Here is a 112,336-nt window from a genome sequence, read left to right on the forward strand (position 1 = left end):
CGACGTCCACCACGGAGCGCACCACGCTCGGCGAGGACACGATCTACGACCAGAGCGGTACGACCGGCGGTCTGCTGAAGCTGAAGTACAAGAAGAACGACATCGCCAAGGGCGTCCTCGCGACGATCACGGTGGGCGTCGACCCGGAGGCGACGAACACCGGCACCTGACCGCCGGCGCCGTCACTCCTCCTCCGCCGGGGGGCTGAGTGCCTCCTCCTCCAGCAGGCGCTCGGCGATGTCGTCGGCCCAGGTCCGGACCCACCGGCGCAGCGCTGCGACCGACTCCGCGGTGAGGCCCCGGGCGGTGAACACCCGGTCGTCCAGCAGTTCCGTCGCCTCCAGGCGGGACTGGAGGTCGGCCGGGTCGAACTCGTCCCAGGCGTGGCGGCGGCCCTGCTCCTCCAGGTCGGGGAAGCTCCAGTGGGCCGCGGCGGCGTAGACGTCGATCAGGTCGCGTGCGGTGCCGCGGTCCGTCAGGGCGCGGACCTTGGTGCCGATGAGGTCTTCGAGGGAGAGGGCCGGGCCGAGGTCGGTGGTGACCGGCGGGTGCCAGAGAGTCTCCTTCAGGAGGTCGAGCGTGTGCTCCTCGGCATGGCCTCCCGTGAGCTGGTCACCGGCTTCCGGGGCGGTGACGAGCAGCCGGGCGGAGAGCGGGTCAATCTCCAGGGGGCGTACCTGCCAGCCGAGTTCGCTCAGGCCGCGCAGCATGTCGGCGGCGATCCGGTCCATGGGCTCGGCCGACTCCGTCGCCACCTCCAGCGGCCCCCGCGCCGACTCCCGCGACGTCAGACCGTGCGCGCGGACCGCGTACTCGCCGGCCAGGACGAGGGGATAGCGGGCGCCCAGAGCGAGGACATCGGTCAGGAGGTGGCGGGGCTGCGGGATCATCGTGCGGCCGATTATGGCTGCCCCGCCGAGTCGAACGACCTCGGCGGGGCCGGACATATGGCTACTTCGCCACGAACTGCGTCAGGATCGCCTGCACCTCATAGATGTCGACGCCCTTGGTGAACGTCTTCTGGACCGGCGTCGCCGAGCCCGAGAGCCAGATCTTCAGCTCGGCGTCCAGGTCGAAGGTGCCCGCCGTCTCCACCGCGAAGTGCGTGATGCTGCGGTACGGGATCGAGTGGTACTCCACCTTCTTGCCGGTGATGCCCTGCTTGTCGACCAGGATCAGACGGCGGTCGGTGAACAGGATGGTGTCCCGTATCAGCAGGTACGCCGCGTGCACCTGCTCACCGTGGCCCAGCAGACGCGCGTAGTCGTGCTGCGCCTGCCCCTGGTCGATGGTGTGCGTGTTTCCGAAGAGCGCCATGAATGGATCCCCCCACTTGATGGCCTTACATGATCTTCGCAATGTATAGCGCCCCGGGGGTGTCCAGGCATAGAGGCGCAAACGATCAGGTGTCGTACGAACCGTCCCAGGGCGCCCCGAAGCCCAGGTGGTCCGGGTACAGCTCGGCCCAGGCCTCGCCCTCGTCCTCGTCCGTCACCAGGCCGAACAGCACGCCGTCGACGGTGAGTTGGAAGGGGCGGACGGCGATGTCCGTGTACGTACGGCGGGGCAGGCTGCGCAGCTGTGTCGCGAGATGGGCGCGGGCGCGGGCAAGGACCGAGTCGGGTCCGTGCGGGGCGCGCATCTGCTCGGCCCAGGTGCCGGCGCACCAGATCTCCGAGTCCCGGTACCGGCCCTCCGGGTCGAAGGTGTGCAGTACCGAGTACAGGCGTTTGTGCTCTTCCCAGCCGGTGCCGAGGTCGAAATCCTTGGGGAAGGCGTACGTGACCGACCCCAAGAACTGTCCGTCCGCGTAACAACCGATGGCCTCGGTACGGCCGTGCGGCTCGTAGGCGATCGGGATGACCTCTGGGACTGCCATGGCGGAAACCTTACGGTCGTGACGGGGGGCATGGTGGCGGTGGGGGGCGATCCATGCCAACCGGATGGACAACATCCGCGTGATGTCCCCGAGTTGCACACCGATCAGTCAAGAACTCCACGGCAACCTTTCGGATCTCCGCGACCACAGATGGATCACAAGCCCGCTCACCCGGGATCACTCGCCCGTGTGCGAGCCCCACCGAAGCATCCGAAGGACTCATTCGTGGCATCCGATTCCCACCGCCCCGTCCAGCGCCCCTCCCACCGCCGTTCGCTGCGTCGGCGCCGCACCGTCATCGTCACCGCCGCCCTCGCGGCCGCCGGTACCGGTGCCGGTGTCCTCGTGGTGAACGCGAGCGCCGACGCGGTCGACCTGTACCACCAGTCCCTGCCCGCGAAGGACGGCTGGGCGGCTTCCGGCTCCGGTACGACGGGCGGCTCGAAGGCCGACTCCGCGCACGTGTACACCGTCAGCACCCGCGCGCAGCTCGTGAAGGCGCTGGGGTCGGTCTCCGAGACCACACCCCGGATCATCAAGGTCAAGGGCACCATCGACGCGAACACGAGCGACGCCGGCAAGAAGCTGACCTGCGCCGACTACGCCTCCGGCACCGGCTACTCGCTCGCCGCCCACCTCAAGGCCTACGACCCGGCGACGTACGGCAGGAAGGCACCGTCGGGCACGCAGGAGAACGCCCGCAAGGCCGCCGCGGAGAAGCAGAAGAAGAACATCGTCTTCCGGGTGCCGGCCAACACCACCCTCGTCGGCGTCCCGGGCACGAACGCCGGCATCACGGGCGGCAGCCTCCAGGTGCAGAACGTGAAGAACGTCATCGTCCGCAACCTGACGTTCTCCGCCACCGAGGACTGCTTCCCGCAGTGGGACCCGACGGACGGTTCGGCGGGCGAGTGGAACTCCGGCTACGACTCCGTGACCCTGCGCGGCGCGACGAACGTCTGGGCCGACCACAACACGTTCACGGACGCGCCGGTCTTCGACAAGTCGCTGCAGACGCACTTCGGCCGCAAGTACCAGATCCACGACGGCGCCCTCGACATCACAGCCGGCTCCGACCTGGTGACCGTCGAGCGCAATGTCTTCAGCAACCACGACAAGACGATGCTCATCGGCAGCAGCGACACCGACAGCACGGGCAAGCTGCGGGTCACCCTCCACCACAACGTGTGGAAGGGGATCGTGCAGCGGGCGCCGCTGGCCCGCATCGGTCAGATCCACCTCTACAACAACCTCTACGACACGACCACGATCAACGGCTACGCGCCGAAGTACAGCATCGACTCCCGCGCCAAGGCCCAGGTCGTCGCCGAGCACAACGCCTGGAAGCTGCCGTCCGGCGCCAAGACGGCCAAGCTGCTGAGCGGCGACGGCACCGGTTCGATCGCCGGCACCGGCAACCTCGTCAACGGCACCACCACCGACATCGTGGCCGCCTACAACGCCGCGAGCTCGAAGAAGATCAGGACGACGGTGAACTGGAAGCCGGCGCTCACGGCGGGGCTTCAGACGTCGGCGAAGAACCTTGCGAACGAGCTGGCGACCAGCACGGGAGCCGGACTCCTCAAGTAGTCGTCGGCGGCTCTTCCAGGCGCGGGAACAGCACCGCGCCCTTGGTGAGCGTCGTACCGGCGGGGAGCCTCCCCCAGGTGGCCGTCTCCTGGATCCTCTGGTCCTGGAGACGGCCCAGGGAGGCCTCCGCGCCCAGGGAGTCCCACAGCTTGGCGGAGGTCTGCGGCATGACCGGAGCCAGGAGCACCGCGATGGCGCGCAGGGACTCCGCGGCCGTGTAGAGGATGGTGGCGAGACGGGCCCGGGCCTCCTCGGATTCGTCCTTCGCGACCTTCCAGGGCTCCTGCTCGGTCAGATAGCCGTTGACCTGCTTCACGAAGTCGAAGACCGCCAGGATGCCGCCCTGGAAGTCCAGCTCGTCGCCGATCCTGCGGTCCGCCTCCGCGACGGCCTTGGCGAGCCCCTCCTGGACGGCCCGCTCGGCCTCGCCGTGGGCCGTCGACGCCGGCAGCGTGCCGCCGAAGTACCTGCCGACCATGGCCGTCACCCGGGAGGCGAGGTTGCCGTAGTCGTTCGCCAGCTCGCTGGTGTAGCGGGCGGAGAAGTCCTCCCAGGAGAACGAGCCGTCCTGGCCGAAGGCGATCGCGCGCAGGAAGTACCAGCGGTACGCGTCCACGCCGAAGTGCGAGGTCAGGTCCTGCGGCTTGATGCCGGTCAGGTTGGACTTGCTCATCTTCTCGCCGCCGACCAGCAGCCAGCCGTTGGCCGCGATCCGGCCCGGCAGCGGCAGACCGTTCGCCATCAGCATCGCCGGCCAGATGACCGCGTGGAAGCGGAGGATGTCCTTGCCGACGAGGTGGACGTCGGCCGGGAAGGTCGATTCGAACTTCCCGGGGTTCTCGTTGTAGCCGACGGCCGTGGCGTAGTTGAGGAGGGCGTCCGCCCAGACGTAGATGACGTGGTCGTCGTCCCAGGGGACCTTGACCCCCCAGTCGAACGTCGAGCGGGAGATGGACAGGTCCTGAAGGCCGCCCCGGACGAAGTTCACCACCTCGTTGCGGGCCGACTCCGGCTGGATGAAGTCGGGGTTGGCCTCGTAGTGGGCCAGGAGGCGCTCACCGTACTCGCTGAGCTTGAAGAAGTAGTTCTCCTCCTGCAGGAGGTCCACCGGGCGCTTGTGGATCGCGCACAGAAGGGTGCCGTCCGCCGCCTCGATCAGCTCGCCGGGGAGCTTGTACTCCTCGCACGCGACGCAGTACGGCCCCTCGTAACTCCCCTTGCGGATACGGCCGTTGTCGTACAGGTCCTGGAAGAACTCCTGCACCCGGTCCGTGTGCCGCTTCTGAGTCGTACGGATGAAGTCGTCGTGGGAGATCTCCAGGTGCTCCCAGAGCGGCTTCCAGGACTCCTCGGCCAGCCGGTCGGCCCAGACCTGCGGCGGCACGCCGTTCGCCTCGGCCGTCCGCAGGATCTTCTGGCCGTGTTCGTCGGTCCCCGTGAGGAACCACACGTCCTCGCCCCGCCGGCGGTGCCAGCGGGCGAGGACGTCGGCCGCCACCGTGGTGTAGGCGTGGCCCAGGTGCGGGGCGTCGTTGACGTAGTAGATCGGGGTCGTGACGTAGTACGTCATGACCTCACTCCATCACAGTCGCGCGACGCCCCTCACGTCATTCAGGACGTCTAGGACGTCATTCAGGCGCCTTCGCCGCCGAAGCGCTCCTTGTACGCCTCCAGGTCCTCGTCCGTGAGCTTGGCGAAGAGGACCGGCGGGACGGTGAAGGGGGTGCCGGCGGGGACGGCCGTGAGGGACCTGGCCTCCTCGGCGCTCACCCAGGTCGCCGTGTCCTCCTTCAGGGCGAAGGCCTGGCGCATGGCGGCCGCCGACGACGGGATGAACGGCTCCGAGACCACCGCGTACAGGTGGATCAGGTTCATCGCGGTACGGAGCGTGAGGGCGGCGCCGTCCTTGTCGGTCTTGATCTCCAGCCAGGGGGCCTTCTCCTCCAGGTAGGAGTTGCCCGCGGACCACAGGGCGCGCAGGGCAGCGGCCGCCTTGCGGAACTGGAGGGTCTCCATGTGCTGCTCGTACTCGGCGAGGAGCTCGGCGATCTGCTCGCCCAGCTTCGCCTCCGCCTCGCCGGCCTCGGCGCCCGCCGGGACCTCCTCGCCGAAGCGCTTCTTGGAGAAGGACAGGACGCGGTTGACGAAGTTGCCGAGGGTGTCGGCCAGGTCCTTGTTGACCGTGGCCGTGAAGTGCTCCCAGGTGAAGGACGAGTCGTCCGACTCGGGGGCGTTGGCGATCAGGAAGTAGCGCCAGTAGTCGGCGGGGAGGATCTCCAGGGCCTGGTCGGTGAAGACGCCGCGCTTCTGGGAGGTGGAGAACTTTCCGCCGTAGTACGTCAGCCAGTTGAAGGCCTTGACGAAGTCGACCTTCTTCCAGGGCTCGCGGATGCCGAGCTCGGTGGCCGGGAACATCACCGTGTGGAACGGGACGTTGTCCTTGGCCATGAACTCCGTGTAGCGGACGTCGGTGTCGACGTCGTACCACCACGACTTCCAGTCGCGCGTCGACGGGTCGAGGTCCGACCACTCCTTCGTCGCGCCGATGTACTCGATCGGGGCGTCGAACCAGACGTAGAAGACCTTGCCCTCGGCCGCCAGCTCCGGCCAGGTGTCGGCCGGGACCGGGACACCCCAGTCCAGGTCACGGGTGATCGCACGGTCGTGCAGGCCCTCGGTCAGCCACTTGTGGGCGATGGAGGACGCCAGGTGGGGCCACACGCCGTCGTGGCGGGCGACCCACTCCATGACCTCGCTCTGCAGCTTGGACTGGAGGAGGAAGAGGTGCTTGGTCTCGCGCACCTCCAGGTCCGTGGAGCCGGAGATCGCCGAGCGCGGGTCGATCAGGTCGGTGGGGTCGAGTACGCGGGTGCAGTTCTCGCACTGGTCGCCGCGGGCCTTGTCGTAGCCGCAGTGGGGGCAGGTGCCCTCGACGTAGCGGTCCGGGAGGAAGCGGCCGTCGGTGGGGCTGTACACCTGGCGGATCGCCCGCTCCTCGATGAAGCCGTTCTCGTTCAGCTTGCGGGCGAAGTGCTGGGTGATCTCGACGTTCTGCGGGGAGGAACTCCGGCCGAAGTAGTCGAAGGCCAGCGCGAAGCCGTCGTAGACCGCCTTCTGGGCGTCGTGCGCCTGCGCGCAGAAGTCCGCCACGGGCAGGCCCTGCTCCTTGGCCGCCAGCTCCGCCGGGGTGCCGTGCTCGTCCGTCGCGCAGATGTACAGGACGTCGTGGCCGCGCTGGCGGAGGTACCTGGAGTACACGTCCGCCGGGAGCATGGACCCCACCATGTTGCCCAGGTGCTTGATTCCGTTGATGTACGGAAGGGCGCTGGTGATGAGGTGTCGAGCCATCGGGGGCTGCTCCCAGGTCGGATTTCGGGTTCTTGGTTCTTTGCGAACCTTGAAATCGTAGCCGACATGGGTGAGCCGCCCGCTTCCCATTTCGCGGGGTGGGAAGGGGCGGCCCGGTGTGATCTTCGGTGGTTACGGACGCCAGGTGGCCAGGATGCCCTCGTAGATCTCCGCGTCCGTGAGCTCCTTCGGGTCCTCGCCGGCGAGGAAGTAGGACATGTTGTCCAGCTTCAGCTTGCGCAGGTAGTCGAAGGCCTTGTTCTCCGGGTCGCCGAACGCGACGAAGGAGAAGAAGACGGCGGGGTGGTCCTTCGCGGCCGCGGTGAGGGCGTGGGTGGCGGGGGTCTTGGCGTCGGGGGCGCCGTCGGTCTGGAAGACGACCAGGGCGGGGGTGCCGGGGGCGGTCTTGGTGTGGTGGGCGATGACTTCCTCGACCGCGACGTGGTAGCTGGTACGGCCCATGCGGCCGAGGCCGGCGTGCAGCTCGTCGATCTTGTTCTCGTGGTCGGTGAGGGTGAGTTCGCCGGTGCCGTCGAGTTCCGTGGAGAAGAAGACGACGTGGACCTTGGGGTCGGTGGCCTCGGGGTCGAGGTGGGCGGCGAGGGCGAGGGTCTGCTCGGCGAGGGCCTGGGCGGAGCCGTCCTTGTAGTACGGGCGCATGCTCGCGGAGCGGTCCAGCACGAGGTAGAGCTTCGCTGTGGTGCCGGTGAGGTTGGTTTTGGTGAGGGTGGCTGCGGCGGCGGTGTGGGCGGTGCGGAGGGTTGCGGGGATGGCCTCGGCTTCGCCGTCGGTCTCGTTGTTCCCACCCGCACCACCCGTGCCGCTTTCGTCGTGGGCTGCGGGTGACTCCTGTGGGGCTTCCTCGCCGTCGGCGGCTGCGGGGGCCTTGGGTGCGGTCTCGGCTTCGCCTTCAGCCTCGTTGTTCCCACCCGCACCACCCGTGCCGGTTTCGTCGTCGGCTGCGGGTGACTCCTGTGGGGCTTCCTCGCCGTCGGCGGCTGCGGGGGCCTTGGGTGCGGTCTCGGCCTCGGCTTCGCCTTCGGCCTGGTTGTTCCCACCCGCACCTCCCGTGCTGGGTTCGTCGTCGGCTGCGGGTGGCCCCTGTGGGGCTTCCTCGCCGTCGGCGGCCGCGGCTGCGACGGGCTCCGGCTCGGGCTCGGGAGTGGTCTCCGTGGCCTTCGCCACCGGCTCCTCCACCACCGGCTCGGAGGCCGGCTTCGGCTCCTCGGCCACCTCCACGGGCGCGGGCTCCTCGGCGGTGGCCGGCTCGGCCGTGATCGGCTCCTCGGCCTTGGCCGGCTCGGCAGCGGGCTCCTCCGCAGCGGGCTCCTCGGGGGCGGTCGGCTCGGTGGCGGGCTCGTCCGTGGCCGGGGGCTGTGTGACCGGTTCCTCGGTGACCGTCGGCTCTGCCGCAGTCGGCTTCTCGGGTGCGCGGTCCTCCGCCGGGTCCGCCGGCCTCGGCACCGCGATGTTGTCGAAGGCGGCCGAGACCAGCTCGTGCTCGTCGTCCGACTCGTCCGGCGTGGGCGGCGTCTGCGGCTCCGACGTGCGCGGTTCCGGGACCTGGGCCGTGGTCGGCGGGGTGGGTTCCGGGGAGGGGGACGGCAGCGTCGGCTGCGGTTCCGGCGAAGGAGTCGCACCCTCTGCTTCGGCGGTACGCCCCTTACGTGACCGTCCGAATGCGTTTCGCAGGAGAGTGAGAATGCCCATGTCCGCAACCCTTCGCGTGAGTTGATGCCCGTCGATCCCTGGCCAGGACGGACACGTAAGGTTAGCGGCCCCAGATGGCGATCTTGGGGAGGGGCGGACACAGAAGGATTCCGTCCGTCGAGGTACGTCAAGGGCTGCATCGCGTCAATTCCGCGGCGCGGGTCCAACTCCCGTACGGATACCTCTGATTCACCTCCAGTTCATGCAGTCGCCCCGCTCCCGCACAAACGTGCCCCTACCGTCCCCCACGCTGCACTCAAGGGGAAGCAAGGGGAGTACAAGAAACCATGCGCATTCAGCTGCCGATCATCAGAACGAACAGTGACTCGCATCCCGGCGGTCGAGCCGCCCTGACCTGCCGGTTCAGGTGTGGTGACGCCTGTTTCCACGAGGTGCCCAACACCACCACGAACCCGTACGTAGGTGACGTGATCGCCGAGGCCGTCAGCCGCCGTACGACGCTGCGCGCCGCCGCCGTCGTCACCGCGGCCGCCGCCGTGGGCGCCTCCGCCACCGTCGCCGCGCCGAAGGCCGAGGCCGCCGAGGCCGCCGCCGCGACCGAGCGGACCGGTACCTTCGGCCGCGGTGCCCGCGGTCTGCGGTTCAACCCCGTCGCGCCGAACACCGCCGACACCGTGACCATCCCGGACGGATACGGACAGAACATCGTCATCCGTTGGGGCGAGCCCATCCTGCGCGGCGCGCCCGCCTTCGACCCGGCGAAGCAGACCGCGAAGGCCCAGGCCGGTCAGTTCGGGTACAACTGCGACTTCCTCGCGCTGCTGCCGGTGCCCGGCGAGCGGGGCCGCCAGATCCTCGTCGCCAACCATGAGTACACCGACGAGGTGCTCATGTTCCGTGGCTACGACTCCGCGAACCCGACCAAGGAGCAGGTCGAGATCGCCTGGGCGGCCCACGGTCTGTCCGCGGTCGTCGTCGAGTCCGAGCACCGTACCGGCAAGCTCACCCCCGTCTCGCGCCACCCGCTCAACCGCCGCGTCACCGCCACCACCGAGTTCCGGATCACCGGCCCCGCCGCCGGCTCCGACCTGCTGAAGACCTCCGCCGACCCGACGGGCCGCAAGGCCCTCGGCACGCTGAACAACTGCGCCGGCGGCGTCACCCCCTGGGGCACCACGCTGCACGGCGAGGAGAACTTCAACCAGTACTTCGGCAACGCCACCCGCGCCACGGACAAGCGCTACGGCATCGGCACCGGCGCCACCGAGCGCAAGTGGGAGCGTTTCGACAAGCGCTTCGACGTCGCGCAGGAGCCGAACGAGGTGCACCGCTTCGGGTACGTCGTCGAGCTCGACCCGTACGACCCCGACTCCAAGCCGCGCAAGCACACCGCGCTCGGCCGCTTCAAGCACGAGGGCGCGACCGTGCGCCTGACCGACGACGGCCGTCCGGTCGTCTACTCCGGTGACGACGAGCGCTTCGACTACTTCTACAAGTTCGTCGGCAGCAAGCGGATGAAGAAGGGCAGCTCGCGGGCCGTGCGGGAGCACAACCTCTCGCTGCTCGACGAGGGCACGCTCTACGTCGCCAAGCTCACCGGTGACTCCCCGGCCATCGAGATCGACGGCACGGGCAAGCTCCCGGCCGACGGCGAGTTCGACGGCAGCGGTGAGTGGATTGCGCTGGCCACGGCGACCGCGAAGGGCGCCGTCTCGCACGTCGAGGGCATGACCGCCGAGGAGGTCTTCGTCTTCACGCGCCTCGCCGGTGACAAGGTCGGCGCCACGAAGATGGACCGGCCCGAGGACATCGAGCCCAACCCGCACACCGGCAAGGTGTACGTCGCCCTCACCAACAACTCCAACCGCGGCATCGGCACGAACGCCAAGGCGGACGAGGCCAACCCGCGCAACGCCAACAAGCACGGGCACATCCTGGAGCTGACCGAGCGCTGGAACCGGGCCGAGAGCACCAGGTTCGCCTGGTCGCTGTTCCTGGTCGCCGGTGACCCGGAGGACCCGGCCACCTACTTCGCCGGGTACCCGAAGGACGGCGTCTCCCCGATCTCCTGCCCGGACAACGTCGCCTTCGACTCGTACGGCAACCTGTGGATCTCCACCGACGGCGCGCAGCTCGGCTCGCACGACGGCCTCTTCGGTGTCGCCACCCGCGGTGACCGGCGCGGTGAGCTCAAGCAGTTCCTGACGGTGCCGAAGGGCGCGGAGACCTGCGGTCCGCTCATCCAGGACCGCCGCGTGCTCGTCGCCGTACAGCACCCGGGCGAGATCGACGGCGCCACGGCCGAGAAGCCGCTGAGCGCCTGGCCCGACGGTGCCGGCAAGATCAACCGCCCGGCGGTCGTGGCGGTCTGGCGCAAGGACGGCTGCGACATCGGCGTCTGATCGACGGACACCGACAGGCACTGACAGGCACTGACAGGCACTAGGGAAGGGCTGGGACCGGCGGCTGCCGCTCGCCGTCGTGTTCCAGCCACTCCCGGTACGCCGGTGCCTGCCGCGCCGCCTCCCAGTACGCCTCCTCCAGCGCGGGAAAGACGCCGTCGAGGTCCGTCTCCGTACGGGCCGCGAGGAGGAGGCGTACGCCGAGCGGGTCGCCGTGCAGGCGCCGTACCGCCATCGTGGGGCTGTCGGCGTGGGTGGGCTGGCAGACGGCGACGACCTCGCCGGTGGCCACCAGGGCGTCGGCCGTGTAGTAGTCGCCGTGCAGGACGTGGGGGTTGACGCCGGCCGCGCGGAACATCCGCTGCACGGCGTCCCACTCGCCGTCGACCGTCGGGTCGACCATCCAGCGGTCGTCGGCCAGGTCACGCAGGGCGACCTCGGACTTCGCCACGGCCGGGTGGTCGGTCGGCAACGACACGAACTGCGGCTCGCGCTCCATCAACACGCGTAGCCGTAGCTCCGGCGGGATACGCAGCGGGCAGCCCTCCACCTCGTGCACGAAGGCGACGTCCAGCTGGCCGTCGGCGACCATGCGCAGCAGGGCGTTGGGGGAGACGTTCATGTGGAGCGTGGGGTCCTGACCGTGGCCGCGCAGCCGGCGCAGCCAGCCCGCCAGGGCCTTGCTCGCGGTCGAGCCGACCCGCAGTTCCGGGCCGCCCACCGCGGCCGCCCTCGCCTCGGCGACCAGGGCGCGCATATCGGCCACCAGCGGGCGGGCCCGGCTCAGGACCAGCCGGCCCAGTGGCGTGGGCCGGCAGCCGGTTCTCGCGCGCAGGAACAGCGCGCCGCCCAGTTCCTGCTCGATCCGTCGCAGTTGCGTGCTCAACGATGGCTGGGCGACGCCCAACTGGCGGGCGGCCCGGTGCAGACTGCCGGTGTCGGCTATGGCGCACAGCGCGCGGAGGTGTCTCACCTCGAGCTCCATGCCCTCGGAGACTAAAGCGGAACAGCTGGTTTCACCAGCCGCACAAATCCCCTCGGATGCCTGCCAATTGGGGCCCTGATAGGGCCGCGCTATCACCGATTGCCATCATCACAGCGGCCCCACAGACGCCGACACTCGCCTTGACGACTCACCCCCCACCTAGGAGTCATCGATGCGTATGTCCACATCCATGTCCGCCCGTACGGCGGCGGCAGTCGGTCTCAGTGTCGCGGCACTCGGCCTGGGCACGGCAGCCCCGGCCACGGCGGCACCCGCCCACGCCCCCGCCACCGCCGGCTACGTCGCCAAGTCCGCGGAGTCCGACGCCAGTCGGGCCTTCTTCGAGGCGGTCGTGAAGTCCGTCGCCGAGAAGCGCGCCGCGAACCCCGGCGCCGCGGCCGTCACCGTCGTCTACGACGCCTCCGGGGCGCCCACGTTCAGCGCGCAGATATCCCGCAGCACCCAGATATGGAACAGCTCGGTGTCCAACGTCCAGCTCCAGCAGGGCTCGAACGCCGACTTCACCTACCGCGAGGGCAACGACCCGCGCGGCTCGTACGCCTCGACCGACGGTCACGGCAACGGTTACATCTTCCTCGACTACGCGCAGAACCAGGAGTACGACTCGACTCGCGTCACCGCGCACGAGACCGGGCACGTGCTGGGTCTGCCGGACCACTACGAGGGCCCGTGCAGTGAGCTGATGTCGGGCGGCGGTCCCGGTCCGTCCTGCACGAACCCCAACCCCGACGCCAACGAGCGCTCCCGCGTGGAGCAGCTGTGGGCCAACGGGTTCGCTGCCGCGATGGACAAGGCGCTGCACAAGGTCGCTGCGGGCCGCTAGCCGCGGAATTGAGCCACCCCCCACACACGGCGCGGTCGCCCTCCTGCACGGGGCGGCCGCGCCGCTTTGGGGTTGGGTGCTGTGCGCCCAATAGCTCGGGTGGCTTGTCCTTGCGGGCGGCTGCGGGTGCGTTGTGGCTGGTCGCGCAGTTCCCCGCGCCCCTGGGTCGGCTGCCGCTCAGGTTGCCTGTGGCGCTGGGTGGGCTGCCGCTCAGGTTGCCTGTGGCGTTGGGTGGGCTGCCGTTCAGGTCCCTGTGGCGTTGGGTTGGCTGCCGCTCAGGGGGCTCAATGGGGTGACGCGATTGCTCTTGCCGCTGCCACCTCCTGGCGTACGGGCTCCAGCACGCTGCCCTCCGGGCCGGTCAGGTCCGTGCGGACCTCGTACAGGGTTTCCGACTCGCGTAGGCCCTCCGCCAGCTCTCTCAGCTGGCGGGCCACCTGGGTGGCCTCGGTGGTGGACGGTGGAGTTGCCCCGTGGGCCACTCGTACCCTCGCCGCCGTAGTCGCGTCGACGATGCGTTCCACTGCGACGACCAGGGGCCACCAGGCGGCTGCCCGGCGGCCGGTGGGCGGCGGTTCGGTCAGGGCGCGCTGGAACTCGGTGCGGATGGCGGACAGGGTGCGGTAGAGGCCGCGGCGCATCCGGGCGCGGGCCGGTGGGTCCACGGGGTCCGGGCCGAAGGCGCCCTCCACGTAGCGTGCCGCGTCCTGCACCGCGTCCGCGAGGCGGGCGCCGACCCGCGTGTGCCAGCTCTCCGGCCACAGCAGGTAACCGGCGATCAGGGCGATCGCGCACCCCATGAGGGAGTCGCCCAGGCGGGGCAGCAGCAGGGCGGTGCCCTGGCGGTTCAGGACGTCCGACAGGAGCAGGATCACCGGGGTGATGGCGGCCGTCTGGTAGCCGTACCCGCGCGGGGTGAGGGCCGGGATCAGCGGTGCGAGCAGGAACAGCACCGGTACGTCCCACCAGCCGCGCGGCACCTCCGCGAGCACCGCCGCAGCGATGACCAGCCCGGCGACCGTGCCGAGGGCGCGCAGCAGCGCGCGCGAGAAGACGGAGCCGAAGTCGGGCTTGAGGACGAAGGTGACGGTCAGCGCGACCCAGTACGAGCGGGGGACCGGAATGAGGGACACCAGCGCCTGGGCGATCCCGATGCACAGGGCGAGACGCAGACCGTAGCGCCAGGAGGCGGCGGAGAGTGTGACGCCCCGCAGGGCGCGGGCGGCGCGGATGCTCAGGGCTGCCGGGCGGCCCAGGCGGTCGTCGATGCCGCGCGGGTCGACGTCCGGGCTGCTGACGACCTCGGCGGCGTGCCGCAGGGCGTGGTCGACGGCGCGACCGGTCTGCGTCGTGGGGGCGGGCAGTTCCAGCCCTATCGGTCCGGTGTAGCCGGTCTCCACGGCGGAGGCGAGATGCCGTACCGCCGCCGGGACCTCGGGCGGCAGGGGGCTGCCGCTGAGACGGGCGGCGGGGGCGGCCTCCACGACCGGGGTGATGGCGTTCAACTGGGCCATCAGGCGGGTGAGTTCGGGGCTGCGGCCGTGATGGCGGGCACGGTGGGCGAGGATGATGTCGTAGGCCTGGTTCAGGGACTGGGTGACGGCGTGCCGACCGGCGTCGTACGCCTGGGTGGTGCCGGCGTCGCTGCCGCCGACCTCCAGCAGTTCGGCCACCGCCCGGTAGGAGTCCGCGACCGCCGCCCGCTCCGGCACCCCCGACCGCAGCGGCCAGGCGAGCAGCGCCAGGGCCAGGACGAGCAGCCCGCCGCCGGCCATCAGCAGTGGTGCCATCCACCACTCGCCCGGCAGCGGCAGCCCCGCGCCGATCACGGACGTCAACAGCAGCAACAGCCCGGACACGGAGGCGACCGCACCGATCGTCGAGATCATCCCGGAGACCAGCGCGACGCCGGTGACGGCGGCGACGGCGACCCAGCCGTGGCCGTACACCAGGGCCCCGAGGGCGATGCCGACGGCGCCGAAGAGCTGCGGGATCGCGATCGTGGGGATGCGCAGGCGGTAGGCGGAGGCGGTGTCGCTGATGACGCCGTTGAGGGCGCCCATGGAGGCGAGGGCGCCGTATCCGGGGCGGTCGACGGCGAGCCCGATGGCCAGGGGCAGGGACAGCGCGATCGCCGCGCGGACCACGGCGGGCCAGTTGACGGGGGCCGGCTGGGCCCGGAGGTTGCGCACGAGCCAGTCGGGCGGGGTGAGGCCGATGGGCAGCTCGCGGGACATGGGGCCCATTATGGGCACCCTCGTTCAGGTCGTCGTCGCCCTCATCGGCGCTGGTGAAGGGTGACGTCCACGAGCAGGGCACGGTGGTCGGTGTCCGGCAGGCCGAGGAAGCGGGCGGTGCGGGCGGAGAAGTCGGCCGAGAGGAGCACGTGGTCGATCTGCACCCCGAACGCCGGCGCGGTACGGGCCGGCCAGCTCGGTGTGCGGTCCTCGTCGGTGAGCCGCGTGGCGTCGCGCAGACCGGCGTCGAGGATGCGGCGGAAGGCGGCGTGGTCCTGGGAGGCGTTGAAGTCCCCGGCCAGGATGACGGGGGTCCTGCCGTCGCCGCCGATGCTCTCGGCGGCGAAGTCCCGCAGATCGCCGAGCTCCCGGCGCCACAGGTCGACGTGCCCGGGCAGCGGCGGCATGGGGTGCGCGAGCTGGAGCCGTACGGCACGTCCGCGCACGTCGGCGACGGCGCCGGGCATGGCCATGGTGCCGTCGACTCCGTCGGCGGGGTCGAGCGGGAAGCGGCTGAGGACGACCGACCCCGCCGACCCGGCCTCGATCTGTGCCGCCCGGTGCGGATAGTCGGTGCTGAGCGCTTCCTTGAGCCGGGCGTCGCAGGTGTACTCGCATTCCTGGACGAACACGATGTCGGGCCGGTCGCGGCGGACGGCGGCGACCAGGGCGTCGGTGGCCTGCCCGAATTCGACGTTCGAGGTCAGCACCCGGAAGGAGACGAGCGGGGGCCCGCCCGGCCGGCCGGTCTTCCCGTACGGCTCGATGTTCCAGGCCAGCAGTCCGAGGAGCGCGACGGCCCACACGACTGCGAACCACGAGCGCGAGAAGAGCGCCAACAGCAGTCCGAGGCCGGCGGGCACGAGCAGCCACGGCAGGAAGGCCAGGAGCTGAGGGACGGGGGTGACGCCGTCGACGTCGGCGACCCGGCAGCCGACGACCACGCTGATGCCGAGGAACAGCAGCGCGGCCGTCCATCTGCCGAGCCTGTGCCCGGTCCGCCGCCCTCGCTCGCCGTCCCGGGAATCCGTCCACTCGGCAGCAGCAGTCTCCAAGTCCCGGCCTTCCGCTCGCGGGTGGGATGCCCGAATCCTCCCTCAAAGACGGGGGCCGTGGGGTGAAGGTTGCGCGGACGCCGGTCCGAGCTCCACGGGCCGGACTCGGGAGGGGGCCCCGCGGTGTGCGCCGATGATGAGGCGTCGGTCGCCGTGTGGAGGAAGGAGATCCGGGACGCCCGTGCAGGTCGACTGGCTGACCCTGCTGTTCGCCCCCATCGCCGTCATCGGTCTGGTGATCACCTTCGCCGCCACGCGTTCGAAGTCTCGTCGCCGGAGTCCGTGGCAGGGGTGCTGATCAGTCACGTACCGCGGACGGGCCCCCGTCCACCCGCGCCAGGAACTCCCCCAGCGCCTCGTCGAACTCCGCCGGACGCTCCAGGTTCGGCATGTGGGCCGCGCCCGCGATCACCCGCAGGGTCGAGTCCGGGAGGGCCGCGTGCATGGCCTCCGCGTCGGAGACGGGGGTGAAGGCGTCGTCCGCGCCCACGACGACCAGGGCGGGGACCGTGACCCGGGTGAGCAGGTCGCGGTAGTCGGGGCGTTCGGCGCGACCGCGCAGGGCCGCCGCGGCGCCCTCGGGCGGGGTCGTCGTCATCATGCGGTGGACGTGGGCCTTGACCGCCGCATCCGCGTACGGCGCGACCATCTTCTCCAGCACCTCGTCGGCGTACCCGCCCATGCCCTCGTGCAGCAGCCGGTCCGCCATGGCGTTCCTCGTCCTCTTGCCTTCCGCCGTCTCCGCCGCCGGGAACGTGTCGGCCAGGACCAGACCCCTGATGCGGTCGGGGAAGCGGGCGTAGCACTCCATGACAATCTGGCCGCCCATCGACAGGCCCGCCAGCACGAAGGTCTCCACCTTCAGGTCGTCCAGCAGCACCTCGATGTCGTCGGCGAAGGCGGAGAGCGGGGTGACGCCGGGGACGACCGGGGAGGCGCCGTAGCCGCGCAGGTCGGGGGCGACGACCCGGCGGCCGGCGGAGAACGTCTCGATCTGCGGCGCCCACATCGTGCGGTCGAAGGGGTGACCGTGGACGAGGACGAGAGGGACCGATGCGATATCGGCTCCTCTGTCCTCGTATGCGAGGAAGGGGCTCATGGGGACGACCCTAGATCGGCCAACTCCTCGGTGCAATAAGATCTTTGCCCTCGGTGCAATCCGGGAGAGCCTGCGCAGGGGGAGTCCGTGGACGACTATCGGCGTCTTGCCGACCGTGTGGCCGACGACATCGCCGCCGGACGGCTCAGACCGGGCGAACGGCTGCCTCCGCAGCGGGTTTTCGCGCGGCGGCGCGGGATCGCCGGGTCGACGGCGGGGCGGGTGTACGCCGAACTCGTACGGCGCGGGCTGGTCGTCGGTGAGGTCGGCCGCGGGACCTTCGTGCGGGCCGTTCCGGCGGGGAACGGGCGGGCGCTGGTCGAGGCCGCGACCGCCGCGCCGGTCAACCTGGAGCTGAACTACCCGTCCGCGCCCGGCCAGTCGGAGCTCCTCGCCCCCGCCCTCGCGCCGCTCCTGCGGCCCGACGTCCTGACCGACGCGCTCCGCCCGGCCCCCGCCACCGGCACACCCGAGGCCCGCCGGGCGGCGGCCGGCCTCCTCGCCACCCCGGGCCGGCACCCCGCCCCCGACCGGATCCTGTTCACCGGCAACGCCCGCCAGGCCGTCGCCGCCGCGCTCGCCTCCCTGGTCCGGCCCGGCGGCCGGGTCGGCGTCGAGGCACTGACGTATCCCGTGGTCAAGGAGATCGCCGCCCGGCTCGGCATCACCCTGGTGCCGCTGGCCACGGACGAGGAGGGCCCGTGCCCGCAGTCCGTCGCCGCCGCCCACCGCACGGCTCCCCTGGCCGCCCTCTACCTGCAGCCGACCCTGCACAACCCGACCTCGGTGACGACGAGCCCCGAGCGCAGAAGCCAACTCGCCCATATGGTAACCGACTTGAACATCCCCGTCGTCGAGGACCGCATCTGGTCCTTCCTCACGGACGACGACCCCCTCGCCGCCCTGGCGCCCGGCCTCACCCATGTCGTCGACGGCCTCTCCAAGCGCGTCGCACCCGGGCTCACCGCCGGCTTCCTCGTCGTACCCGAGGAGCGGGTCGAGACGGTGGCCGCGGCCGTCCGGTCAGGGGGGTGGAGCGCGGGGCGGTTCGCGCTGGAGGCGGCCGTGCGGTGGATCGGGGACGGGACGGTGGAGCGGCTGGTCGCGGCGAAGCGGGCGGACGCGGAGCGCAGGCAGCGGATCGTCGGCGAGGAACTGCGCGGCTTCGCCGTACGGTCCGATCCGCGCGCCTATTTCGCCTGGTGGGAGCTGCCCGCGCCGTGGCGCGCGGACACCTTCACAGCCGCTGCCGCCGCGCACGGCATCGCCGTCACACCCGGTCCCGCCTTCACCGTCGACCCGAACCGGACCCCGGACGCGGTCAGGCTCGGGCTCGCGTCGGTTCCTGAGTCGGGTCTGCGGTGGGCGTTGCGGGTGCTCGCCGGCGTCGTGCGAGCAGGTCCGTGAGGCGGCAGGTGCGGGCCGTGGTCGGGCCGGGGGTGGTGAGCGGCCGGGACGCCGGCGTGGGTGAGGCGCGTGGGTTCGCCGGACGCGGTCAGGCTCGGGCTCGCGTCGGTTCCTGAGTCGGGTCTGCGGTGGGCGTTGCGGGTGCTCGCCGGCGTCGTGCGAGCAGGTCCGTGAGCCGGCAGGCGAGGGCCACGGTCAGGCCGAGGGTGATGAGCAGCCAGGACACCGTGCGCAGGGTCTGGGTCAGGGCGTCGTAGACCGCGCCCGCGGCCGGGCGGTGGGCCGCCTCGGCGAGGCCGGCCAGGGTGAGCCTGCGGCCGATCGCGAGTGCGAGGAGCAGGAGTGCGCCGCCGAGTGCCGTGCCCAGGGCCGTCGCCGTGATCGCGCGGCGGCGGCAGGCGGCGACGGCGATGCCGGTCGCGGCGAGCGCGGCGGCCGAGACGGGCAGCCAGAACCCGGCGACTTCGAGCACGTCGTACCCCTTCCTGAGCCGGTCCAGCTCGTGGGCCGGGAGCACGGGGACGTCGGTGTGCTCGACCGGGATGTGGTGCGCGAACGGGATGTTGTCCTCGGTGAGCTGGTGTTTGACCTGGGCCGTGACCGGGGCGAGGTCGACGGTGACCGTGCGCTGTCGACCGTCCTGCAGGGCGCTCAGCACCGCGTCGTGGACGGCCCTGTTGCCTGCCTCCCACGCCGTGCGGAAGGCCTCGGTCCGGGTGAACGAGCGCACCGCGTCCCGCACGAAGGGGCGCACCGCGCCGCTCTCGGGCGACACCGGGGACACGGGGGAAGCGTCCAGTCTGTCGCCGACCGCTTCCGTGATCCCGGCACCGACGGTGTCCGCGACCGCGCCCTGCACCGCCGGGTCGGCGGCCAGCGGCGCCATCGCGGTCACATACCGGCCGGTGTCGACCAGCGCGTACGTCACCCAGGCCGCCAGCGCGCCGAACGGCACGAGGAGGCACGACAGGGCGATCAGCACTGCCGACAGGGCGTTCCGCAGACGGGTGGACACCCTCTCAGGCAAAGGTCACCGGGGGCGCGGCGCCAGCGATGTGCCTGCATACGGCGGCACTGTTCCGCTCTCCCGGGCACCGTTCACCCGAACGGGTGGCAATTCAGAGGCGGTGGCCCTGGGCGTCCTCGTGCGTGTAGTAGCGGTAGAACATCACGACGAAGCAGGCCGCGCCGATCGCGAGCCCCATGATCGAGGACCTCAGGGCCGTGTTGGGGGCCTGGCTGTAGAGGAACCCGAACGTGCCGCCCGTGAAGGCGGCCCACAGGAGGGCGTGCACCTCCCGGATCATCCGCGAGGCGACCCAGCGCACGGCGACGTACAGCACCATGAACGCGGCCGCGGTGACGAAGCCGAAGAGCAGGTTCCAGCCGGTGATCTCCCCGCCGGAGCGCCGGTTCGCCGCGGCCCAGTAGCCGTAGACCAGCCCGAGGACGACCGGCACGGCCACACTCGCGACGCGGTGCGTCCGCGCGCTGAACACATCGGGCAGACCGCTCAACCCGGTCGTACCCGTCCGCCGGGCCCGTCCGGGCGCCGGTGCCGCATGAGCCATGAGAGCACTCCTCTCTCTCCACGCCCCCGCCATCCAGAGCACACCTGGGGCGGCCGGGTGGCAAGTCGGCGGTGCCGATCCGGCCCGTCCGGCGTTCGAGGGCGGGGGCCGGGTACCCGGATGCGGCGTGTCGAACGCCGTGCTTCGCTGAAGCCCATGAGGGCCGTAAGCGACGGTGAAGCCGGCCCGCAGGGCGCCGCACGCCGGTCGGGGATGCTGAGCGTGCGCGGTCACAGCGTTGCCTGGGTGCCGCCGCTGGTGCTGCTCGTCGGCATCGTGGCCGTCGACTTCAGGACCAGCAGCGACTTCCGGATCCTGTCCTGGATCGTGCTGGTGCCCGGTATCGCCGCAGCGATCTGCGGGGTGTGGGGAACGGCGGTCTTCGCGGTGCTCGCCCCCGCCACCTACCTGGCCGCCGACGCGGCCCTGCCGCACGAGTACCAGGCCGGCCTGCCCGACCTCGTCCTCGCCGGCATCGGCGGTGTCCTCGCCACGCTGGCCTGCGTGGTCCGCGTGCGCGGTGAGCGGCGCATGCTGCACATACAGGACGTCGCCGCCACGATCCGCCGTACCGTGCTGCGCCCGCTGCCGCCGGGCTGGGGCGGTCTGGAGCACGCGGCCGTCTATCTCGCCGCCGACAGCGAGGCCAGGGTCGGCGGAGACTTCTACGACATCCAGATCGGCCTGCACGGCACCCGCGTCATCCTGGGCGACGTCCAGGGCAAGGGGCTGGGCGCCGTGGAGGCGGCGGCCGCACTGCTCGGCACCTTCCGGGAGAGCGCCTACCACGAGCCGGACCTGGCGAACGTCGCCGTACTGCTGGAGGAGCGTCTGCTGCGGCACATCCGCCTGCGCGCGGCTCTGGGCAAGGAGGAGGGAGACCGATTCGCCACCGCCGTCCTGATCGGCTTTCCCGAGGAACAGCCGGACACGATCGAGGCCGTCGTCCTCGGCCACGACTGTCCGCTCGTCGTCGGCCCCGACGGCGTGGAGCCCCTGCAGCACGGAAACGCCCTGCCTCTCGGTTACGGCGGCCTGGCCCCCGCCGACGGTCCCCCGCCCGTGCACCGGGCGCCCCTGCGGCCCGGCGAGACCCTGCTGCTGACCACGGACGGTGTGACCGAGGCCCGGGACGGCGACGGCGTCTTCTTCCCGCTCGACACCGAGGTCGCCAAGGCCGTCGCCGCCGACCCGGGCCTCGCACAGCCCCGGCGCCTGGTCGACTTCGTGCGGGAGAGCACGCTGCGGCACTGCGGAGGGCATCTGGTCGACGACACGACGGTGTTCGCGGTGCGGCGGACGGCCGGTGTGGGGAATGGGGACGGAAACGGACGTTTGCAGCCCTGAGATCCCCTCTTTGCAGCCGCAGCGGTTACGGTGCTGCCGTACGTGATCGACGGGGGATGGGGAGGGACCGATGCCCGGAACAGTGCTGTTGCTCGCCGCCTCACCGGCGGGCAGAGGCTGTCTGGTGGACGCCGCCTCCGTGCTCCCCGTCCTCGCGGCGGTTCCGCCCGCGGTGCTGTCCGGCACGGACACCGCCAACGTCGTCGAACTCGCCGACCCCCTGGAGCCGCAGGCCGTCCTCACCCGCCTGCGCGCCGCGGCGGTCGCTCCCGGCCCGCTCACCGTCTTCGTCGCCGGCCAGCTCCAGCTGGACCGCCGCCAGCACCTGCCCCACCTGGCGCTGGCCCGGTCCACCCCCTCGACCGTGCGCTACAACGGCTTCCCTTGGCACTGGATCCGCGAGGAACTGCGCCTGCGCGCACCGGGTTCCACCTCGCTGGTCCTCGATCTGCACGCCGACCACGAGACCTGGCAGTGGCTGCTGGCGAACCCGCTCGACTCGGGCCGCGACCATGCCGTCTACGGCCGGATCGCGCCACCGCCGAACCGGCGGACGCTGGCGGGCCCGGCGTACATGAAGGCGGTCGCGACCCTGCTGCGCAGCGGACACCGCCCGCCCCTGGACCAGTTGCACCAGTTGGCGTTGCAGCGGATCGCGCCCGAGGGCGGGGTCGGCATCGACATCGTGCTGACCGCACAGGGCCCCGTGCCGAGCGACCCGCACGCCGCCATCACCAGCGCCGTCCAGGCGGGCCGGCACGGTGACGCCGACGCGCTGGCCGCCCGGCACGAGCAGACCGCCGTCCACACCCATGGCCACGCCTCCGAGGAGGCCCTGCACTGGGGCGAGGTCCGCGCGGACCTGGCGATGCTGGCCGGGGACCCGGTGCGCAGCTGCCGCACCTGGCTGACGGTCGCCTCCTCCCGGCTCTCCGCCGGACAGGCCCCGGACACGCCCGCTGTGGAGGCCGCGGTGGACCGTGCCCACCACCAGTGGGGGCAGATCCGCGACACGACCCTCGCCCGCGAACTGGGGCCCGTCCTCGTGGAGTTGAGAAGCCGGGTGCCAGGACGCCGGCGTGGCGCCCTGGAGAACATCCACCGGCAGCTGCGGCAGCTGCAGGTCAGCGGCTGACGGTTGGGTGATGACGGCTCAGCGGGTGAAGGTGAAGTACTTCCAGCCGCCGTACGTCGTCGTGTTGACGTTGTCGCCCGACGCCGGGTCGACGTAGGACGAGCGGACCCGGAAGCGGGCGCCCGTGGGCGGGTTGTCCTCCAGGAGGACGGAGTCCTTGCCGTAGCGGTCCAGCCCGAAGTACTCGGTGGCCGTGGTGTGCCAGGCCCCGCTGTAGAACTGCTGGATCTGGAACTGGTACTTGCGGCCCGGGTACATCGTCATCGTCGTGCTGAGGACCGGGTCCTTGGTCTGGCGGAAGTAGTGGTACTTCGCGTTCCAGGCGGTGGCCGTCTTGTAGTACCCGCTCAGCGACGTCGAGACGCTCACCCTGGTGTAGACGGTGCCCGTCGCCGTCTTCGCGGCGTACCGCGTGTCACCCGTGAACTTCGCGCTGACCTTGGTGTCCCGGGTCAGGCGCAGGCTCGCCGTCAGGTTGCCGCTGGAGTCGACCGTGCCCTTCTTCACCAGCGTGTTCGGCTTGTCGGAGCCGTGCGGGTCGGCCCAGATCTCGACGCTGCGGTTCTTGTACGTGGTGCCGAGGTGCGCGGTGAAGGTGACGTCGCTGTTGTAGGCGTACACCTTGCCGCTGTTGTTCAGCGTCAGCGTCGTCGCGGTCCTGGCGACGGTCACCGAGTCCGAGGCGGTGGCGGGGGCGTGAGTGGCGTCGCCCGCGTAGGCGGCGGTGTACGTCACCTTGCCGCCGGCCGGCGGGGTGTCCGTGAAGGAGTACGTCCCGTCCGCCGCGACGGTCGCCGTGCCGAGCGCCTTGCCGGACCGGGACTCGTCGTCGGTGCGTGTGACCGAGACCGTGGTGCCGGCCGGGAATGTGGCCGAGGAGGCCAGCGTGCCGGTGAGGGTGAGGGGCTTGGCGCGGGTCGCGGTGGCGGGGGCGTCGACCGTGAGGGTGGTGGCCGCCTTGGTCGGGGCGTCGAAGATCCGCAGCGAGTAGGCGTCGTTGCTGTTCAGCGACACCGCGAACAGCTTGCTCTCGTCCGGCGCCCAGGCCAGGCCGCGGGCGGCGAGGGTGTCGGAACCACTGGTGGAGCCGGTGTTGGGGAAGTCGTACTGCTTGAGCGGGTTCGGCTCGCCCGGCTTGAAGACGTGCACGTCCGGGTCGTACCAGGAGCTGGTGCCCGCCGCGACGTCGCCGTTCGGCGCGATGTCCACCGCGTTCGGGTAGGTGTTGGTGACGTACTTGCCGTCCGCGGACAGGTCGGTGAGCTTGTAGACCGCCTGGTAGTACGGCGCCCCGCTGGCCGTGATGACGTCCTTGCCGTCCGGCGTGACCGCGAGGTCGGCGAGGTTGCCGCCGCCGGTGTTGCCCGGGTCGAAGGCGTGCGCGGTGCGGCTCGCGGTGCCCGACGCGACGTCGTACACGGCGAGGACGACCGGGCTCTGGCCCGGCGCGCCCGCGACCAGCGTGCCCGGGGCGCCCGCGGAGGCGTCCAGGATCGGGGCGTCGTAGAAGGTGCGGGCGGTGTCCTGGCCCAGGGTGACGACCGGCTCGGTGCCGCTCAGGTCGAGCGAGCCGATGTTGCCGTCGCCGCCGGCGCCGTAGCTGAACCAGAGCTTGCCGCCGGTGAGGGCCACGTACCTGGGACCGTCGGCCGCGCCGGTGGCGTAGCGGTGCGCCTCGGTCGCGGTGGCCGTGTCGATCGCGACGACCGCGTCGGCGTCCGCCACGGCCGCGTACACGGTGCCCGAGTCCGGCGACAGCTCCAGGCCGCGCACGCCGGGCAGGGAGCCGACGGTGCCGACGAGTGTGCCGGCGTAGTCGGTGACCAGGACCTGGCCGGCGGTCGGGTCGCTGATGAAGACCCGGTGGTGCACCCCGTCGACGACCATGTCGCCGGTCGACTTCAGGGGCAGGGACGTGCTGGAGTCGGCCGCCGCCGACCCGGCGCCGGTCGCGACCAGGGCGACCGAGCTGAACAGGACCGCCAGTGCCGTCGCGGTCGGAAGAAGGCGTCTGCGCACGGTTTTTCGAACCCCCCGGAACGAAAAATGAGTGGGGCGGGCGCGGCAGATGAGGGCACGCGAGCCGCCGTGAGTGATCGAAGGCTAGGCGATGGCACTGACATCCGGTTCACAGGGGCGTAAGAGACCGGTGAGAAGCGGAGGAGACCGGCTCCCACAAGGTACGCCGGAGTTCTTCGAACGCGGTCGGGCGAGGTCGGTCCGGCAGGAAGTCGCGGATGCGCAGGGCGCATCCGGCCGGGGTGAGGACGTCGGTGTGGACGTCGAGGTCGTGCGTGCCGTGGGAGTGCACCTGGTCGAACTGCAGGGCGGCCAGGCCCGGTTGGCGGTCGCCCCGTTCGAGCTCCCGGCGCTCCAGCTCCGCCAGCGGGCAGCGGACCCCGATCAGCACCGTGTCCTCGGGCACGAGCAGATCGAGGAGGTCCAGCAACCGCCGGCGGCGGCTGAGCGGGTAGTCGACGACGAGGTTGTTGCCACCTGCTGCCATGCCGGCTACCGCGCGGTGGAAGCCCTTGGCGGCGCGGTCGATCTCGGCCTGGAGACCCTGCTCTTGCCGGAGCTGGAGGTTCCGTTGAGCAGGACGACCGTTCCCGGGCTCGTTGTCCCGGGGATGCGGGCGTGGGGGTCGGCGTGGTCATGGACGTGAGTCGTCAAGGCGGGTCCCCCGTGCGCGCAGTGGTGTGTGTCGCGGTTGCTCACGAAGATCTACGGCGCCGTCGGCACCGGGATGACATGCTGGGTCGGTTGCTCTGTCCGAGCCGGTTCCGCCGCTCGGGCGGGGCCCGTGTTGGCTGCCAGGATCAGGGTTGCCACGGCGATCACCGCCGCGGCGAGACCACGGGTGTAGCGCTCGGTGGTGCTGGTGCGTTCCTGCACGGCGACCTCGCAACAGCCAGGTGTTAACCACGTTTAATACGCGGTTTAACCTATGGGCTGTCGGAGTCGAACGGCAAGGGGCACAGGGGGAGTTGGGGGCGTTGAGCGTGTCTGACCGTGATGACCCGGGGACGATCGGGCGAAGAGTGCAGCAGTTGCGGGCCGATCGTGGGCTGACGCAGCGACAGTTGGCGGAGCCGGCGTACACCCCCGCGTACATCTCCACCCTGGAGGCCGGACGGGTGCGCGCCTCCGACGAGGCGCTGCGACACATCGCGCACCGGCTCGGCGTGGCCTTCGATGAGCTCGCCACCGGACGGCCCGCGCACCTCGTCACCGCCCTGCGGATGCGACTGACCGAGGCCCAGCGCGCCCTCGCCACCGGCGACGCCGACGCCGCGGCCGAGCAGTACACCGCGCTGCTCGCGGACGCGGACGCGCACGGGTTCGCCGAGGAGCGGGCGGCGGCGCTGCTCGGGCTCGGCGAGTGCGACATCGACGTCGGGGAAATCGACTCCGCCCGGCGGTACTTCGAGCGCGCCGAACAGGTCCTCGCGGACGCCGACGCTCCACTTCCCGCCCGGGTGCCCGCGCTGCGCGGCCGGGCCGTGTCGCACTACCTCGCCGGCGAGCTGCGCTACGCCGTCTACCTCATCGAATCCACCCTCGACGAGCTCAATCGCGGCGGACTGCACGACCCCGACGCCCTCCTCCTGCTCTACGCCAGCGTCATCGGCCCCTACATGGACATGGGCGCCCACGCCCGCGCCGCCCAGGCCGCCGAGTACGCCCTCGCCCTCGCGCCGCAGGCCGCGGACCCCGCCCTGGTCGCCCGTATGCACCGGTCCGTCGCCCGCACCCTGCTCGCCGAAGGCCGCGTCGCCGAGGCCGACGCCTCCCTCGCCAAGGCCGCCGAGCTGTACCGGCAGCTCCAGATCCGTACCGAACTGGCCAACTGCCACTGGATGCGCGGCTACGTCTACGCCCAGAACGGCGACCTCGCGGGCGCCGAGGCCGAACTGCGCGAGGCCCAGACGATGCTCACCGCCAAGCGCGCCGCCCTCTACACCAGCCAGGTCGCCGTCGAACTCGCCGACGTGCTGCACCGCCGCGGCAAGTCCGACGAGGCCGCCGCCCTCCTGCACGAGGTGCTCAGCGACCTCAGCCCCGAACGCGGCGCCCTGCACTCCGCCGCCGCCCACCGCCTCCTCGGCATCATCGCCGAGGACGCCCGCGACACCGAGGCCGCCGAGGAGCACTACGTCCGCGCCCTGAGCCTGCTGGAGCGCGCCGGTGCGGCCGGTGACCTGGCCGACCTGTGCCGGCTGCTCGGCGATCTGCTCCGTCGTACCGGAAGGGTGGAGGCGGCGCTGGACGCGTACCGGACGGGACTCGGCCACCGTACGGCCCCCGGCACCACCACCCTCGGACCCGCACCCGCACAGCCCCCTCTGTAGGGAACCCAAGCCGGCCCACAGGCCGTCCCGATTGGCTGCCCTGGACATCCGGACAGGTGGGGACAGGCACATGGACAACCAGCGGAGCGCGCGGACGGTGGCCGACGGGCTGCGGCTCGCCGTACGCGCGCTCGTGTACATCGCCGTCGGCGGCGCCGCGCTCATCGCCATCGCCACGGTCGTCTCCGTGCTCGGCCCCACGCTCGCCCTCGACCTTTCCACCCCGCCTGTCGCCGCCTGGTGGACGGTCTTCACTGCGATCACGGTGCAGGGCGTGCCCTTCCTGCTGCTCGGCACGGTCGTCTCGGCGGCGATCGGCGCGTTCGTGCCGGAGCGGGTCCTCAGCCGTCTGCTGCCCCGCAACCAGGCGCTCGCGGTACCCGTCGCCGGGGCGGCCGGTGCCGTCCTGCCGGGGTGCGAGTGCGCGTCCGTGCCGGTGGCCGGGAGCCTGATGCGGCGCGGGGTCGCCCCCTCGGCCGCCCTCGCCTTCCTCCTCTCCGCGCCCGCCGTCAACCCGGTCGTCCTGGTGGCCACGTCGGTCGCCTTCCCCGGGCAGCCGCGGATGGTCCTGGCCCGGCTGATCGCGTCCCTGGTCACGGCGGTGGTGATGGGCTGGCTGTGGGCCCGGTTCGGCCGCGAGGAGTGGCTGCGCCCACCGAAGCGGTACGCCGACCCGGCCGCCACCGGCCTGCGCGCCTTCACCGCCGGCCTCCAGCACGACTTCCTGCACGCGGGCGGCTTCCTCGTCCTCGGCGCGGCCGCCGCGGCGACCTTCAACATCTGGGTGCCGCGCTCGCTGCTCGACCTCTTCACCGCCTCACCCTGGCTGTCGGTGCTGCTGCTGGCGCTGCTGGCGGTCGTCCTGTGCGTGTGCAGCGAGGCGGACGCGTTCGTCGCCGCCTCGCTGAGCGGCTTCTCGCCCACCGCGCGACTGGCGTTCATGGTGGTCGGCCCGATGGTCGACCTGAAGCTGATCGCCCTGCAGGCGGGCACCTTCGGGCGGTCCTTCGCCGTGCGGTTCTCGTCCGCGACCTGGGTCGTGGCCGTGGTGAGCAGCGTGCTGGTGGGGTGGTGGCTGCTGTGAGGCGGTACGGACCGGCGGTGCTGCTGCTCGTAACGGGCGCGGCGGTCCTGCGGATCTCGCTGTTCAGCGAGCTGTATCTGCGGTACGTGCAGGCGGGACTACGGCCATTCCTGGTGGTGTCCGGGTTCCTGCTGGTGCTGCTGGCGGTGGCCGCGGCGGTTGTCGGGCGACCGGAACACGAACCGCACGCCGAGCAGGGCGAGCACGCAGAGCACGGCGAACACTCCGGCCGCGATCAGCAACGCGAGCACGGCGAGAACGACGAGTACGGTGACGATTCCCACGCCCACGATCAGCACGCCGGTCACCATAGCCCCCGCGTCGCCTGGCTCATCACCCTCCCCGCCCTCGCCCTCCTTTTCTTCCCGCCCCCAGCCCTCGGCTCCTACAGCGCCGAGGGCGAGGCGGCGCAGCGGGCCGCGCAAGGGGTCGGGGTCTTTCCCGCGCTGCCGGCCGGGGACCCTGTGGCGCTGACGCTCGCGGAGTTCAGTTCCCGGGCGATCTACGACAGCGGACGGTCGCTGACGGGCCGTACGGTCCGGATGACCGGGTTCGTCACCCGGGACGACGACGGCACCTGGTACGTCACCCGCCTCCTCGTCTCCTGCTGCGCCGCCGACGCCACCACGAGCAAGGTCGAGATCCGGGGCGCGGACGCCCCGCCCGCCGACGCCTGGGTCACCGTCACCGGCACCTGGCACCCCAAGGGCAGGCTCGGCACGGACGGAGCATGGCCGCCGGTGTCGGACGCCGCGTCGGTGCGGCGCATCGCGCAGCCTGCGAACCCGTACGAGAGGCGCTGAGCGCTCCGCGGCATCGATACGGCCCCGCGCCTTGGAGTGTGGCCGCCGACGGGGTTTCGCCGTACGGGCCAGGGGTAGTCGGGCGTCGTCCGGGGCGGGCGGTGGGGCGGCCGCGAAGGCCCGGGACGACGCAGGCCGCGCAAGGTGAGGAGGCTGCCGTGCGGCCCAGAGACGATCACCGTGGTGAGGCCGGGCGAGAGCGGACCGGCGCCGCCGACGCGCTCGCCGAGAGCGTGCGCGGGGTGGGGCCCGGCGAGATCCCGGCGCGGCTGTGCGATGTCGCCGTCGAGCTGCTGCCCGTGACCTGCGCGAGCGTGTCGCTGCACAGCGACGGCATGCCCGTGCAGCTGGGCGCAAGCAGTGCGCAGGCCGCGTATGTGACGGAGATCCAGGCCACCCTGGGCGACGGGCCCTGCCAGTCCGCCGTGGAGAGCGGCAGGGCCGTGCTCGCGAGCGACCTCACGGCGGGGCGGGACGTCCTGCGCTGGCCCGTCTTCGCCCAGCAGGCCACCGCCGCCGGGGTGCGGGCGGTGTACTCGATGCCGCTCGGCAACGACACGGTGTGCGTGGGCACGCTCGACCTCTATCGCGACACGCCTGGCGATTTCACCGACCGGGACCTGCGCACGGCGCGGGTGGTGGCCGGAATGATGACCGTGGCGCTGATGGCGCTGCCCCGCGCGGAGGAGGCGGGCGACCCCGGTGACGAGCGATGGCTGAGCGGCCTCGCAGCCGACCAGGACCAGATCTACCAGGCCACCGGCATGATCATGGCCCAGCTGGGCGCCGGCACGGGCGAGGCGCTGGCACGGCTGCGGGCGCACGCGTTCGCGCACGGGCGTACGGCGGTGGATGTGGCCCGGGACGTGGTGGACCACCGGTTGCGGTTCGACCGGGACCAAGGGCCCCTATGATCGCCGACCATGGAAATAGTGGGTTACTTCATCGCGCTGGTCGCGATCGTCGGCTTCGTCAGCGTCGAGAGCCGGATTTCGCGTGCCGACCGGCGAGTTGCCCGGGTCGAGCGCAAACTCGACCTGATTCTCGATCACTTGGGGCTGCGTGACGACGATCCCCGGATGGCGAAGGTCGTGGCGCTGCTGCGGGACGACAAGAAGATCCAGGCGATCAAGGAGTACCGGGAGATCACGGGAGCGGGACTGGCGGAGGCCAAGGAGGCGGTGGAGCGCATGGGCCAGACGTCCTAGCCGTCCAGCCCCCGGGCCGTCGCGGCCCTCCAAGCCCTCCAAGCCCTCCAAGTCCCGTAACAGGGTGGACGGATGACCATCCCGGCACACAGCGATCTCGCGGCGGCGAAGGAGCTCGTCTACGACCCGTGCGGATTCGCCTGCTCGCAGCCGGTTCCCGAACCCGAGAGCGCCGAGTACGCCGCCCACGCATGCACCGTGGACGGCCTCTCCATCCGGTTCCGCGCGGCCAGGACCACACCCGCCAAGGCGGACCCGGTCGACCTCTTCGTCATCAGCTGCCGTGACGGCGAGCACTTCGGCCAGTTCGTCCTTCCCGTGGACGCGCTGCGCCGGCGCGGTGTCGTGTCGGTGGACGGTTTTGGTGGGAAGCGGGCCTTTCGCGTGTACCCGCCGTGGGTGGCCACCACCAACCGCCACGCGACCAGCACTCAGGCATGGCAGCTGGACCACTTCCTGCACCTGGACCAGGACGGGCCCGTCGACGCCGCTCGCGCCCGGAAGCTCTACCACCCGTAGGACGGCGCCGGGACGACCGTCGACCGTCCTAGATCTCCGCCCGGCCCCGCTTCCTGACCTCCGCCAGACGGGCGGCGCCCGTTTCGACGGCCGTCCAGGTGGCGTCAGCCGGTACTTCGCCGAGGCCGCCGTTCGTGATGGCGATCGCGTCGTCGCCCACCCGGACGGCGGCGACGTGCAGCGTGAGCGTGGGTGCGTCGTCGTACTCGGAGACGGCCCGCAGGAGGACTTTCAGACCCTGCCGGTCGTCCCCGATTTCCGGCATCTCGGCCGCACTCACCTCGACGGCCATCTCCCCGCCCTGCGCGGTGGCCGTGAACTCGCCGCACCTGTCCGGCAGGCGGCCCAGCCATGCCAGCGTCCGGTCCAGGTCCGCGGGCCGATGTGCCACGACCTGGTAGCGCAGCTGGGCCTCGTCCCAGGCGTTGTCCAGTCCGACCGACGCGCGCGTGCGGGCGTCCGGGCCGAAGAGCTCCTCGGCGTACAGGGCGTCGAGCAGGCGCCGGCAGTCGGCCGACTCGGTGTCCGCCTTGAGCATGGCCTCCCGCCAGGTGGCGAAGCCCTGGGTGGGGCCCCAGGGGTCGCCCAGGTCGGCCTCATCGATGAGCGCGGCCCGGGCCTGTGCCTCGGTGAGGGTGGGGGCGGCCGCGGGGGTCGCCGGCGTGGTGGGGCTCGCGGCGGAGGCGTGGCCGCGGGCGGCCACGGCCGGTCTGCCCAGGCCGGCGATGGAGGAGCATGCGGGGGCGGTCAGCAGGGTGGCTGCGGAGAGCGTCGCGGCGATGACGGCTCGGGCCGGGGGACGGGGCATCGCGGGCCTCCTGGGCGGGGTCAGGCGTGCGCTCAAGATCGGGTACGTGTTCTTAAGGCACCACCCCGGCGGTACGACCACCAGCGCGCCGGGCTGTCCGGGTGAAGCTGGGCGCGGGCCGCGCGATTTCACGCCTCGCCGACCCGGCCTCCAGCAGGGCGTGATCACGCGACTTCGCACGGGTGACGTGCATCGTGAAAATCACCGCGACGCCTCCACCCACCCGCTGTTACCGTCGCCCCATGCAGCGCGCCAACCCGTCTCTGACGACGACGCCGGACCCCGTCCCGGCGCCGCGCTGAAAGCTGAGCGAAGATCCAAGCCCCGGGGCGAGTGCCCCGGGGTTCTGTCGTGGGCGCTCGCCCCTTCTTCACCCGGAGGAGCAGCCATGCACGACCACCGCCGCCTCGGCCGCGAACTGGACCTCTTCGACACCGACCCCCTGATGGGTGCCGGCCTGCCGTACTGGCTGCCCGACGGCGCCACCCTCCGGCACGCACTGGAGGAGTACATCCGGGAAGCGGAACGCGGGGCCGGCTACCGGCACGTCCACTCCCCCGTCCTCGGCAAGCGCGAGCTCTACGAGATCTCCGGGCACTGGGACCACTACAGCGAGGACATGTTCCCGCCGATGGACCTCGGCGGCGGCGAACAGCTCGTCCTGCGCCCGAGCCTGTGCCCGCACCACGCCCTGATCTACCGTTCCCGCTCTCACAGCTACCGCGAACTGCCCTTCCGTATGGCCGAGTTGGGCGGCATGTACCGATCCGAGCTGTCCGGAGTCCTCGGCGGCCTCACCCGGGTGCGGGCGATCCACCTCAACGACGCCCACGTCTTCTGCACCCTCGACCAGGCCGTCGACGAGGCCCGAGCCGCCCTCGAGCTCATCGCCCGCGCTTACGCCGACCTGGGGATCAGAGCCGTCCGCCACCGCCTCTCACTCCCGTCCGCGGCACAGGAGGGCGGCGCGGGCGGCGGCAAGTACGTCGCCGACCCCGAGCTGTGGCGGCGAGCCACCGCGCTGCTGCACGAGGTGCTCGACGCCTCCGGCATCCCGTACGAGGCCGCGGAGGGCGAGGCCGCGTTCTACGGTCCCAAGATCGACGTCCAGATCGCCGACCCCGCCGGACGGGAGGCGACCCTGTCCACCGTTCAGATCGACTTCCACCAGCCCGAACGCTTCGACCTGCACTACATCGGCCCCGACGGCGCCAGGCACCGCCCGGTCATGGTCCACCGCAGCATCATCGGCAGCGTCGAAAGAGCCGTCGCCCACCTCATCGAGCAGCACGGCGGCGCCTTCCCGGTCTGGCTCGCCCCCGTGCAGCTGGTGATCCTCCCCGTGTCGGACGCCCAGACCGAACAGGCGGAGAGGCTGCTGCACCAAGCCCTCGGCCAGGGGCTGCGTGCCGAGCTCGCCGGTCCCGGACAGGGCACCCTGGGTGCGCGCATCCGGGCGGCGCGTCTCGTCCCGTACCAGGCTGTCATCGGGGAGCGGGAGGCGGCGGCCGAGGCGGACGGGGGCCGGGCGGCCGTACGGCTGCGGGACGGGCGTAAGCCGGGGGCCGTACCGGCCGCGGAACTCATCACCCGGATCGCCGCCCGTGCGAAGGCCCGCGGACCTGAGCTGTGGGACGGCCGATGAGCCGGGGGGCTTTAGACGCCGTATGACGCCGCGCGCACCAAGACGTGCGGCGACGCCATACGGCGACGCACTCCACCTGGACAACACCGTAAGGTCGGTTTCGGTGAACCCGCCACCGGACCCGTGAGAGGAACCCCGCCGTGACGAACGCCGACGGTCCGCCCATCCCGGTGATCATCGACTGTGACACCGGCGTCGACGACGCCCTCGCGCTGTTGTTCGCCGTACGCCACCCGGGCGTCGACCTGCGCGCGGTCACCTGCGTGGCCGGGAACACGGATGTGGACGGCGTCGTACGCAACACCCTCACCGTGCTGGAGCAGGCCGGCGCCCCTGACATCCCCGTCGCCCGGGGCGCCGGACGGCCGCTGATCGAGTCCGCGCGCTCGGCGCGGCACGTGCACGGTGAGGACGGCATGGGCGACATCGGCCTGCCCGCCCCGACCCGCGCCCCGGCCGACGTGGACGCGGTGACGCTGCTGCGCCGCGAGATCCTGGCGTCCCCGCGCCCGGTCACACTCGTGCCGACCGCGCCGCTGACCAACATCGCCCTGCTGCTGCGCACGCACCCCGAGGTGACCCGCAACATCGAGCGGATCGTCTTCATGGGCGGCGCCGTGGCCTGCGGAAACGCCACGCCGGTGGCGGAGTTCAACGTGTGGCACGACCCGGAGGCGGCCGCGATCCTGCTCACCGCCGGGGTGCCGATCACCATGTACGGCCTGGACGTCTTCCAGCGGGTCGTGGTCCCCGGCGCGGACGTACGGCGCCTGCGGGAGAGCGCCGAGCCCGGTACCCGTCTGGCGGGCGACCTGCTGTCGCACCGCCCGGCCACGCCGGATGTCGCCGCCGACTCCGAGGCCGGTGGCATCGGCGACGCGGGCGCGGTGTGCGCGGTCGTGGACCCGGCGGGCATCACCACCCGCCTGCTGCCCGTCGAGGTCTCCCTCGCCCCCGGGCCGACGCGCGGCCAGACGATCGTCGACCGCCGGCCCCGGCCCGGAGAGGCCGAGATCCACACCGGCCTGCGCGAACAGGCCTTGGTGGACGTGGCCCTGGACGTGGACGTCGACCGCTTCGTGAAGCTGTACCTGACGACGGTCGAGCGGCTCTGACCCGTCTCCGGACTCGTACGGCCCCCTGGTCGCGGATCCGACCGGAGCCGCCGCACCTACGCCGTCCGTGTCGCGTACGGCCGTCAGGGTGCCGGCGGGCAGTCCCCGCCCCTCACACCGCGCCGCCGAAGAACACCCGCACCTCCCTGATCAGCCCGTCCCGGACACTGATCGCCTCGACGTTGCGGTAGCGGCCGCCCGCCGTGAGCTCGTACTCGTAGTAGGCGAAGACGAGTTCGCCGTCGGCGGGGGTGACATGCAGGAGTTGCTGCTCCTTCAGCCGGTGGGCGGTGGGGAAGCACCGCTCGAAGAAGGCCGCCTTGTCGAGGTGGTCGTCCTGCGGGCTGGTGAAGGTGAAGTCGTCGGCGTAGAGGGGGAGGGCGGCTTCGCGGTCCTGTGCCAGATAGTGGCGGAATGCCGCCCGGACGACGTCCGCCGGAGTGCTGGTCATGCGGGGCTCCTCAGCCGTGGGGGGCGCTACTCCTCCGAAACCCACCGTATCTTTGCCCGGGCCGGGCGGGCGCCGTACGGGTGAGAGGCACCGGCCGCGCGCGTGGCGCATCGGATCGCCCGGCCCGGCTGCCCCAGGATCCGGACGCGTGGCACACACCTTCGACGAACTGGTCGCGATGCAACGGGCGGCGGACCAGGCACACGCCAGGGTGGAGGACCTACGGGACCAGTACGGCCCGCCCGCCCACACCCCGTGGACCGAGCTCCGGGCCGACACCTACGCAACCGCCTGGCGCACCTGGCGCGACCTCGCCCGCACCGTCCAGAGGGCGGTCACCGAGCACGCGGCGGAACAGGGCATCGCCCGCAGCGCGGTCGAGGCGGACGTGAAGACGACGGCCCGTCACCGAAGCCGGCGGCGCAGGACTGACGCCGGCTTCCCGGCGCCCGGACGGGTGGTGCGGATCGCGCTCCTGGTCCGTACGGCCGAACAGCGCGCGTCGTCCGCACAGCCGGGACACGACAATCGCAGGCAGTGGTGTTGCCGACGCACGTGTGAGGAGCTCCGCCGACATGAGCAGATTCAGGAGGGCGACGGTCCTCGGTTGTCTCGCCGTGGCAGGCGCGATGACCGCGGCCGCAGCGGCGTACGGCGCCGACGGGGCGTCAGAGCCGGGCGGCGGCGACCTGTGGGCGACCGCGACCATCGAGCCCGGGCGGGAAGGCATCGTCCGGGTCGGAGGGTACGACGGGGCGCCGCTGGGCGCGGGATCGGTGCTGACTCTGTCGGCGCCCGCGAACGCGAGGGTGACGGGCACGCCGTTCGCCGCGGGCGGGTTCCGAGGGGCGGTGGCCCTGGGCGGGGCAAGCGGGACGTACACCTTCGAGGGGCCGGCCGGCCCGGTCGCCGGGGAGTCGGCACCGGCGGCCTGGAAGGGCCGTACGTTCCCCTTCGTCCTGTCGGTCCCCGCGGACGCCGAGCCCGGCACGCGTCTGCCCGACTGTGCCCTGGTCCTGAAGGACGCGAAGGGCACCGTGCAGCAGAAGGGCACGTGCGTCGTGACGGTCGGGCTGCCCGCGCCGACCCTCTCCCGCCCCCAGTCGGGCGTGCCGCTGGGCGCGTTGCCGAAGATGTCGGGCACGGCCTACCCGGGCGCCCAGGTCACCGTGCGCGACGCCCTCGAGGAGGAGGTCTGCGCGACGACCGCCGCGCCCGACGGCGCCTGGTCCTGCGTGCCGAGCCTCGCCCTCGCGCCGGGCGCGGGCCGCATCCAGGCGACGGCCACGTTCAACGGGGTCAGCGCGGCGAGCGAGCAGATCCACATCCTCGTGACGGAGCCGGCCGCCGCGCAGCCGGACACGGTGACGGACAGCGAGGGCGGACGGCTGGCGCCGGACGCCGCGCACAGCCACGCCCGTGGTGCGGGTCGGTAGCGCGCCGAATCAGTAGCGCACGGCCCGGGCCACCTCCGCCCGGACGTCCCCGCTCAGGTCACGCGTGCTGCGGACGGTGCCCTTGCCCGTCCTGCCCGCGGCCACGTCCGACACGGTCACCACGTTCGCGTCCAGGAGATTGCCGTCCTCGTCGCGGAAGTTGACCTGTACGCCGAAGGACTTCGTCGAGTCGGTCGTGTTCTCCGCCGTCACCTCCACGGTCGTACGGCCGTCCGAGTCGGTCGTCGGATCGCCCAGCCGGACCGCGCCCTTGGCGTCGACGCCGCCCTTGATGTCGTCGAGCTGCTGCCCCGCCTTCGCGGTCGCCGAGGCGAAGGCCGACGCCGCCCGGCTGGCCACCGAGGAGGGCGTGTCCTCGTCGCTGCAGGAGGTCAGGGTGAGGGCGGCGGCCACGGCGGCGGTCGTCGTGAGGATCGCGTTGGTCGTCCACCGCGTTCGGTGACCGGGCATGGCGCCTCCAGCGGGTCGGTTCGGTCCGGGTTCCTTCAGTGAAGTTCCGTGCGCCGCTGTCCGCACTCCGGGCGTCACCCGATCGGTCCTTCCCCCGTGGTGGCCATCCCCGGCCCGGTCGATCGTCGAACCGACCGCAGCACCCGACCACGGGTACACGCGAGAAGTGGGGTACGGCAGCCATGAGCCAGCAGCAGCCGCAGTCGCATGCGACGGACGCGGCACACAGTCCCGCCGGCACCCCGGGCTCGCCCGGCACCCAGACCACCTGGGGCTCGGCCGCCCCCGACACCGGCGGCCACCGCCCCGGCCCGCCCGCCCCCTCCGACACCAGCTGGGGCACCGGTGCGCTCGTCTTCGCCGGTGTGCTGATGCTGGTCAACGGGCTGCTGGCGATCCTCCAGGGCATCTCCGCCATCGCCGAGGACGACGTCTACGGCAGCGTCGGCGACTACGTCTACAAGATCAACCTCACGGCGTGGGGCTGGGTCCTGCTCGGCATCGGCATCGTGGCCGCCTGCGTCGGCTACGGCATCCTCAAGGGAGCCTGGTGGGCCCGGATCACCGGCATCTTCCTGGCGTCCCTCAGCATGGTCGCCCACTTCCTGTTCCTGCCGTACACGCCCGTCTGGTCGGTGATCATGGTGGGCATCGACTTCTTCGTGATCCTCGCCCTCGCCACGGCGCCGGACGTCCCGCGCGACAACGCTTCGGCGCGCGCTAGCGCTTCAACGCGCGGTAACGCTTCAGGAGTGCGCTGACCCTGGCCGGGTCCTTGCGGCCGTTCAGCTCGGTCAGCAGGTCGTCGGGGCACAGCTCGTAGAGGTCGCCCCAGAAACGGCGGCCGTGGTTGTCCCAGATGCGGTAACCGCCCGGGGCACCCCTGGCCACATAGCGTCGTCTGCTCAATCCGTTGCGCCCCCGTCCGGACCGCACACGCGTCGTACGCCTGCGGTCCGGTCAGGGTGGCAGGGCGCAGCCGCTCGCGTCGCCCGGATTTCGGGGCTCAGCCGTGTCCGATGCCGCCGCCGCCGAAGGAACCGCTCTTGCCCGGCAGCCAGCGCTTGCGGTGCTGGTCCTGACTGCGCCTGCTGCCGGCGTGGTGCAGCTCGTGCGGCAGGAGTCGTTCCCTGCCCACCGCGTGCGGCACTTCGTCGGGCTCCCTGAGCTCACGCTCCTCATGGACCGGGCCGGTGTCGGGGATATGGGGCTGCTCCTCGGGAGTGGGCCGCGGCAGCTCTCGATCACGGACCCGCATGCCGAGCTGCACGGCCCAGACCAGGGCGCCCGCGATGACCAGGCCACCCGCAAAGGCGGCGATCACGTTGAGTACTTCACTCGACGTGGCCGCTAGTACAAACGTCGTCGTACTCATGCCCCAATTATCACCGAAACGGCCGAATAAGCTCCTTATGCTGCCGAGGAACCCCAGAACCGCGTGTTCTCAAGGGTCTACGCGCGTTCCGTGGCGTCGTCCAGCTCGGTGAAGAGGGTCAGCTGGAGGGCGCCGGGCGCTTCGAGGCGGGAGTTGAGGGAGTTCCAGGGCGTGCGGGTGGGCTCCGCGAGAACCTCGGCTCCGGCCTCCTCCAGCCTTGCCGTGGTCGCCGTGGAGTCGGCCACCTGGAAGGCGACTCGGACATGACCGGCCACCCGCCGGCCGACTTCGACCTCGTCGATGAACTCCGCGTGCTGCGGATCCGTCAGCTCCAGCGTCGCCCGTCCGGCGTCGAGGATCGTGACCCGGCCACCGGGCGAGGTGAACGCGCCGCGCTCGGGAAGCCCGAGCACATCCCGGTAGAACCGCAACGCCTCGTCGTAGTCCTCCGCCGTGACCACCAGCCGGAGCTCGCGTACGGGGGATTCGGCCGGGGTGTCGGCGGCGGGCGCGTCGGACATGTTCGGCTCCTACTCGACGAGCGGTTCTTCGACTGCTTGTGACACCTGAACCCTGAGCCTCGGCCCTGTGATTCCCGACCGACTTCGACACCGGCCCCCGCACCTGGTTACCGCGGTCTGCGTCCGGGCTCCGCGGGGCTGCGGCTGGGGGCCTGGGCGGGCGGCGGGTTTCGAGGGGGCGTGGAGCGGGAGCCCTGCTCCCGAGTCGGCGCTTTCCGGCCGGCCTCGGCACTGGCTGTGCGGGCGGGGGGCGCCGTGGTTGGTGGCGTGGCGCTGGTCTTCGGCTGCTTCCGCCAGGTCTGTGACCGGGCCCGGGATGAGCGGCGAGTCTTCGACCGGTTGTGAAACGCGCGCCCGGGCTCCCTGGCCCGTGCCTCTCGTGCCGGCCTGGGCACCGGCCGTGCGGGCGCGGGGTGCTGTGGTTCGTGGTGTGTCGGGTACGTGGTTCTCGAGGGCGGGTGGCCGGGTTCCGAGGTGGGTGCCGAGTTTTCGACCGTGGGGGGTGCGTGAGTCTGCTCGCGGGGGGTGCTTTTCGTGCCGGCCTGGGCACCGGCCGCGCGGGCGCGGGGCGCCGTGCTTCATGGCGTCCCGCGCACACGGGTCCCCCAGGTCCGCGCCCGGATCTCGAGATCCGCGGCGAGACCCAGGCGATCCGCGGCCGAGCTGACCTACCCCGCCTTGACCACCGCCCGCCCCGACTCGTCCTCGGCGGACGGCCGTTGGGCCGTGGCGTTGCGCTGCCTCGGGATGAGTGTGGCGAGGGCGAAGGCCAGCAGGGCTGCTCCGGCGCCGATGGCCATGACGACCTTGAAGCCGTTCTCCGAGGGCAGGGCGTGGCCGCCGAAGTCGGTGGTCATGCGGGCCAGGATGACGCCCGCGAGGGCACTGGCGAACGAGGTGCCGAGCGAGCGCATCAGGGTGTTGAGGCTGTTGGCCGCGGCCGTCTCGGAGGGGTCGACGGCGCCCATGATCAGCGCGGGTCCGACTGCGCGGCCCGTCCCGCCTGCCGCGATCGTGGACCCGGCCGGGCCGGGGGAGTCGTACCAGCGGGGGCCGGGCCTGAAGTGACTGTGCGGGGCGGGGGCCCGGCCGCGGGAAATGGCCCGGGCCCACCGCCCGTCAGGGCGTCAGCCCTCGTTCTTGCCGAGCAGCTTGTTCATCTCCTCGATCTCGGCGGTCTGGGCGCTGATCACGTCGTCGGCCAGTGCGGTCGCGGGAGCGTACTTGCCCTTCGCCTTCTCGGCCTCGGCCATCTCCACCGCGCCCTCGTGGTGCTCGACCATCATGGTCAGGAACATGGAGTCGAAGGCCTTGCCGGAGGACTTCGCCAGCCTGTCCATGTCCTTCCGGTCCATCATCCCGGCCATGCCGGTGTCACCGCCGTGACCACCGGAGTGGTCCATCCCGTCCGTGTCGTCCGCGGCGGGCGCGGCCGACGGCACGTCCTCGCCCCAGGCCTTCAGCCACCCCGACATGGTCCGGATCTCCGGGGCCTGGGCCTTCTCGACACGTGTGGCGAGGTCCTTGACCCGGGCCGAGGAGGCGCGGTCGGCGGCCAGCGCTGCCATCTCCACCGCCTGCCGGTGGTGCGGGATCATGCCCTGCGCGAAGGAGACGTCCTGGGCGTTGTGCGCGCCGGCGGTGGCCCCGGCGGTGGCGTCGGCGCTCGGCGAGGGCGACGGGTGCGCGCCGGAGGCGGTGTCCGAGTGGTCGCCGCCGGCGCAGGCGGAGAGGACGAGTGCGGCGGTGACGGCCGTCGCGGCCAGGGCGGCGCGACGGACCACGGTGCGTGTGCTGGTCATGCTGAGAACTCCTGCGATGTACGTGAGTTGCGGCGCCCTTGGGGCGCGGCACGGGCATGGCTGAGTGCCGTACGCCCTCAGTGGGTGAGGGGGACGGCTCGGCCTTGTCCTAGGTCCGCAGGATCTGCAGCTCGGCCAGTGAGGGAGGCGCGCGCCCGCCTTCGGGCACGGCGGCCACGGAACGGCCGTCGAGGCCGGCCGCGACGGCGCTGCCGGCCGGATCGGGCACCGGGGCCGGCAGCACCGGGCCCGCACCGACGGCGTTCGACGCGCAGGTCGGGTCGGCGTGCTGGGCGTGCCCGCCGCCCGAGTCGGGGTTGTGGCAGACGGCCTCGTCGGTCAGGGCCGTCACGTGGACGCTCATGACGGGAGCGCCGTGTCCGTGGTGCGAAGGGACCGAGACGGCGTCGGCGGGGCCGAGCGCGTGCATCGCGAACAGCCCGGCGAGCAGCCCGAGCAGCAGAATCATGCGCCACGGCCCCGGCAACGGGATCCGCAGCGCACGGTGTTGCTGCGCACGGGCTGTCACGCCCGTCATCGTAGCGGCCGATGGCTTTGCCATCTCTTTACAACCCGCCCCGCCGCCCCGTCGTCTCTTCGCTCGACCCGTCACCCAGCCCGCCGGGTACGGCAGTACCGGCCGGGCCGACGAAAGAGAGCGACTCAATGCGCCGAACCGTCCTCAGCGCCATGGCACTCAGCTGCGCGGCCCTGTTCGCGACCGCCGCCCCCGCGCTCGCCGACACCTCGTCCCCGACCCCGGTCCCGAGCACGTCGGCCGGCTCCCCCGCCACGGACGCCCCGAGCCCCAGCGCCGAGCCGACCCGTCCCCCGTCCTCCGCCGAGCCGACCCGTCCCCCGGCCGACGACACCCCCCAGCCGTCGGCCGCGCCGACCCGGGACAGCGGCCAGATCTCCGTCCGGCCGTCCGGGGCGCCCGACACCGGCGTCACGCCGACCTCCTCGGACTCCGGCAGCGGACGGGGCGGGATGATCGGCGGGGGCGCCGCCGCGGTGCTCGTCGCCGGAGGCGCGACGGCCTTCGTCGTACGGCGTCGCCGGATCACGGGGGCATGATGCCGCTGTCCAGGCGGGCGTTCGCCACGGCGGCGATGGCGTCGCTGCTGGTGGGCTGCGGCGGCCAGGGCACAGAGCAGGGTGCTGACGCGGGCTCCCGGCGGAGAACGGACGCGGAGGCGTCCAAGGAGGGTCGGGAGGGCGGGTCCTCCTCGGCATCCTCTAACTCCACGCGCACGCTGGGAAGTTCACCCCCGGTCCGGCTCCGGATCCCGGCGATCGACGTCGACACCCCGGTCATCCGGCTGGGTCTGGCGCAGGACGGCACCGTGGAGGTGCCGCCGATCACGGCCGACGACCGGGCGGGCTGGTACCGGCACTCGCCGACTCCGGGCCAGGTCGGCCCGTGCGTCATCCTCGGCCACGTCACGGTGGGCTCCTACGGGGCCGGAGTGTTCCGGGACCTGGCGCGGCTGCGCCGGGGTGACCGGATCGTGGCGCGCAGGAAGGACGGCACATCGGCGGAGTTCGCCGTGAGCTCCGTGCGGACGGTCGCCAAGGCGGACTTCCCGGCGGACGACGTCTACGGCGACACGGACCGCCCGGAGCTGCGGCTGATCACGTGCGGCGGACCGCGCTCCGGCGACGAGTACCGCGACAACGTGATCGTCTTCGCCGAGCTGAGCTCCACGTCCCCCTGACCGCACCTGCTCCGCAGTACCGGCACGAAAGCCGGTGCCGGGCCGCCGGAACGTACGCCGCCGGCCCGGCATCCCTCTTGGTGCCGCGCAAGCTTCCTCACGACCATGGAGAGCGTTGAAACGGTCCCGCGACAAGGCAGCGTCCGAGCTGTTCGCCGCCCTCTACCCACGCCTGGCCGGCTGGTGCCGCCGTCTCGTCGACGACGACGAGACGGCCCACGAGATCGCCTCGGAGGCCTTCACCCGGCTCTGGGCGCGTTGGAGCCGGGTGGAGGAGCCGCGCGGGTTCCTCTACGTCACCGCGGCGAACCTGGTCCGGGACCACTGGCGCAAGCTGGAGCGCGAACGGCGGGCGATGCGCCGGGCCACGACGGAAGCCGCGGTCAACTCCCACACCGAGCAGGAGGACCCGTCCGTACGCCTGCTGGTCCAGTCCCTCCCCGAACGCCTGCGCGTGCCGATCCTGCTCCACTACTACGCTGACATGCCGATCCGGGAGGTGTCCGTGCTGACCGGACGAAAGGAAGGAACCGTCAAGGCCGACCTTCACGCGGCCCGCGAACTGCTCCGCGTCCACCTGAGGAGAAGCCTTGACCACACGCTTTGACGAAGACGCGGACGGTCCGGAGCTGTCCCCCGACGACCCGCTCGCGGTGATCCTCCGCCCCGCCACGGACTACCTCGCCCCGCCCCCCGGCAGCTACGAGTCCATCCGCCGCCGGGCCACCCGCCGCCGGCTCGTCCGTGCGTCGATCGGGGCGGCCGTGACCTGCGCCGCGGCGCTCCTGGTCGCCTTCCCGCTCAGCTCGGGAAGCTCCGACGCCCCGCCCGCCCCGGCGCCCCCGCTCGCACCCCCACCCGCGACCGACCGCACGACGCCGCCCACCCCGTCCCCGTCGCCGCCGCGAGCGACCTCATCGACGCCGACGGTGCCACCGGAGGCCACGACCTCCGAGCCCACCCCGACGGCGCGGGCCACCGACTCCCGTACGCCGAGCAGTTCGCCCCTGCCCACGGCCGCTCCGTCGTCGACGCCGACGTCGGACGGGGCGTCGGCGTCGGTGGATCCGACCCCGGGCGGCGTGACGGCGAACGTGACGGGGACGCCCCGGCGTTAGCCGTGTGCGCGTGTCAGGCGGTCCGAGGCACGATGCTCACCGCGCGGTAGTCGTAGCCGTCCTGCTTGAATCCGGGGGCTTCCCACGTGAGGTCGACCAGCTGTCCGGGCGCCAGCGTGCGGAAGCCGGTCACCTGGATGTCGGAGTAGTGGCCGAAGCAGCCGCCGGGAGTCTCGGGCGAGTCGAGCACACCCCACCCTTCCTCGTCGCTCCACTCACGAACCGTCGCAGTCACCATGGGGCGAGCCTACGGGTTGTCAGTGCACCGCGAACTGGGCCCGGGCCGGCTGCAGGACATCCGGGCGTACGGGGAGAGCGTCGACCGTCAGCTTCTCCCCGTATATGTCGGTGAGTCTCAACTCGCCCCCGCAGCCGCTCCCCTGCTCGGAGAGGAAGTAGTTGTACTCCGTGCGCCGGAGCTGCCGCCAGCCTCCGCCGTCGCGGACCTCCAGGCGGGCCAGCGGGTTTCGGTGGCCCACCGCCTGGATGCCGCACCAGTGGCTGCTGGAGCCCGTCTTGTAGCGGATCGAGATGTTCCCGGGCGCCTCGGGCGTCCCGGGGCTCAGCAGGCTCCAGGTGATCGGGATGCGTCCGGCCGAGGGGGCCGCGAGCTTGGCGAACGCCTGGGCGCTGAGGTCGAGTTGGCCGGGGGCGCAGGGCAGGGGGCATTCGTTGGTGATGCGGACCGTGACGGCGGCGCCGCCGGACGCCCTGACGCGTACGTACGCTCCGCACGCCTGGGACGTCTCGTAGTCCGCGTGGTTCATCGCCGCCGTCATGACGTCGTCGGTCGGGCCGTACAGGCAGGCGCCGTCGCCGTTGCCGGTGTCGTAGAAGGTGGCGATTCCGTCGTAGGCGATGCCGGGGCGGATGCGTCCCGCCAACGGGGCCGGGGCGGAGGCCGGTCGCGATGTCGCCCTGGCTGAGGCCGAGTTGGATGCGCGCGCCGATGCGGTGGTCTTGGCGGACGGCGGGGACGGGGACGGCTGGGACGAGGTCGGCGCCGGCTTCGGCACACGGTTCGGTGTCGTCGGTGAAATTTTGGACTGACCGCCGGTGACAGGTGTCGTCGGGGCATCGGCGGCCGTGGGGTTCGCGTCGGGGCGCAGAGCCATGAGCAGGGATGCGGCCAGTGCGACGGCCGCCAAGACCACGGCTGGGACCAGGGCCGCACGCCACTTGCGGGGGGACCGGCGGCGGTGGGAGGGGGATGCCACGAGTGAGTCCTTACGTCCTGACGTGGATCGGCACATGGATCGGCAGATGCCGTACACGGGACAGTGGTTGCCGGGGGCGGAAAGGTTGCCGCGGTGCGGAAAATGCCTCGCGGCTGCGTGCGGGCCGCGTTACGCTCGCCCGCGATGACGACTCACTCTGTCCACAGATTGGGGGTCCCGTCCGCGCAAGGTGAGTGCTGATGAGCACTTCGATCGCGAACGGGAACACCCGGCTCTCCGAGCCCTCATTGCTTTCTTTCTGGCCGCGCGTGCGGGAGTTCGCCGTGCCGGCCTCCATGATCGAGACCGCGACCGCCCGTCGGCTGGCGGGGGACTGGGCGGGGGCCTGTGCCGCCGCCGGCGTCGATGTCGATCTCGATCTGCGTTCCGTGGTGCGGGATCACGGTCGGGAGACCGCCGCCCGCCTTCGGGGCGATCTACGCCATCTCGCTCCCGACCTGCTGCGCTGGCACATGCCGAGGATCGCTCCCGACGGGCTGCTGCGGCCGGGACTGACGCTCGCGCTGGCCAAGTACGGCGGCGGGGGGAGACGGGGACGGGGCGGCCCCCTGCATCTCGTCGTGCGGACTCCGCCCGCTTGGGCCGATGCCGGGCAGCGGATCAGCCTCGGGTTGTGGGAGGGGGTTCCGAATCCCCACCCGCATCCGCGTCCCAGCCGGCGGTTCCGGTTCGATCTGCACCGGCATCTGTGGGATGCGCGGCGGTCCGGTGAGCTGCGGAATCGGGCCGGTGGTGGGCTGCTCGACGGTGAGCGACCCGGGCCGGAACCGGATCTTCCCGGGACCGTGCCGTACGGGCGTGGCTGTGCCGTCGACCGGTGGGCGGACGAGGCGCGGCTGCTCCTTCGCGCCGAGGGGCGGTCCGCGGGGGCCGTGCTCGTGCGGTTGGGGGGACGGCATCGGCTGGTGCTGGAACTGCGGGGGGAGCGGGACGGGGACGGTGGCACCGGGGCTGAGGCGATGCGGATCGCGGCGTCCACCAAGCGGCGTGCCGGTGCGCTGCCGGTGCTGCCCGACGCGGCGACCTGGGTGCTGCCCGACCTGGAGTTGCTCCGCGCCGGTGCTGTCGAAGCCGATCGGCTGCATCCACTGGTCGCCCAGGCCCTGGTACCGGGGCGCCCGCCGCCGTCACGGCCGCCCTCTGCTCCGGACCGGGCAGGGCAGCCACGCCTCGTCGACTGCCGGGGCGTCCGGCATCGGATCGGTCTGGTCGACGGGGTACTGGCCCCGCTGGACCACGACCCCGCCGAGATTCGGCGGGAAGAACTGCTGGCCTCCCTCACCGGCACGCCGCTGCCCTGTCTCCAGGCCATCGACGAGGCACACCGGCATCCGGAGTGCCTGCCCGACGTCCGCGAACGGCTCTGCCACGGCGACACCGCCGGTGCGCTGGCGGTCGTCGAGGGACTGCTGGGTCCGGAGGCGGTGCTGCGTGACGGTGCCTTGCGGGACGAGTTGCAGGCCGCTGCGCGCCGGCGCCTGACCTACGGGCTCTTCCGCGCCGGGTTGACCGGTCCCGGTCCGGGCCGGATCCGGTACGACGAGCGCGGCCGGCCCCGTCAGCAGCGCGGGCACCCCCGGCACGCGGCACTTCGCTGACCCGGGCATCCGAGTCCGCGCTCCGCCCCCCACCTCGCCTCACCACCTCGCCCCACCACCCACCCATCTCGAGACCCACAGGTGACCTCATATGCCCACATGCACCCAGAGCCGGCCCGCCACGCCCCAACTCGACGTCGCCGCAGATCTGTTGTCCCTCCTCCGCGACACCACCACCGAACCCCGCCCCGACGTGCAACTGGAGGCCCTCACCCTCGCCGTCGCCGCCGACCTGCCCGTCCTGCTGTGGGGTGAGCCGGGGATCGGCAAGACGGCGGCGCTCACCCAACTCGCCGCCACCCTCGATCTTCCGCTGACCACGGTGATCGCCAGCGTCCACGAACCGTCCGACTTCTCGGGGTTGCCCGTCGTCGGGGACGACCCCGCGGAACAAGGGGTTCCGATGGCCCCGCCGGACTGGGCCGTCCGGCTGGTGAAGTCCGGGCGGGGGCTGCTGTTCCTGGACGAGTTGTCGACCGCGCCGCCGGCTGTGCAGGCCGCGCTGCTGCGGCTGGTGCTGGAGCGGAGGATCGGGGCGCTACGGCTGCCGCCGGGCGTGCGGATCGTGGCCGCCGCCAACCCGCGGTCCTCGGCGGCGGACGGGTGGGAGCTGAGCGCGCCGCTGGCCAACCGGTTCGTGCATCTGCGGTGGGTCCACGACCACGAGGTCGTCGTACGCGGCCTGGGTGGGACCTGGCCACGGGCGACGCTGCCGCGGCTCGACCCGGAGAAGCTGGCGGGGGCCGTGGACTTCGCCCGGCGTGCTGTGTGCGGGTTGCTCTCCGGGCGGCCGGGGCTGGTGCACCGGTTGCCCAGCGGCGAGGCACGGCGGGGCGGGCCATGGCCCTCGCCCCGCAGCTGGGAGATGACACAGTGCCTGGTCGCCTTCGCCACCGCGGCCGGGGCCTCCCGGGAGGTGCTCTCCCTGCTGGTGCGGGGCACGGTGGGGGACGGGCCGGGCCTGGAGCTGCTGGCGAGCGTCGACAGGATGGATCTGCCCGACCCCGAACTCCTGCTCGCCGACCCGTCGGTGGCCGACCTGCCCGAGCGGGGGGATCTGCGGCAGGCCGCGTTGGACGGCGTGGTGGAGGCCGTTCGGGCGCGGCCGGACAAGTCCCGCTGGGACGCCGCCTGGGCGCTCCTGGTCAAAGCCGTGGAGACCGGCGCCCCGGACCTCGTCGTCGTCCCCGCCACCACCCTCGCCTCCCTCCGTCGGGAGGACTGGGACGTACCGGCCTCCATCGACCGACTCGCCGGAGTGGTCTCCCTGTCCCGCCGAGCGGATCACACGGCGGCACGGACAGCGGCGGCCGCGGCGCAGGCGGGGCGGCGATGAGCGAGGGTGAGGCGGGGGCGCGCCGGGCTGCGTCCGGGTCGGTGGAGGTGAGGCCGGCGGGCGCCGGCCCGTCGGGAGCGCGCCGGGCTGTGCCTGGCGCGAGCTCTCCGGAGGCGCTCGCGGAGCCGGTTCGGTCCGGTGGGGCGGTGCCCTTGAGGGCGGCGGATCCGGCCGGGGCCTGTCGGGACGCCTTGCGGCCTGCGCAAGGCGGGGCGGCGACGAGCGGGAGTGCGGCAGGCCCCATGAGGGGCAACTCCCCAGGTACCCCCCACTCTTCACCCGGCCCCGCACCTCGCCCCCTGGACCGGGAGAAGCTCTTCGCCGCCCGGCTCCACGCCGCCCGGGTCCGCCCCTACCTGGCAACCGCCCTCTTCGCCCTGCACGTCGTCGAGTCGTGGCGGGTGCCGACCATGGCGGTGGACCGGCACTGGCGGTGTTACGTGTCGCCGGGGTTCGTGGCGCGGACACCCGTGGAGGAGTTGGCCGGGGTGTGGGTGCACGAGGTGTCGCATCTGCTGCGGGATCATCACGGGCGCGGCGACCGGGTGGCGCGTGAGCGCGGGCTGACCGGTCCCGGGGAGCGGCTGCGGATGAACATCGCCGCGGACTGCGAGATCAACGACGACGTGTACGGCGACGGGCTCGCCCGGCCCGAGGGCGCCGTCGAACCGGCGACGCTGCGGCTGCCCGAGGGTGAGCTCATGGAGGACTACCTACGGCAGTTCCGGCTTGGGCCGCGTACGCAGGATCTGGCTTGGCTGGACTGCGGCAGCGGGGCCGACGGGCTGGAACGGGAGTGGGATCTGGGCGCGGACGGCGCGCACGGACTGAGTGCGCAGGAACGGGACGCGGTCCGGTTCCGGGTCGCGCAGGGCATCACCGGCCGCCCCGGGAACGCCCCGGACGGGTGGCGGCGGTGGGCGGAAGAAGCGTTCCATCCACCCCAGCCCTGGCGGGAGTTGCTGGGGGCGGCTGTGCGGTCGGCCGCCGGTGGCCCCGGTGCCGGCGAGGACTACACCTACGGTCGCCCGTCGCGCCGCTCCGCCTCGGTGCCGGGCGCCGTCCTGCCGAGCCTGCGGCGACGGCCGCCCCGCGTGTGTGTCGTCATCGACACCTCCGGTTCGGTCAGCGACGCCGAACTGGGCAGCGCGCTTGTGGAGGTTGCCGCGATCTCCCGGGCCGTGGGCGGGCGCCGTGACCTGGTCAGCGTGGTGCCGTGCGACGCGGCGGCAGGGGGTGTGCACCGGGTGTGCCGCGCCGAGGGAATTCCGCTGGTCGGGGGCGGCGGAACGGATCTGCGCGCGGGCTTCGCCAGGGCATTGCGCGCGCAACCCCGGCCCGATGTCGTCGTCGCCCTGACGGACGGCCAGACACCGTGGCCGAGCACGCGGCCGCCGTGCCGGACCGTGGTGGGGCTGTTCCCCCGGCAGCGGGCGGCCACCTCATGGGACGAGGACGATCCCGAGTACGTACCGGACGCGCCACCGGACTGGGCGCACGTCGTCGAGATCGGGTCGGTGGGTTCGAGTCGGTGAGGCCCAGGGCGTTGACCTGTGGCGTGAGACCCCGGGGGTGACCCGGGCGTGAGACCCGGGGGTGAGACCCGGGCGTGAGACCCGGGGGTGAGACCCGGGCCGCGGGCCGTCGTACCCACGGTCGAGCCACCGCCGCTCAGTACTGCGTTCTCAGTACCTCCGATTGTCGGCAGCCGCACGACGACACGGCACCCCTGCTCCGGACAGCCTGGGCACACGTTCGAGTCCCAGATGTGGAGACCCCCTGCCGTGGCTACTTTCCTGTATCGAGTGGGCCGTCTGGCCTTCCGGCGGCGCTGGTACGTCGCCCTGGTCTGGGCGGCCGTCCTGGCCGCCGTCGGACTGGGCGCCCTGAAGGCTCCGGGCGCCGTCGACGAGGAGTTCTCGATGCCGGGCATCGAGTCGCAGAAGGCGTTCGACCTGATGGAGGAGCGCTTCCCGGGTGCGACGGCGGACGGTGCCACCGCACGGGTCGTCTTCGTCGCGCCGGGCGGGCAGAAGGTGACCGCCGCCGAGAACAAGAAGGCCGTCGAGGACGCCGTGGCCGAACTCGGTGACGGGTCGCAGGTCGCGAGCGCCGTCGACCCGTTCCGGGCGCAGGCCGTCAGCAAGGACGGCACGACGGCGTACTCGACCGTCACCTACAAGGTCGGGGCGAGCGACCTCACCGACGAGAGCAAGGCGCATCTCGAGCGGACGCTCACGCAGGCCCAGGAGTCGGGGCTGACCGTCGAGGCCGGCGGGACCGCCATGGACGACGGCGGCGGTCCGGGCGGGGCGGCCGAGGTCATCGGCGTCGCCATCGCCGCCGTCGTGCTGCTCATCACGTTCGGGTCCCTCGCCGCGGCCGGGCTGCCGCTGCTGACGGCCGTCATGGGCGTCGGCGTCAGCATGGCCACGATCCTCGCCCTGTCCAGCGCGCTCGGCCTGTCCACCACGACCGGCACCCTCGCCATGATGCTGGGCCTGGCCGTCGGCATCGACTACGCCCTGTTCGTCGTCTCGCGCTACCGGGAGGAGCGCGCCAAGGGCCGTACACCGCAGGAGGCGGTCGGGATGGCCGTCGGCACGGCCGGCTCCGCGGTCGTCTTCGCCGGGCTCACCGTCGTGATCGCGCTCGCCGGACTCGCGGTGGTCGGCATCCCGATGCTCACCAAGATGGGGCTTGCCGCCGCGGGCGCGGTCGTCGTCGGCGTACTGATCGCGCTGACGCTGGTCCCGGCCTTCCTCGGCTTCTGGCCGAACGCGGTGCTGTCGCGGCGGGCCCGCAGGAGCGGCCGTATCGAGGAGAGCGTCGCCGACAACGGCGGCACCCGCTGGGCGCGGTTCGTGCTGCGCCGGCCCCTGCCCGTGCTGCTTCTCGGCGTCGTGGGACTCGGGGCGCTCGCCGTGCCGATGACCGATCTGCAGCTGGGCATGCCCGGTGACGAGGCCAAGTCGGCCTCCACCACCGAGCGGCGGGCCTACGACGCGCTCGCCGACGCTTTCGGGCCGGGCTTCAACGGGCCGCTGACCGTCGTCGTCGACGCCAAGGGGGACGCGGATCCCAAGGGCGCCGTCAGCACGGTCTCCGAGCAGATCGGCGGCACGAAGGGGATCGTGTCCGTCTCCCCCGCCCGCTTCAACGCCGCCGGTGACACCGCCGTCTTCTCGGTCGTGCCGTCCACCGCGCCGACCGACGAGAAGACCAAGGAACTGGTGACCACCATCCGGGGCGAGCGGGACGGAGTCGAGGCCGAGACAGGGGCCACCTTCGAGGTCACCGGCACCACCGCGATGAACATCGACATCGCCGACAAGGTGCAGGCCGCGCTCGTCCCGTATCTGATCGTCGTCGTCGGGCTGGCGATCGTGCTGCTGCTGGTGGTCTTCCGGTCGCTGCTGGTGCCGCTGAAGGCGGCCCTCGGCTTCCTGCTGTCGGTGCTGGCCTCGCTCGGTGCGGTCGTCGTGGTCTTCCAGCAGGGGCACGGCGCCGAACTGCTGGGCGTCGAGCAGACCGGGCCGATCATGAGCCTGATGCCGATCTTCCTGGTGGGCATCGTCTTCGGGCTCGCCATGGACTACGAGGTCTTCCTCGTCTCGCGGATGCGGGAGGCGTACGTCCACGGCGAGTCGCCCGGCCAGGCGGTCACGTCCGGCTTCCGGCACAGCGCCCGGGTGGTCGTGGCCGCCGCCCTGATCATGATCGCGGTCTTCGCCGGGTTCATCGGGGAGAGCGACTCCATGATCAAGATGATCGGGTTCGGGCTCGCCTCCGCCGTACTCCTCGACGCGTTCGTCGTACGGATGGCGATCGTGCCCGCGGTGCTCGCGCTGCTCGGCGACAAGGCCTGGTGGCTGCCGAAGTGGCTGGACCGGATCCTGCCCCGGGTCGATGTGGAGGGGGAGGCGCTCAGCGGGCGTTCCGCGGCGGAGCCCGCCCCGAGCGAGGCGGCCGAGCTGGAACCGGCGCGCACCTGATCCGCCTGCCCACCCCCACCGGGACCGCCCGTGACGAAGGACACGGGCGGTCCCGTCGGCCGTTCGTACCGTCCGTACCCGCGGGCGTTCACCATGGACCCCAGCCGACCAACCGGAGAGCAACATGAGCACCAGCCCGGAGCGGCGCTACGCGGACCGCATCGAGGAGTTCTCGGACCGCCACCCCCATGTCGTCGACGTGGTGCTGGTCGCGGCGCTGATGGGCTGCGCGTCCCTCGGCAGCATGCTCACCCTGCCCGGCGCCGACCCGCCGGACCAGGACAGGACCGCCGTCGCCTTCATGGGGGTGGCCTGTCTGGCCCTGCTGAAGCACCGCAGGCATCCGCGCATCGCCGTCGTCGTGGCCGCCGCCTGCACGGTGACCGTGATCGCGCTGGGGTATCTGCTCACCCCGCTGCTGCTGGCCCCCGTCATGGCGGCGCTGTACTGGCTGGCCACCCTCACCGACCGCCCGACGACCCGCGCGTACGGCATCGCGACCATGGTGGCCGTGACCGTCGCGGCGGCGATCTCCGACAGCATGGACCACCTCTCGCTGCTGCTCAGGACGATCGGCCCGTTCTTCTGGCTGCTGCTGCCCCTCGCCGCCGGCAACATGACGCGGCTGCGGCGCGCCTACCTCCAGGCCGTGCAGGCCCGGGCCGAGCACGCCGAGCGCACCAGGGAGGAGGAGGCCCGGCTGCGGGTCACCGAGGAGCGCATGCGGATCGCCCGCGAGCTGCACGACGTCGTCGCCCACCACCTGGCCCTGGCCAACGCGCAGGCCGGCACGGCCGCGCACCTGGTGCTCACGAGCCCTCAGCAGTCGCAGAAGATCCTCACCGACCTGACCGGGACGACGTCCTCCGCGCTGCGCGAACTGAAGGCCACGCTGGGCCTGCTGCGGCAGAACGGCGACCCGGACTCCGCCCCCCTGGAACCGTCCCCCGGGCTCGCCCGGCTGCCCGAACTGGTCTCGGCGTGCGCATCGGCGGGGGTCACCGTCACGGTGATCACGGAGGGGGAGCCGCAGCCGCTGTCCCCCGGTGTGGACCTGACCGCGTTCCGGATCGTGCAGGAGGCGCTCACCAACGTCACCAAGCACGCCACCGCGGAAGCCGCCACCGTACGGATCGGCTACTCCGACTCCCGGCTGCTGATCACGGTCCTCAACGACGGCCCCGCCGCACCCGGAGCCGGCCCCGCTCCCGGGGCCGGGGCGCTGCACGGCTTCGGCGTCATGGGCATGCGCGAGCGGGCCCACTCCGTCGGCGGCGAACTCTGCGCGGGCCCGCGCCCCGAGGGCGGCTTCGAGGTCACGACCGCCCTGCCCCTGCAGCCGTACGGTGCCGGTGAGCGTACGACCCCATGAGCGGCGGGGCCCCTCCGTGCGAGAATGCCGGTGCTCCACGTCCGTGTCCGCACGGTGTCCCACCTGCTCCGCGCCGATCCATCGAGGTTTTTGTGACCAAGCCCGTCGCCCGCGAGCCCCTGCGCCGCAACGCGCGGGCCAACCGGGCGCGCATCCTGGCCACGGCCCGCCGGGAGTTCGGCCGCAACCCGGACGTCACGCTGGAGGAGCTGGCACGCGCCGCAGGTGTCGTACGGCGCACTCTCTTCGGCCACTTCCCCGGGCGCGAGGCGCTGTTGGAGGCCCTCGCCGAGGAGGCGTCCGAGAGTCTGCGCAGCGCGCTGGCCTCCGGTGTGCAGGCCGCCGAGGGGGAGCCCGCCGAGTGGTCGCTGGCCCGTCTCGCCTTCTCGATGTGGCCCGTGGGCGACCGCTATCGCCTGCTGCTGGCGCTGGCCCAGCGCGACCTGGGTGCGGAGCGCGTGGCCGAGGTGCTGGCACCGGCCCGCGCGACGGCCACGGCCATCCTGGAGCGAGGCCAGCGGGACGGCGTCTTCCACACCCACCTGCCGGCCGCTGCGCTCAGCGCGGGGCTGGAGGCGATGACCGTCGCGCTGCTGGAGTCGGTCAACACCGGAGTGCTGGAGGACGACGGCACCCGGGTCGCCATCGTCACCCTGATCGCGGCCGGCGTTCCGGAGGAACGGGCGCGGGCGGTGGCGGAGACGGTCGCGCCGACGGTGGCCCCGGTGCCGGACCCCGCCGGCGGCTGAGCCCTCGTATCCGGCTTCGGATCCCGCTTCTGACGGGCTCGGCACTTGACGGGCAGCTTAATTACCCGATGATGGGCAAACATGGCCCGCTCCCGGGCCGCCGCACGTCCGCCCGTACCGGAGACACCATGAGCCGACCTGCCCGCACCACCTCCTTCGTGGCCCCGGTGTGGCTCCGCACCGACCTGCCCAGGGAAGCCGCCGTGCGGTACTGGGCGGGCCCGCACGCGCGGATCGTCGAGCGGCTGCCGAACATGGCCGAGTACGTGCAGCGTCTCTTCTCGCCCACCGATCACGGTTACTGGCCCAGGTCCGCGACGGTGGGCACCCTCGTCCCGCCCGACTGGCGCTGCGACGGCCTCGCCGAGGTCCGGTTCGTGAGCACGGCCGCGGCGCTCGCCATGCCGGCGCGCATGCGGGAGGTCCATCTCGACGAGCAGAACGTCTTCGAACGGGTCCTCGGTCACGTCACCGCGCCGGGTGCAGGGCGCTGGTGGACGGAGGGGCACCAGGACGACGTGGGCCACCGCACGGTGCTGCTGCTGCGCCGGCGACGGGGAGTGCGCGGCCGGGCGTTCCGGAGCTTCGTCCACGACCGGGTCGGGGCCGCGCTGCAGGAGGCCGGTGCGCGCGATCTGCGGACGTACACCTTCCTGCCCTGGTCGGGCCTGGTGCACCCGACACCCGGGGTCGCGCACGACAACCCGGTCTTCCGCCGCTACCACGGTTGCGTGGTCGTCGGTGCGCAGAGCCGCGCCGCCATGGACGTGCTGCTGAAGTCCCCGTCGGTCGCCGGTGTCGTGGCCGAGCAGCACACGGTTCTCACGGCTGTCCACGCCTACGCCGTGGAGCGGAGCGTGCCGGTCATCCGGGCGTAGCCCGGCTACGGCTCCCGACAGGGGAAGGACGGTGCCGGGCGTCCCCTCCCGGCACCGTCCGGGGCCGTGTGCCGCTCAAGGCACGGCCCGTTCAGGGGTGGTGGCGTCTCAGGCGACGCCGCCCGTGTGAGCCTCCTGCGAGTCGCGGGCCTCCTGCGTCTCCTGCGTCTCCTGCGTCTGCTTGGGCTCGGGCTTCTCCTGCGCGTCCTCCGAGCCGTGCTTGGCGGCCTTGCGGTGGCCCGGGAGGACGGCGAGGACGATCATCGTTCCGGCGGCCATGATGATCCCGCCGACCAGGCTGGTCTGGGCGACGCCGTGGGCGAACGCCTCGTGGACGGCGTCGACGAGTGCCTGGGCCTGCTGGGCGCCGCCGGCCGGGTTCTTCGCCACCTCCTGGGCCACCGCGAGACCGCCGCCCACCGAGTCCTTGGCCGTCTCCAGCGCGGAGTGCGGCAGCTGGCCGCCGATCAGGTCCGTGAGCTTGTCGCGGTACGCCGTCCCCAGCAGCGAGCCGAGGATCGCGATGCCCAGGGCACCGCCCAGTTCCAGCGAGGTGTCGTTGGCGCCGCCGCCGACGCCCAGCTCGGACTCGGGGAAGGAGCCCATGATCGTGTCGGTGGCCGGGGACACGCTCAGGCCGATCGCGAAGCCCAGCATGATCAGCGACGCCAGGAAGTCGGTGTACGAGGAGCCCTGGTCGATCCGGGTGAGCAGGAACACCCCGGCCGTGCCGATCGCCATGCCGGAGACGACCATGGCCTTCACGCCGAGCTTCGGGGTCAGCCGCCCGGTCACCGCGGCGCCGACGAAGACGGCACCGGCCAGCGGCAGCAGCCGTACGCCGGTCTCCAGCGCACCGTAGCCGAGGACGAACTGGAGGTACTGGGTGGCGTAGTAGAGCGAGCCGAAGGTGCCGAAGAAGAAGAACAGCACCGCGAGCATCGAGCCGCTGAACGGCCGCTGGGCGAACTTGCGCACGTCCAGCATGGGGTGCGGGTGGCGCAGCTCCCAGGCGACGAAGGCCAGCAGGCCGACACCGGCGGCCACGGCCGCGGCGATCGGGCCGGCGCCCCAGCCGAAGTGCGGGCCCTCGATGGCCGCGTACACGAGCGAGCCGACGGAGACGATGGACAGCAGCCCGCCGACGTAGTCGATCCGGCCCATGCCCGCCGCCTTCGACGGCGGTACGAGCGCCAGCGCGCCGACGGCGGCGACGATCGCGATGGGCACGTTGATCAGGAAGGTCGACCCCCAGGCGTGGTCCTCCAGGAGCCAGCCGGCGACCAGCGGACCGACGGCGATGGCGAGGCCCGAGGTCGCGGTCCAGCCCGTGATGGCCTTGGCGCGCTCACCGCGAGGGAAGATCGCGACCAGCAGGGACAGGGTGGCCGGCATGACGACGGCGGCACCGACGCCCATGACCGCGCGGGCGGTGATGACGAGCGCGGTCTCGTCGACCAGGCTGCCCATCACGGATCCGCCCGCGAAGATCAGCAGACCCACGATCAGAGCGCCACGACGGCTGTACTTGTCGCCGATCGCGCCCAGGACGAGCATCAGCGCGGCGTACGGGACGGTGTAGCCGTCGATGACCCACTGCAGGTCACTGCTGGTGAGGTCCAGATCCCGGGTCATGTCGGGCGCGGCCACGATCAACGACGTGTTGGCCATGACGACGATCAGCAGACTCAGGCAGAGCACGAGCAGTGCCCACCAGCGCCGTGTGTACGGCCCGGTCATCTTCTCGACGGGTGTGGTGGCAAGGAAGGGCACGGGGACTCCCAGGGGACGTGAGTTATTTGCACATCAATGAGCAGACTAGTTTCTTGCCCGTCGATGTGCAAATATCGTGGTGAGCCCACCCGACCCCTCCCTCCGCACCGAGGTGCCGACGTGACCAGCCCGACAGCGCCGCAACCCGTACGCCGCCGCCGTGCGACGCGCGCCACGCGCGCCCGCATCCTGGACGCGGCCCTGCGGGAACTGGGCCGCAACCCCGACTGCAGCCTCGGCGACATCGCCGAAACCGCCGGGGTGGCACGGCGTACCGTCTACACGCACTTCACCGGCCGGGCGGCGCTGGTGGAGGGGCTGGCCGGGGAGGCGGCGGAGGCGATACGCCTTGCTGTCGCCGATACGAGCGGGGCCGATACGAGCGGGGCCGATACGAGCGGGACCGATGCGAGCGGGACCGATGCGAGCGGGGTCGGCCCGGGCGCACCCGACCCGGGCCCCGCGAGTGCCCTGGCCCGCTTCGTCCTCACCCTGTGGCCGGTCGGCGACTGCTACCGCACGCTGATGGGCCTCGCCCGTCAGGACCTGGGCAGCGAGCAGGTGAGCGACCTCCTCGCCCCGGCTCGCGAGCGGGTCGCCGGCATCCTCGCCGAGGGGCAGCGCCAGGGCGTCTTCCACGGCGCCGTACCGCCGGGCCCGCTCAGCGGCGCCATCGAGGCCCACCTGCTCGCCCTGCTCGGCACGGTCAACTCCGGCATCTGGGCCGACGACGGCACGGGCGCCGCCACGGCCGCGCTGATCGCCGCCGGAGTCGACAGCGACGCAGCGGCCGTCACGGTCCGGCGTCTGCGCGCCGCCGACCGGTTCCGACCGCCCCACCGCCCCAACTGACCCACCGAGGACCCCTGCCGAGGACCCCCACCGAGGAGGCCACCGCCCATGCGCCCGTCCCGACAGCACGGACACGACTACGACTACGGCTCCGGCCATGACTACGGCCCCGGCGATGACCACGACCCCGACTACGCCTACGAGCCGCACCCCCCGCACGAGTCCAGCAAGCCCAATGAGCCCTTCTGGGCCCGCCGTAAGCCACGACGAGCCGCCTCCGTCGCCGTCGCCGTGCTGGTCACCCTTGCCCTCGTCCCCGTCGCGGCCGACCGGTTCGTGGCGGCGCGCATCGAGTCGCGTACGGCGAAGGCGTTCCAGGAGGGCATGGGCACGCCCGTCGAGCCGGACGTGCACGTCCGCGGCTTCCCCGTCGTGACGCAGGCGGCGTCCGGCACCCTGGACCATGTCGACATCACCGCCCACGACATACCGGCCCGCGGGACCACGCGCCCGCTACCGGTGAGCGAACTCTCCCTCCGGCTCGACGGGTTGACGAAGTCCGACGACGACAGCGAGGCATGGGCCCGCAGCGCGGAGGCGACCGCCTTCCTGTCGTACGCGGACGTCTCCGACGCGCTCGGACTGGAGATCTCCCAGGGCAGCCGTCCGGGCCGGGTGAGCGCGGTGGTCCTCCTGCCACTCGGCGAGGAGGTCACCGTGACGACGACCGTCTCGGCGGACTCCGCGAACCGCATCGCCTTCGATGACTTCACCGTCTCGGGAGGGGCGTTGCCGGCCGTCGGGAGCGCGGTTCTCGACAACGTCTTCGAGCGGCCGATCCAACTGCGGAACATCCCCGAAGGCCTGCACCTGCGTTCGGTCACCCCCACGGCCGACGGCCTCAGCGCCCGCTTCTCGGGCCGCGCGGTCACGTTCCGGCCGGACGGGGAGGCGCAGGGCGACGCCTGACGGTCCGCCGGTGCGGGACGGCCGGGACGGCCGGGACGGCCGGGCCCCGGGGAGCCGAAGGACTCGGCTTACCTTCGCGGAGTACCGTGCGGCGTGATCCACCGGCGGCCCGGCCGTCGCTGCACGGAAGGACCGAACCTGAACACCCCGCTCGCCGAGACGCTGTCCGTGGCCATGCTCGTGCTCGTGCTGGTCTGTGCCGTCGTCCGTCCCTTCAACTGGCCGGAGGCCGTGGTCGCCGTACCGGCCGCGGTGCTGGTGGTGGCGACGGGGGCCATCTCCCCGGCCCATGCGCTGGACGAGGCCGAGCGGCTCGGGCCGGTGATCGGCTTCCTCGCGGCCGTCCTGGTCCTCGCCCAACTCTGCGACGACGAGGGGCTGTTCCAGGCCTGCGGGGCATGGATGGCGCGTACCGCCGCCGGCCGGCCGCGCCGCCTTCTCATGCAGGTGTTCTTGGCCGCGTCGGCGATCACGGCCGTACTGAGCCTGGACGCCACGGTGGTGCTGCTCACGCCGGTGGTGTTCGCGACGGCGGCCCGGCTGGGGGCACGGCCCAAGCCGCACGTCTACGCCTGCACGCACCTGTCCAACACGGCTTCCTTGCTCCTGCCGGTGTCCAACCTGACCAACCTGCTGGCGTTCGCCGCCAGCGGGCTCAGCTTCACCCGGTTCGCGGCGCTGATGGCGCTGCCGTGGGTGGCCGCGATCGCCGTGGAGTACGTCGTCTTCCGGCGCTTCTTCGCCACCGACCTGGACGCCGGCGCGCAGGCCCCGCACACCGCCGACGCCCCCGAACTGCCGCTGTTCGCCCTGGTGACCGTGGGCTGCACGCTGGCCGGGTTCGTGCTGACGTCGGCCGTCGGCATCGACCCGGCGTGGGCGGCCCTGGCCGGCGCGGTCGTGCTCGCGGTGCGGGCCCTGATCCGGCGCAGTACGTCCCCCAAGGCGCTGCTGCGGTCCGTCTCGGTGCCGTTCCTCGCCTTCGTGCTGGCGCTCGGGATCGTGGTCCGGGCGGTCGTCGACAACGGGCTCGACACGGCCCTGGGCCATCTCATCCCCGACGGCACGGGGCTTGCGGCCCTGCTCGGGATCGCGGCGCTGGCCGCTGTACTGGCCAACGTCATCAACAACCTGCCCGCGGTGCTGGTCCTGCTGCCGCTGGCTGCCGACTCCGGCCCCGGCGCCGTCCTCGCGGTGCTGCTCGGGGTGAACATCGGCCCCAACCTCACCTACGCCGGTTCGCTTGCCACGCTGCTGTGGCGGCGTATCGTCCACGCGCATGACGCGGAGGTGGAGCTGGGGGAGTTCACCCGGCTCGGTCTGTACGCCGTACCGGCGAGCCTCCTCGCCGCGGTGCCGGCACTGTGGGTCTCACTGGCCGTGATCGGAGGAGGCTGATCCCATGGCGGTGGTCGTCTGGATCGTCGAGGGCACCTGGCCCGCCTGCGTGGACGCCGCGCGACGGCACGCTCCCGAGGACACCGAGGTCGTCCTGCTGCATGTCACCGGGCCCGAGGTCGCGGACGCAGCGCACGGCGCGTTCGCCGGGCTGCTCGGCCGGGGCCACCCCGAGCGCGACCCCGGCACCCGCGTCGAACACCTCGCCGCCGCATCCGCCGAGAGCCTCCTCCAGGCGGCCGCCGAGCGTCTCGACCGCCCCTGCACCCGCGTCGAGCGCACCGGCCGAGCCGAGCGCGAGGTCGTCGCCGCGGTGGAGGGCGCCGAACTGCTCGTCCTGGCCCGCGACGGCGACCGCGCCACTCTCGGCCCCCACAGCCTCGGCCCCGCAAGCCGCTTCGTCGTGGACCACGCCCCGTGCCCACTCCTGCTGGTCTGGCCGGAGCCGGCCCCGGACCTGACGACTATGCCGCCCCCGCCGCCGCATCCTCCGCACCACGGGTAGCACCTGCGGAGCCTGAGGGGCGCGGGCAAGAGAATGGACGGTGGTGCTGTCAGAGGCCGAATTCCTGTGGGGACAGGCCGAGCGTCGAGCAAGCCTCGCGCAGGACCTGCTCCTCCGCCGGCGCGATGTAGCCGTCCGCGCCCGCCACGACGAAGCCGGTCTGGACGACCGCCCGGGCCTCCGTCGGCTTCTTCGCGGCCTTGGCGATCTCCTGCAGGGCCTCGGTCTTGCCCTGCTGGAAGTTGAAGGACAACTGGTCGACGTGCTTGTTGAAGCGCTGCCGCAGCTGCTCGGACGGGAAGTTCTGCAGGACGTCGTTGTTCAGGATCAGCGACTCCACGTGCTGGCGCTCGGCCGGGTCGACATTGCCGTCGGCGGCGGCGACCAGGGCGCACATGGCCATGCTGGCGTCCCGGTAGGCGCCGCTCTTCAGCTCCGTCTTGAGAGAGGTGAGCTGCGTCTTGAGCGCGCTCACCAGCTGGGCCTTGGATCCTCCCGAGGACCCGGAACCCGGCCTCCCGTGCCCGCCGGAGCTCCGCCCGGCCTGTGCCTGCTGCTGCAGACCCTTGGCCTGGTCCTTGATCCGATCCCACATCGCCATCCGTGCCACCTCGGCTTCAGCCCATGTCGTTCAGGTCGACTGCGTGTGTTGCATGTGTTCCGTGTGTCCTCCTGCAAACGTCCGCCGGCCCTCGGGAGTTCCTGGGCCGGCGGGCGCGCCCGAGGGTCACCGCTCGACGACCGGCCGGAAGGCGTCCCGCACACCGGACTTGGACGTGGAGACGAACTCGTCGCCCGGCCCGTAGTCGTAGCTGCCGTAGTACTCGTAGTACAGGGTGCGCGGGCAGCTCGTGCCGCCGATCTGCACCGAGCGCGGATCGAGGCGCTTTCCGGTGCGCAGTTCGTACACCTTCAGCGGGATCTTCACCTTGTGGAAGGTCACCGAGTAGGGGAGGTACTCGTACTTGTCGTTCTCGTAGGAGCAGGTCTCGACGGCGGCCCCGTTCTCCGCCGTGTCCGCGCAGACCACGAGCGCCGCCTCGGTCGGGTCGTCGGTGCGCCAGCCGCCGGGGAGCTGCCCGGTGTACTCCGTGTCGCCGAGGAACAGCGCGCGGTTGGACCCCTTGCGGTACCGCGGGGCGCCGCTGTACTTGGCGGGCGTGTCGCAGTAGCCGGACTCCGCGTCGTACGCGTCCGTGATCAGGCCGCGTACTTTCTGCAGTTCGAGGGCGAGGGTGGCCTCGTGCACGCCGCCGCGGGCCTCGTCCGCGCGGGCGTCGTCGGGGTAGGTGTCGAGGAGGTGCTGGTAGCGGGCCTGCGCCTGCTGCCAGGCGTCCTCGGACATCAGGTGGTCGCCGCAGCCCACCAGCGCCGCGGGTTCCGTACGCGTCGCGGCGGCGGCGCTCCGGTCCAGTACGTCACGGGAGGGCTCGCGGTCGCGGAGCCAGCCCGCGATGTCGGCGGTGGCGCAGGAATCCTCGGTGGGCAGGCCGGCGAGGAAGGTGTCCAGCACCCTCCTGACGGTCTGCTCGTTGCCGGGCTCCTTCAGGACGCCGGCGAGGACGCGGAAGCCGCGCTCCAGGTCCTCGGTGCTCCCGTCCCGCGCCGCGCCGGTCAGCGTGGCCGCGGCCCGCTCCAGCCGCCGGCACGCCTCCACCACCGCCTCGCCGGGTTCGACCACCGGCGCACCCGCCAGACGGTGGCCGAGCCCCACCTCGCCCTGCGCGGCCACGGCCGCCTCGCAGTCGCCGCGCTCGCGGGCCTCGGTCACACGGTTCTCGATGCCGTACGCGTCGACCCGCAGCAGCACGGCGGTCAGCAGTACGGCGACCGCGAGGACGAGGGTGGCCGCGCGCTGCCGCCGTCGTACGACGTGCTCGGCGCGCCCGTGGGCCAGGGACCAGCCGTGTGCGGTGCCGGCCGCCCACCACATGAGCAGCAGGATCTCGGCCCAGGTGCCGGCGGTCGACACGGTGACGTTGAGCAGCCAGCCCGTGCCGATGACGGTGAAGGCCGCCAGCCGCCAGTGACCCAGCAGCAGGTAGCCGATGCCGAGCAGCGAGGCGTTGCCGAGCGCCGCGGCCACCGGGTCGCCCGGGCGGTCCGGCCCGGGCGGCGAAGGAGGCCGCGGGGGCTCGTCGGGCGGCACGAAGGGGCCGTGGGCGTGCGCCGGGGAGTCCATGGGCCGTCACCCCTGGATGTACGGGGACGCCGGGTTGCGTACGGAGAAGTAGCCGCGGCCGGTCGCGGCGCTCACCATCCACAGGGCCGCCACGTCGATGCCGGCGACCACGAACGTCGCGAGGTTGGGCGTCCCGGAGGTCAGCGAGCCCAGGAAGGCGAAGGCCGTCGAGACCGCCACGAACGACAGGCACACGATCAGCACCACACGGACCCAGCCGCGGCGCCTGCGGGCCAGCACCACGCAGGCGACCAGCAGCGCCGCCAGCCCCCAGCAGAACAGCGCCAGCAACCAGGCCATGCCCATCGGCATGAGCAGGTCCTGCCCGTGCTCCTGCTTGTTCCGGTTCTCCTCGAGGACCGCCCAGCCGCCGAACGCCGTACCGAGTGCGTGCACGGCCACGACCACAAGGACGAAGATGACTGCCCCGGGCATGCGCACCCCCGGGGGAGAAGCCGGGCCGGCCTGCTCGGGCTGGTAGGAAGAGCTCTGCATCGTGTTCACCTCACGCTTTCGTGGTCCGGCAGGTCGTAGACCCGGGCCCAGTCCACTTCGTAGACCGCGCTCTGCAGGTCGTCACCGTGGAAGTTGTCGAGCTGGACGGTCTGGTGCATCGACGGGGCGCACTGCATGCAGTCGCGGTCGTCGTCCGCCCCGTCGGCGAAGCGGAACCACTCCTCGCCGTCGATGAAGCCGCGCACGTGGGCCGGGGTCCACTCGACGGCGACGTTGTGCCACCGCGTCAGGTCCACGCCGCACTTCTGCGCGAACTCCTGCTGCACGGGCACGTCTTCGGGGTGCGGGTAGTGCAGGAAGGCCTCGGCGCACTGCTCGCCCGGGGCGCCGTTCTCCAGGTAGTCGTACTCGCCGTCCTCGGGGTGCCGGTTCGAGTCCGGCCACAGGATCAGCAGCGGGTGGTACTGCCGCCCGTTGTCGGGGGCGGTGGCCCGGGAGCGGACGCGGGCCTCCCACCGGCCGTACCTCTGCCCGTACGACGAGGCCAGCCAGCCGGTGTCGCCGTCCGCGTCCCCGGTCATGCGCAGGATGCCGCCGACGACGCGGGTGTTGACGTCGCAGCGGCGGCCGTTGCCGCTGTGGCCGGGCCAGCACTTGTCGGGGCCGCCGCCCGCCAGGCGCCAGCGGTCGCGGTCCGGTACGGCCGGCTCGGCCTCGGAGCCGTAGTCGAACTCGTCCGACCCCTGGGGCAGCGGGTCGCCCCAGCCGTACCGTTCGGCGGCGGTCGCCGCGGGATCGGCCGCGGTGGTCGTCGTACGGCCGGGTGCGGCGTTCACCGTGGCCGCGGTGAGCGTCAGCCCGAGGGCTGCCGCGCCGAGCCCCACGGCGAGGTGCCGGGCGCGAAGTCGTCGGTGCATGACTCCCCTTCAGCGGGTCGGGTACGGGGCAGCGGGAGCGGCGGGCCGAGCCCTCCCCCCTTGCGGGGCTCGGACCGCGCCATGGCCGTCCTGGCCACGTCCCACCGTCAGTCGACCGCCGTGCGGGGTTGTTCGGCAGGCCCGTCCCCGGCACCGAACAAACAGGAGGCGTGAACCGAACCGAGTGGCCTGGAGGAAGCGTGTGGATCGGGTGAACGCCCGTGCCTGGACCGGCGATATGACGGAGAGTCGATCGAAGGTGACCGAAGGGGAGGGCGGGCCACGTGTCGGGACAGCCGGGGCCGGGGCGCACCGAGGGCGAGCTTGATCCGCAGGCCGGACCGGTACCGCGCTTCGCCGCCGAGCTGCGCGCCCTGCGCGAGTCCGCGGGGAAGCCCACCTACCGGGCGATGGCCGAGCGGGCGCGCTACGGGGTGACCACCCTGTCGCAGGCGGCCGCCGGGAAGCAGCTGCCCTCCCGCGCCGTCACGCTCGCGTACGTCAAGGCGTGCGGCGGCGACGTGATCGAGTGGGAGCGGCGCTGGCGCGAGGTGTCGGACGAGCTGGCCGCCGAGGCCGCCGAGGCCGACGACAGCGCCCGGCCGCCGTACCGTGGCCTGACCCGGTTCGAACTGGGCGACGCCGATCTGTTCTTCGGCCGCGACCAGCTCGTGGAGCGGCTGACCGAGCTGAACCGCAAGCACCGGTTCACGGCGGTCTTCGGCCCGTCCGGCAGCGGCAAGTCCTCGCTGCTGCGGGCCGGGTTGATCCCCCGGCTGCGCACCCCGGGCGAGGGCGGCGATCCCCGCGACGTGCCTCCCGCGGCCGTACGCATCCTGACGCCCGGCGCGGACCCGCTGCGCACCCACGCCGGGCGGCTCGTGCCCGTTCCGGACACCGATGCCGACACCTGGCTGATCGTCGACCAGTTCGAGGAGCTGTACACGCTCGGCGCCGACCCGGCCGACCGGGACGCCTTCATCGACCGGCTCGTCGCGGCCACCGACGCCGACAGCCGGCTGCGGGTCGTCATCGCGGTGCGGGCCGACTTCCTGGGCCGCTGCGCCGAACACCCGGGCCTCACCGCCGCGTTGCAGGACGCCACGCTGCTCGCCGGGCCGATGAGCCGGGCCGAGCTGCGCGAGGCCATCGTCCGCCCGGCCGCCACGGCCGGCCTGATCGTCGAACGTGCCCTGACCGACCGCCTCCTGGACGCGGTCGAGGGCGCCCCCGGCGGACTGCCGATGATGTCGCACGCCCTGCTGGAGACCTGGCGCCACCGCAGCGGCCGCGTCCTGACCGAGAGCGCGTACGAGGCGGCCGGTGAACTGCACGGCGCCGTCGTCCGCACGGCCGAGCAGGTGTACGGCGAACTCACCGCACCGCAGGCCGAGTCGGCCCGAAGGGTCCTGCTCCGCCTCGTCGCCCCCGGCTGGGAGTCCCCCCGGATCGAGCGCGGCCGGGAGGTCGGCCCAGGTGCGCCGGACACCCGCCGCCCCACCGACCACGCCGAGCTCGACCTCGGCAACCCCGCCGATACCCGGGTGGTGCTGGAACGGCTGGTCCGGGCCCGTCTCATCACCTTCGACGACGGCATCGTCGACCTCGCCCACGAGGCCCTCATCACCGCCTGGCCCCGCCTGCGCGCCTGGATCGACGCCGAACGCGACCGGCTGCGTGTCCACCGCTCGCTCTCCGAGGCGGCCCGCACCTGGCAGGCGCTCGGGCAGGAGAACGCCGCGCTGTACGCCGGGTCCCGCCTGTCCGCCGCCCGCGACGCCTTCCCCCGCGACACCGCGCCCGAGGGCGGCCGCGGTGAGGAACTCACGCCGCTGGAGCGGCAGTTCCTCACCGCATCGCTCCGGCGCCGGCACCGCGCCGCGCTGCTGCGCCGGGCGGTCGTGGCCGTCCTCGCCGCGCTCGCCCTGCTCGCCACCGGCACCGCGGTCGTCGCCCTCCAGGCCCGCGCCACCGCGCAGGCCGAACGGGACGACGCCGTCTTCGGCCGGCTCACCGCCGAGGCCGACCGGGTCCGCGACACCCAGGCCGGGGTGGCCGCCCGGCTCGACGTGGCCGCGTACCGGATGCGTTCCACCGCCGACCTGCGGACCCGGCTGGCCTCGGACGCGGGCCGGGTGCTGGCCACCCGGCTGCCCGGCCACGACGGTGTCGCCGGCTCCGTGGCGTACGCGCCCGACGGCCGCACGCTCGCGAGCGGCGGCCATGACGGCCTGGTCCGGCTGTGGGACACGGACGCGGGCAAGCCGCTGGGCGAACCGCTGCGCCTGCGTACGGGAGGTGTCGGCGCGGTCGCCTTCTCCCCGCCGGACGGTGACCTGCTCGCGGCCACCGGGAAGGGCGGCGGCATCCAGCTATGGGATGTGCACGACCGGTCGCGGCCCCGCGCTCTCAGCCGGCCGCTCGTGAGTCACGACGCCCAGAACGTCGTCGCCGCCGCGTTCGCCCCCGACGGCCGGACGCTCGCCACCGCCGGCGACGACGGCACCGTACAGCTGTGGGACGTGACCGACCCGGCCCGCCCCGCGCCGATCGGCGAGCCCGCCGACGCCGACGGGTCCGAGGCGCGCAGCGTCCGCGCGGTCGCGTTCGCCCCGGACGGGGAGATTCTGGCCACCGGCGGATACGACGGGACCGTACGGATGTGGCGGTTCGGCGAGGACGCCGGGAACGAGGACGGACCCGGGATCGCACCGCTCGGCAAGCCGCTGCGGGAACACTCCGACCCGGTCTGGACGCTGGCGTTCGCCCCGGACGGCCGCACGCTGGCCTCGGGCGGCTTCGACGAGACCGTACGCCTGTGGGACGCGTCCGACCCCGGCCGTGTGCGGCCCCTGGGCGAACCGCTCACGGGGCACACCGCGCCCGTCATGTCCGTGACGTTCAGCTCCGACGGCGAGACCCTGGCGACCGCGGGCGAGGACGACCGGCCCCTGCTGTGGAACGTGGCCAACCCCGCCTATCCGCAACAGCTCGGGGAGCCGCTGACCGGGCACACCGAGGCCGTGTGGGAGGTGGCCTTCAGCCCCGACGGCCGCACCCTCGCCAGCGCGGGCGCCGACGGCAGCGTCCTGCTGTGGCACCGGCCGCCCACCGTCCTCACCGACTTCACCAACCCGCTCACCGCGGTCGCCTTCCGCCCCGACGGTGGTCTGCTCGCCGTCGCCAGCACCGACGACGGCCTGATCCGCCTGTGGGACGTACGCCGTCCGGACCGTCCGCGCCGGATCCCGCGGACGCTCGGCCATGAGGACGCGGTGCCGGCCGTGGCCTTCGCCCCGGACGGCCGTACGCTGGCCGCCGGTTCGAGGGACGGAACCGTACGCCTGTGGGACCTCTCCACGCCCGAACGCCCCGCCCCGCTCGGCGAACCGCTCGACGCGCACGACGGCGGTGTCCTCACCGCCGCCTTCGCCCGGGACGGCCGCACGCTGGCCACCGGCGGCGAGGACGACACCGCGCGGCTGTGGGACGTACGCCGACCGGATCACGCACGGCAGCTCGGCGAACCCCTGCGCGGCCACACGGACGCCGTCACGTCTGTGGCCTTCAGTGCCGACGGCCGGCTCCTCGCCACCGGCGCCGAGGATGACACGGCACGGCTGTGGCACGTGGGCGGTCAGGGCGACCGGACCCGGGCACGGCCCGCGGGCGCCGCCCTCACCGGGCACGACGAGCCGGTCAACGCGGTGGCCTTCGCCCCGGACGGGACGACGCTGGCCACCGGCAGTGACGACCGCACCGTCCGGCTGTGGGACGTGCGAGGGCCGGACGGCGTGCGTCCGCTGGGGGAGGAGCTGGCCGAGCACCGAGGGGCGGTCAGGGCGCTTGCCTTCGCCCCGGACGGCCGGACCCTGGCGACCGGCAGCGGCGACCACACCGTCCGGCTGTGGGACGTGACCGACCCCGCCCGCGCCGAGCCCTCCGGCCGGGAACTCACCGGCCACACGGACACCGTCACCTCTGTCGCGTTCGGCGCGGACGGCACCACCCTCGCCTCCGTCGGCTACGACCTGACGGCCCGCGTGTGGACCCTCGACACGGACCGCGCGGCGGCCTACGTCTGCGACCGCACCGGCGGCGTCCTGACCCGCGCCGAATGGGAGGAACGGCTGCCGCAACTCGGGTACCGGGACGTGTGCGAGGGGCGCTAGACGCGGTCGGGGGCGGGCTCAGGGGCTCGTGAACTTCAGTACGGCGCCGTCCTTGTTGTGTGCGACGACGGTCGCCTTCAGCCGGTCGCCGAAGCCGGCCTCACCGCCCGCGCCGCCGAGCTGCATCAGGGTGCCCGCCGTCTGGAAGGTGACGTAGTCGTCGCCCAGGGAGACGTGCACGTCGACGTCGTTCGCCGTGATGTTCGCCGTGGAGGTCACCAGGACCTCGCACGCGCCGTCCGAGCAGGCGCCGTAGTTCCTGCCGTCGGCCGCCTTCGGGAGCGGGCCGTCGGGGTCGGGTGCCGGTGAGGCGGTGTCCTCGCCCCGGCCGTCGGGCCTCCAGCCCGGGGCGCACTGCTCCGCCCGCTCGTGGGCGGCCGCGAGTCGCGCGTCCTTCTTGGTCAGCGCGGGCAGGTCCGGCTGGGGCGAGGTGAGGGACTGCACGAGCTTGTCGATGTCCGCGGCGCTGCCCTCGGCGTCACCGGCGGCCGGGTGCGGGGCCATCTCGTCGAGGTCGGCCACGACGCTCCGCACCTTCTTCAGCCAGGCGTCGCGCAGCCGGTCGGCCGCGGGGACGCCGGACGGGCCGAGGTCCGCCAGGCCGCTCTCCACGTCCCGCACCGCCGACGGCGTGCTGGTGAGGTAGCCGATTGCGCGGGCTTTGGCGACCAGGTCGCCCTGGGCCCCCGACTTCTGGATCTCCTTCAGGTCGGCGGCGCTGTCCGACCGCAGATCCTTGAGCGCCACCGTCGACTCGCACAGGCCGCCGACCCACTTGACCAGCTGCTGGGACGGTGACTTCGCCGGCGTCGGTGCGGCCGACCCCTTGCCCGAGGTCCCCGGCGCGTCGTCCGTCCCGCCCTCGTCCGCCCCGCCCCCGCACCCGCCGAGAGCCAGAACCAGCCCTGCGGCGGCCACCACGGCGACGACGCTCCCCCTCTTGCCCATCGAACGACCCCTCTCCGTGCGCTGATCCCGTCTGCACGGGCCGGACCCCCGGCGCCGTGGGACCAGTCCAACGCGGGCACGGATTGTTCGGTCACCCCGCACTCAGCCGCGAACAATGCCCTTCGGCGGCGGCGCCGTGCTCCGGCGCCCCACGAGCCGGGTCGGCACGAGCGTCGTGCCGTGGTCGGGGCCGCCGTGCCGCATCTTGCTCAGGACCCCCTCGACACAGAGGCGGCCCACCTCGGCGAAGTCCTGGTGGATGGTGGTGAGCGGGGGCAGGAAGGACGCGGACTCGGGGATGTCGTCGAAGCCGATGACGCTGACGTCGTCGGGGACCGTCCGGCCGCGTTCGTGCAGGGCGCGCAGCAGGCCCAGCGCCATCTGGTCGTTGGCGGCGAACACCGCCGTGCAGTCCGGCTGTTCGGCGAGCCGCAGACCGGCCCGGTAGCCGGACTCCGCCGACCAGTCCCCGCGCACCAGGGGCGGCGGGGCCGCGCCCGCCTCCGTGAGCGCGCCGCGCCACGCGTTGGCACGGCGCTGCGCGGCGAAGGAGTCCTCCGGCCCGGCGAGGTGCCACACCGTGTCATGCCCGAGGTCCAGCAGATGCCGTACGGCGTCGCGGGCGCCGCCCGCCTGGTCGGTGTCGACGACGGTGTAGCGGTCTCCGGCGTCCGAGTCGGCGACGACGACCTGGACGCCGGGCGGCAGGGAAACCGTGGCCGCGTCGAGCAGATGGATCTCCATGATGACGATGACCGCGTCCACGGCGAGTTCGCCGAGGCGGGAGAAGGCGCCGTTCACCTCGTCCTGGGTGGGGACGGCGACCGGCAGCAGGGTGACGGCGTAACCGTGCTGGGCGGCGGAGGTCGCGATCGCCTCCAGGGTGCGGATGTTTCCCATGGTGGAGAGGGAGAAGGTGATCACGCCGAGGGTGCGGAACTCACCGCGCCTGAGGGCCCGTGCGGCGCTGTTGGGCCGGTAGCCCACCTCCCGCATCGCGGCCAGGACCTGCTGCCGGGTCTGCTCGTTCACGCCCGGGAAGCCGTTGGAGACGCGGGAGACGGTCTGGGAGGAGACCCCGGCGAGGCGCGCGACGTCGGCCATGGAGGCGCCCTGACGGGGGCGGGCGGCGCGCTTCCGCGTCCCCGCCGGTGTGGCGTCACCGTCCGCTGTGCCCATTTTGCCCACCTTGCCCACCAGGTCTCCGGACTGCGCAACTTTCGGTTCCGGACGACTCCTTGACCCCTGAGATTCGGACAGTGTAGACATCCCGCCAACGCATGTTTACGTAAACATTCCGAACAGAAATCACACGAGAACACACCAGAACGCACCGAACCGAACCCCGCTGGAGTACTCGACATGGCACACCGCACCCGTAAGAGAAGGCTCCTGGGGGTCGGCATCACGGCCCTCGCGACCGGGACCGTGCTGGCCGCCACCGCGCTGCCGGCCGCGCACGCGGAGACGACCGCCGCCGCTGCGGTCACCGTCGTGCCCGACCCCTCCTACAAGCAGGAGAAGTTCGAGGGCTGGGGCACCAGCCTGGTCTGGTTCGCCAACGCGACCGGCGACTACCCGCCCGCGATACGCGAGAGGCTGGCGGGGCTCCTCTTCGGCAACGACGGTCTCGCGCTGAACATCGCCCGCTACAACATCGGCGGCGGCAACGCCCCCGACGTCAAGGACTACCTGCGGGCCGGCGGCGCGGTCCAGGGCTGGTGGAAGGCCCCGGCGGGCACCACCCGTGAGGACGTCGACTGGTGGGACGCCGACGATCCGGCCGACTGGAACAACAAGGCCGACAAGACGCAGCGCTGGTGGATCGACCGCATCAAGAAGGACATCACCCACTGGGAGACGTTCAGCAACTCGCCGCCCTGGTTCATGACCGAGAGCGGCTACGTCTCCGGCAACTTCGACGCGGGCAAGGACCAGCTCAAGACCGAGTCCGTCGACGACTTCGCCAAGTACCTGGTCGGCGCGACCGAACGACTGGAGAAGGCGCACGGCATCAAGGTCGACACCCTGGACCCGTTCAACGAGCCGAACACGGACTACTGGGGCACCCGGCTCGGCCCGGACGGTGAGCCCGTCGGCGGCCGTCAGGAAGGCGCCCACATCGGTCCCGAACTCCAGCAGAAGGTGATCAGCGCGCTGGGCCCGACCCTGGCCAAGTCCCGTACCCACGCGGAGATCTCCGCGATGGACGAGACCAACCCCGGCACCTTCGCCACGAACTGGAACTCCTACCCCCAGCAAGTGCGCGACCTCGTCGGCCAGATGAACGTCCACACCTACGGCACCGGCCGGCGCACCACCGTCCGCGACCTGGCCAAGGCCGCGGACAAGCCGCTGTGGATGAGCGAGGTCGAGGGCGACTGGGGCGACGGCCAGAGCTTCACGGACATGCGGCCCGGCCTCGGCCTCGCCCAGCGCATCGTCGACGACCTGCGCGAACTGGAGCCCAGCGCCTGGGTGTTCTGGCAGCCCGTCGAGGACTACGACAACATGAAGCCGGGCGGCGAGTCCGCGAAGGGCGGCAACTGGGGCGAGATCCAGCTGTCGTTCAGCTGCACGTCGAAGGACACGCTCGAGTCCTGCCCGATCTACACCAACACCAAGTTCGACACCGCCCGGAACTTCACCCACTACATCAAGCCCGGCGACCGGCTGATCAAGACGAACGACACCTCCAGCACCGCGGCCGTCTCCCGCAAGGGCGACGCGGCCACCGTCGTCCACGTCAACAGCACCACCGAGGCACGCGAGGTCACCCTCGACCTGTCGAAGTTCGGCCGGGTCTCCTCCCGGGCCACCGTCACCCCGGTGGTGACCAGCGCCGACGGCAAGCTGGAGCGGCACGAGGCGGTCCGGGTCAACGGTGAGCAGGCCACGGTCACGGTGCCCGCCCAGTCGGTGACGTCGTTCCTCGTCAAGGGCGTGTCCGGCGTCGCGAAGGACGCGGCCGAACTGAACAAGGGCCACACCTACCGGCTGACCGGCGTCCAGAGCGGCAAGGACCTCACCCTCGCCGACAACGGCACCGGACTGGTCATCAAGAGCGCCGACGCCGCCGACCCCAGCGGTCAGCAGTGGCGGGTGGAGCAGATCAGCGGCTCCGACAACCGCAAGCGGTACGCCTTCACCGAGGCGAGCGACGGCAAGCGCCTGGCTGTCCGCGACGGGGCCCTGGTGGCCGAGCCGGACGAGGGACGCCGGGACGGCGCCGCCCAGTGGATCATGTCCACGACGGGCGACGGCACCTGGACCCTGGTCAACGCCGCGACCGGCCGTCTCGCCGACGTCTCCGGGCAGTCCACGAACGAAGGCGCCGGGGTCGGCGTGTGGTTGGCCAACTCCGGCGCCAACCAGCGGTGGAAGGTGACCGATGTGACGGGCGCGGGGTCCGAGTAGGGCGTCCGGCCCTTACTGGTCCGAGTAACCGATGTCGCCGATGGTCCAGGCGCTCACGTCCTCCAGGGCGACCCGGTACATGCCACCGGTGTCGGGGATGCCGAAACTGCCCTGGAGGATTCGGGCGACGTGGAAGTGGAGGTGCGTGGGCCGGTCACCGTGGTCCGGCCCGCGGCCTTCGCCGTCCTGGTGGTCGTCCTCGTGGCCGCCTCGGCGCCGGGTGAACGCGGGGGCGAACTGCCCCAGGTGCTCGGAGTCCCGCAGGACCTCGGCCACCCGCTCCTTCCACAGGGATTCCGGTGCCAGCCGACCCGTGATGACGGCTCCCGGAACCACCACGGTCAGGGACATCTGGCTGCTGTGCCGCGACTCCACCATCGCGGCGATCTCGACGAGAAGGTCGTCAGGGTGCGTCATGCCTCCGGAGCCTAGCCCGACGACGCGCGCCGCGGCGTGGCGGGAGGTGAGGCGTCACCAGCCGAGCGCACCTTCGTCAGCTCGCGCGTCCCGGGTCGGCGGCACCGGCGGCGTGTCGTGGCAGACGAAACCCAGTCTGGTCAGTGCCCGGCGCATCTCACCCGCGGTGAAGTCGCGGCGGTTCTGCCTGGTGATCACTTCCCCGACCTGCATCACGGGGTACACGCGGCGGCCGATCGTCACGGCCACGCCACTGACCGGTTCGGGCGTGATGCCGCTCATCGACTGTTCGACCTCGCTCTTGATCAGGTCGAAGGGGAAACGGGCGATGACGCAACGCATGGATGCCTCCACGGCACGAGAATGAGCCGAAGGAATTCGAAAATCCGGACCTCTCGGCGGTGAATCCGAGGCTGTTGACAATCCGGGAACGTCAAGAAATGCAAACAGCTGGGGCCCGCACCCCAAGAGCGCGGGCCCCAGCCACGTAGTACGCGTCAGCGTCAGGCGGGAACGATGTTCTCGGCCTGCGGGCCCTTCTGGCCCTGCGTGACGTCGAAGGTAACCTTCTGGCCTTCCTGAAGCTCGCGGAAGCCGCTGGTGGCGATGTTCGAGTAGTGGGCGAACACGTCAGCGCCGCCGCCGTCCTGCTCGATGAAGCCGAAGCCCTTTTCCGCGTTGAACCACTTCACGGTGCCAGATGCCATATTGAATCTCCCTTGGGGGGCAGTGCCGGACTCCGCACTTTACGGGCCCGAGTCGCCGCGATGATCACCCCTCCGGAAAGATCCGGAAAGCTCTGCAAAGAAACAAATCTCTGGCAACCAAAACTGCAACTGGTATCACGCTAACACAGCTCGGGCGTCCGTACCCGTGTGTTTTCGGCATCGAGTATTGATTCTCATCCGACAGCAACCCGCATTTCTGTAGTGGCGGGACCAGGTATCCGGGCCGCACTCGTCCAGCTTTCGGCGCATGTCCCGGCTCAGTCGGAGAGTGTCCGCCGGCCGGTCCTCGAAGGAGATGATCCGGCAGGCCGCCTCGATGGGAGCGCCCTGCCCGACGAGCTCGCACGCGCGGGCGGCGATGCGCGGCTGGCGCCGCGAGTACCGGCGGTGACCACCTCGTGAACGCAGCGGAGTGATCAACTCGGTCTCCCCGATGGCCCTCAGGAAGGCGGGAGTGGTGCCGAGAACGTCGGCGGCTCGCCCCATGGTGCAGGCGGGATAGTCGTCGGCGTCGAGGTTCCCGCGACGGGGGTCTTCTCGGCGGGCATGGCACCCTTCGATTCGGGGATGCGGCGAGGGGCCCGGGCGGGCGCACCCGCGCTCCGAACGGTTCATCACCTCTGCCTCGCGCCACAACCCTAGCGCCGACAGTCCGGGATATGTGATCCCGCTGCGACAGACTTTCCCCGCCCCCCGGATCAGGCTATGTGTCGACGAAAGGCCCGGGCTGTCGTCACCCGCCTGACCAGTTCGAGGACACCCGCTCCCTCCTGGAGCCCGCCGGGGCGGACTTGTCCGGGCGTGCCTGGTCACCTTGAACAGCGGCTCGCCCGCCGGCGCCCGCACCATGGCCGCCTGGGCGGCCGGCCGCGGCGCCCGGTTCCTGGGCGGGGCGGTCAGGAACGTACCGGCGGCCGTCGGCGCACCGGACACGCTGCTCCACTACTACGGCGGCGGCAGGGCGGTCTCCATGCTGCTCGCCTCCAGTCCTCGCGCCTGGAGGACGGCGGCCCCCTGGAAGAAGCCGACGAGCGTAGAGCTCAAAGGGTCCGCTGCGGTTGCGGGACCCGTCCCCGGATCCAAGCATGGGCTGAGGTGCCCGGGAGGGCACGTGCTCCCGGAGGAATGAGGCCCATGACGGTTCCCGCGGACCGGCCGCTGCGCTGTCTGGTCACCGGTGCAACCGGCTATCTGGGCGGCCGGCTGGTGCCCGAGTTGTTGGCCGCCGGGCACTCCGTGCGGTGTCTGGCCCGTACGCCCGGCAAGTTGCGGGACCATCCGTGGGCCGGACAGGTGGAGGCCGTCCGGGGGGACGTGACGGACGAGGGGTCCGTGCGGGCGGCGATGGAGGGGGTCGACGTCGCCTACTACCTGGTGCACGCGCTGGGTACGGGACGGGGCTTCGAGGAGACCGACCGGCGGGCGGCGAGGATCTTCGGTGAGCGGGCGCGTGCCGCCGGGGTCCGCCGGATCGTCTACCTCGGCGGGCTGACCCCGGCAGGCGTACCCGAGCACGAGCTCTCGCCCCACCTGCGCTCCCGCGCCGAAGTGGGCCGCATCCTCCTGGCCTCGGGCGTGCCGGCGGCCGTACTGCGGGCGGCTGTGATCATCGGGTCGGGGTCGGCGTCGTTCGAGATGCTGCGGTATCTGACCGAGCGGCTCCCCGCGATGGTGACCCCGAGCTGGGTGCGCACCCGCATCCAGCCGATCGCCGTGCGCGACGTGCTCCGCCTGCTCGTGGGATGCGCGCGGCTGCCGTACGACGTGAACCGCACCTTCGACATCGGTGGACCGGACATCCTCAGCTACGAGGAGATGATGCGGCGGTACGCCGCCGTCGCCGGACTGCGCAGGCGCGTCATCGTCCCCGTGCCGCTGCTCACCCCCCGGCTGTCCAGCCTCTGGGTCGGTCTGATCACCCCGGTGCCGGGGGCGCTCGCCCGCCCGCTGGTCGAGTCGCTGAAGCACGAGGTGGTGTGCGCCGAACGGGACATCGTCGGGTACGTGCCGGATCCGCCGGACGGGCCCGTCGGCCTCGACCGCGCGATCCGGCTGGCTCTGCGGCGCGTGCAGGACGCGGACGTGGCCACACGGTGGTCCTCGGCCTCGACACCCAGCGCACCCAGCGATCCGCTGCCGACCGACCCCGACTGGGCGGGCGGCAGCCTCTACACCGACGACCGTGAGCGCACCGTCGCGGCGTCGCCGCAAGCGCTGTGGCGGGTGGTCGAGGCGATCGGCGGCGAGAACGGCTGGTATTCCTCGCCGGTGGCCTGGTCCGTGCGCGGCTGGCTGGACACGCTGGCCGGCGGAGTGGGGCTGCGCAGGGGCCGCCGGGACGCGAACCGGCTGCGGGTCGGCGACAGCCTGGACTTCTGGCGGGTGGAGGAGATCGAGCCGGGCCGGCTGCTGAGGCTGCGGGCGGAGATGCGGCTGCCGGGCCTGGCCTGGCTGGAGATGACGGTCGACCAGGACCCGCAGGGGCGTACGGTGTACCGGCAGCGGGCACTGTTCCATCCGCACGGACTCGCCGGGCACGTGTACTGGTGGGGCGTGGCGCCCTTCCATGCCGCGGTCTTCGGCGGCATGACCCGCAACATCGCCGCCGCCGCCGAGTCGGCCGCCGACGATCCGGCCCACGGTCGACCGGCCCGTACACGCTGAGGGAGCCAGGTCCTGGCGGCCCGCCCCGACGCGGCCGACGACGACCACGGCCCCGACGCGGTCGACGACGACCACGGCCCCGACGCGGTCGACGACGACCACGGCCCCGACGCGGTCGACGACGACTACCGCCCCGGACGCGGTCGACGACGACCACCGCCCCGACGCGACCGACGACGACCACCGCCCCGGACGCGGCCGACGACGACCACCGCCCCGGACGCGGCCGACGACGACCACCGCCCCGGACGCGGCCGACCACGACCACCGCCCATGCACGGCCGCCGGTGCCGCGCCGGGATGGACACCGAAGCCCGGCAGGAGGGCCGCACGGGCCACCCCGTCGTCGACGCGGCCGTGCGGCAACTGAGCCACGAGGGCTGGATGCCGGGCCGGACCCGCCTCCTCGCGGCCGGCTTCCTCGCCATCAACCAGCTCAGCCGGCAGTGGGTGGCCTGCACCGGCACGGACACCCGTCCCAACCGGTCCTCAACCCCCGCGTCCAAGGCCTCCGTTGCGACCCCGATGGCGAGTGCGTACGCCGCTGACTCCCGAACTCCCCGACGGCCGCGCCCTCGACGGCCGCACGGTCCACCGGGTTCCGGCCCTCGACGACCCGGCCCCGCGTGGGCCTGGACCACCCCGCCCCGACCGTGGAGTTGACGGCGGGCGCCAACCGGTTCCGGGAGGAGCGGGGCCGGTGAATTCCTGACGACGCCTGCCCGACAGCGAGGTGTCGAGCCGCGTCTCGCCGCAGTGATAGCCGCTGGTCAGGCCGCCCCGGGCACCTCTTCCCGATGCCACGGCGCGACGCGACCGTACAAATCCCGGCACAACCCCCCACAGACCCCGCGAGTCACTTGTGGTTGTCGTAACCACATGTTTCTCACGGAGGTTGACCCATGTTCTCTCGCCCCGTCCGCCGCAAGGCCTTAACCGCAGCGTCCGCCCTGACCCTGGCCATCGGCACGGCGCTGACCGCGTCGATCGCCCTGCCGGCGGTGGCCGGCGCCGCGACGCTGGCGGCCACCGTGGGAGTCGACGGCAAGTCGATCGTCTACACGGCGGCGTCCGGTCAGGCCAACAAGACCACCGTCACCGCGACGGCCTCCGACGGCCTGGCGAGCATCACCTACGTCATCGACGACGTGGTCCCGATCGACATCGCGCCCACGGGGGAGGCCTGCACCCACCCCGACAGCGCGGACCGCACCAGGGTCTCCTGCACGCAGACCACCCTGGAGAGCCAGGACCCCTACGCCATCCTGTACATGCATCTCGGCGACGGCGACGACACCATCACCTACGACAACGCCACCGACCAGACCTACTACTTGGCCGCGATAGACCTGGGCGCCGGCAAGGACACCTACACCCACACCGGCAGCGTCGACGGCAACGACGTCCAGGGCGGATCCGGCGACGACACCGTCAAGCTGGGCATCGCGGGGACGGTACGGGCCGGGGACGGCAACGACACGATCCACGGCTCCGAATCCTCCATCGCGATGGGCCAGGGCGGCGTCGACACGATCCACCTCGACGGCGAGGAGAGCGACGCGGACGGGGGTGCGGGCAACGACCTCCTCTACGGCGGAGCGGGCCGCCAGCGCCTGAACGGCTCGGACGGCAACGACACCCTTCGCGGCGGCACCGGAAGCGACTTCCTCTACGGCGGCCCCGGCGCCGACATCCTGTACGGAAACAGCGGCGACGACACGCTGTTCGGCAACAGCGGCAACGACAGGCTGTACGGCGGCCCGGGCGCGGACACGCTGTCGGGCGGCCCCGGCACGGACGTCGAGCACCAGGACTGATCCGGGCCGGCACGGCAGCGGACCGGGGAGGCCCGGCTCAGCTCCCCGGTCCGCCGTCCGTACCAGGGCTTGCCCGCCGGTTCAGCGGTCGTCGAGCAGTCCGGCGTCGTGCGCCGGTACGGCTGCCTGGACGCTGTTGGCGCAGCCGGTGCGGGTGAGGAGGCGGCTGATGTGCGCGTTGACGGTGACCTCAGCGCCGCCAGCAGCACCACGACGAGGAAGCCCGCCGTCGGCAGGACCACGAGCACGGACGCGCAGCCAGAGCGGTTGGCAGCCGCCTGACGGCACCGCGTCGGCCGACCGGCCAGGCCTCCCGTCCGACCGGCCAGGCCTCCCGGCTGACCGGCCAGGCCTCCGGTCCGAGCGGCCGGGTGAGAGCATGCGGGGTGTTCGTTCCCCGGCGTGTGGCCCCCGAGTGTGACGCAGGTCACGGGAAGTCGGTGCGGGGTGCCGGACAGCTCATTGAGGTGAGCACTCATATGCGTACCCGGGTACGGGCCGGGGAGTCGAGCGCGTTCGCTGAGCTCTTCGACACCTACTCCCGAGCGGTCTACAACCATGCCTTCCGGCTGACCGCCGACTGGTCGGTGGCCGAGGACGTGATGGCGGCGACCTTCCTGGAGGCATGGCGGCTGCGCGACCGGGTCGAGCCGGAGGGCGGTTCGCTGCGGCCCTGGCTGCTGGGCATCGCCACCAACACCGCGCGCAATCAGTACCGGAGCAACCGGCGTTACCGTGCGGCGGCCACCGCGGCCGCGGCGGCTGAGCTGTCGGTGGCCGACCACGCCGACGAGGTGGCCGACCGGGTCGACGACCGGCGTCGCCTCGCGACGGCCCTCACCTCGCTCGCCGCGCTGCGCAGACCGGAGCGCGAGGTGATCACGCTGTGCCTGGGGGAGGGCCTGGACTACGAGGCCGCGGCCGAGGCGCTGGGGATTCCGGTCGGAACGGTGGCCTCCCGGCTCTCCCGGGCCCGCAAGAAGCTGCGTGCGCGAGCGGAGGCTGAGGCGGCGTCGGCGCGTTCTGTCGCCGAAGCCGTCCGGCCGGCAACCGACAGGCAGAGCGGGAAAGTTCGCGGAAACCGGGAAGGCGGCCCGCTCGGCCGACAGATAAGAGGCGACCGCACAAACGCGATACGGCCCGCACAGGAAGGAAACCGATGAACGCGAACACGTCCCGGCAGCACCCGGCAGAGCGGGATGACAGTGCAGAGCTCCTGTCCCGGACGGCGCGTGACCTGCCGGTGGGCCGTCACGAGTTCCACAGGGAGCGCCTGATGGCCCAGATCCACGACATGCAGCGGGAAGAGCGCACGGCGACGGGAGCCCCGGCGGTCCCCGAAGCCGATGCGGAGGTACGACGGTTCCGGCTGCCGCGTCCGGCGATCGTGCTGCCCGCCATGGCGGCCGCTGTGGCCGGCATCGTCGTCGCCGGGTTCGCGGTGTCCGGCGGTGGCGGAGCCCGGGGCGGCGGTGACGGCGCCAGGGACGGTGCCCTCGCGACGGGACCCGCCCTGACCACGCAGGTCGGCGCCGCGAGCGCCGAGGGTGTCCCGCGACTGCTCGACCAGATCTCGCTGGCGGCGGCCGACGCGACCCACCCGACCGTCAAGCCCGGCCAGTACGTCTACGTCGAGTCCAGGACGGCCGACACCTTCGTCAAGACCGTCGGCGACAGGACCAGCCTGGCCAGCCACCAGCTGCACCGCCGCCAGGTGTGGAGGTCCGCCGACGGCACCAAGGGCTGGCTGATCGACCCCGCGGTCAACGACAGCCCCGAGGGCGAGACCCTGAGCCTCCCCGACGAGCAGGGCAACACGCCCAAGGCGTACCTGAACGCTCCGTCGTACGACTACCTGGCCGAGCTCACCACCGACCCCGACGAACTGCTGGCCAAGATCTACAAGGAGACGGAGGGGATGGGCAACTCGCCCGACCAGCAGGCGTTCACCACGATCGGGGACCTGCTCGGCGAGAGCTACCCACCGGCGGAGCTCTACTCGGCGCTCTTCAAGGCCGCCGAGAAGATCCCGGGCGTCGTCGTCGTGAACGACGCCGTGGACGCGGTGGGCCGGCACGGCGTCGCGGTGGCCCGGCTCGACGAGACCAGCGGCCAGCGCGAGGAGTGGATCTTCGACAAGAAGACCCATGTCTTCCTCGGGGACCGCAGCGTCCAGGTGCGCAAGGCCACCGGCGAAGCAGCTCTGATCAAGCCCGGCACGGTGCTCTACACGAGCGCGGTCATCAACAGGGCCGTGGTCGACGGCGTGAAGCAGACCCCGTCACAGGCCGGCTGACCCGCCCCACGACCCCAAACTCTCGCAACGAACCTCGGGAAGAGAGTCGTTGCGAGAGCTCTCGTGTCCCAGAAAAGCGTTCCAGGGCGGCCGTGTTCTCCCTGCTCAGAGGGCGTTCCAGCGTTCCGGCGTCCCCAACTGCCCGTCATCCGTGGCCGCTGGGACGGATCACCGCACAAGCTTCGGTCATCCAGTCACCATCCACCGGAACACGAAGGGCACAGCCACATGTCGAAGCTCCGCACCTCCCGCATCCGCCTGGCCGGCGCCGCCGCGACCGCAGTCCTCGCGACACTCTCCCTGGGCGCCTGCAGCAACGGATCGGGCGTCCAGGACGAGGGTGCGTCGTCGAAGGTGCCGCCCTCCACGAGCACGAGCCAGTCCGCCGGCACCGCTGCTCCGGACGCCGGCTCCGACTCCTCCTCGAACTCCGCGGGCTCCTCGGGCGCCAAGGCCTCCACCAACGGCTCGGGCACCGCGGCCCACACCCCCACGTCGAAGACGCCCGCCACCTCCTCCGCCAAGCCGGTCACCTGCGAGGGCTCCAACACCAGGACGGTGGCCGCCCCGCTGAACCGGCCCCTGAACCACATGCTGCTCACGGTGACGAACACCGGCAGCAAGACCTGCTACCTCTACGGCTACCCCGCCGTCCGCTTCGGCGAGGCCCAGTCCGTGCCCCCGGTCATCGAGGACTCGCAGCCTCAGGCAGTCGTCACGCTCCAGCCGGGCGAGTCCGGCTACGCCTCCGTGAACCTCTCGGCAGCCGACGGCAGCGGCACGAACGGCCACACCGTGAAGTCCCTGTCGGTCTACTTCCAGGGCCGCTCCGGCAACGAGAGCGTCGGTAGGGGCGCCAACCCGTCCCTGCCCGCGAAGGGCGTCCACGTCGACGACTCGCTCAAGGTCACGTACTGGCAGCAGGAGATGGAGGACGCCCTCGTCTGGTGACGTGGCGCCAGGTCGTCGCCGACCGCGTTGTCAGTGCCCGCGGCTATGGTCTTTGATGCGCGGTCGGCTTCCGGGGGTTCCAGCTCTGCAGGGAATGGTTGCATCCCCGGTCTGTCGGGGGCGGCCCGGAGACACGTCCGGGACCCAACCGACGGCCGGGCTTCGTCGATGGCCAGGCAGCGACCTGCCAGCGCCGACCGCGCACCACCCTCCGTCGTGCATCCGGCGCCCCGCCCCGCCGCTCACCCCGGCGAAGGCACCGAGGAGGGCTGCCTGACCGCTTCCTCCTTCTCGGTGCCTGACGGGTCCCCCTTCGTGGCGGCACCCCAGATCGCCGTGGCCACGCTCTCGGCGAACTCGGTCGGCGGCGGCTCGTTCGGCAGCCGGGCGGGTGCCGTCGTGCCCTTCCTGCTGCCTGCCCGGTCGGCGAACAGCGCGACCGTCAGGGTGAGCCGGCTGTCGTAGCCGGTGGTCCACACGGTCCGCCGGGCGGTTCCGCCACCTGCCCCCTCGGTGGTGAACCCTTTCGTCTCCGCCGGGCGGACGCCCCCGGGGACCGGCCCGGCCCCGGTCATCACACCCGCCACGAACGCTTCCTTCCCGCCCAGCAGCTGCCGCACGTCCGGCCGTGCCTTGTAGACCGTACGGCCCGCCTGGGTGATCCGCGCGACGGTGTACGGGGCGGCGTACTCACCGTTCGCCGCGACCGTCGCGTAGGCCGATGCCAGCTTCAGCGGGGTCGGCGCCGGGGTCCTGAGCAGGGCGCGCAGTGGCTCGTCCGCGGCCCGCGGCAGCTTGGCGAACGGGTCCAGGGCGGTCCCCGCCTCCACCGCCCCGCTCACGGCGTCGTTGAAGGGCTGGCGCGCGTAGTCCGACCCCCCGTACAGCAGCCGTACCGCTCCGTCGCCCGGCACCATCCCCACCACCGCGGTGTGCAGCCGCACCCCGCCCTTGCCTCCGGGATGCTCGGCGACCCGTTGCGTGGCGGTGTCCTGGAGTGCCAGGTCGAAGGTGGTCGTCACGTTGTAGCCGCCGCGCGCGAGCTGGTCCTCGGTGATGCCGAGCCGGTCGGCGGCCTCCTGCGCGGCGACGTCGATCAGATACTGCCGCTGCCCCTCGGTCTCGCCCGGCGGATAGAACCGGAACGCCGGGAAACGCGCCCCGGCCCGCTGCTCCGCCGTGATGCTCCTGCTCGCCACCATCGCGTCGAGCACCCACTCCCAGCGGCTGCGTAGCTTCGCGGTCACCTTCGGATCGGAGCCCGCCTTCTCGTAGTACGAGGGGATGTTGACGATGGACGCGAGCGCGGCGCCCTGCGCGACCGTCAGGTTCTTCGCGTCCACGCCGAAGTAGTTGCGCGCGGCGGACTGGATCCCGGCGGCCCCCCTGCCGAAGTACACGGTGTTGAGATAGCCCTCCAGGATCTCGTCCTTGCCGCGGGTGCGGTCCAGCTTGATCGCGATGAGCGCCTCGCGCGCCTTGCGGGTCAGCGAACGCTCCGGGCTCAGCAGCGCGTTCTTCACGTACTGCTGGGTGATGGTGGAGCCGCCCTGCGGATCGCCGCCCGTCAGCGTCGCCAACGACGCCCGCGCAATGGCCCGCGGCGAGACCCCTCTGTCCGTACGGAAGGAGCGGTTCTCCGCGGCGATCACCGCGTCCTGCACATGCCGGGGCACCGCCGACAGCGGGACGTCCTGCCGGTCGACCGGTCCGCGCCGGCCCAGATACGCGCCGTCCGCGTCGAGGAACACGGTGCTCTGGGTGACGGTCTCGGGGTGCGGCTCGGGAATGGTGGTCAGGTGGTACGCCACGACGGCCGTCGCGCAGAGCGTGGCGATCAGCGCCAGGAAGGCGTAGAGCAGCCGGCGGAGTCGTCGGCCCCGGGTGCGGCGGAACCGGACCCGCAGCGGCACGCGTTCACGGTGGCGGGGCGTGGAGGTCCTGTCCGTCTTCCCGCCCCTTGTCCTTGCCTTCGTCCCGCTCGCCGTCCTGCCCTTCCTCAGCCACCGTGCCGGGTTCATATCCGCCACCATTCGCGGCCGGACCGTGCGGCGACCTTGCCCGAGGCGTCGAACACGGTGACGATCCGCTGGTCCCCACCCAGGGAGAGGAGGGCCTTCATGTCCTCGCCGGGCAGCGGGACGGGCGCGTACCAGACGCCCCAGCCCGGACTGCCGGCCAGGACGAGGACTTTCGCCGTGGTGTTGCCGTCGCCGGTTCTCACCTCGACGTGGCTCGGCTCACCGCGCAGGCCGCGGAAGAGGCCCGACAGGAGGAAGCCGCCCTGCACGGTGTCCGCCCGCACGGAGACGGCCGCCGCGGCGCCGCCCGGGTCGTCGACGGGGAGGTGGTTGTCGTCCTGTGGGAGGGCGTCGGGCACCGACCAGTGCCCCCCGTCCGCCGTGAGCCACACCCGTACCCCCGGCCCCACGGTCACCCGCTCGCCCGGGGCCACGACCCGGATCGGGCTCGTCGTCGCATGCTGGCCCCGGGCTCCGGACACTCCGTCCCGCGCACCGCCCCCGATCTGGTCGACGCTGAGGAGGGCGACCGTCACCGGCGTGAGCAGGGCCACGCAGGCGGTCGAGGTCACGGCGAGCCGGCGCCGCCGCCGGGCACGGCCCTGGGTCCGGAGGTCGGCGAGCGGCACCTCGGACGGGACGAGGTCCTCGACGGCACGGGCGTACATCTCACGCAGCCGTACGGGTTCGTCGCCGGCCTCTTTCAGCCCGTGCCGGGCCTGCGCACGGACCGCACCCACGGAGCAGCCCAGCAGCTGGGCGATCTCCGCGTCCGCCAGCCCCTCCCAGATCCGCAGCACCAGAACCGTCCGCCGCCGCGCGGCCCGCCTCCCGCGCAGCGGGCGCAAATGGGTCTGCACCAGACAACGCCGCACATGGAAGTCCACGTCGTCGCGGGGAACTGCGCGCCACCGCGCGCACATCCGCACCAGCGTTCTCCGCACCAACTCCTGTGCCGCACCGGCGTCGTCGGTGAGCAGCCGCGCGGTCACGACCAGCCGGGACCAGTGCGTCCGGGCGTAGGTGGCGAAGTCATGGCCGGCGGGGAGTACGGCGTGGGTGGGTGGCACGTGGGGGTCCTTCGGCTCGGGGACTGGGTCGTGGCGCGTGGCCGGATGCGCAGGTGCCCAACACCGTTGAGGAAAAGGGAGCCTGAAACCCCCGTGCACCGTCTTCCTGATGGGTTGCGCTTCACTGGATGCGGCCTACGCGATCCAGTGGGACCTACGGGACCTGTACGCACGGGCGGGGCGGCCGGGTTGCAAGGAAACGCAAAGAGCACGGAATCCGGTCGGGGAGCGGGGGTGGTGGGCGTGACCGAGGACGAGTTCGACGTCTTCTACGCGGCCGCGTTCCCCCGGCTGACCGGACAGCTCTACGCCTTCACCGGAGACCACGGCGAGGCCCAGGACGTCGTACAGGAAGCGTTCGTTCGTGCCTGGGACCGGCGCAGGCAGTTCCTGGCGGACAGTGCCCCCGAGGCGTGGATACGCACGGTGGCCATGCGGCTGGCGGTGAGCCGCTGGCGGCGGGCGAAACGCTGGCTGGAACTGGTGCGGGGCACTCCGCCGCCCGACTCGACGCCCGGACCGGGACCCGAGCACACCGCGCTCGTGGCGGCCCTGCGTGAACTGCCCGAGGCGCAGCGGATGGCGATCGTCCTGCACCATTTGTGTGATCTGAGCGTGCAGCAGGTAGCCTCCGAGACCGGCGCGCCCGTGGGGACGGTCAAGGCGAGGCTGGCGCGGGGGCGGGCCGCGCTGGCGGAGCGTCTCGCGGAGGACGGGGCCGACGAGCCGGTCCGGAAGGAGAGCGGCCGTGTCCGATGAACTCTCTGCCGCACTGCGTGAGTTGGCCGCCGCCGAGGCGACCCAGCCGGTCGCCGCCGGCGCCGAGATCCGTGGCCGTGCGCTGCGCCGCAGGCGCCGCCGCCGGGTCGCGGCGACCCTGGGGGCGGGAACAGCCGGCCTCACCGCACTGGCCGTCGTTCTGACGCTCCACCTCGGCAGCACCCCGGACCACCCGGACCGGCTCCGCACCCCGGCCGCGACGCCGGCCGGTCCCTCCCTGCCCTCCCCACCGTCCCCGACCAGTCCGGAGCCCGTCTCCGGCACCCTCGACCTGCCCGGTGGCACCCTCACCTTCGGCGGCCGGCCGGTGCCGATCCTGTGGGAGTCGGCACGTGCTGCCCCGGGCCTCCCGACGGCCTCGATGACGGTGGTCACGAAGCGGGAGCAGCGAGACCTGCCTGTCGACATCCCTTCCAAGGACCGCGCCGTGGTGGCCGTCCCGTATGTGGTCGAGTTGCGCGACGGGAACGACCAGCCGCTCTACGTCGGCGCCTTCACCTCACAGCTCAAGTCCCTGACCGGCTTGCGCGTCGGCGGCTCCCTGATCGCCCTCGGGCCCGAGGACGCCAAGTCGTTCTACGCCCGGGTCGGCCTGGGCGAACGCATCTCGGTCACCACGGGGGCGAAACCTACGGCCGATCCTTCGGCTGATGTGTCGGTGCCTGTGGAGGGAGGGGTGGGGTAGCCGACCTGAGCCCACAGGGAGAGCCACGAGCCCACCGGGCCGGACCAGCCGTACGTGACGGCCGGGCCGGCCTTGCGCGGGGTTGCTGCCCGTCACCGTGCCGAGAGCCGCCACCATGAGGCCGACGCGTCGCGCAGGGTGTTGGTGCCGCAGTGCACCTCGCCCATGCCGAGGTGGTAGGTGTACCAGTCGTCGATGTACGACACCTTCAGCCCCACCTCCCGGTACACGGCGGTCGCCGCTTCCGTGAAGATGTCCTTGCCGTTGACGACGGGTCCCCACTGGCGCGGAGCGAGGTAGCGGTCGCGGCCCAGGAGCACGCCGTTGACCGCTCCGGGAACGTACGCGCTGGTCGTCACCGTCGCCGGGGCCGCCGCACGCGAGCCGGCCGGGTTCTCGGCGAGCCACTTCTGCTGGCCGTTGTCCTTGAGGCTTTCCACGAGGTCGGAGCCGGCGCCCATGCGCGTCAGACGCGGCACGGGAACCTCCTGGCCATCGGAGGTCAAGGCCTCCGAATCACGGGTGTACAGCGCGGGCACCCGCACGATCTCGCCGGCGGTGACGCCCGTCTCGCGCTTCAGGATCTCCAGGTTGGCCGCGATGCGCCGCGACGCCATCTCGTTGTCGGCCACCAGGTGCCGGGAGGCGAGCGCCTGGTCGATGGTCTCCTTCGGCGCGGGGGTGTCGGCGCGGCCCGGGACGGAGAACATCTTCGTCGTACCGTGGCCGTCGCGCTTGGCGTCGCGCAGCAGCCGCAGCCCCGCCTGCGGGTCGGCGACGCCGATGCGCCAGCCGCGCGGGGTGTCGGCGGGCAGGAACTGTACGAACTCGTCGACGTGCCCGACGCCCAGCCAGGAGGTGTCCAGCAGCAACGGGTCCTGCAGACCCTGCGACTTGAGCATGGTGCGCATCACCTTCGACGGCCGCGCCCCGCTGTCCTTGCGCTCGCCCATGATGATGCGACCGGCCGGGAACGAGCGCCCGCCGTGCCTGTAGGGCGGGACGGTCTCCAGGTTGCCCATGGAGTTCAGCGACCAGTCGTCGGGTTCCGCACGGTCGGTCACCTGCACGACGCCGATGTCCCGGCCGCGTACCTTCTCGAACAGTTCCCGCCCGGCGTCCCGGTCCGGCTGGGCGGAGCGCAGCATCACGCGCATCACGTGCCGCTTGCCGCCCGGCCCGGTCATGCTGACGTAGGCCGGTTCGACGAAGTCCTGGGCCCAGCGGTCGGCGTACTTCTCGAAGGTGACCAGCGGCGTGGTGATCCCGGCCTTCTTGACCTCCTTCTCGAGCGCGGTGACGAACTCCCGCTGGAGGCGGCTGTCCGGGCCGTCGCCCTGCACCTTGGACACCATCACCTGCTGGGTGTTCTGCAGGTGATGCTGGGTCAGCAGCGGCGCGACGCGCAGGGTGACGGCGTCGGACGTGGACGTCTGCCCGGACGTCACCGTCAGCCGGATCACCGCCCGCCCGTCCCACTTGGCGCTGTCCCGGACGACGTCGGTGGCCTCGACACCGAACTCCACACCGGAACGCAGCTCGGCGGCGGTCAGCCGGGTCCCGGACGTCACCAGGACCCAGCCGCTGGCACGCTTGAGGAAGAGGTGCGTGTGCGCGCCACCCGTGGTGACCTTCAGGCTGCCCTTGGCACTCGCCGGGACGTCGGGCATGGGCACGGAACGGACCCGGGCGAGGTCGGCGGCGTCCGCGCTGCCGTTGACCTTCTTGTCCGTTCCGTCGTTGCAGGCGGCCAGCTTGGCGTCGGACAGCGGTCTGCCGCCGGGGCCGGTGACGGGACACCGCTTGGTGTCGTCGTCGACGTTGGGCAGATACACCGCGCCGCGCTCGACCGACCAGCGGTCCTCGCGGTGTGCGTCGGTACCGCCGGTGACGTCGACCCGCCCGTCGCGGTTCACATCCGCGCGCAGATCGGCCGGGCCGGACGGCCCGGCGGCCGGCGCCGAGTGGGCCGGACCCGCCAGCACGGATCCCGCGGCGGCGAGAGCCAGGACGAAGGAGCCGGCGGGGTACGGACGTATGCGGATCCGTGTACGTGAACGCACGGCGCGTTCCTCTCAGTTGAGGGGTGTCGCCGTACAAGAGGCGGAACAAGGCGTTGTGCGTTCACTGTGAGGCGAGACTTACTGCAGGGTCGGAGGCGAGCAGTGGCTCAGTGCTCGTCGCGGATGCTGGTGGCGATGCCGTTGCTGATCACGACCTCGGCGCTGAAGCCCTTCTTGGCGGCCGTCTCCAGTTCGGCCTCGGTGCACTCGGTGCCGCCCTGGCCGCCTTCACCCGTGTCCGCGTCACCGCAGATGTCGCCGTAGCCCCAGATCGCGGTGTCCTCGGCGATGAGGAACTGCTGCTCGACGCCCTTCATGTCGGAGACCGTGTACTTGCCCGGCGCCAGGTAGGAGACGTTGCCGAACCAGGTGCCGTTGACGCCCTTGCCCTTGTCGATGCCCTCGACCACGGTCTCGCGGGAGTCGGAACCACCGCCGGAGCCGGCGTCCTGCTGCGCGGCGCGCCGTTCGGTCACCAGGGTCGCGATGCCGTTCCTCATCTTCACGTCGGCGCTCACGGCGTCCTTCTTGGTGGCCGCCTCCAACTGGTCCAGCGTGCACGGCGCGTCCACCTTCGCGCCCGCCTCGCCGCAGATCGTGCCGGCGCCGTAGACCTCGGTGTCGTCGGCGACCAGGAACTGCTGGTCCTCCTTGCCCGGTACGGACACGATGTACTTGCCCGGGGCGAGATAGGTGACCTTGCCGTCCGTGAACGAGCCGCTGACGCCCTTGGAGCCCTGCGAGCTCCGGGATCCCTTCGACGCCTTGGAGTCCGACGCCTTTTCCGCGACCGCGGTCGCGCCGGTCCTGCTCTTGCCGGCCGCGTCGGCGTCGGAGCCGTTCTGGCACGCCGTAGTCAGCAGCCCGGCGGTGATCGCGGTGGCGGCGACGACGGCGTTGCGCAGGTGGCGGTTCATCACGGGAGGTTCCTTCCGGGGCGGCGATAGCGGGGAGCCGGCGGCGTTCTGCGCCGGCTCCCCGCTCTGTCACCGACTATGAGGAGCCCCGGAGCCCGCAGGTCACGCCCGTCTGCCCTTCAGGACACCCCCGTGGCACCGCCGTGACACAGCAACATGTCGGCTGTGGACGGCGGTTCGTCGCCGCGCCGCCTTGAGATGCTCGTCGCCGATGAGGCCGTACGCCGATGAGGCCGTACGCCGATGAGGCCGTACGCCGGCAAGGTCGTAAGCCGACGAGGCCGTGCGCCCCGCACCTGACGGATCATTCCGGCGGCTGCCTCGCGGGTCGTGGTCAGGTCTGCGGGCCGCCCGCGTCCGTACCGATGCCGACGGTGATCAGGATCTGGTGGCCGCCCTGGGCGTTGTCCGGGACGACGGCCTGCGCCATCGCCTCATGAGCCGCCTCCACTGTGGCCTCCGGGGGGACGACGAGCAGGAGGAAGTGGTCCTGCTCACCACGCGTGACCACGAGCGTGTCGTCGGCCACGGAGGACCAGGCGATCCGCACTCGCCGCCCGCCGACGGCCAGGGCCGCGGGAGCGTCGTCCCACGCGGCCCCGTCCAGACCGACCTGCTGGACGGGGCCGAGGTGTTCCGTCAGCGCCTCGATCAGGCCGGGAAGCTCGGCACCGGCGTTGTGGGACCTGGGCCACCACGCGCCGTCGAGCAGCCCCGCGCGGGAGTGCGAGGTGGTCAGACGCAGCAGCGCGGTGCCCGGCACGACGGACTCGCGGACGGAGTCCGGCAGGAGCTTGCCGGCCGACTGTGCCGTGGGCTCGTTCATGGCGGGCACCACCTTCCGCGCGGGGTCCGAGGAGGACTCCCCCTCCACCGTACTCCGCGCATTTCGCGCCCTTGGCGAAGCGGCCGCGCCGGGTGCCGGCTCAGACGGCCAGTACCGCCCGCACGGTCTTCCCGCCGGTCACCGGCACCGCGACGTCGAAACGCTCGGTGAGTGCCCGCACTATGGCCAGGCCCCGTCCGCTCTCGTCGTCGGCATGCACGGCACGCGTGCGGGGCCGGCCCGGGGCGTCGTCGTGCACCTCCACGGTGACGCGGCCCGCGCCCACCTGCAGCCGCAGCCGGCAGCCGGTGCGTCCGTGCCGTACCGCGTTCGCGACCAGCTCGGACGCGATGAGCGTGGCGTCGGCCACCTGCTCGGCTCCGACGGCGGCTATGCGTGAATGCGTCCGGGTGAGAAAGGCGGACGTCAGTCTGCGGGCCCGCCCGGCCGAGGCGACGGTGCACGGCAGCAGGTACTCGGCGCGTGCGGTGTGCTCCCGGGCACCACCCTTGTGGGCACGCATGAGTGCTCAACTCCCTCCCTGGGACTGCCGGCGCGCGCGGTCGCAACCGCCGTCCGCACCGGGGCCACACCCTGTCCCCCGCGGCCGGTCCCGTCCGGTGGTGATGCCCGCGGCGGCTGATCGGCAACCGGGAACCGCCCCGGAATCAGCGACCCTTGCGGCCCCGCCCCGAGCAACCGGGCGGGGCCGCGAGCGAACTCAGTCAGCCACTCAGCGCACCGGAAACCCGCAGGAGTAGCCCTGCTCCTCGAGCCAGGGGAGGATCCGGCGCAGGGCTTCGACGGTCTGGGAACGGTCGCCGCCCGCGTCGTGGAAGAGGATCGTCGGCCCGTTGGGCAGCTCTCGCTCGACGGTGGCGACCATGGCGTCCGTGCCCGGCCGTTCGAAGTCCTTGCTGTCCACGTTCCAGCCCAGCGGGCGCATGCCCCGGGAGGCGGCGAGCCCCCGGCTGTAGGGGGTGAAGGCCCCGCCGGGCGCCCGGTAGTACACCGGCCGTACGCCCCCGGACGCCTTGGTGATCATGCGTTCGGCGTCCAGGATCTGCTGCGACTGGTAGGCCTCGGACTGCCTGTCCATGGTGGTGTCGTGCGACACCGAGTGGTTGCACAGCAGGTGCCCGGCCGCGACCACCTTCTTCACGAGGTCGGGGTGGGCCTGCGCCTGCGTCCCCACCATGCAGAACGTGGCCTTCACCCCGTACTGCCGCAGCACGTCGAGCACTTGGGGGGTCCACACGGGGTCGGGGCCGTCGTCGATGGTGATGTTGACGCCGCGCGCCCCCTTGTCCGAGGCGTGCACGATGGTCTCCGCGACCGCCTTGACGTCACTGCCCGGCTTGGCCGACGCGGTCGCCTCCGGCGACGAGCCCCCCACCGCATCGGCCTGCGCGGTCCACAGCGAGGCACCGGCGGCGAGCACCGTCACCCCGAGCGCCGCCCCGACCAGCTTGCCGTACCAGCCCCGCCCGCCGCCGTGCCGTGCCATGTCCGCCCCGCCTTCGCGCAGTTCCTCGCCGATGCCCGGTCACCGTGTGACCACATGGCAGGACGAGGGGCGGTGACCATGGGATGCGTCCGTTACCGATCACGGACAATCTCGGGGGAGTTCGCGGACAACTCGGCGAGCAGGGGCCGCAGCGACGGTGAGGCGGACAGGGCCGGCGGCTCGGCTGTCACCTCGTCGGCGCGCCGGCCAGGTCGTCCAGTTCGGCGGCGAAGAGCAGCGCGGGGTCGAATCCCATACCGGAGAACTGGCCGGCGAGCTCCAGGGAGAGGACGCCGTGCAGCCGGCTCCAGAAGGTCAGGGCACGGTGGAGGACAGCGGGCGGGGCGGGATGGCCGCCCGCCCAGTCCCGGTGGCCCTCCAGGTGCTCGTCGAACGGCGTCGCCGGAGCGTCCGGGGGCGCCTGCGAGGGCAGCGCGGCACAGGCGTCCAGGAGGGTCGCCATGATCTCGGAGGAGATCGCGGTGGTGTCGTCGGGCGCGTGGTAGCCGGGGACGGGCGTGCCGTAGATGAGGAAGTAACGCTGGGGGTCCTGCAGGGCCCACCCGCGCAAGGCGTGCGCCAGCCCGGTGAGGTCGGCGCCGGCTTCCGAGGCCGCGCGGAAGGTGTCGGCGAGGCTTCGGTAGGCGTCTCGCACGAGCTCGGTGATCAGTTCGTCCCGGCCGCTGAAGTACCGGTACAGCGCGGGTCCGCTCATGCCCATCTGCTTGGCGATCGCATTGAGGGACAGCGCGGACGCGCCCGCCGTGGCGATCTGCTCCCACGCGCGCTGCTTGATCTCCGTACGCACCTGGGCGCGGTAGCGCTCGCGCGGGGTCGTCGTGCCCTGTTCCGCCACTGACCTGCCACCTTTCCGCATCGCTGCGACTCCGCCCGCAACGTCTGGTTAGAGGTTATCACTGAAGCTATTGACTCTCCGCCGCGCGATGAGTTACAACTTATAACGAACGCGAAAGCACATAACCAGATCAGGAAACGCAGTGGAGGTCACCATGGACGCCGAAGGTCTCGTCGAGGTCGTTCTGCCGGGCAAGGTCGAGCCCGAGGGGCTTCGGATCCGGCACGGAGCCGTCCCCTCGGCGGGCCCGGGCGAGGTCGTGATCCGGATGGAGGCGACCGGCGTCTCCTTCGCCGAGCAGCAGATGCGCCGGGGCCGCTACTACGACCAGCCGGCCTTCCCGTTCGTGCCCGGCTACGACCTCGTGGGCACCGTGCTGAGCACCGGGGAGGGGGTCGAGCCGGACCTGGCCGGCACCCGGGTCGCCGCGCTGGTCAAGGTCGGCGGCTGGGCCAGCCACGTGGTCGTCGACGCGGCGGACGTGGTGCCCGTGCCGGACGGGATCGGCGCGGCGGAGGCGGAGACCCTCGTCGTCAACGGCATCACCGCCTGGCAGATGCTGCACCGCAAGGCCCGAGTCCGCGCCGGGCACACCGTCGTGGTGCACGGCGCCAACGGTGGCGTCGGCTCGGTCCTGGTCCAGCTCGCCCAGGCCGCGGGCGCGCGGGTGATCGGTACGGCGTCCGCCCGCCACCACGACGCCCTGCGGGACCGGGGAGTCGCCCCCGTCGACTACCGCGCCCACGACGTCGCCGCACAGATCCGCGAACTCGCCCCGCACGGTGTGGACGCCGTCTTCGACCACGTCGGCGGCAGCGGCATCGTCGACTCCTGGCGCCTCCTCGCCCCCGGCGGCACGCTCGTCTCGTACGGCAGCGCCTCCACCCGGGACGACGAGGGCTCCAAGCAGATGCCCGTCCTCAAGCTGCTCGGCCGGGTGTGGCTGTGGAACGCCCTGCCCAACCGCCGCCGCGCCTACTTCTTCAACGTCTGGGCCGGCCGGGCCCTGGCCAGGAACCGGTTCCGGTCCCGCCTGCGCGCCGACCTCACCCAGGTCTTCGCCGCATTCCAGCGCGGCGAGGTCAGCGCCCAGATCGCCGCGCAGCTGCCCCTCACCCGCATCGCCGAAGCCCTTCGGCTGGCCGAGTCGGGCACCGTCACCGGAAAGGTCGTGCTGAACCCGTAGCAAGCCTCCGTGTGCCCGGCCCGTTCACACCCACCGACCAGCCGAACCAGCGAGAGGAACCCCATGTTCAGCAACAGCCCGTCCAACGCCCCCGTTCAGCAGCCGAGTCGGCGCCGGGGGGTCATGGCCGCGGTCACGGTCGCACTCGCCGTCACCGGCGTCCTCGCCGGCACCGTCCCGGCCGCCCAGGCGACCCCGCACAGCCGCACGTCCCAGTGCGGCGGGCGCGGCGTCGACCAGGACGCCGTCATCCGCTACGAGTCCGACGTCTTCATCAAGGCGCCCCTGAGCACCATCTGGAAGCTGCAGACCGACGTCGAACGCTGGCCGTCCTGGCAGGCCCCCGTCCTCACCGCCGAACGTCTGGACCACGGCCGTCTGAAGGCGGGTTCGCGGTTCCGCTGGACGACACCCGCGCCCGCCACCCCCACGACCCCCGCCACCACGCTCGACATCACCTCCACCGTTCAGGAACTCCGGCGCCACAACTGCATCCTGTGGAGCGGACCCGCGATCGGTGACGGACTGCGCATCGACGAGGGCGTCCACCTGTGGACGTTCAAGAAGGTCAAGGGCGGCGTACGCGTCCACACCGAGGAGACCTGGACCGGCGACCAGGTCGAAGCGGATGTGCCCACCGCCACCGAGGCCCTCGGCGCGGGCCTCGAAGCGTGGCTGCGCGACCTCAAGGCCACCGCCGAAGCGTGACGTACGGCAAGCGGGCCCAGGTCGATGACCAGGGCCCGCTCGGCCATGTCCCAAAAAGCCGTGCCTCAGTGCAGCGCGCTCTTCTCCCGCCACTCGGACCACGAGAGGTTCCACGCGCCGAACCCGTTCCCGGGCGCGACCACGCCCTTGGTGTCCTCGCCGGTGATCTCGAACGGGTCTCCTGGCCGCACCTGCCGGTAGAACCAGGCCGCGTTCGCGTCGCTCATTCCTATGCACCCGGAACTCTGGTTGGCGTTGCCGAAGTAGCGGGCGTTCCACGGTGCGGCGTGCGCGTACATGCCCGACCAGGTCAGCCGCATCGAGTGCGCGACCATCTTGTCGTAGGCGTCGCCGAGGCCCACCGTCTCGGAGTTCATGTTGATCGTGCCCTCCTTGGCCATGAGCACAGCGGTCCCGCGCCAGGAGCGCTTGTCACCGCCGGGCGTGCCGCCGGAGACCGGTATGCGGCGGACCGTTTCGCCATCACGGACGAGGGTGAGCCGATGGCGGTCGAGGTCGACCTTGACGATCTGCCGGGCCCCGATGGTGAAGGTGGTCGTGTAGTCGCGTACGAACCAGCCGCCGTCCGCGCCCGAGTCGGTGCCGTTCAGCTCGGCGTTCAGAGTGACCTCGGTTCCGGGCTTCCAGTACGTCCTGGGCCGCCAGTCCACCCGGTCCCCGCCCGACCAGTCGCGTATCCAGCCCCAGGAGCCCTCGGTGCCGTTCGAGGTGGTGATCCTGAGCTGTCTCTCGACCTCGGCCTTGTTCTTGACCGGACGGTCGAAGACCAGGGAGATCGGCTGCGCGATGCCGACGGTGGCGCCGGCGCCCGGTCGCCAGTCGACCTTGTTGACCTTGCCCGCCTCAGCCGTGGTGAAGGCGGCCTTGGTGGTCTTGGCGGTCCCGCCGTCGGTCCGGGTCGCCGCTGCCACCGCGTACGACGCGCCGGGTACGGCCTTGCGGTCGGAGACCCACGACCGGCCGTCCGCGGCGACCTTGCCGGCGAGCCGGTGGCCCTCCGCGTCGGTGACGGTCACCGAGGTGAGTCTGCCGCCCGAGGCCGTGACCCGCACGGGTTCGCCCGCCGGGACCCGTTCGCCGGTGGGCGTGACGGTGACCGTGACCGGGCGGTCGCCGGTGCTCGGCTTGCCCTTTCCGTCAGGGGCGGTGGGGGAGCCGCTCGACGAGCAGGCGGCGAGCGGCGTCAGCAGCGCGGTCATGGCGGTGGCCACGACGGCGGCCCGGACGCGGGCATGGGCGACGACACGGGTGCTCGGCAGTACGCGTGTGCGCGACAACGGGACCTCCGGGAAGGACGGGAAAGGGTGGGTGAGTCGGCGATGTCGTGACTGTAGAGCCGGAAAACCCGAGGTCAGCCGCTATGGAGCTATGTGACGGCGTCTGGTGAGGAACGGTCATGGTCCGGTCACATTCGCCGGACGGAGCGGTCATGGGCCGCTGTGAACCTCCTGTGTGTCCCCGCGACAGGCCCGGGGAGAAGGAGAGGTTCAGACTGTGTCAGCGCTGCTCGTGCCGCCCGGCCGCGTGCCCCAGGCACCAAACCGGGACGTGGCCCTGCGAACCATCGACGCACGGACTTACCGCGCCTTCCTCGATTCCCCCGGCGGCACGGCCCTCGGCGCCGGTTTCCTGCAGTGCCCGTCCTGGGCCGACGTCAAGGAGGGCTGGCGCTCCCAGCTGCTCGGCTGGGGGCCGGATCCGGAGGCAGGCCGACTGACCGGCGTGGCCCTGGTGTTGCTGCGGCAGTTCCCCGGCACCCGCAAGTACTTCGCCTACCTCCCCGAAGGGCCCGTCGCCGACTGGAGCGACCCCGACGTCGACCGCTGGCTCGGTCCGCTGCTGGAACACCTGCGCCGCGCGGGGGCCTTCGCCGTACGCATCGGCCCGTCGCCCGCCTACCGGCGCTGGGAGGCCGCCCTGCTCAAGCCGCTCACCGGTCCGGGCCGACGCCTCGGCGACGTCCTCGCCAGCGAGGTCGACCCGCTCGGCACCGCCGTGGCAGAGCGGCTGCGGGCCCGGGGCTGGCGCCGCTGCGGTGGCGACGGAACCGGAAGGGAACGGGCCGGAGGGGAGGGGACCGGAAGGGACGGGGACGCCCAGCCCCGCCACGTCTTCCACGTGCCGCTCGCCGGACGCACCACCGAGGACCTGTGGTCCGGGCTCAACCAGGAATGGCGCCGCAATGTCCGCCGGTCCCAGAAGGAGGGAGTGGAGGTGGTGGTGGGCAGTGCCGCGGAACTCCCCGAGTTCTACCGGCTGCTCGGCATCACCGAGCGACGCGACGGTTTCCGGCTCGGCCGCTCGCTCGCGTACTACGAGCGTCAGTACGCGGCCCTCAACGCCGAGGCACCGGGCCGGATGAAGCTGTACCTCGCCCGCCACCGAGGAGAGGTCCTCGCCGCCCACACGATGATCACAGTGGGCCGCCGGGCCTGGTACCAGACCGGCGCCTCGGCCGACCACCGCCGCGAGGTCCGCCCCTCCAACGCCCTTCAGTGGCGGATGCTCCAGGACGCCCACGCGCTCGGCGCCGACGTGTACGACATGCGCGGCGTACCCTCCACTCTCGATCCTGACGAACGTGCGTACGGACTGCTGCGGTGGAAGCTCGGCACCGGGGGGCGGGTCGTCGAGACCTTGGGGGAATGGGAGAGACCTTTGGGCGGCAGCGCCAACCACGCGCTGTACCGCGCCTTTCAGGCATACCTGAACCGCCGATGAGGCAGCGGCCGCCGACGACACAGACCAAGCCGACCGGTACGGACAGCGTGAATGCGGCGAACGCCGCCCGCGGCAGCGCCGTCATGGCCGCAGGATCCATCGTCTCCCGGGCCACCGGTTTCGCCCGCTCCGCCGTCGTCGCGGCAGCGCTCGGCACCATCGGACCGGTCGCCGACGGTTACGCGGTCGGCAACGCCCTGCCCACCATCGTCTACATGCTGCTCCTCGGCGGAGCCCTGAACGCCGTCTTCGTGCCCGAGCTGGTCAAGGCCGCCAAGGAGCACGACGACGGGGGTGCCGCGTACACCGACCGGCTGGTCACGGTCTGCGTCATCGCCCTGCTGGCGATCACCGCGATCGCGGTATGGGCGGCCCCCGTGATCGTCGAGGCGTACACCGACTACACCGGCGAACAGGCGGCCATGACAACCGCGTTCGCCCGCTACTGCCTGCCCCAGATCTTCTTCCTCGGACTGTTCACGCTGCTCGGACAGATACTCAACGCCCGCCGCAGGTTCGGCGCGATGATGTGGGCGCCCGTCCTCAACAACCTCGTCGTCATGACCGTCTTCGGTCTGTACCTGGCGCAGGCCATGGGCGGCGGGGACACGCTCACCCCGACCGAGACCGCCGTGCTCGGTTGGGGCACCACCGCCGGTATCGCAGTCCAGGCGCTCGCCCTCGTCCCAAGCCTGCGCGCGGCCCGCTTCCGCTGGCGGCCCCGCTTCGACTGGCGCGGCAGCGGGCTGACCCGCCCCCTGCGGTCGGCCGGCTGGCTGGTGCTGCTGGTCCTGGCCAACCAGGCCGCCTACTGGGTCACCACCCGGCTGGCCACGACCGCGGGCCTCGACGGCGGCCCCGGATACAACGCGTACAACAACGCCTATGCCCTGTGGGTCGTACCGCACGGCATCATCACGGTCTCCGTGGTGACCGCGCTGATGCCCCGGATGAGCGCGGCCGCCGCCGACGGGGACACCGCCGCGCTGCGGCGCGACGTCTCCCACGCCCTGCGGGTCTGCGCATCCGCCGTCGTACCCGCCGCCTGCGCGCTGTTCGCCCTCGCCCAGCCGGTGACGGCCCTCGTCTTCGGATACGGCAGGACCAGCGCCGCCGACACGGCCGCCATGGCCGGGATCCTGATGGCCTTCGCGCCGGGACTCGTCGCGCTGTCGGGCCAGTACGTCCTGTCCCGCGCCTTCTACGCGCTCTCCGACACCCGTACGCCGTTCCTGCTCAACCTCGTGATCGTCGCCCTCAACGCGGGACTGTCCGTGGCCGCCGCGCACGTGCTGCCGGCGCGCTGGGCCGTGACGGGCATGGCGGCGGCGTACTCGCTGGCGCTGTGCGCGGGCTGGGCGGTGACCGGCCGGGTGCTGAGCCGCAGGCTCGCCGTCGCACACCCTCTGCGGTCGTCAGCCGTGGGTGCTCACCTACGGCTGATGCTCGCGGCCGTCCCCGCCACCGCGCTGGGCCACTTCGCGGCCTCGGGAACCGCACCGGCGGGGCCGGTGGTCTCCACGGTTGCCGGCGCGACCGCCGTCATCCTCACCTTCGCCCTGCTCGCCCGTCCGCTGCGGCTCGCCGAACTCGAAGCGCTGCTCTCGGGCGTACGCCGGAGATGGACCCGGACCCGGACCTGACCACCATCCCTGACCACCATCGAGGGAGAACTGCCGATGCCCCGCGTGCTCCTCATCGAGGACGACCCTTCCGTACGCGAGGGGGTCGAACTCGGTCTGCGCCGCCGTGGCCACGAGGTACGGGCGGCCGCGACCGGCGAGGCCGGTCTGGCCGCAATGGCCGAATTCCGCCCCGATCTGCTGCTGCTGGACCTGATGCTGCCCGGGATGAACGGCGTACAGGTCTGCCGGCAGGTCCGCGACCGCAGCCAGCTGCCGATCATCATGCTGACCGCGCGCGGCGACGACTTCGACGTGGTCATCGGCCTGGAAGCCGGCGCCGACGACTACATCGTCAAGCCCGCCCGCACCGAGGTGATCGAGGCCCGGATCCGTGCCGTGCTGCGCCGCCTGGACGACGGCGGCGCGGGCCGCCCGGCCATCGAGTTCTACGGCGAACTCGCCATCGACCGGGTCGGACTGACGGTCACCAAGGCGGGCCGGCCGCTCGCGCTCGCCCCCTCGGAGCTCAAGCTCCTGCTGCACCTAGCCGCCGCCCCCGAGCAGGTGTTCAGCAGGCAGCAACTGCTGGAGCACGTCTGGGATCACAGCTACCACGCCGACGCCCGGCTGGTCGACGCATGCGTCGCACGTCTGCGCGGCAAGATCGAGGACGAGGTCGGCAGCCCCCGCTACGTCCAGACGCTGCGGGGCTTCGGCTACCGCTTCGGGCCGCTGTGATCACCGGCCGACCTCGGTCTCGGTTCAGGGCGTTCGGGCTGCGTACGCGGCTGATGCTCGCCTTCCTGCTGGTCGCCGCCGTCAGCGCCGGCACGACGGCCGCGCTGACCTACCGTGAGGCCCGCAGCGCGGTGCTGCAGACCGCCCAGGACACGGCTGTCACGTCCTTCCGCGACCAGGTCCAGCTGACCGGGTTCGCCCTGCCCGTGCAGGGAGGGGAGGACCTGGAAGCAGTCCTGCGGGACATCGCCCGCAAGGGCAAGCCGCACCCCTGGGTGGTGTTCGCCGAATACGGTTCGGTCCGCGCCTCCTCGGGTGAGAACCCCGTCTCCACCGTCATCACACCCGAACTGCGCCGTGCCGCACGGGCCAACCCCCACGGCAGCTTCGAGCGGGTCGTCAAGGACGGTGTTCCGTACCTGACCATCGCCATGCCCATGGTCTTCAAGACCAGCCCGGACAGTGTGCTGCCCAGCGGACTCGTCCTGTACGCCGTCATGCGGATGACCGACGAGCAGGTCAACGTCGACGCCCTCCTCATGGCCGGCCGGGACGGCGCCCTGCCCGGCCTCGCCGTCGCCCTGATACCCGGCCTGATCGCCGCCCGCAGCGTGCTGCGCCCGGTGCGGGAACTGAGCCAGGCGGCCCGGAGCATGGGCAGCGGCAGACTCGACACGCGGATCGCGGTGCGCGGCAGCGACGAACTGGCGGATCTGGCCCGTACCTTCAACGAGTCGGCAGCCCAACTGGAGCAATCAGTGCGGGAACTGCGCGAGGCCGAGGCCCGCGCCCGCCGTTTCGCCTCCGACGTCTCGCACGAACTGCGCACCCCCCTCGCCGGAATGCTCGCCGTCACCGAGGTCCTCGACGAGGACGCGGATCACCTGGACGCCGACACCGCCCGCGCGGTCCGCCTGGTCAGCGCGGAGACCGGGAAGCTCGCCGTGCTCGTCGAGGACCTGATGGAGATCTCCCGCTTCGACGCCCGCGCGGCCGAGCTGAACGCCGACGAGGTCGACGTGGCCGAGGCCATCCGCAAAACCCTCCACAACCGGCACTGGACCGACACCGACGGCCGGGTCCGCACCGAACTCCCCGACGGTATCCGTGCCCGGCTCGACCCGCGCCGCTTCGACATCGTGATCGCCAACCTCGTGGGCAACGCGCTGCGACACGGCAGCGCGCCGGTCACGGTACGCCTGCGCACCGAGGCCCGCTCCCCGGGCACCCCCACCCTGCTCATCACGGAGGTCGCCGACAACGGCCCCGGCATCCAGCCTGCCGTGCTCCCCCACATCTTCGACCGCTTCTACAAGGCAGACGCGGCCCGCACCCGCTCGGCGGGCAGCGGCCTGGGGCTGGCGATCACCTGGGAGAACGTGAAGCTGCACGGCGGAACGATCCACGCGCGGAACCTGCCCGGGGGCGGCGCCGTCTTCACCGTCGGGATACCGCTCCATACGGAGGAGGCCGGCGGATGAGGCGTGCGCTGACGCGCCGACGTACGGCGGCCGTCGCCCTCGCCATCGCTGTCGCGGCGACCGTACCGCTGGTCGGCGGCTGCGGTATCCAGGAGACCGACGTCATCGAGGCGGGTGGCCCCGCCAGCTTCCAGGCCTTCCTCAACCGCGACTACGACATGCTGCTCTTCTTCCGTTCCCCCGACGGAGGACTGACCCCCGTGATCCGGACGACCGAGCCTCCGGCCGAAGAGCGGAACCTCAGCGAAACGGCCGGGCCGGTGCCGACGGAGAAAGTCGTCCTGGCGCTGCTCGGCGGCCCGCGGGACGAGGACCGAGCCGCAGGCCTGAGCACCGCCCTCCCGGCCACCGGCCCCGGCGCCACCGTCGAGGTCGACGTCACCCCGGGCGGCAAGGTCGCGACCCGCCTGCCCCTTGCCCTCAACGGGCTGTCCAGCACGGCGCTACGTCAGCTGACCTGCACGATCGCCTACAGCCAGGACGCCGACGGCAAGGTCGCCGTGCAACTGACGGGGCAGGACGGGGCATCCAGGTCCGGCACCTGCGGACTCGCCCCGGGCAGCACCGGAGACGAGCCCGCGGCCGAGTCCCGGACACGGACCACGCCACCGCCCGGCACCACCGGCTGATCACTCATCAACAGGTCGTGACCGGGCGGGGTCGGGTCAGGACATCCAGTCGTCGCGTCGTCCCGGGTTCAGAAGCGGCTGACCATGCCCGGGAGACCCCGAGGTGTGGGCAGCGGGATCGGGTTGTCGGCGGCGCGCTCGCGTGCGTCCGGTGCTGCCTTGCAGGTCACGTCCTTGACCGGCAGTTTTCCGGTGGTGAGGTAGGTCGTGGCCGGCTTGTCGGCGCAGGTCTTGGAGCCGTAGATGCCGTGTCCGACGCCACCGAGGACCGTGACCATCTTCGAGCCCTTCATGACGCGGCGCAGGCCCTGGCCGCTGGCCAGCGGGGTCTGGGAGTCCCATTCGTTCTGGAGGATCAGCGCGCCGACCTTGTTGTCGATCGTGGTGGCGGGCTCGGAGCCGGTCTTCTTCCAGAAGGCGCACGGCTTGATGTTGGAGACGAAGTCGCCGTACAGCGGGTACTTGGCCTTGTCGCGGATCGCGTCGGCGCGGTACTGCTCCGGATCGCGCGGCCAGTTGCGGGTGTCGGCGCAGACGACGGACCAGAAGCCGGCGTCGCCGTTGTCCGCGGGAACGGCGCGGGCGAACGACGGCGGCTGCGGCGAGAGCGTCCTGCCCTCCCGGGCACCGGAGGCGGGCCTGCCCTCGGCGGCCCTCTTCAGCTCGACGACCGATTCGGCGGCGTCGCGCACACTGAAGAACGTGGCCCGGCTGCCGGAGCGGATGTCGTCACCGGTCATCTTGGTGCCGTCGAGCTCGATCGGCTTGCGGTCGGCCTGCGCGACGAGGTCGTAGAAGGTCTTGCGGACCGCCGCGGGCGTCTTTCCCAGCTTGTACGTGGAGTTGCGCTCGGCGGTCCACTCGGTCCACCGGGTGAAGGCGGGCTCGGTGCCCTCCGCCCAGATCTGGATCATGCCGCGCCAGACCCTGGCCGGGTCGACGGCGCTGTCCAGGACGAAACGGTCGGAGCGCTTGGGGAACATCTGCGTGTAGACCGCGCCGAGATAGGTCCCGTACGAGTACCCCAGGTAGGAGATCTTCTTCTCGCCGAGCACGGCCCGGATCACGTCCATGTCCCGGGCGGTGTTACGGGTGGTGATGTGCCGCAGCTTGTCGCCCTGCTTGGCATCGCACTTCTCGGCGACGGTGCGGGCCCACTTCACGTCCTTGGCGAACGTACCCGCCCTGTACGGCCGTTCGGAGTTCGCCTGCTCCGGCGTCAGTCCGCAGCTGACGGGGGAGCTCTTGCCGATCCCTCGCGGATCGAACCCCACGAGGTCGTACTTGGCCTTCACGCTCTTCGGCAGCTCACTGGCCATGAACTGCGGCATGTCGACGCCCGGACCGCCGGGTCCGCCCGGGTTGAGCAGGAGCACACCCCGGCGCTCCTGCCTGGTGCTCGTCTTCAACCTCGATATCGCGAGATCGAGCTTCTTGCCGCTGGGGCGGTTGTAATCGAGGGGCACCTTGATGGTGGCGCACTGGAACGTCGTCGGCATCTCTCTGTCACAGCGGTGCCAGGCCGGCTTCTGCTGAAGGTACTGGCTCAACGGGTTGGCCGCGGCGGCGGAAGCGGCGGACGCCGTGGCCGGCGCGAGCGCGGGAACCAGGGCGGCGACCGTACCGGCCGCCAGGAAGCAAGCTATTCGACTGTTTCGCACGTGGGGGAGGTCCTTGGCCTTGGTGTGTGTGGATCGGACCAACCCTTTCGGCTAACGGAGTTGGGGCGAATCCATCACGGGGCCAGGATTTCTCCGACCGTGGTCGGACGGACGGGGCGACGGATGGTCCCGGAGTCGGACAACCAAGACGCGCCTCGCGGCATCTTGCTCAAGCGCCTTTTCGCCGGGGCGCTGTCATCGTCGCGAAGGGGCGACCTGTCGAGCCGACCGGTACGCGCCCACGTGATCAGCTGGCACCGGGAAGGGGACCGTCGGGCGCTTCTTGCTCGGCACGGCGGCGGTACTCGGCGTTGATGCGCTGCGCTTCCTCGAGCTGGTCCTCAAGGATGACGATGCGGCAAGCGGCCTCGATCGGGGTGCCCCTGTCGACGAGCTCGCGGGCGCGTGCCGCGATCCGCAGTTGGTAGCGGGAGTACCGGCGGTGTCCGCCCTCCGAACGTAGCGGAGTGATCAGACGAGCCTCACCCACGGCGCGGAGGAAGGCCGGGGTGGCGCCGAGCATCTCGGCGGCCCGCCCCATGGTGTATGCGGGGTAGTCGTCGTCGTCCAGACGATCACTGAGGGGGATATCTGCTGTCATGTCACCTCGTTTGTGCAACGCGTCGAGGGGCCCTGGTGCCGTACGGCACCAGGGCCCCGAAGGAAATTCAACACCATCTGAGGTCCGGGTCGCCGAGAACGGACGGCGAGACGGCCGTGAGGGCCCTGCCGACGCGTGTCGGCAGGGCCCTCATCGGGATCCTTACGGCGGTTCGCCGCCCGGTTCAAGCTGCCGCTGGGCAGCCTGGTCGATCAGGCAGCCTGGTCGACGGCGGGCCGCTGTGTCCTGCGCCGCCCCGCCCGCCCGGTGGCACGCCCCTGGGCGGGGCGGCCGCGGCGGCCCCGGGACGAGGAAGACGCGGCGCGGCGGGGGCGTTCCGCGACGGGCGCGGTGATGACGACGGGAACACCCGAAGGGGCCTGGGCCCCGGTGATGCGGCTCAGCTCCGCCTCACCCGAACGTACCGGGGTGACGCGGGGGGTGATGGCGGCTGCAGCCATCAGTCGGTTCATGCTGCGGCGCTGGTCGGGTGTCACCAGCGTGACGACGCTGCCGGACTCTCCGGCTCGGGCGGTACGGCCGCCGCGGTGCAGGTAATCCTTGTGGTCGGTGGGCGGATCGACGTTGACGACCAGGTCGAGGTTGTCGACGTGGATGCCGCGCGCCGCGACGTTGGTCGCCACCAGCACCGTCACATGTCCGGTCTTGAACTGGGCGAGGGTCCGCGTGCGCTGCGGCTGGGACTTGCCGCCGTGCAGCGCCGCCGCGCGGACACCGCTGTTCAGCAGGTGCTTGGTGAGCCGGTCCACGGCGTGCTTGGTGTCCAGGAACATGATCACCCGGCCGTCTCGTGCCGCGATCTCGGTGGTCGTCCGGTACTTGTCCGCTTCGTGCACGTGCAGTACGTGGTGCTCCATGGTGGTGACCGCTCCGGCGGAGGGGTCGACGGAGTGGACCACGGGGTCGGTCAGGTAGCGGCGGACGAGCCGGTCGACGTTGCGGTCCAGGGTGGCGGAGAAGAGCATCCGCTGGCCTTCGGGGCGTACCTGGTCGAGCAGGGCGGTGACCTGCGGCATGAAGCCCATGTCGGCCATCTGGTCGGCCTCGTCGAGGACGGTGACGGTGACGTCGTCCAGCCGGCAGTCGCCACGGCCGATGAGGTCCTTGAGCCGCCCCGGCGTCGCGACGACGACCTCCGCCCCGGCCCGCAGCGCACCGGCTTGCTTGCCGATGGACATCCCGCCGACCACAGTCGCCAGCCGCAGCTGCACGGAACGGGCGTACGGGGTCAGCGCGTCGGTCACCTGCTGGGCGAGCTCGCGGGTGGGAACCAGGACCAGGGCAAGCGGCTGCCGTGGCTCTGCGCGTCGGCCCGCTGTCCGGGCCAGCAAGGCGAGGCCGAAGGCGAGGGTCTTGCCCGACCCGGTGCGGCCGCGGCCGAGCACGTCACGTCCGGCGAGGGAGTTGGGCAGGGTCGCCCCCTGGATGGGGAACGGTACGGTCACGCCCTCGCGGCCGAGCGCGGCCAGCAACGGCGCCGGCAGGGCGAGGTCGGCGAACGACTCGACGGCGGGCAGCGCGGGCGTGGTCGTCACCGGCAGCGCGAACTCGCCCTGGGGCGCGGCCTGTCGGCGTCCGTTGCCCTGGGAACGCCGCGGCGCTCCCGAGCGCTGGGGGGCAGAACCCCGGGAGCGGTCGTTGGTGCGGGTCGTGCGTGCAGTGCGTGCGCGGTTCAAGCGGAACCTTCCTCGATGTGGGCACGTAGGCGCGAAGCAAGGAATTTCCGCAGCAAGATGAACGGCGCAGAGAATCGCGAGAACGAGCCGGAGATGATGGGCGCCGATCCGGATCGACGGGGAATGCGTCACCGTTCGGTGAGGTGTGGGGCCTTCCGGCCCTCCCGTCGCGCGCCCTGAAATGCAGCCAGCTGGGGCGCGCACCCCAAGGTGCGGGCCCCAGCTGCGATGTGTGCGTTGTTGCGGGTGTCAGGCGGGAACGATGTTCTCGGCCGTCGGGCCCTTCTGGCCCTGCGCGATGTCGAACGACACCTTCTGGCCTTCCTGCAGCTCGCGGAAGCCCTGGGCGGCGATGTTCGAGTAGTGGGCGAAGACGTCGGGGCCGCCGCCGTCCTGCTCGATGAAGCCGAAGCCCTTTTCCGCGTTGAACCACTTCACGGTGCCAGTAGCCATGTCATTTCTCCTTCGGGGACGGTGTTCGAAATTCGCCCTGTGCGGATTCCGAGTCGCCGTGCTGATTAACCCGTCGGAAAATGAACCTTCTGGCAACCACACCTGCAACTGACGTCGACCGTAGCATGACGCGATCGGCCCAGCGCGCGAAGTAATTTCACTCGGGTCGCGGATCGGGGAATACTCGCAGTGCGCCGCACCTATTTCTCACCTCGCCGATGCAGATATTGACCCGCGCGGATGCAGTGTTCCTGCCGGGCGCTTGCGGCCGCAGCGCCATGACCTCCGTAGATGAGCCGTGCGGCGCTGCCATCGTCATCGACGGACGGGACGACGGGCACCGCGCCGAGATCCCGCTGCCGCGATGAAGGTCACATCGGTCCGTCGTCCACGACGGGGTGGCCCGCAGGCGTTGTCGGCGGGCGACGGTATCCCGGCAGCTCCTAGTCGGCGCGTGCGGCGGTCCAGGTGATGTGAGGGGGCTCGACGCGGGCGCACAGGGGCCCGCCCTGCGCGTCGGTCAGGCCGAGGCGTCCGACCAGGAGCCCGTCGCGTGCGGCGGCAGCGAGTACGTCGGCGGGGATGACGTCGAGCATGAGCTTGGCGCGACGGAACATCGTGAAGGTGCCCGATTCGTCGACCGTGCCCCACGACAGGTAGATGAACCGTCGGCCCAGACGGTCCTGCACGTAGGGGCCTTTGACCTCGATGCCGGTCGGCGAGGTGCTCGTGGTGCACTCCAGGGTCCAGGTCGCGGACGGTGCGTCGCCGCGCTGTGGCTCGAGGAGTTCGGCCGGACGGTCGCGGCGTTGCACGGCGACGTGGAGGTTGCCGTAGGCGGGGGCTTCGCCGTCGACTACGGCGGGGCGGGTCAGTCCGGGCAGATCGACGGCGTCGATGCGGATGCGCATAGCGGCCATCATCCCGCCATCGTCCGTGCAGTGGTCGGCCGGCTGTGCTCCGGCGGAGCTCGGCCCGCTCTGCGAATGCGCTGTCGTCGCAGGCTCGCTCCCCAGCGGAAGGTGCGTGGTAGCGTCCGTATACAAGGTGTATACGAAAACTGGGGGTTGCCGTGACGTCCGGTCGGGAGAAGGCGTACACGTATCTCAAGGAGACGGTGCTGACGGATCCCGGGATGCAGGGCGCCTTCCTGTCGGAGCAGGAGCTCGCGGACCGGATCGGCGTCTCCCGCACGCCCATCCGGGAGGCGCTGCTGCAGCTCGCCGCCGAGGACCTGGTCGAGCTGGTGCCCAAGCGGGGCGCCCGCGTGTCCCCCCTGACGGGACGGGAGATCCGCGAGCTCATGGAGCTGCGGGGCATCGTCGAGCGGTACGCCGCCCAGCAGCTCGTCTCCGCTGGTGGAGCCCCGGTGGCGGAGCTGCGGTCCCTGCTGGAGAGGCAGCGCGAGCTCACCGGTGCCGACCAGGCCCGGGAGTTCATCGCCGTGGACCACCGTTTCCACGCGGTACTGGTGTCCGCCGTCGGCAACGCCCTCCTCGACCGGCACTACGAGGGCCTACGCAGCCGCCAGGTCCGCGCCGGAGTGGTCGCCCTCTTCAACCAGCAGGGACGACAGGAAGCCGTGCTGGAGGAACACGAGGCCATCCTGGACGCACTGGAAGCCGGTGACGCGCAGGCCGCGTGGGCCGCCATCGACCACCATCTGGAGTCGACGCTCAAGGTGCTGCTCGCGGGCTAGGCCCTGCCGTTTGGATCATCCCGGCGTCGCGGGCCCTGGCACGCACATCTGCGGCGTTGTCGTCGGTCGCCGACTCACCCACGGCCGCGACCGGCTTCGCGCTGCACGCGCGGGGGACCCCCATCGCGTCGACTCCCTCCTGCGCCTTGCGGCTGCACGCGCCATGCCCCGCTCGGGCCGGCCGAGAGGAACCGATCCTCGCAGCCGGGCTGATCCGAACGACAGGGCCCGGCTAGGGCGCGGGGTAGGTGGTCACCAGCATGGTGACGCCGTCCCGGGAGGTCCAGGGGCCGTGCGGCATGCCGGGCGGGCGGCAGGCGTACATGCCCGCCGTGAAGGTCCGGTCGAGCGTCAGGTCGTGCAGCGCTCCCTCGACCAGGTAGACCTCCTCCCAGAAGTCGTGGCGGGTCACGCCGTCCGCCGAGGTGTCGGTGCCCGGCGCCCAGCGGACCAGCGCCGTACGGGATCCGCGCTCGGGGTCCTCGGCCAGAACACGCTCCTCGACGTCCGGGCCGGCGCCGGCCGGGGTCCGCCACGGTCCGTCGGGCAGGTGGAACTCCAGCTCGGGCTTGCTCATCGCCACACCTCCGGGCGCCTGTTGGCCAGCACGGAGATCCGCTGCCGGACCGCGGCGACCTCGTCGGTGTCCAGGTCGGCCACCAGCAGCTCGGGCCCGGCGCCCAGAGCGTGCCGTACGGTCCCGTCGGGTCCGGCGACGAGACTGTGCCCGATCCCCATCGGGGCGGAACCCGGGCCGGTGCCCCCGCCGGGGTCGGCCTGGTCGACGGCGGCGAGCCACACGGTTGCGTCCAGCGCACGGGCCCGCACCAGCAGCTCCCACTGCTCACGCTTGCCGGGCCCGGCGCCCCAGGAGGCAGCCAGCAGTGTGGCGACGGCTCCGGCGTCGGCGTGCGCCCGGAACAGCTCCGGAAAACGGATGTCATAGCAGGTGGCCAGGCCCAGCCGTACGCCGTCCACGTCGATGACCGTCGTGGCCGAACCCGCGGCGACCGTGTCGGACTCGCGGAAGCCGAAGGCGTCGTAGAGGTGGATCTTGTCGTACGAGGCCTCGACCCCGGGTCCGGTGGCGAGCAGGGTGTTGGCCACCCGGCCCCCGGTGGCCGGGGTGAACATGCCGGCCACGACGACCGTGCCGGTGGCGCGGGCGATCCGCCGCACGCCGTCGGCCCACGGTCCGTCCAGGGTCTCGGCGAGCGGTGCCAGTGGGGTGCCGAAGCAGGCCATCGACGCCTCTGGGAAGACGACGACGCGGGCTCCGGCGTCTGCCGCGCGCCGTGTCCATTCCTCGATGAGCAGGAGGTTCTTCCCGGGGTCGGGACCGGTGGTGAGCTGGCTCAGGGCGATCCGCACGGTGCGGCCTCCTCAGAAACGGGTGGGGGTGGCGTCCGCCGTGTGCGGCGCCTTCGGTGCGGCGAGGGCGGCGTCCTCGTCGACGGCGGCCTCCGGGTCGCGCCCCAGCCAGACGCCGACCAGGGACACGGCCGAGGCGAGGGCGATGTACACGGCCAGCGGCGTCCACGTGCCGTAGGCGCTCAGCAGGCTGGTGAACAGCAGCGGGGCGACGGCGCCGCCGATGATCCCGGCCAGGGTGTAGGCCAGCGATGAGCCGGTGGAGCGCAGCCGGGGCTCGAACTGTTCGGTGATGAAGGCGGCCTGCGGGCCGTACAGACAACAGTGGATCACCAGGCCCACGACGACCCCCGTGGCGAGCGGCAGCCAGGTGCCGCCGCCGATCATCGGGAAGAACACGAAGGGCCACACACCGGCGGCCACCGCCGCACCGCCGTACAGCAGCCGGCGGTTGACCCGGTCGGACAGGGCGCCGGCCAGCGGCATGAGGAAGACCTGGATCGAGGAGCCGATGAGCACGGCCGCGAGGGCGGAGCCGCGTGACATGCCGAGTTCGTTGGTGGCGTACGTGAGCACGAACACGGTGAACATGGCGTACAGCACGTCGGGGCCGACACGGCACAGGATCGCGGCCAGCAGGGCGCGGGGCTGGGTGGTGAACACCTCGCGGATCGGTGCCTCAGGCCGGGAGTGCTCGGCCTCCATCGCCTTGAACACCGGGGTCTCCTCGAGCTTCGCCCGGATCCACAGCCCGAACGCGACGAGAACGCCGGAGAACAGGAACGCCACGCGCCAGCCCCACGACTCGAACTGCGCCTCGGTCAGCAGCGCGCCGAGGGCAGCCAGGACGCCGTTGGCCAGCAGGTTTCCCGCGGGCGGGCCGACCTGGGCGGCGGAGGCGTAGAAACCGCGGCGGCGCGGGTCGCCGAACTCGCTGGACAGCAGTACGGCACCGCCCCACTCGCCACCGACGCCGACGCCCTGCGCGAAGCGCAGCACGACCAGGGCGATCGGGGCGGCCACACCGGCCGTCGAGTACGCGGGCAGGACGCCGATCAGGAACGTCGCCGCGCCGATGAGGACCAGCGTGGCGATCAGCACCTTCTTGCGGCCGATCACGTCACCGAGGCGGCCGAAGACGAACCCGCCCAGCGGGCGCGACACATAGCCGACCGCATAGGTGGAGAACGCCAGGAGCGTGCCGGTGAGCGGGTCCTCCGAAGGGAAGAACAGGTCACCGAAGACCAGGGCGGCCGCGGCGGAGTAGACGGCGAAGTCGTACCACTCCAGCGCCGTGCCGGTCAGGCTCGCGACAAAGGCCCGGCGGACGCCGGAGTGCCGATCGGACGCCTTTACGGCGCCCTTTATGTCGTCCTTCGTGTCGTCCTTCGGGGTGTCGGGCATGGTTCCCATCCTTGCTCGGGGACGTCGGGGGACATCGACCTTCCGGCATACTTCTTGTATACAGGTCGTATGCGCAAGCCCCTGCGCGAGAACTTCACCGCGGACCCGGTCTGCGGACCGATCTGCCGACCCGATCTCTGGGAGTGCCCTCATGGCCGTGCTGACCTTCGAACTGCCCGACGGATCGACGCGCGAGGTCGACGTCGTCCAGGTCCTCAACGCCGGGTACGCCGGACGCAGCCAGGAGGACGTCGCCGCACACGTCGCGGAGCTCGCCGAGCTGGGCGTGCCCGGCCCGTCCGTGACGCCCGCCCTCTACCCCGTCTCCCCCTACCTCGCCCAGCAGACCGACCGGGTCCACGCGCAGCACGCGCACACCTCCGGCGAGGCGGAGTGGGCGCTCGTCGTGGCGGACGGCGGGGAGCTGCTGCTGACCGCCGCCTGCGACCACACCGACCGCGACCTGGAGGTGCACGGCGTGGCCTGGAGCAAGAACGCCGGCCCCGACGTCCTCGCCCGCCGCGCCTGGCGCCTGGCCGACGTGGAGTCCCGCCTCGACGACCTCACCCTGCGCGCCTGGGTCACCCACGGCGGCACGTCGACGGAGATCCAGCACGGCACCCTCGCCGAACTCCTCGCCCCCGCCTACTGGATCGACGTGCTGCGCTCACGCGGCGCGCTCACACCCGGCACGGTCCTGATCTCCGGCACGATTCCGATGACGCCGGGTGTCGACCAGTTCGCCGACGGCTGGAGCGTGGAACTGTCCGACCCCGCCACCGGAGACACCATCCGCCTCCACTACGACGTCCGGCCCATGCCGGCACCCATCGGCTGACGCGAGCGGCAGTACTGGCCGACGGTGGTGGAAGGAGGCCGGTCAGCCGGTCAGCCGGTCAGCCGGGCCCGTCCGGGCTCCGGGAGAAGGCCGTGTCGCCGGCCGTCGCCACGATCGCGTCCTTGACGAGCAGCACCCGCGGCGGGGTGTCCTGTGCCTTGTCCCCGGGGTTCTCCAGTGCGGAGGTGCGCCATACCTCCGCTCCGGTGCGGCTGTCGAGTGCCAGCAGGCGGCCGAAGCGGTTGGAGAAGTAGACCCGCTTGTACGTCGCCGACACCACGGGCGCGGACAGACTCTCCATGTCCGTGGCCTTCTGCCAGAGTTGCTTGCCGCTGTCCGCCGACACCGCGGTGACGGACCCGTTGGCCCGGACGAAGTAGACGACGCCGTCCACCAGGGTGGCCGCACCGGTCAGCGGACGTGCCAGCGGTATCCGTCTGACCTGCCCGGTTTCCGGGTCCACACGCAGCAGCGCGTTGTACGGCCGTTCGTACCCGGATTCGTAGACGTCCTTCGCGGTCTGGGGGGCGAGGAACAAGGGCTGCCCGCGGACAGCGCCGAGCGCTTCCGCCTTCCGGGGCAGCGTGGCGGTTTCGGTCAGGCCGCCGGGTTCGAGTCTCATCAGGTCGACCGGGGTCTGGCCGGGCTCGGTGCCGGAGTCGCACAGGGCGTAAGGGACGCCTCCCAGCGCCGACGGAGTGCAGTACTCGTCCAGCGAGGGCGCCTGCCACAGTTCCTTGCCGGAAGGCCCGTATGCGACGAACGACGAGGAGTCGGGGGACAGGGTCAGCAGTCCGCCGTTGTACAGGACCGGGTCCGCGGCCTTGTCGATGTCCCGCTGCCAACGCCGCTGCCCGGTACCGGCGTCGAGGGCCACCACGCGCCTGATCGTGTCGTCCGGATCCTCGTACGCATAGACCAGCCCGCCGCGAACACCGATCGGCCGCACCCCCTGAGGGCGGGTGCCGAACCGCCACAGGGTGCGGCCGGAGGCCGGGTCGAGCCTGGCGACCGTGAAGCCCGTACCGCCGCAGAACAGGGCGCTCCCGTTCGCCACGCATCCGGGGGTCTGGTAGTCGAGGGGGACGCCCTTCACGTCGTCCCGCAGAGCCGTACGCCACGGCTTCCAGCCGTTGGGCAGGGCCGCGGTACGGGTGGTGGTCGTGGCGGTGGCGTCGGCGGCGGTGGTCGTGTCCTGGCCCGCCACGAAGACACCCGCCCCGATGCTCAGGCCCATGACGGCCAGCGCCGCGGCGAGGCCGGTGAGCAGCATCCGGGAACGGCGGCGCTTGCCGGTGCCGGTCCCCACGGAGGTGGTGGCCGCGTTCCGGGGAGTGGGGCGGGGCCGGGGTGTCGCGAACTCCCTGGCCTTCAGGGGCGCGGTGGCGTCGGATTCCGGCAGCGCCTGAAGCATGCGGTGCAGATCCGCCGGTTCCGGCCGTGCGGCCGGGTCCTTGTCGAGGCAGCGCTCGACGATGCGCAGGAGCGATTCGGGCACCCCTTCGAGGTCCGGCGCCTCGTGCATCACCTGATAGCCGGTCATGTAGGGGCTGTCGGCGTCGAACGGTCCTGTGCCGACGGCCGCGAACACCATCAGTGACCCCAGCGAAAACACGTCCGAGGCCGGGGTGACGTCTCGGGGAGAGGCGAGCTGTTCCGGGGACATGAAGGGCGGCGTGCCTATCACCCGCCCGGTCACGGTCAGGCTCTGGTTGTCGGCGGCGCGCGATATGCCGAAGTCGATGACACGCGGCCCGTCCTCGGTCATCAGGACGTTGGCCGGTTTGAGGTCCCGGTGCACCAAACCCGCCCGGTGGATGTCGCGCAACGCCTCGGTGAGCCCCAGTCCCAGTGCGCGCAACTCCCGTTGGCTCAGCGGGCCGTCCTTCTTCACGACTTCGGCGAGGTTGAGGCCGGGCACGTAGAGCGTCGCCATCCATGGCCGGTCGGCATCCGGGTCGGCGTCCACCACAGGCGCGGTGAAGGCGCCGCTCACTCTGCGCGCTGCCGCGATCTCCTGCCGGAAGCGCGTTCGGAACTCCTCCTCCTCGGCGTACGACCCGTGCACGAGCTTGACCGCGACCCGCCGTCCCGAGGCGGAGACTCCCAGATAGACGACGCCCATGCCGCCCGCCCCGAGCCGGCCGAGCAGGGTGTACCCGCCTATGGACTCCGGGTCCCCGGTGCTCAGGGGCGTCATCGCCGATCATCCTC

105 protein-coding genes and 3 pseudogenes (1 of these 108 only partly in view) are annotated in these 112,336 nt (G+C 72.0%); 53 read left to right on the forward strand and 55 right to left on the reverse strand.

Features of this window, described 5'->3' with window-relative positions:
* On the forward strand, nt 1-170 hold the end of the coding sequence (locus ACFY5C_RS06935) for an intradiol ring-cleavage dioxygenase (protein ID WP_389441358.1). 778 nt of this gene lie to the left of the window's left edge; the window shows 170 of its 948 coding nt (coding positions 779-948); the start codon falls outside the window, past its left edge; it ends in the stop codon at nt 168-170.
* 12 nt (nt 171-182) lie between these two features.
* Here ACFY5C_RS06935 and ACFY5C_RS06940 read toward each other — a convergent pair whose 3' ends face one another.
* The 3 genes from ACFY5C_RS06940 to ACFY5C_RS06950 form a co-directional block, all read right to left on the reverse strand.
* Nucleotides 183-890, reverse strand: coding sequence for a nucleotidyl transferase AbiEii/AbiGii toxin family protein (locus ACFY5C_RS06940; protein WP_389441361.1), 708 nt, complete (start codon nt 888-890; stop codon nt 183-185).
* 61 nt (nt 891-951) lie between these two features.
* Nucleotides 952-1,317: a PH domain-containing protein gene (locus ACFY5C_RS06945; protein WP_389441363.1), complete on the reverse strand. Its 366-nt coding sequence runs from the start codon at nt 1,315-1,317 to the stop codon at nt 952-954.
* An 85-nt stretch (nt 1,318-1,402) separates the two neighbouring features.
* Nucleotides 1,403-1,879 carry a hypothetical protein gene (locus ACFY5C_RS06950; RefSeq protein WP_389441366.1) on the reverse strand — a complete coding sequence of 159 codons (477 nt, stop codon included), beginning with the start codon at nt 1,877-1,879 and terminating at the stop codon, nt 1,403-1,405.
* 297 nt (nt 1,880-2,176) lie between these two features.
* On the opposite strand from ACFY5C_RS06950, the gene ACFY5C_RS06955 reads away from it, so the two are divergent.
* Complete coding sequence (locus tag ACFY5C_RS06955; protein WP_389442185.1) at nt 2,177-3,469, forward strand: polysaccharide lyase family 1 protein; 1,293 nt, start codon at nt 2,177-2,179, stop codon at nt 3,467-3,469.
* Here ACFY5C_RS06955 and metG (ACFY5C_RS06960) read toward each other — a convergent pair.
* The 3 genes from metG (ACFY5C_RS06960) to ACFY5C_RS06970 form a co-directional block, all read right to left on the reverse strand.
* Nucleotides 3,462-5,039, reverse strand: coding sequence for a methionine--tRNA ligase (metG, locus tag ACFY5C_RS06960; RefSeq protein ID WP_389441368.1), 1,578 nt, complete (start codon nt 5,037-5,039; stop codon nt 3,462-3,464). The two genes, ACFY5C_RS06955 and metG (ACFY5C_RS06960), sit on opposite strands and share 8 nt — an antisense overlap.
* Before the next feature lie 62 nt (nt 5,040-5,101).
* Entirely contained in the window at nt 5,102-6,817 is a 1,716-nt protein-coding gene (gene metG / locus ACFY5C_RS06965; protein WP_389441370.1) for a methionine--tRNA ligase, read from the reverse strand.
* A 132-nt stretch (nt 6,818-6,949) separates the two neighbouring features.
* A complete protein-coding gene (locus tag ACFY5C_RS06970; RefSeq protein WP_389441373.1) occupies nt 6,950-8,527 on the reverse strand; it encodes a VWA domain-containing protein in 1,578 nt (525 codons plus the stop codon).
* A 287-nt stretch (nt 8,528-8,814) separates the two neighbouring features.
* Here ACFY5C_RS06970 and ACFY5C_RS06975 point away from each other — a divergent pair, with 287 nt between their 5' ends.
* On the forward strand, nt 8,815-10,890 hold the full coding sequence (locus ACFY5C_RS06975) for a PhoX family protein (RefSeq protein ID WP_389441376.1): 2,076 nt from the start codon (nt 8,815-8,817) through the stop codon (nt 10,888-10,890).
* Nucleotides 10,891-10,930: 40 nt separating this feature from the next.
* Here ACFY5C_RS06975 and ACFY5C_RS06980 read toward each other — a convergent pair whose 3' ends face one another.
* A complete protein-coding gene (locus ACFY5C_RS06980; RefSeq protein WP_389441378.1) occupies nt 10,931-11,875 on the reverse strand; it encodes a LysR substrate-binding domain-containing protein in 945 nt (314 codons plus the stop codon).
* A 172-nt stretch (nt 11,876-12,047) separates the two neighbouring features.
* On the opposite strand from ACFY5C_RS06980, the gene snpA reads away from it, so the two are divergent.
* Entirely contained in the window at nt 12,048-12,719 is a 672-nt protein-coding gene (gene snpA, locus ACFY5C_RS06985; RefSeq protein ID WP_389441380.1) for a snapalysin, read from the forward strand.
* A 284-nt stretch (nt 12,720-13,003) separates the two neighbouring features.
* Here snpA and ACFY5C_RS06990 read toward each other — a convergent pair whose 3' ends face one another.
* From ACFY5C_RS06990 to ACFY5C_RS07000, 3 genes are all read right to left on the reverse strand, one after another.
* Nucleotides 13,004-14,956 (reverse strand): FUSC family protein, encoded by a 1,953-nt coding sequence (locus ACFY5C_RS06990; protein WP_389441383.1) that lies wholly within the window; start codon nt 14,954-14,956, stop codon nt 13,004-13,006.
* Nucleotides 14,957-14,997: 41 nt separating this feature from the next.
* Entirely contained in the window at nt 14,998-16,011 is a 1,014-nt protein-coding gene (locus ACFY5C_RS06995) for an endonuclease/exonuclease/phosphatase family protein (RefSeq protein ID WP_389441386.1), read from the reverse strand.
* Nucleotides 16,012-16,309: 298 nt separating this feature from the next.
* A complete protein-coding gene (locus ACFY5C_RS07000; RefSeq protein ID WP_389441388.1) occupies nt 16,310-17,110 on the reverse strand; it encodes an alpha/beta fold hydrolase in 801 nt (266 codons plus the stop codon).
* A gap of 87 nt (nt 17,111-17,197) precedes the next feature.
* Between ACFY5C_RS07000 and ACFY5C_RS07005 the strand changes: the two genes are divergently transcribed.
* Nucleotides 17,198-18,517 (forward strand): PLP-dependent aminotransferase family protein, encoded by a 1,320-nt coding sequence (locus ACFY5C_RS07005; protein ID WP_389441390.1) that lies wholly within the window; start codon nt 17,198-17,200, stop codon nt 18,515-18,517.
* Between the two features lie 88 nt (nt 18,518-18,605).
* Here ACFY5C_RS07005 and ACFY5C_RS07010 read toward each other — a convergent pair whose 3' ends face one another.
* Both ACFY5C_RS07010 and ACFY5C_RS07015 read right to left on the reverse strand, forming a co-directional pair.
* The gene (locus ACFY5C_RS07010) at nt 18,606-19,532 is read right to left on the reverse strand and encodes a hypothetical protein (RefSeq protein ID WP_389441393.1); all 927 of its coding nucleotides are present in this window, start codon (nt 19,530-19,532) and stop codon (nt 18,606-18,608) included.
* Between the two features lie 103 nt (nt 19,533-19,635).
* Nucleotides 19,636-20,088, reverse strand: coding sequence for a hypothetical protein (locus ACFY5C_RS07015; protein ID WP_389441395.1), 453 nt, complete (start codon nt 20,086-20,088; stop codon nt 19,636-19,638).
* A 156-nt stretch (nt 20,089-20,244) separates the two neighbouring features.
* Between ACFY5C_RS07015 and ACFY5C_RS07020 the strand changes: the two genes are divergently transcribed.
* Both ACFY5C_RS07020 and ACFY5C_RS07025 read left to right on the forward strand, forming a co-directional pair.
* Complete coding sequence (locus ACFY5C_RS07020) at nt 20,245-21,435, forward strand: PP2C family protein-serine/threonine phosphatase (RefSeq protein WP_389441397.1); 1,191 nt, start codon at nt 20,245-20,247, stop codon at nt 21,433-21,435.
* Nucleotides 21,436-21,505: 70 nt separating this feature from the next.
* Nucleotides 21,506-22,570, forward strand: coding sequence for a hypothetical protein (locus ACFY5C_RS07025; protein WP_389441400.1), 1,065 nt, complete (start codon nt 21,506-21,508; stop codon nt 22,568-22,570).
* Between the two features lie 18 nt (nt 22,571-22,588).
* On the opposite strand, the gene ACFY5C_RS07030 is transcribed toward ACFY5C_RS07025, so the two are convergent.
* The 3 genes from ACFY5C_RS07030 to ACFY5C_RS07040 all read right to left on the reverse strand — a co-directional run bounded on the left by ACFY5C_RS07030 (nt 22,589) and on the right by ACFY5C_RS07040 (nt 25,465).
* A complete protein-coding gene (locus ACFY5C_RS07030) occupies nt 22,589-24,589 on the reverse strand; it encodes an Ig-like domain repeat protein (RefSeq protein ID WP_389441402.1) in 2,001 nt (666 codons plus the stop codon).
* A gap of 109 nt (nt 24,590-24,698) precedes the next feature.
* The gene (locus tag ACFY5C_RS07035; RefSeq protein ID WP_389442187.1) at nt 24,699-25,118 is read right to left on the reverse strand and encodes a hypothetical protein; all 420 of its coding nucleotides are present in this window, start codon (nt 25,116-25,118) and stop codon (nt 24,699-24,701) included.
* A gap of 176 nt (nt 25,119-25,294) precedes the next feature.
* The gene (locus ACFY5C_RS07040) at nt 25,295-25,465 is read right to left on the reverse strand and encodes a hypothetical protein (RefSeq protein ID WP_389441405.1); all 171 of its coding nucleotides are present in this window, start codon (nt 25,463-25,465) and stop codon (nt 25,295-25,297) included.
* A gap of 107 nt (nt 25,466-25,572) precedes the next feature.
* Between ACFY5C_RS07040 and ACFY5C_RS07045 the strand changes: the two genes are divergently transcribed.
* From ACFY5C_RS07045 to ACFY5C_RS07070, 6 genes are all read left to right on the forward strand, one after another.
* Nucleotides 25,573-26,922, forward strand: coding sequence for a tetratricopeptide repeat protein (locus ACFY5C_RS07045; RefSeq protein ID WP_389441408.1), 1,350 nt, complete (start codon nt 25,573-25,575; stop codon nt 26,920-26,922).
* A 70-nt stretch (nt 26,923-26,992) separates the two neighbouring features.
* On the forward strand, nt 26,993-28,006 hold the full coding sequence (locus ACFY5C_RS07050; RefSeq protein WP_389441410.1) for a permease: 1,014 nt from the start codon (nt 26,993-26,995) through the stop codon (nt 28,004-28,006).
* On the forward strand, nt 28,003-28,809 hold the full coding sequence (locus tag ACFY5C_RS07055) for a TIGR03943 family putative permease subunit (RefSeq protein ID WP_389442189.1): 807 nt from the start codon (nt 28,003-28,005) through the stop codon (nt 28,807-28,809). Before ACFY5C_RS07050 ends, ACFY5C_RS07055 begins: the two co-directional genes overlap by 4 nt.
* A 158-nt stretch (nt 28,810-28,967) precedes the next feature.
* A complete protein-coding gene (locus ACFY5C_RS07060) occupies nt 28,968-29,723 on the forward strand; it encodes a GAF and ANTAR domain-containing protein (protein WP_389441412.1) in 756 nt (251 codons plus the stop codon).
* 9 nt (nt 29,724-29,732) lie between these two features.
* Complete coding sequence (locus ACFY5C_RS07065) at nt 29,733-30,017, forward strand: ribosomal protein L7/L12 (RefSeq protein ID WP_389441415.1); 285 nt, start codon at nt 29,733-29,735, stop codon at nt 30,015-30,017.
* A 72-nt stretch (nt 30,018-30,089) separates the two neighbouring features.
* Nucleotides 30,090-30,536 (forward strand): MepB family protein, encoded by a 447-nt coding sequence (locus ACFY5C_RS07070; RefSeq protein ID WP_389441417.1) that lies wholly within the window; start codon nt 30,090-30,092, stop codon nt 30,534-30,536.
* A 28-nt stretch (nt 30,537-30,564) separates the two neighbouring features.
* On the opposite strand, the gene ACFY5C_RS07075 is transcribed toward ACFY5C_RS07070, so the two are convergent.
* Nucleotides 30,565-31,344, reverse strand: coding sequence for a hypothetical protein (locus tag ACFY5C_RS07075; protein ID WP_389441419.1), 780 nt, complete (start codon nt 31,342-31,344; stop codon nt 30,565-30,567).
* Nucleotides 31,345-31,732: 388 nt separating this feature from the next.
* Between ACFY5C_RS07075 and thrS the strand changes: the two genes are divergently transcribed.
* Entirely contained in the window at nt 31,733-32,989 is a 1,257-nt protein-coding gene (thrS, locus tag ACFY5C_RS07080) for a threonine--tRNA ligase (RefSeq protein WP_389441422.1), read from the forward strand.
* A gap of 140 nt (nt 32,990-33,129) precedes the next feature.
* A complete protein-coding gene (locus ACFY5C_RS07085) occupies nt 33,130-34,104 on the forward strand; it encodes a nucleoside hydrolase (protein WP_389441424.1) in 975 nt (324 codons plus the stop codon).
* Between the two features lie 112 nt (nt 34,105-34,216).
* Here the strand turns inward: ACFY5C_RS07085 and ACFY5C_RS07090 are convergent, their stop codons facing one another.
* Nucleotides 34,217-34,555 (reverse strand): nuclear transport factor 2 family protein, encoded by a 339-nt coding sequence (locus ACFY5C_RS07090; RefSeq protein WP_389441427.1) that lies wholly within the window; start codon nt 34,553-34,555, stop codon nt 34,217-34,219.
* A gap of 575 nt (nt 34,556-35,130) precedes the next feature.
* Here ACFY5C_RS07090 and ACFY5C_RS07095 point away from each other — a divergent pair.
* Nucleotides 35,131-35,991 (forward strand): carboxypeptidase regulatory-like domain-containing protein, encoded by an 861-nt coding sequence (locus tag ACFY5C_RS07095; protein WP_389441429.1) that lies wholly within the window; start codon nt 35,131-35,133, stop codon nt 35,989-35,991.
* 9 nt (nt 35,992-36,000) lie between these two features.
* Here the strand turns inward: ACFY5C_RS07095 and ACFY5C_RS07100 are convergent, their stop codons facing one another.
* Nucleotides 36,001-36,462, reverse strand: coding sequence for an FxLYD domain-containing protein (locus ACFY5C_RS07100; protein ID WP_389441431.1), 462 nt, complete (start codon nt 36,460-36,462; stop codon nt 36,001-36,003).
* 182 nt (nt 36,463-36,644) lie between these two features.
* Here ACFY5C_RS07100 and ACFY5C_RS07105 point away from each other — a divergent pair, with 182 nt between their 5' ends.
* Nucleotides 36,645-37,223, forward strand: a complete 579-nt coding sequence (locus ACFY5C_RS07105) for a hypothetical protein (protein ID WP_389441433.1) — start codon at nt 36,645-36,647, stop codon at nt 37,221-37,223.
* On the opposite strand, the gene ACFY5C_RS07110 is transcribed toward ACFY5C_RS07105, so the two are convergent.
* From ACFY5C_RS07110 to ACFY5C_RS07135, 6 genes and pseudogenes are all read right to left on the reverse strand, one after another.
* A complete protein-coding gene (locus tag ACFY5C_RS07110; protein WP_389441435.1) occupies nt 37,183-37,371 on the reverse strand; it encodes a hypothetical protein in 189 nt (62 codons plus the stop codon). The two genes, ACFY5C_RS07105 and ACFY5C_RS07110, sit on opposite strands and share 41 nt — an antisense overlap.
* Nucleotides 37,372-37,468: 97 nt before the next feature.
* Nucleotides 37,469-37,837, reverse strand: coding sequence for a DUF6479 family protein (locus tag ACFY5C_RS07115; protein ID WP_389441437.1), 369 nt, complete (start codon nt 37,835-37,837; stop codon nt 37,469-37,471).
* Between the two features lie 77 nt (nt 37,838-37,914).
* Nucleotides 37,915-38,358, reverse strand: coding sequence for a VOC family protein (locus ACFY5C_RS07120; RefSeq protein ID WP_389441439.1), 444 nt, complete (start codon nt 38,356-38,358; stop codon nt 37,915-37,917).
* A 668-nt stretch (nt 38,359-39,026) separates the two neighbouring features.
* Nucleotides 39,027-39,377 (reverse strand): annotated as a pseudogene (locus tag ACFY5C_RS07125) (MFS transporter); the annotation flags it as partial.
* A gap of 108 nt (nt 39,378-39,485) precedes the next feature.
* Nucleotides 39,486-40,160, reverse strand: coding sequence for a DUF305 domain-containing protein (locus ACFY5C_RS07130; RefSeq protein ID WP_389441441.1), 675 nt, complete (start codon nt 40,158-40,160; stop codon nt 39,486-39,488).
* 109 nt (nt 40,161-40,269) lie between these two features.
* Nucleotides 40,270-40,689: a DUF6153 family protein gene (locus tag ACFY5C_RS07135; RefSeq protein WP_389441443.1), complete on the reverse strand. Its 420-nt coding sequence runs from the start codon at nt 40,687-40,689 to the stop codon at nt 40,270-40,272.
* 137 nt (nt 40,690-40,826) lie between these two features.
* Between ACFY5C_RS07135 and ACFY5C_RS07140 the strand changes: the two genes are divergently transcribed.
* The 4 genes from ACFY5C_RS07140 to ACFY5C_RS07155 all read left to right on the forward strand — a co-directional run bounded on the left by ACFY5C_RS07140 (nt 40,827) and on the right by ACFY5C_RS07155 (nt 42,996).
* Nucleotides 40,827-41,237 (forward strand): sortase-dependent protein, encoded by a 411-nt coding sequence (locus tag ACFY5C_RS07140; protein WP_389441446.1) that lies wholly within the window; start codon nt 40,827-40,829, stop codon nt 41,235-41,237.
* Nucleotides 41,234-41,878 carry a class F sortase gene (locus tag ACFY5C_RS07145; RefSeq protein WP_389441448.1) on the forward strand — a complete coding sequence of 215 codons (645 nt, stop codon included), beginning with the start codon at nt 41,234-41,236 and terminating at the stop codon, nt 41,876-41,878. Before ACFY5C_RS07140 ends, ACFY5C_RS07145 begins: the two co-directional genes overlap by 4 nt.
* A 115-nt stretch (nt 41,879-41,993) precedes the next feature.
* A complete protein-coding gene (locus tag ACFY5C_RS07150) occupies nt 41,994-42,485 on the forward strand; it encodes an RNA polymerase sigma factor (protein ID WP_383614004.1) in 492 nt (163 codons plus the stop codon).
* Nucleotides 42,469-42,996 carry a hypothetical protein gene (locus ACFY5C_RS07155; protein ID WP_389441451.1) on the forward strand — a complete coding sequence of 176 codons (528 nt, stop codon included), beginning with the start codon at nt 42,469-42,471 and terminating at the stop codon, nt 42,994-42,996. The genes ACFY5C_RS07150 and ACFY5C_RS07155 overlap by 17 nt, the downstream gene beginning before the upstream one ends.
* Before the next feature lie 13 nt (nt 42,997-43,009).
* Here the strand turns inward: ACFY5C_RS07155 and ACFY5C_RS07160 are convergent, their stop codons facing one another.
* Both ACFY5C_RS07160 and ACFY5C_RS07165 read right to left on the reverse strand, forming a co-directional pair.
* Nucleotides 43,010-43,234 (reverse strand): cold-shock protein, encoded by a 225-nt coding sequence (locus ACFY5C_RS07160; protein WP_389441454.1) that lies wholly within the window; start codon nt 43,232-43,234, stop codon nt 43,010-43,012.
* A gap of 19 nt (nt 43,235-43,253) precedes the next feature.
* Complete coding sequence (locus ACFY5C_RS07165) at nt 43,254-43,880, reverse strand: expansin EXLX1 family cellulose-binding protein (RefSeq protein ID WP_389441456.1); 627 nt, start codon at nt 43,878-43,880, stop codon at nt 43,254-43,256.
* On the opposite strand from ACFY5C_RS07165, the gene ACFY5C_RS07170 reads away from it, so the two are divergent.
* From ACFY5C_RS07170 to ACFY5C_RS07205, 8 genes are all read left to right on the forward strand, one after another.
* Nucleotides 43,867-44,046: a hypothetical protein gene (locus tag ACFY5C_RS07170; protein WP_389441459.1), complete on the forward strand. Its 180-nt coding sequence runs from the start codon at nt 43,867-43,869 to the stop codon at nt 44,044-44,046. The two genes, ACFY5C_RS07165 and ACFY5C_RS07170, sit on opposite strands and share 14 nt — an antisense overlap.
* Before the next feature lie 367 nt (nt 44,047-44,413).
* Complete coding sequence (locus tag ACFY5C_RS07175; RefSeq protein ID WP_389441462.1) at nt 44,414-45,832, forward strand: hypothetical protein; 1,419 nt, start codon at nt 44,414-44,416, stop codon at nt 45,830-45,832.
* 91 nt (nt 45,833-45,923) lie between these two features.
* Entirely contained in the window at nt 45,924-47,168 is a 1,245-nt protein-coding gene (locus ACFY5C_RS07180; RefSeq protein WP_389441463.1) for an AAA family ATPase, read from the forward strand.
* A gap of 242 nt (nt 47,169-47,410) precedes the next feature.
* On the forward strand, nt 47,411-48,703 hold the full coding sequence (locus ACFY5C_RS07185; RefSeq protein ID WP_389441466.1) for a VWA-like domain-containing protein: 1,293 nt from the start codon (nt 47,411-47,413) through the stop codon (nt 48,701-48,703).
* Nucleotides 48,704-48,952: 249 nt separating this feature from the next.
* Nucleotides 48,953-51,163, forward strand: a complete 2,211-nt coding sequence (locus ACFY5C_RS07190; RefSeq protein ID WP_389441468.1) for an MMPL family transporter — start codon at nt 48,953-48,955, stop codon at nt 51,161-51,163.
* 124 nt (nt 51,164-51,287) lie between these two features.
* Nucleotides 51,288-52,535, forward strand: coding sequence for a sensor histidine kinase (locus ACFY5C_RS07195; protein WP_389441471.1), 1,248 nt, complete (start codon nt 51,288-51,290; stop codon nt 52,533-52,535).
* A gap of 92 nt (nt 52,536-52,627) precedes the next feature.
* The gene (locus ACFY5C_RS07200) at nt 52,628-53,284 is read left to right on the forward strand and encodes a TetR family transcriptional regulator (RefSeq protein ID WP_389441473.1); all 657 of its coding nucleotides are present in this window, start codon (nt 52,628-52,630) and stop codon (nt 53,282-53,284) included.
* A gap of 128 nt (nt 53,285-53,412) precedes the next feature.
* On the forward strand, nt 53,413-54,162 hold the full coding sequence (locus ACFY5C_RS07205) for a hypothetical protein (RefSeq protein ID WP_389441476.1): 750 nt from the start codon (nt 53,413-53,415) through the stop codon (nt 54,160-54,162).
* A 108-nt stretch (nt 54,163-54,270) separates the two neighbouring features.
* On the opposite strand, the gene ACFY5C_RS07210 is transcribed toward ACFY5C_RS07205, so the two are convergent.
* A complete protein-coding gene (locus ACFY5C_RS07210; protein WP_389441478.1) occupies nt 54,271-55,935 on the reverse strand; it encodes an MFS transporter in 1,665 nt (554 codons plus the stop codon).
* A 120-nt stretch (nt 55,936-56,055) separates the two neighbouring features.
* Here ACFY5C_RS07210 and ACFY5C_RS07215 point away from each other — a divergent pair, with 120 nt between their 5' ends.
* The 4 genes from ACFY5C_RS07215 to ACFY5C_RS07230 all read left to right on the forward strand — a co-directional run bounded on the left by ACFY5C_RS07215 (nt 56,056) and on the right by ACFY5C_RS07230 (nt 59,599).
* On the forward strand, nt 56,056-56,787 hold the full coding sequence (locus tag ACFY5C_RS07215) for a TetR/AcrR family transcriptional regulator (protein ID WP_389441481.1): 732 nt from the start codon (nt 56,056-56,058) through the stop codon (nt 56,785-56,787).
* A gap of 48 nt (nt 56,788-56,835) precedes the next feature.
* Nucleotides 56,836-57,696 carry a DUF2993 domain-containing protein gene (locus ACFY5C_RS07220; RefSeq protein ID WP_389441484.1) on the forward strand — a complete coding sequence of 287 codons (861 nt, stop codon included), beginning with the start codon at nt 56,836-56,838 and terminating at the stop codon, nt 57,694-57,696.
* Nucleotides 57,697-57,834: 138 nt separating this feature from the next.
* On the forward strand, nt 57,835-59,094 hold the full coding sequence (locus tag ACFY5C_RS07225) for an SLC13 family permease (RefSeq protein ID WP_389442192.1): 1,260 nt from the start codon (nt 57,835-57,837) through the stop codon (nt 59,092-59,094).
* A gap of 4 nt (nt 59,095-59,098) precedes the next feature.
* Entirely contained in the window at nt 59,099-59,599 is a 501-nt protein-coding gene (locus ACFY5C_RS07230) for a universal stress protein (protein ID WP_389441486.1), read from the forward strand.
* 49 nt (nt 59,600-59,648) lie between these two features.
* Here ACFY5C_RS07230 and ACFY5C_RS07235 read toward each other — a convergent pair whose 3' ends face one another.
* The 4 genes from ACFY5C_RS07235 to ACFY5C_RS07250 all read right to left on the reverse strand — a co-directional run bounded on the left by ACFY5C_RS07235 (nt 59,649) and on the right by ACFY5C_RS07250 (nt 63,154).
* Nucleotides 59,649-60,200 (reverse strand): TerB family tellurite resistance protein, encoded by a 552-nt coding sequence (locus tag ACFY5C_RS07235; protein WP_365055845.1) that lies wholly within the window; start codon nt 60,198-60,200, stop codon nt 59,649-59,651.
* Nucleotides 60,201-60,326: 126 nt separating this feature from the next.
* Nucleotides 60,327-61,781 carry a hypothetical protein gene (locus ACFY5C_RS07240; RefSeq protein WP_389441488.1) on the reverse strand — a complete coding sequence of 485 codons (1,455 nt, stop codon included), beginning with the start codon at nt 61,779-61,781 and terminating at the stop codon, nt 60,327-60,329.
* Nucleotides 61,782-61,787: 6 nt separating this feature from the next.
* Nucleotides 61,788-62,276, reverse strand: a complete 489-nt coding sequence (locus ACFY5C_RS07245) for a hypothetical protein (protein ID WP_389441491.1) — start codon at nt 62,274-62,276, stop codon at nt 61,788-61,790.
* A 5-nt stretch (nt 62,277-62,281) separates the two neighbouring features.
* Nucleotides 62,282-63,154, reverse strand: coding sequence for a glycoside hydrolase family 16 protein (locus tag ACFY5C_RS07250; RefSeq protein ID WP_389441493.1), 873 nt, complete (start codon nt 63,152-63,154; stop codon nt 62,282-62,284).
* Between the two features lie 284 nt (nt 63,155-63,438).
* On the opposite strand from ACFY5C_RS07250, the gene ACFY5C_RS07255 reads away from it, so the two are divergent.
* A complete protein-coding gene (locus tag ACFY5C_RS07255) occupies nt 63,439-67,326 on the forward strand; it encodes a WD40 repeat domain-containing protein (protein ID WP_389441495.1) in 3,888 nt (1,295 codons plus the stop codon).
* Between the two features lie 18 nt (nt 67,327-67,344).
* On the opposite strand, the gene ACFY5C_RS07260 is transcribed toward ACFY5C_RS07255, so the two are convergent.
* Nucleotides 67,345-68,274, reverse strand: coding sequence for a hypothetical protein (locus ACFY5C_RS07260; protein WP_389441498.1), 930 nt, complete (start codon nt 68,272-68,274; stop codon nt 67,345-67,347).
* Between the two features lie 102 nt (nt 68,275-68,376).
* Entirely contained in the window at nt 68,377-69,378 is a 1,002-nt protein-coding gene (locus tag ACFY5C_RS07265; RefSeq protein ID WP_389442194.1) for a LacI family DNA-binding transcriptional regulator, read from the reverse strand.
* A 258-nt stretch (nt 69,379-69,636) separates the two neighbouring features.
* Here ACFY5C_RS07265 and ACFY5C_RS07270 point away from each other — a divergent pair, with 258 nt between their 5' ends.
* Nucleotides 69,637-71,691, forward strand: coding sequence for a glycoside hydrolase (locus ACFY5C_RS07270; RefSeq protein ID WP_389441501.1), 2,055 nt, complete (start codon nt 69,637-69,639; stop codon nt 71,689-71,691).
* Nucleotides 71,692-71,703: 12 nt separating this feature from the next.
* Here ACFY5C_RS07270 and ACFY5C_RS07275 read toward each other — a convergent pair whose 3' ends face one another.
* From ACFY5C_RS07275 to ACFY5C_RS07290, 4 genes and pseudogenes are all read right to left on the reverse strand, one after another.
* A complete protein-coding gene (locus ACFY5C_RS07275) occupies nt 71,704-72,108 on the reverse strand; it encodes a hypothetical protein (protein WP_389441502.1) in 405 nt (134 codons plus the stop codon).
* 54 nt (nt 72,109-72,162) lie between these two features.
* Nucleotides 72,163-72,450 (reverse strand): SCO5918 family protein, encoded by a 288-nt coding sequence (locus tag ACFY5C_RS07280; protein ID WP_389441504.1) that lies wholly within the window; start codon nt 72,448-72,450, stop codon nt 72,163-72,165.
* A gap of 161 nt (nt 72,451-72,611) precedes the next feature.
* Entirely contained in the window at nt 72,612-72,815 is a 204-nt protein-coding gene (locus ACFY5C_RS07285; protein WP_007383480.1) for a cold-shock protein, read from the reverse strand.
* Nucleotides 72,816-73,049: 234 nt separating this feature from the next.
* Nucleotides 73,050-73,384 (reverse strand): annotated as a pseudogene (locus ACFY5C_RS07290) (MerR family transcriptional regulator); the annotation flags it as partial.
* A gap of 216 nt (nt 73,385-73,600) precedes the next feature.
* Here ACFY5C_RS07290 and ACFY5C_RS07295 point away from each other — a divergent pair.
* The 7 genes and pseudogenes from ACFY5C_RS07295 to ACFY5C_RS07325 form a co-directional block, all read left to right on the forward strand.
* Nucleotides 73,601-73,803 (forward strand): annotated as a pseudogene (locus ACFY5C_RS07295) (NAD(P)-dependent oxidoreductase); the annotation flags it as partial.
* A 167-nt stretch (nt 73,804-73,970) separates the two neighbouring features.
* Complete coding sequence (locus ACFY5C_RS07300) at nt 73,971-75,500, forward strand: SDR family oxidoreductase (protein WP_389441507.1); 1,530 nt, start codon at nt 73,971-73,973, stop codon at nt 75,498-75,500.
* A gap of 300 nt (nt 75,501-75,800) precedes the next feature.
* Nucleotides 75,801-76,163 carry an FAD-binding domain-containing protein gene (locus ACFY5C_RS07305; protein ID WP_389441510.1) on the forward strand — a complete coding sequence of 121 codons (363 nt, stop codon included), beginning with the start codon at nt 75,801-75,803 and terminating at the stop codon, nt 76,161-76,163.
* A gap of 239 nt (nt 76,164-76,402) precedes the next feature.
* The gene (locus ACFY5C_RS07310; RefSeq protein ID WP_389441513.1) at nt 76,403-77,317 is read left to right on the forward strand and encodes a calcium-binding protein; all 915 of its coding nucleotides are present in this window, start codon (nt 76,403-76,405) and stop codon (nt 77,315-77,317) included.
* A 479-nt stretch (nt 77,318-77,796) separates the two neighbouring features.
* Nucleotides 77,797-78,480, forward strand: coding sequence for an RNA polymerase sigma factor (locus ACFY5C_RS07315; RefSeq protein ID WP_389441516.1), 684 nt, complete (start codon nt 77,797-77,799; stop codon nt 78,478-78,480).
* Nucleotides 78,477-79,613, forward strand: a complete 1,137-nt coding sequence (locus ACFY5C_RS07320; RefSeq protein ID WP_389441518.1) for a CU044_5270 family protein — start codon at nt 78,477-78,479, stop codon at nt 79,611-79,613. The genes ACFY5C_RS07315 and ACFY5C_RS07320 overlap by 4 nt, the downstream gene beginning before the upstream one ends.
* Before the next feature lie 228 nt (nt 79,614-79,841).
* The gene (locus tag ACFY5C_RS07325; RefSeq protein WP_389441521.1) at nt 79,842-80,564 is read left to right on the forward strand and encodes a DUF4232 domain-containing protein; all 723 of its coding nucleotides are present in this window, start codon (nt 79,842-79,844) and stop codon (nt 80,562-80,564) included.
* A 242-nt stretch (nt 80,565-80,806) separates the two neighbouring features.
* Here ACFY5C_RS07325 and ACFY5C_RS07330 read toward each other — a convergent pair whose 3' ends face one another.
* Nucleotides 80,807-82,477: a transglycosylase domain-containing protein gene (locus ACFY5C_RS07330; protein ID WP_389441524.1), complete on the reverse strand. Its 1,671-nt coding sequence runs from the start codon at nt 82,475-82,477 to the stop codon at nt 80,807-80,809.
* A gap of 104 nt (nt 82,478-82,581) precedes the next feature.
* Nucleotides 82,582-83,655 (reverse strand): sigma factor-like helix-turn-helix DNA-binding protein, encoded by a 1,074-nt coding sequence (locus ACFY5C_RS07335; RefSeq protein WP_389441527.1) that lies wholly within the window; start codon nt 83,653-83,655, stop codon nt 82,582-82,584.
* Between the two features lie 234 nt (nt 83,656-83,889).
* Between ACFY5C_RS07335 and ACFY5C_RS07340 the strand changes: the two genes are divergently transcribed.
* Together ACFY5C_RS07340 and ACFY5C_RS07345 are read left to right on the forward strand one after the other, a co-directional pair.
* On the forward strand, nt 83,890-84,414 hold the full coding sequence (locus ACFY5C_RS07340; RefSeq protein WP_389441530.1) for a SigE family RNA polymerase sigma factor: 525 nt from the start codon (nt 83,890-83,892) through the stop codon (nt 84,412-84,414).
* Nucleotides 84,404-85,120, forward strand: a complete 717-nt coding sequence (locus ACFY5C_RS07345) for a hypothetical protein (RefSeq protein ID WP_389441532.1) — start codon at nt 84,404-84,406, stop codon at nt 85,118-85,120. The genes ACFY5C_RS07340 and ACFY5C_RS07345 overlap by 11 nt, the downstream gene beginning before the upstream one ends.
* Before the next feature lie 92 nt (nt 85,121-85,212).
* Here the strand turns inward: ACFY5C_RS07345 and ACFY5C_RS07350 are convergent, their stop codons facing one another.
* The 6 genes from ACFY5C_RS07350 to ACFY5C_RS07375 all read right to left on the reverse strand — a co-directional run bounded on the left by ACFY5C_RS07350 (nt 85,213) and on the right by ACFY5C_RS07375 (nt 91,289).
* The gene (locus tag ACFY5C_RS07350) at nt 85,213-87,183 is read right to left on the reverse strand and encodes a protein-arginine deiminase domain-containing protein (protein ID WP_389441534.1); all 1,971 of its coding nucleotides are present in this window, start codon (nt 87,181-87,183) and stop codon (nt 85,213-85,215) included.
* A gap of 107 nt (nt 87,184-87,290) precedes the next feature.
* Nucleotides 87,291-88,100, reverse strand: a complete 810-nt coding sequence (locus tag ACFY5C_RS07355) for a hypothetical protein (RefSeq protein ID WP_389442197.1) — start codon at nt 88,098-88,100, stop codon at nt 87,291-87,293.
* Nucleotides 88,101-88,434: 334 nt separating this feature from the next.
* A complete protein-coding gene (locus ACFY5C_RS07360) occupies nt 88,435-88,926 on the reverse strand; it encodes a DUF5994 family protein (RefSeq protein WP_389441536.1) in 492 nt (163 codons plus the stop codon).
* A 100-nt stretch (nt 88,927-89,026) separates the two neighbouring features.
* Nucleotides 89,027-89,449 carry an ATP-binding protein gene (locus ACFY5C_RS07365; RefSeq protein ID WP_389441538.1) on the reverse strand — a complete coding sequence of 141 codons (423 nt, stop codon included), beginning with the start codon at nt 89,447-89,449 and terminating at the stop codon, nt 89,027-89,029.
* A 210-nt stretch (nt 89,450-89,659) separates the two neighbouring features.
* A complete protein-coding gene (locus ACFY5C_RS07370) occupies nt 89,660-90,433 on the reverse strand; it encodes a polysaccharide deacetylase family protein (protein WP_389441540.1) in 774 nt (257 codons plus the stop codon).
* Between the two features lie 187 nt (nt 90,434-90,620).
* Nucleotides 90,621-91,289, reverse strand: coding sequence for a TetR/AcrR family transcriptional regulator (locus ACFY5C_RS07375; protein WP_389441543.1), 669 nt, complete (start codon nt 91,287-91,289; stop codon nt 90,621-90,623).
* A 154-nt stretch (nt 91,290-91,443) separates the two neighbouring features.
* On the opposite strand from ACFY5C_RS07375, the gene ACFY5C_RS07380 reads away from it, so the two are divergent.
* Both ACFY5C_RS07380 and ACFY5C_RS07385 read left to right on the forward strand, forming a co-directional pair.
* The gene (locus tag ACFY5C_RS07380; protein WP_389441546.1) at nt 91,444-92,475 is read left to right on the forward strand and encodes a medium chain dehydrogenase/reductase family protein; all 1,032 of its coding nucleotides are present in this window, start codon (nt 91,444-91,446) and stop codon (nt 92,473-92,475) included.
* A gap of 63 nt (nt 92,476-92,538) precedes the next feature.
* Nucleotides 92,539-93,183, forward strand: coding sequence for an SRPBCC family protein (locus ACFY5C_RS07385; RefSeq protein ID WP_389441549.1), 645 nt, complete (start codon nt 92,539-92,541; stop codon nt 93,181-93,183).
* A gap of 65 nt (nt 93,184-93,248) precedes the next feature.
* On the opposite strand, the gene ACFY5C_RS07390 is transcribed toward ACFY5C_RS07385, so the two are convergent.
* Nucleotides 93,249-94,403 (reverse strand): Ig-like domain-containing protein, encoded by a 1,155-nt coding sequence (locus tag ACFY5C_RS07390; RefSeq protein ID WP_389442200.1) that lies wholly within the window; start codon nt 94,401-94,403, stop codon nt 93,249-93,251.
* A gap of 295 nt (nt 94,404-94,698) precedes the next feature.
* Between ACFY5C_RS07390 and ACFY5C_RS07395 the strand changes: the two genes are divergently transcribed.
* Genes ACFY5C_RS07395 through ACFY5C_RS07415 form a run of 5 tightly spaced genes read left to right on the forward strand, consistent with a single transcriptional unit; the run spans nt 94,699 to nt 100,398 of the window.
* Entirely contained in the window at nt 94,699-95,925 is a 1,227-nt protein-coding gene (locus tag ACFY5C_RS07395) for a lipid II:glycine glycyltransferase FemX (protein WP_389441551.1), read from the forward strand.
* Complete coding sequence (gene murJ, locus ACFY5C_RS07400; protein ID WP_389441554.1) at nt 95,922-97,568, forward strand: murein biosynthesis integral membrane protein MurJ; 1,647 nt, start codon at nt 95,922-95,924, stop codon at nt 97,566-97,568. Before ACFY5C_RS07395 ends, murJ begins: the two co-directional genes overlap by 4 nt.
* A gap of 36 nt (nt 97,569-97,604) precedes the next feature.
* Nucleotides 97,605-98,288, forward strand: a complete 684-nt coding sequence (locus ACFY5C_RS07405; protein WP_389441556.1) for a response regulator — start codon at nt 97,605-97,607, stop codon at nt 98,286-98,288.
* Nucleotides 98,189-99,769: an ATP-binding protein gene (locus tag ACFY5C_RS07410; protein WP_389441558.1), complete on the forward strand. Its 1,581-nt coding sequence runs from the start codon at nt 98,189-98,191 to the stop codon at nt 99,767-99,769. The genes ACFY5C_RS07405 and ACFY5C_RS07410 overlap by 100 nt, the downstream gene beginning before the upstream one ends.
* Nucleotides 99,766-100,398: a hypothetical protein gene (locus ACFY5C_RS07415; protein ID WP_389441560.1), complete on the forward strand. Its 633-nt coding sequence runs from the start codon at nt 99,766-99,768 to the stop codon at nt 100,396-100,398. Before ACFY5C_RS07410 ends, ACFY5C_RS07415 begins: the two co-directional genes overlap by 4 nt.
* Nucleotides 100,399-100,466: 68 nt before the next feature.
* Here the strand turns inward: ACFY5C_RS07415 and ACFY5C_RS07420 are convergent, their stop codons facing one another.
* The 5 genes from ACFY5C_RS07420 to ACFY5C_RS07440 form a co-directional block, all read right to left on the reverse strand.
* Entirely contained in the window at nt 100,467-102,059 is a 1,593-nt protein-coding gene (locus ACFY5C_RS07420) for an alpha/beta hydrolase (RefSeq protein ID WP_389441562.1), read from the reverse strand.
* A 247-nt stretch (nt 102,060-102,306) separates the two neighbouring features.
* Nucleotides 102,307-102,660 (reverse strand): MerR family transcriptional regulator, encoded by a 354-nt coding sequence (locus ACFY5C_RS07425; protein ID WP_389441564.1) that lies wholly within the window; start codon nt 102,658-102,660, stop codon nt 102,307-102,309.
* A 212-nt stretch (nt 102,661-102,872) separates the two neighbouring features.
* Nucleotides 102,873-104,357 (reverse strand): DEAD/DEAH box helicase, encoded by a 1,485-nt coding sequence (locus ACFY5C_RS07430; RefSeq protein WP_389441566.1) that lies wholly within the window; start codon nt 104,355-104,357, stop codon nt 102,873-102,875.
* Between the two features lie 249 nt (nt 104,358-104,606).
* Entirely contained in the window at nt 104,607-104,810 is a 204-nt protein-coding gene (locus ACFY5C_RS07435) for a cold-shock protein (RefSeq protein WP_030939356.1), read from the reverse strand.
* Between the two features lie 443 nt (nt 104,811-105,253).
* Complete coding sequence (locus ACFY5C_RS07440) at nt 105,254-105,721, reverse strand: DUF5990 family protein (protein WP_389441569.1); 468 nt, start codon at nt 105,719-105,721, stop codon at nt 105,254-105,256.
* A 161-nt stretch (nt 105,722-105,882) separates the two neighbouring features.
* Between ACFY5C_RS07440 and ACFY5C_RS07445 the strand changes: the two genes are divergently transcribed.
* Nucleotides 105,883-106,509, forward strand: coding sequence for a GntR family transcriptional regulator (locus ACFY5C_RS07445; RefSeq protein ID WP_389441571.1), 627 nt, complete (start codon nt 105,883-105,885; stop codon nt 106,507-106,509).
* Between the two features lie 232 nt (nt 106,510-106,741).
* Here ACFY5C_RS07445 and ACFY5C_RS07450 read toward each other — a convergent pair whose 3' ends face one another.
* Genes ACFY5C_RS07450 through ACFY5C_RS07460 form a run of 3 tightly spaced genes read right to left on the reverse strand, consistent with a single transcriptional unit; the run spans nt 106,742 to nt 109,284 of the window.
* The gene (locus tag ACFY5C_RS07450; RefSeq protein WP_389441574.1) at nt 106,742-107,086 is read right to left on the reverse strand and encodes a cupin domain-containing protein; all 345 of its coding nucleotides are present in this window, start codon (nt 107,084-107,086) and stop codon (nt 106,742-106,744) included.
* Nucleotides 107,083-107,880 carry a carbon-nitrogen hydrolase family protein gene (locus ACFY5C_RS07455; protein ID WP_389441577.1) on the reverse strand — a complete coding sequence of 266 codons (798 nt, stop codon included), beginning with the start codon at nt 107,878-107,880 and terminating at the stop codon, nt 107,083-107,085. Before ACFY5C_RS07455 ends, ACFY5C_RS07450 begins: the two co-directional genes overlap by 4 nt.
* Nucleotides 107,881-107,892: 12 nt before the next feature.
* Nucleotides 107,893-109,284 (reverse strand): MFS transporter, encoded by a 1,392-nt coding sequence (locus ACFY5C_RS07460; protein WP_389441580.1) that lies wholly within the window; start codon nt 109,282-109,284, stop codon nt 107,893-107,895.
* 151 nt (nt 109,285-109,435) lie between these two features.
* On the opposite strand from ACFY5C_RS07460, the gene ACFY5C_RS07465 reads away from it, so the two are divergent.
* Entirely contained in the window at nt 109,436-110,122 is a 687-nt protein-coding gene (locus ACFY5C_RS07465) for a DUF2848 domain-containing protein (RefSeq protein WP_389441583.1), read from the forward strand.
* A 58-nt stretch (nt 110,123-110,180) separates the two neighbouring features.
* On the opposite strand, the gene ACFY5C_RS07470 is transcribed toward ACFY5C_RS07465, so the two are convergent.
* Complete coding sequence (locus ACFY5C_RS07470; RefSeq protein ID WP_389441585.1) at nt 110,181-112,322, reverse strand: PQQ-binding-like beta-propeller repeat protein; 2,142 nt, start codon at nt 112,320-112,322, stop codon at nt 110,181-110,183.
* Between the last annotated feature and the right edge of the window lie 14 nt (nt 112,323-112,336).

Source organism: Streptomyces sp. NPDC012935 (assembly GCF_042900345.1).
Classification (GTDB): Bacteria; Actinomycetota; Actinomycetes; order Streptomycetales; family Streptomycetaceae; genus Streptomyces.

Excerpts from the sequence above, each read along its gene's own strand:
- ACFY5C_RS07100 (WP_389441431.1), bottom strand. The coding sequence starts at position 36,462 with ATGCCCGGTCACCGAACGCGGTGGACGACCAACGCGATCCTCACGACG.
- ACFY5C_RS07280 (WP_389441504.1), bottom strand. The coding sequence starts at position 72,450 with ATGCGTTGCGTCATCGCCCGTTTCCCCTTCGACCTGATCAAGAGCGAG.
- ACFY5C_RS06940 (WP_389441361.1), bottom strand. The coding sequence starts at position 890 with ATGATCCCGCAGCCCCGCCACCTCCTGACCGATGTCCTCGCTCTGGGC.
- ACFY5C_RS07105 (WP_389441433.1), top strand. The coding sequence starts at position 36,645 with ATGAGCCAGCAGCAGCCGCAGTCGCATGCGACGGACGCGGCACACAGT.
- ACFY5C_RS07365 (WP_389441538.1), bottom strand. The coding sequence starts at position 89,449 with ATGCGTGCCCACAAGGGTGGTGCCCGGGAGCACACCGCACGCGCCGAG.
- ACFY5C_RS07370 (WP_389441540.1), bottom strand. The coding sequence starts at position 90,433 with ATGGCACGGCACGGCGGCGGGCGGGGCTGGTACGGCAAGCTGGTCGGG.
- murJ (WP_389441554.1), top strand. The coding sequence starts at position 95,922 with ATGAGGCAGCGGCCGCCGACGACACAGACCAAGCCGACCGGTACGGAC.
- ACFY5C_RS06950 (WP_389441366.1), bottom strand. The coding sequence starts at position 1,879 with ATGGCAGTCCCAGAGGTCATCCCGATCGCCTACGAGCCGCACGGCCGT.
- ACFY5C_RS07285 (WP_007383480.1), bottom strand. The coding sequence starts at position 72,815 with ATGGCATCTGGCACCGTGAAGTGGTTCAACGCGGAAAAGGGCTTCGGC.
- snpA (WP_389441380.1), top strand. The coding sequence starts at position 12,048 with ATGCGTATGTCCACATCCATGTCCGCCCGTACGGCGGCGGCAGTCGGT.
- ACFY5C_RS07015 (WP_389441395.1), bottom strand. The coding sequence starts at position 20,088 with ATGGCTCATGCGGCACCGGCGCCCGGACGGGCCCGGCGGACGGGTACG.
- ACFY5C_RS07235 (WP_365055845.1), bottom strand. The coding sequence starts at position 60,200 with ATGGCGATGTGGGATCGGATCAAGGACCAGGCCAAGGGTCTGCAGCAG.
- ACFY5C_RS07160 (WP_389441454.1), bottom strand. The coding sequence starts at position 43,234 with ATGGTGACTGCGACGGTTCGTGAGTGGAGCGACGAGGAAGGGTGGGGT.
- ACFY5C_RS07465 (WP_389441583.1), top strand. The coding sequence starts at position 109,436 with ATGGCCGTGCTGACCTTCGAACTGCCCGACGGATCGACGCGCGAGGTC.
- ACFY5C_RS07385 (WP_389441549.1), top strand. The coding sequence starts at position 92,539 with ATGTTCAGCAACAGCCCGTCCAACGCCCCCGTTCAGCAGCCGAGTCGG.
- ACFY5C_RS07245 (WP_389441491.1), bottom strand. The coding sequence starts at position 62,276 with ATGCAGAGCTCTTCCTACCAGCCCGAGCAGGCCGGCCCGGCTTCTCCC.
- ACFY5C_RS07000 (WP_389441388.1), bottom strand. The coding sequence starts at position 17,110 with ATGAGCCCCTTCCTCGCATACGAGGACAGAGGAGCCGATATCGCATCG.
- ACFY5C_RS07090 (WP_389441427.1), bottom strand. The coding sequence starts at position 34,555 with ATGACCAGCACTCCGGCGGACGTCGTCCGGGCGGCATTCCGCCACTAT.
- ACFY5C_RS07145 (WP_389441448.1), top strand. The coding sequence starts at position 41,234 with ATGATGCCGCTGTCCAGGCGGGCGTTCGCCACGGCGGCGATGGCGTCG.
- ACFY5C_RS07070 (WP_389441417.1), top strand. The coding sequence starts at position 30,090 with ATGACCATCCCGGCACACAGCGATCTCGCGGCGGCGAAGGAGCTCGTC.
- ACFY5C_RS07025 (WP_389441400.1), top strand. The coding sequence starts at position 21,506 with ATGCCCGGAACAGTGCTGTTGCTCGCCGCCTCACCGGCGGGCAGAGGC.
- ACFY5C_RS07260 (WP_389441498.1), bottom strand. The coding sequence starts at position 68,274 with ATGGGCAAGAGGGGGAGCGTCGTCGCCGTGGTGGCCGCCGCAGGGCTG.
- ACFY5C_RS07275 (WP_389441502.1), bottom strand. The coding sequence starts at position 72,108 with ATGACGCACCCTGACGACCTTCTCGTCGAGATCGCCGCGATGGTGGAG.
- ACFY5C_RS07120 (WP_389441439.1), bottom strand. The coding sequence starts at position 38,358 with ATGTCCGACGCGCCCGCCGCCGACACCCCGGCCGAATCCCCCGTACGC.
- ACFY5C_RS07415 (WP_389441560.1), top strand. The coding sequence starts at position 99,766 with ATGAGGCGTGCGCTGACGCGCCGACGTACGGCGGCCGTCGCCCTCGCC.
- ACFY5C_RS07250 (WP_389441493.1), bottom strand. The coding sequence starts at position 63,154 with ATGCACCGACGACTTCGCGCCCGGCACCTCGCCGTGGGGCTCGGCGCG.
- ACFY5C_RS07095 (WP_389441429.1), top strand. The coding sequence starts at position 35,131 with ATGAGCAGATTCAGGAGGGCGACGGTCCTCGGTTGTCTCGCCGTGGCA.
- ACFY5C_RS07130 (WP_389441441.1), bottom strand. The coding sequence starts at position 40,160 with ATGACCAGCACACGCACCGTGGTCCGTCGCGCCGCCCTGGCCGCGACG.
- ACFY5C_RS07240 (WP_389441488.1), bottom strand. The coding sequence starts at position 61,781 with ATGGACTCCCCGGCGCACGCCCACGGCCCCTTCGTGCCGCCCGACGAG.
- thrS (WP_389441422.1), top strand. The coding sequence starts at position 31,733 with ATGCACGACCACCGCCGCCTCGGCCGCGAACTGGACCTCTTCGACACC.
- ACFY5C_RS07410 (WP_389441558.1), top strand. The coding sequence starts at position 98,189 with ATGCGTCGCACGTCTGCGCGGCAAGATCGAGGACGAGGTCGGCAGCCC.
- ACFY5C_RS06945 (WP_389441363.1), bottom strand. The coding sequence starts at position 1,317 with ATGGCGCTCTTCGGAAACACGCACACCATCGACCAGGGGCAGGCGCAG.
- ACFY5C_RS07065 (WP_389441415.1), top strand. The coding sequence starts at position 29,733 with ATGGAAATAGTGGGTTACTTCATCGCGCTGGTCGCGATCGTCGGCTTC.
- ACFY5C_RS07425 (WP_389441564.1), bottom strand. The coding sequence starts at position 102,660 with ATGACAGCAGATATCCCCCTCAGTGATCGTCTGGACGACGACGACTAC.
- ACFY5C_RS07380 (WP_389441546.1), top strand. The coding sequence starts at position 91,444 with ATGGACGCCGAAGGTCTCGTCGAGGTCGTTCTGCCGGGCAAGGTCGAG.
- ACFY5C_RS07170 (WP_389441459.1), top strand. The coding sequence starts at position 43,867 with ATGCGTCCCGCCAACGGGGCCGGGGCGGAGGCCGGTCGCGATGTCGCC.
- ACFY5C_RS07020 (WP_389441397.1), top strand. The coding sequence starts at position 20,245 with ATGAGGGCCGTAAGCGACGGTGAAGCCGGCCCGCAGGGCGCCGCACGC.
- metG (WP_389441370.1), bottom strand. The coding sequence starts at position 6,817 with ATGGCTCGACACCTCATCACCAGCGCCCTTCCGTACATCAACGGAATC.
- ACFY5C_RS07075 (WP_389441419.1), bottom strand. The coding sequence starts at position 31,344 with ATGCCCCGTCCCCCGGCCCGAGCCGTCATCGCCGCGACGCTCTCCGCA.
- ACFY5C_RS06980 (WP_389441378.1), bottom strand. The coding sequence starts at position 11,875 with ATGGAGCTCGAGGTGAGACACCTCCGCGCGCTGTGCGCCATAGCCGAC.
- ACFY5C_RS07405 (WP_389441556.1), top strand. The coding sequence starts at position 97,605 with ATGCCCCGCGTGCTCCTCATCGAGGACGACCCTTCCGTACGCGAGGGG.
- ACFY5C_RS07320 (WP_389441518.1), top strand. The coding sequence starts at position 78,477 with ATGAACGCGAACACGTCCCGGCAGCACCCGGCAGAGCGGGATGACAGT.
- ACFY5C_RS07230 (WP_389441486.1), top strand. The coding sequence starts at position 59,099 with ATGGCGGTGGTCGTCTGGATCGTCGAGGGCACCTGGCCCGCCTGCGTG.
- ACFY5C_RS07300 (WP_389441507.1), top strand. The coding sequence starts at position 73,971 with ATGACGGTTCCCGCGGACCGGCCGCTGCGCTGTCTGGTCACCGGTGCA.
- ACFY5C_RS07140 (WP_389441446.1), top strand. The coding sequence starts at position 40,827 with ATGCGCCGAACCGTCCTCAGCGCCATGGCACTCAGCTGCGCGGCCCTG.
- ACFY5C_RS07195 (WP_389441471.1), top strand. The coding sequence starts at position 51,288 with ATGAGCACCAGCCCGGAGCGGCGCTACGCGGACCGCATCGAGGAGTTC.
- ACFY5C_RS07050 (WP_389441410.1), top strand. The coding sequence starts at position 26,993 with ATGGACAACCAGCGGAGCGCGCGGACGGTGGCCGACGGGCTGCGGCTC.
- ACFY5C_RS07115 (WP_389441437.1), bottom strand. The coding sequence starts at position 37,837 with ATGAGTACGACGACGTTTGTACTAGCGGCCACGTCGAGTGAAGTACTC.
- ACFY5C_RS07460 (WP_389441580.1), bottom strand. The coding sequence starts at position 109,284 with ATGCCCGACACCCCGAAGGACGACACGAAGGACGACATAAAGGGCGCC.
- ACFY5C_RS06990 (WP_389441383.1), bottom strand. The coding sequence starts at position 14,956 with ATGTCCCGCGAGCTGCCCATCGGCCTCACCCCGCCCGACTGGCTCGTG.
- ACFY5C_RS07450 (WP_389441574.1), bottom strand. The coding sequence starts at position 107,086 with ATGAGCAAGCCCGAGCTGGAGTTCCACCTGCCCGACGGACCGTGGCGG.
- ACFY5C_RS07470 (WP_389441585.1), bottom strand. The coding sequence starts at position 112,322 with ATGACGCCCCTGAGCACCGGGGACCCGGAGTCCATAGGCGGGTACACC.
- ACFY5C_RS06975 (WP_389441376.1), top strand. The coding sequence starts at position 8,815 with ATGCGCATTCAGCTGCCGATCATCAGAACGAACAGTGACTCGCATCCC.
- ACFY5C_RS07180 (WP_389441463.1), top strand. The coding sequence starts at position 45,924 with ATGCCCACATGCACCCAGAGCCGGCCCGCCACGCCCCAACTCGACGTC.
- ACFY5C_RS07310 (WP_389441513.1), top strand. The coding sequence starts at position 76,403 with ATGTTCTCTCGCCCCGTCCGCCGCAAGGCCTTAACCGCAGCGTCCGCC.
- ACFY5C_RS07205 (WP_389441476.1), top strand. The coding sequence starts at position 53,413 with ATGAGCCGACCTGCCCGCACCACCTCCTTCGTGGCCCCGGTGTGGCTC.
- ACFY5C_RS07390 (WP_389442200.1), bottom strand. The coding sequence starts at position 94,403 with ATGACCGCGCTGCTGACGCCGCTCGCCGCCTGCTCGTCGAGCGGCTCC.
- ACFY5C_RS07265 (WP_389442194.1), bottom strand. The coding sequence starts at position 69,378 with ATGGCCGACGTCGCGCGCCTCGCCGGGGTCTCCTCCCAGACCGTCTCC.
- ACFY5C_RS07355 (WP_389442197.1), bottom strand. The coding sequence starts at position 88,100 with ATGAACCGCCACCTGCGCAACGCCGTCGTCGCCGCCACCGCGATCACC.
- ACFY5C_RS06970 (WP_389441373.1), bottom strand. The coding sequence starts at position 8,527 with ATGGGCATTCTCACTCTCCTGCGAAACGCATTCGGACGGTCACGTAAG.
- ACFY5C_RS07270 (WP_389441501.1), top strand. The coding sequence starts at position 69,637 with ATGGCACACCGCACCCGTAAGAGAAGGCTCCTGGGGGTCGGCATCACG.
- ACFY5C_RS07325 (WP_389441521.1), top strand. The coding sequence starts at position 79,842 with ATGTCGAAGCTCCGCACCTCCCGCATCCGCCTGGCCGGCGCCGCCGCG.
- ACFY5C_RS07440 (WP_389441569.1), bottom strand. The coding sequence starts at position 105,721 with ATGCGCATCCGCATCGACGCCGTCGATCTGCCCGGACTGACCCGCCCC.
- ACFY5C_RS07315 (WP_389441516.1), top strand. The coding sequence starts at position 77,797 with ATGCGTACCCGGGTACGGGCCGGGGAGTCGAGCGCGTTCGCTGAGCTC.
- ACFY5C_RS07220 (WP_389441484.1), top strand. The coding sequence starts at position 56,836 with ATGCGCCCGTCCCGACAGCACGGACACGACTACGACTACGGCTCCGGC.
- ACFY5C_RS07360 (WP_389441536.1), bottom strand. The coding sequence starts at position 88,926 with ATGAACGAGCCCACGGCACAGTCGGCCGGCAAGCTCCTGCCGGACTCC.
- ACFY5C_RS07175 (WP_389441462.1), top strand. The coding sequence starts at position 44,414 with ATGAGCACTTCGATCGCGAACGGGAACACCCGGCTCTCCGAGCCCTCA.
- metG (WP_389441368.1), bottom strand. The coding sequence starts at position 5,039 with ATGACGTACTACGTCACGACCCCGATCTACTACGTCAACGACGCCCCG.
- ACFY5C_RS07305 (WP_389441510.1), top strand. The coding sequence starts at position 75,801 with ATGGACACCGAAGCCCGGCAGGAGGGCCGCACGGGCCACCCCGTCGTC.
- ACFY5C_RS07185 (WP_389441466.1), top strand. The coding sequence starts at position 47,411 with ATGAGGGGCAACTCCCCAGGTACCCCCCACTCTTCACCCGGCCCCGCA.
- ACFY5C_RS07435 (WP_030939356.1), bottom strand. The coding sequence starts at position 104,810 with ATGGCTACTGGCACCGTGAAGTGGTTCAACGCGGAAAAGGGCTTCGGC.